At 44.5% G+C, this 115,343-nt stretch carries 112 protein-coding genes and 1 tRNA gene (2 of these 113 cut by a window edge); 57 read left to right on the top strand and 56 right to left on the bottom strand.

The genetic code is table 11. From position 1 onward, the window contains the following. Both LT679_RS15095 and LT679_RS15090 read left to right on the top strand, forming a co-directional pair. Positions 1 to 1,073 carry the 3' portion of a LutB/LldF family L-lactate oxidation iron-sulfur protein gene (locus LT679_RS15095; RefSeq protein WP_232178435.1) on the top strand. It extends 316 nt beyond the left edge of the window, so the window shows 1,073 of its 1,389 coding nt (coding positions 317-1,389); the start codon falls outside the window, past its left edge; the stop codon is at positions 1,071 to 1,073. 6 nt (positions 1,074 to 1,079) lie between these two features. After that, a complete protein-coding gene (locus LT679_RS15090; RefSeq protein ID WP_232178434.1) occupies positions 1,080 to 1,619 on the top strand; it encodes a dihydrofolate reductase family protein in 540 nt (179 codons plus the stop codon). 5 nt (positions 1,620 to 1,624) lie between these two features. On the opposite strand, the gene LT679_RS15085 is transcribed toward LT679_RS15090, so the two are convergent. Further along, on the bottom strand, positions 1,625 to 2,479 hold the full coding sequence (locus tag LT679_RS15085; RefSeq protein ID WP_232178433.1) for a DUF4198 domain-containing protein: 855 nt from the start codon (positions 2,477 to 2,479) through the stop codon (positions 1,625 to 1,627). A 187-nt stretch (positions 2,480 to 2,666) separates the two neighbouring features. Between LT679_RS15085 and LT679_RS15080 the strand changes: the two genes are divergently transcribed. Then, positions 2,667 to 3,869, top strand: coding sequence for a cation:proton antiporter domain-containing protein (locus tag LT679_RS15080; protein WP_232178432.1), 1,203 nt, complete (start codon positions 2,667 to 2,669; stop codon positions 3,867 to 3,869). On the opposite strand, the gene LT679_RS15075 is transcribed toward LT679_RS15080, so the two are convergent. Together LT679_RS15075 and LT679_RS15070 are read right to left on the bottom strand one after the other, a co-directional pair. Beyond that, complete coding sequence (locus tag LT679_RS15075; protein WP_232178431.1) at positions 3,870 to 4,574, bottom strand: SDR family NAD(P)-dependent oxidoreductase; 705 nt, start codon at positions 4,572 to 4,574, stop codon at positions 3,870 to 3,872. It lies immediately after the preceding gene. Positions 4,575 to 4,582: 8 nt separating this feature from the next. Beyond that, a complete protein-coding gene (locus tag LT679_RS15070) occupies positions 4,583 to 5,536 on the bottom strand; it encodes a lysylphosphatidylglycerol synthase transmembrane domain-containing protein (RefSeq protein WP_232178430.1) in 954 nt (317 codons plus the stop codon). Between the two features lie 126 nt (positions 5,537 to 5,662). Here LT679_RS15070 and LT679_RS15065 point away from each other — a divergent pair, with 126 nt between their 5' ends. The 5 genes from LT679_RS15065 (at position 5,663) to LT679_RS15045 (ending at position 10,099) form a co-directional block, all read left to right on the top strand. Continuing rightward, complete coding sequence (locus tag LT679_RS15065) at positions 5,663 to 6,532, top strand: carbon-nitrogen hydrolase (protein WP_232178429.1); 870 nt, start codon at positions 5,663 to 5,665, stop codon at positions 6,530 to 6,532. Between the two features lie 87 nt (positions 6,533 to 6,619). Then, the gene (locus LT679_RS15060) at positions 6,620 to 6,820 is read left to right on the top strand and encodes a four helix bundle protein (RefSeq protein WP_232178428.1); all 201 of its coding nucleotides are present in this window, start codon (positions 6,620 to 6,622) and stop codon (positions 6,818 to 6,820) included. A 104-nt stretch (positions 6,821 to 6,924) separates the two neighbouring features. Continuing rightward, the gene (locus LT679_RS15055) at positions 6,925 to 7,983 is read left to right on the top strand and encodes an agmatine deiminase family protein (protein WP_232178427.1); all 1,059 of its coding nucleotides are present in this window, start codon (positions 6,925 to 6,927) and stop codon (positions 7,981 to 7,983) included. 180 nt (positions 7,984 to 8,163) lie between these two features. Then, complete coding sequence (locus tag LT679_RS15050) at positions 8,164 to 8,502, top strand: hypothetical protein (RefSeq protein WP_232178426.1); 339 nt, start codon at positions 8,164 to 8,166, stop codon at positions 8,500 to 8,502. A 61-nt stretch (positions 8,503 to 8,563) separates the two neighbouring features. Next, the gene (locus tag LT679_RS15045) at positions 8,564 to 10,099 is read left to right on the top strand and encodes a DUF4394 domain-containing protein (protein ID WP_232178425.1); all 1,536 of its coding nucleotides are present in this window, start codon (positions 8,564 to 8,566) and stop codon (positions 10,097 to 10,099) included. A 130-nt stretch (positions 10,100 to 10,229) separates the two neighbouring features. Here the strand turns inward: LT679_RS15045 and LT679_RS15040 are convergent, their stop codons facing one another. Further along, positions 10,230 to 11,711: a glycine--tRNA ligase gene (locus LT679_RS15040; RefSeq protein WP_232178424.1), complete on the bottom strand. Its 1,482-nt coding sequence runs from the start codon at positions 11,709 to 11,711 to the stop codon at positions 10,230 to 10,232. Between the two features lie 355 nt (positions 11,712 to 12,066). Between LT679_RS15040 and LT679_RS15035 the strand changes: the two genes are divergently transcribed. The 7 genes from LT679_RS15035 (at position 12,067) to LT679_RS15005 (ending at position 19,758) form a co-directional block, all read left to right on the top strand. After that, a complete protein-coding gene (locus tag LT679_RS15035; RefSeq protein ID WP_232178423.1) occupies positions 12,067 to 12,792 on the top strand; it encodes an ATP-binding cassette domain-containing protein in 726 nt (241 codons plus the stop codon). Between the two features lie 201 nt (positions 12,793 to 12,993). Beyond that, positions 12,994 to 13,614, top strand: a complete 621-nt coding sequence (locus LT679_RS15030; RefSeq protein ID WP_232178422.1) for a porin family protein — start codon at positions 12,994 to 12,996, stop codon at positions 13,612 to 13,614. A 123-nt stretch (positions 13,615 to 13,737) separates the two neighbouring features. Continuing rightward, a complete protein-coding gene (gene gldG / locus LT679_RS15025; protein WP_232178421.1) occupies positions 13,738 to 16,131 on the top strand; it encodes a gliding motility-associated ABC transporter substrate-binding protein GldG in 2,394 nt (797 codons plus the stop codon). A gap of 39 nt (positions 16,132 to 16,170) precedes the next feature. Next, a complete protein-coding gene (gene dnaN / locus LT679_RS15020) occupies positions 16,171 to 17,295 on the top strand; it encodes a DNA polymerase III subunit beta (protein ID WP_232178420.1) in 1,125 nt (374 codons plus the stop codon). Positions 17,296 to 17,669: 374 nt separating this feature from the next. Further along, entirely contained in the window at positions 17,670 to 18,317 is a 648-nt protein-coding gene (locus tag LT679_RS15015) for a DUF4397 domain-containing protein (RefSeq protein WP_232178419.1), read from the top strand. An 11-nt stretch (positions 18,318 to 18,328) separates the two neighbouring features. Further along, positions 18,329 to 19,069: a DUF4397 domain-containing protein gene (locus LT679_RS15010; protein WP_232178418.1), complete on the top strand. Its 741-nt coding sequence runs from the start codon at positions 18,329 to 18,331 to the stop codon at positions 19,067 to 19,069. Positions 19,070 to 19,107: 38 nt separating this feature from the next. Continuing rightward, entirely contained in the window at positions 19,108 to 19,758 is a 651-nt protein-coding gene (locus tag LT679_RS15005) for a DedA family protein (protein ID WP_232178417.1), read from the top strand. On the opposite strand, the gene LT679_RS15000 is transcribed toward LT679_RS15005, so the two are convergent. Further along, positions 19,755 to 20,651: a zinc dependent phospholipase C family protein gene (locus LT679_RS15000; protein WP_232178416.1), complete on the bottom strand. Its 897-nt coding sequence runs from the start codon at positions 20,649 to 20,651 to the stop codon at positions 19,755 to 19,757. The genes LT679_RS15005 and LT679_RS15000 overlap by 4 nt on opposite strands. A 129-nt stretch (positions 20,652 to 20,780) precedes the next feature. Here LT679_RS15000 and rpsT point away from each other — a divergent pair, with 129 nt between their 5' ends. From rpsT to LT679_RS14985, 3 genes are all read left to right on the top strand, one after another. Continuing rightward, entirely contained in the window at positions 20,781 to 21,035 is a 255-nt protein-coding gene (gene rpsT, locus LT679_RS14995) for a 30S ribosomal protein S20 (RefSeq protein WP_194103699.1), read from the top strand. A 209-nt stretch (positions 21,036 to 21,244) separates the two neighbouring features. Continuing rightward, positions 21,245 to 21,943, top strand: a complete 699-nt coding sequence (gene radC, locus LT679_RS14990) for a RadC family protein (protein ID WP_232178415.1) — start codon at positions 21,245 to 21,247, stop codon at positions 21,941 to 21,943. A 55-nt stretch (positions 21,944 to 21,998) separates the two neighbouring features. After that, the gene (locus LT679_RS14985) at positions 21,999 to 22,232 is read left to right on the top strand and encodes a hypothetical protein (protein WP_232178414.1); all 234 of its coding nucleotides are present in this window, start codon (positions 21,999 to 22,001) and stop codon (positions 22,230 to 22,232) included. A 6-nt stretch (positions 22,233 to 22,238) separates the two neighbouring features. Here the strand turns inward: LT679_RS14985 and LT679_RS14980 are convergent, their stop codons facing one another. Together LT679_RS14980 and rlmN are read right to left on the bottom strand one after the other, a co-directional pair. Then, positions 22,239 to 22,937 carry a ComF family protein gene (locus LT679_RS14980; RefSeq protein WP_232178413.1) on the bottom strand — a complete coding sequence of 233 codons (699 nt, stop codon included), beginning with the start codon at positions 22,935 to 22,937 and terminating at the stop codon, positions 22,239 to 22,241. Between the two features lie 3 nt (positions 22,938 to 22,940). Next, complete coding sequence (gene rlmN, locus LT679_RS14975) at positions 22,941 to 24,002, bottom strand: 23S rRNA (adenine(2503)-C(2))-methyltransferase RlmN (protein ID WP_232178412.1); 1,062 nt, start codon at positions 24,000 to 24,002, stop codon at positions 22,941 to 22,943. A gap of 149 nt (positions 24,003 to 24,151) precedes the next feature. Here rlmN and LT679_RS14970 point away from each other — a divergent pair, with 149 nt between their 5' ends. Beyond that, a complete protein-coding gene (locus LT679_RS14970; protein WP_232178411.1) occupies positions 24,152 to 25,327 on the top strand; it encodes an amidohydrolase family protein in 1,176 nt (391 codons plus the stop codon). 55 nt (positions 25,328 to 25,382) lie between these two features. Here LT679_RS14970 and LT679_RS14965 read toward each other — a convergent pair whose 3' ends face one another. From LT679_RS14965 to LT679_RS14940, 6 genes are all read right to left on the bottom strand, one after another. Then, positions 25,383 to 27,263, bottom strand: coding sequence for a DNA topoisomerase IV subunit B (locus tag LT679_RS14965; protein WP_232178410.1), 1,881 nt, complete (start codon positions 27,261 to 27,263; stop codon positions 25,383 to 25,385). 78 nt (positions 27,264 to 27,341) lie between these two features. Beyond that, the gene (locus LT679_RS14960; RefSeq protein WP_232178409.1) at positions 27,342 to 28,025 is read right to left on the bottom strand and encodes a hypothetical protein; all 684 of its coding nucleotides are present in this window, start codon (positions 28,023 to 28,025) and stop codon (positions 27,342 to 27,344) included. A 96-nt stretch (positions 28,026 to 28,121) separates the two neighbouring features. Continuing rightward, a complete protein-coding gene (gene ftcD, locus LT679_RS14955; RefSeq protein WP_232178408.1) occupies positions 28,122 to 29,111 on the bottom strand; it encodes a glutamate formimidoyltransferase in 990 nt (329 codons plus the stop codon). Positions 29,112 to 29,127: 16 nt separating this feature from the next. Next, a complete protein-coding gene (locus LT679_RS14950) occupies positions 29,128 to 29,538 on the bottom strand; it encodes a DUF6157 family protein (RefSeq protein ID WP_232178407.1) in 411 nt (136 codons plus the stop codon). 12 nt (positions 29,539 to 29,550) lie between these two features. Then, positions 29,551 to 29,937 (bottom strand): DUF3037 domain-containing protein, encoded by a 387-nt coding sequence (locus tag LT679_RS14945; protein ID WP_232178406.1) that lies wholly within the window; start codon positions 29,935 to 29,937, stop codon positions 29,551 to 29,553. Continuing rightward, the gene (locus LT679_RS14940; protein WP_232178405.1) at positions 29,915 to 30,706 is read right to left on the bottom strand and encodes a HipA family kinase; all 792 of its coding nucleotides are present in this window, start codon (positions 30,704 to 30,706) and stop codon (positions 29,915 to 29,917) included. Before LT679_RS14940 ends, LT679_RS14945 begins: the two co-directional genes overlap by 23 nt. Positions 30,707 to 30,896: 190 nt before the next feature. On the opposite strand from LT679_RS14940, the gene LT679_RS14935 reads away from it, so the two are divergent. After that, complete coding sequence (locus tag LT679_RS14935; RefSeq protein WP_232178404.1) at positions 30,897 to 33,182, top strand: S9 family peptidase; 2,286 nt, start codon at positions 30,897 to 30,899, stop codon at positions 33,180 to 33,182. A 27-nt stretch (positions 33,183 to 33,209) separates the two neighbouring features. Here LT679_RS14935 and LT679_RS14930 read toward each other — a convergent pair whose 3' ends face one another. Then, the gene (locus LT679_RS14930; protein ID WP_232178403.1) at positions 33,210 to 36,707 is read right to left on the bottom strand and encodes a family 43 glycosylhydrolase; all 3,498 of its coding nucleotides are present in this window, start codon (positions 36,705 to 36,707) and stop codon (positions 33,210 to 33,212) included. 770 nt (positions 36,708 to 37,477) lie between these two features. Here LT679_RS14930 and LT679_RS14925 point away from each other — a divergent pair. Genes LT679_RS14925 through LT679_RS14915 form a run of 3 tightly spaced genes read left to right on the top strand, consistent with a single transcriptional unit; the run spans position 37,478 to position 40,515 of the window. Continuing rightward, positions 37,478 to 39,712 (top strand): heavy metal translocating P-type ATPase, encoded by a 2,235-nt coding sequence (locus tag LT679_RS14925; RefSeq protein WP_232178402.1) that lies wholly within the window; start codon positions 37,478 to 37,480, stop codon positions 39,710 to 39,712. A 20-nt stretch (positions 39,713 to 39,732) separates the two neighbouring features. Further along, a complete protein-coding gene (locus LT679_RS14920) occupies positions 39,733 to 39,945 on the top strand; it encodes a heavy-metal-associated domain-containing protein (RefSeq protein WP_232178401.1) in 213 nt (70 codons plus the stop codon). Positions 39,946 to 39,951: 6 nt separating this feature from the next. Further along, positions 39,952 to 40,515, top strand: a complete 564-nt coding sequence (locus LT679_RS14915) for a helix-turn-helix domain-containing protein (protein WP_232178400.1) — start codon at positions 39,952 to 39,954, stop codon at positions 40,513 to 40,515. A gap of 6 nt (positions 40,516 to 40,521) precedes the next feature. Here LT679_RS14915 and LT679_RS14910 read toward each other — a convergent pair whose 3' ends face one another. The 3 genes from LT679_RS14910 to LT679_RS14900 all read right to left on the bottom strand — a co-directional run bounded on the left by LT679_RS14910 (position 40,522) and on the right by LT679_RS14900 (position 42,573). Then, positions 40,522 to 41,118, bottom strand: coding sequence for a DUF4202 domain-containing protein (locus LT679_RS14910; protein ID WP_232178399.1), 597 nt, complete (start codon positions 41,116 to 41,118; stop codon positions 40,522 to 40,524). Between the two features lie 26 nt (positions 41,119 to 41,144). Beyond that, on the bottom strand, positions 41,145 to 41,726 hold the full coding sequence (locus LT679_RS14905) for a TetR/AcrR family transcriptional regulator (protein ID WP_232178398.1): 582 nt from the start codon (positions 41,724 to 41,726) through the stop codon (positions 41,145 to 41,147). A 97-nt stretch (positions 41,727 to 41,823) separates the two neighbouring features. Further along, complete coding sequence (locus LT679_RS14900; RefSeq protein ID WP_232178397.1) at positions 41,824 to 42,573, bottom strand: SDR family NAD(P)-dependent oxidoreductase; 750 nt, start codon at positions 42,571 to 42,573, stop codon at positions 41,824 to 41,826. A gap of 517 nt (positions 42,574 to 43,090) precedes the next feature. Here LT679_RS14900 and LT679_RS14895 point away from each other — a divergent pair. Continuing rightward, on the top strand, positions 43,091 to 44,194 hold the full coding sequence (locus LT679_RS14895) for a hypothetical protein (protein ID WP_232178396.1): 1,104 nt from the start codon (positions 43,091 to 43,093) through the stop codon (positions 44,192 to 44,194). 5 nt (positions 44,195 to 44,199) lie between these two features. Here the strand turns inward: LT679_RS14895 and LT679_RS14890 are convergent, their stop codons facing one another. Next, positions 44,200 to 48,297 carry a hybrid sensor histidine kinase/response regulator transcription factor gene (locus tag LT679_RS14890; RefSeq protein ID WP_232178395.1) on the bottom strand — a complete coding sequence of 1,366 codons (4,098 nt, stop codon included), beginning with the start codon at positions 48,295 to 48,297 and terminating at the stop codon, positions 44,200 to 44,202. 280 nt (positions 48,298 to 48,577) lie between these two features. Here LT679_RS14890 and LT679_RS14885 point away from each other — a divergent pair, with 280 nt between their 5' ends. The 6 genes from LT679_RS14885 to galA are packed head-to-tail and all read left to right on the top strand — an operon-like array spanning position 48,578 to position 60,199. Continuing rightward, positions 48,578 to 51,499 (top strand): SusC/RagA family TonB-linked outer membrane protein, encoded by a 2,922-nt coding sequence (locus LT679_RS14885; protein WP_232178394.1) that lies wholly within the window; start codon positions 48,578 to 48,580, stop codon positions 51,497 to 51,499. 8 nt (positions 51,500 to 51,507) lie between these two features. Next, the gene (locus LT679_RS14880) at positions 51,508 to 53,094 is read left to right on the top strand and encodes a RagB/SusD family nutrient uptake outer membrane protein (protein ID WP_232178393.1); all 1,587 of its coding nucleotides are present in this window, start codon (positions 51,508 to 51,510) and stop codon (positions 53,092 to 53,094) included. 11 nt (positions 53,095 to 53,105) lie between these two features. Continuing rightward, positions 53,106 to 54,179 carry a SusE domain-containing protein gene (locus LT679_RS14875; RefSeq protein ID WP_232178392.1) on the top strand — a complete coding sequence of 358 codons (1,074 nt, stop codon included), beginning with the start codon at positions 53,106 to 53,108 and terminating at the stop codon, positions 54,177 to 54,179. 7 nt (positions 54,180 to 54,186) lie between these two features. Then, positions 54,187 to 55,227: a glycoside hydrolase family 53 protein gene (locus LT679_RS14870; RefSeq protein ID WP_232178391.1), complete on the top strand. Its 1,041-nt coding sequence runs from the start codon at positions 54,187 to 54,189 to the stop codon at positions 55,225 to 55,227. A 3-nt stretch (positions 55,228 to 55,230) separates the two neighbouring features. Next, positions 55,231 to 57,774, top strand: a complete 2,544-nt coding sequence (locus tag LT679_RS14865; protein WP_232178390.1) for a membrane or secreted protein — start codon at positions 55,231 to 55,233, stop codon at positions 57,772 to 57,774. A gap of 10 nt (positions 57,775 to 57,784) precedes the next feature. Beyond that, the gene (gene galA, locus LT679_RS14860; RefSeq protein WP_232178389.1) at positions 57,785 to 60,199 is read left to right on the top strand and encodes a beta-galactosidase GalA; all 2,415 of its coding nucleotides are present in this window, start codon (positions 57,785 to 57,787) and stop codon (positions 60,197 to 60,199) included. Positions 60,200 to 60,335: 136 nt separating this feature from the next. Here galA and LT679_RS14855 read toward each other — a convergent pair whose 3' ends face one another. Continuing rightward, the gene (locus LT679_RS14855; RefSeq protein WP_232178388.1) at positions 60,336 to 60,674 is read right to left on the bottom strand and encodes a zinc ribbon domain-containing protein YjdM; all 339 of its coding nucleotides are present in this window, start codon (positions 60,672 to 60,674) and stop codon (positions 60,336 to 60,338) included. A gap of 218 nt (positions 60,675 to 60,892) precedes the next feature. Between LT679_RS14855 and LT679_RS14850 the strand changes: the two genes are divergently transcribed. Further along, a complete protein-coding gene (locus LT679_RS14850; RefSeq protein ID WP_232178387.1) occupies positions 60,893 to 61,507 on the top strand; it encodes a hypothetical protein in 615 nt (204 codons plus the stop codon). Between the two features lie 102 nt (positions 61,508 to 61,609). On the opposite strand, the gene LT679_RS14845 is transcribed toward LT679_RS14850, so the two are convergent. From LT679_RS14845 to LT679_RS14820, 6 genes are all read right to left on the bottom strand, one after another. Next, a tRNA-Phe gene (locus LT679_RS14845) sits at positions 61,610 to 61,682 on the bottom strand. A 110-nt stretch (positions 61,683 to 61,792) separates the two neighbouring features. Beyond that, positions 61,793 to 62,773, bottom strand: coding sequence for a type I phosphomannose isomerase catalytic subunit (locus tag LT679_RS14840; protein WP_232178386.1), 981 nt, complete (start codon positions 62,771 to 62,773; stop codon positions 61,793 to 61,795). 15 nt (positions 62,774 to 62,788) lie between these two features. Then, a complete protein-coding gene (locus tag LT679_RS14835; RefSeq protein WP_232178385.1) occupies positions 62,789 to 63,133 on the bottom strand; it encodes a HepT-like ribonuclease domain-containing protein in 345 nt (114 codons plus the stop codon). After that, complete coding sequence (locus LT679_RS14830) at positions 63,126 to 63,416, bottom strand: nucleotidyltransferase family protein (RefSeq protein WP_232178384.1); 291 nt, start codon at positions 63,414 to 63,416, stop codon at positions 63,126 to 63,128. The genes LT679_RS14835 and LT679_RS14830 overlap by 8 nt, the downstream gene beginning before the upstream one ends. A 79-nt stretch (positions 63,417 to 63,495) precedes the next feature. Further along, positions 63,496 to 63,912, bottom strand: coding sequence for a hypothetical protein (locus tag LT679_RS14825; RefSeq protein WP_232178383.1), 417 nt, complete (start codon positions 63,910 to 63,912; stop codon positions 63,496 to 63,498). Positions 63,913 to 64,043: 131 nt separating this feature from the next. Then, the gene (locus LT679_RS14820; RefSeq protein WP_232178382.1) at positions 64,044 to 65,273 is read right to left on the bottom strand and encodes an NADP-dependent isocitrate dehydrogenase; all 1,230 of its coding nucleotides are present in this window, start codon (positions 65,271 to 65,273) and stop codon (positions 64,044 to 64,046) included. A 221-nt stretch (positions 65,274 to 65,494) separates the two neighbouring features. On the opposite strand from LT679_RS14820, the gene LT679_RS14815 reads away from it, so the two are divergent. After that, positions 65,495 to 66,181: a hypothetical protein gene (locus LT679_RS14815; protein WP_232178381.1), complete on the top strand. Its 687-nt coding sequence runs from the start codon at positions 65,495 to 65,497 to the stop codon at positions 66,179 to 66,181. Positions 66,182 to 66,259: 78 nt separating this feature from the next. Next, positions 66,260 to 66,718 carry a hypothetical protein gene (locus tag LT679_RS14810; protein WP_232178380.1) on the top strand — a complete coding sequence of 153 codons (459 nt, stop codon included), beginning with the start codon at positions 66,260 to 66,262 and terminating at the stop codon, positions 66,716 to 66,718. A gap of 184 nt (positions 66,719 to 66,902) precedes the next feature. Here the strand turns inward: LT679_RS14810 and LT679_RS14805 are convergent, their stop codons facing one another. From LT679_RS14805 to LT679_RS14785, 5 genes are all read right to left on the bottom strand, one after another. Then, the gene (locus LT679_RS14805) at positions 66,903 to 68,741 is read right to left on the bottom strand and encodes a DNA polymerase III subunit gamma/tau (RefSeq protein ID WP_232178379.1); all 1,839 of its coding nucleotides are present in this window, start codon (positions 68,739 to 68,741) and stop codon (positions 66,903 to 66,905) included. A gap of 183 nt (positions 68,742 to 68,924) precedes the next feature. Then, positions 68,925 to 69,320, bottom strand: a complete 396-nt coding sequence (locus LT679_RS14800; protein ID WP_232178378.1) for a DUF1801 domain-containing protein — start codon at positions 69,318 to 69,320, stop codon at positions 68,925 to 68,927. Between the two features lie 76 nt (positions 69,321 to 69,396). After that, positions 69,397 to 69,639 carry a hypothetical protein gene (locus tag LT679_RS14795; RefSeq protein ID WP_232178377.1) on the bottom strand — a complete coding sequence of 81 codons (243 nt, stop codon included), beginning with the start codon at positions 69,637 to 69,639 and terminating at the stop codon, positions 69,397 to 69,399. Between the two features lie 46 nt (positions 69,640 to 69,685). Further along, positions 69,686 to 70,297, bottom strand: coding sequence for a hypothetical protein (locus LT679_RS14790; RefSeq protein WP_232178376.1), 612 nt, complete (start codon positions 70,295 to 70,297; stop codon positions 69,686 to 69,688). Between the two features lie 12 nt (positions 70,298 to 70,309). Continuing rightward, the gene (locus LT679_RS14785; protein ID WP_232178375.1) at positions 70,310 to 70,927 is read right to left on the bottom strand and encodes a hypothetical protein; all 618 of its coding nucleotides are present in this window, start codon (positions 70,925 to 70,927) and stop codon (positions 70,310 to 70,312) included. A gap of 156 nt (positions 70,928 to 71,083) precedes the next feature. Here LT679_RS14785 and rpsF point away from each other — a divergent pair, with 156 nt between their 5' ends. The 5 genes from rpsF (at position 71,084) to LT679_RS14760 (ending at position 73,604) form a co-directional block, all read left to right on the top strand. Then, complete coding sequence (gene rpsF, locus LT679_RS14780; RefSeq protein WP_228950138.1) at positions 71,084 to 71,449, top strand: 30S ribosomal protein S6; 366 nt, start codon at positions 71,084 to 71,086, stop codon at positions 71,447 to 71,449. Then, positions 71,449 to 71,712, top strand: a complete 264-nt coding sequence (gene rpsR / locus LT679_RS14775) for a 30S ribosomal protein S18 (protein ID WP_095705209.1) — start codon at positions 71,449 to 71,451, stop codon at positions 71,710 to 71,712. Before rpsF ends, rpsR begins: the two co-directional genes overlap by 1 nt. 17 nt (positions 71,713 to 71,729) lie before the next feature. Beyond that, positions 71,730 to 72,173, top strand: coding sequence for a 50S ribosomal protein L9 (gene rplI, locus LT679_RS14770; protein ID WP_232178374.1), 444 nt, complete (start codon positions 71,730 to 71,732; stop codon positions 72,171 to 72,173). Positions 72,174 to 72,291: 118 nt separating this feature from the next. Next, positions 72,292 to 72,837 carry a monofunctional biosynthetic peptidoglycan transglycosylase gene (gene mtgA, locus LT679_RS14765; protein ID WP_317206548.1) on the top strand — a complete coding sequence of 182 codons (546 nt, stop codon included), beginning with the start codon at positions 72,292 to 72,294 and terminating at the stop codon, positions 72,835 to 72,837. 434 nt (positions 72,838 to 73,271) lie between these two features. Then, positions 73,272 to 73,604 carry a PH domain-containing protein gene (locus tag LT679_RS14760; RefSeq protein WP_232178373.1) on the top strand — a complete coding sequence of 111 codons (333 nt, stop codon included), beginning with the start codon at positions 73,272 to 73,274 and terminating at the stop codon, positions 73,602 to 73,604. Position 73,605: 1 nt separating this feature from the next. Here LT679_RS14760 and LT679_RS14755 read toward each other — a convergent pair whose 3' ends face one another. From LT679_RS14755 to LT679_RS14745, 3 genes are all read right to left on the bottom strand, one after another. After that, positions 73,606 to 74,079 carry a hypothetical protein gene (locus tag LT679_RS14755; protein WP_232178372.1) on the bottom strand — a complete coding sequence of 158 codons (474 nt, stop codon included), beginning with the start codon at positions 74,077 to 74,079 and terminating at the stop codon, positions 73,606 to 73,608. A 14-nt stretch (positions 74,080 to 74,093) separates the two neighbouring features. Next, on the bottom strand, positions 74,094 to 74,735 hold the full coding sequence (locus LT679_RS14750) for a YdeI/OmpD-associated family protein (RefSeq protein ID WP_232178371.1): 642 nt from the start codon (positions 74,733 to 74,735) through the stop codon (positions 74,094 to 74,096). 141 nt (positions 74,736 to 74,876) lie between these two features. Next, positions 74,877 to 75,350: an ABC transporter ATPase gene (locus LT679_RS14745; RefSeq protein WP_232178370.1), complete on the bottom strand. Its 474-nt coding sequence runs from the start codon at positions 75,348 to 75,350 to the stop codon at positions 74,877 to 74,879. Between the two features lie 46 nt (positions 75,351 to 75,396). Between LT679_RS14745 and LT679_RS14740 the strand changes: the two genes are divergently transcribed. Beyond that, positions 75,397 to 75,882 (top strand): hypothetical protein, encoded by a 486-nt coding sequence (locus LT679_RS14740; protein WP_232178369.1) that lies wholly within the window; start codon positions 75,397 to 75,399, stop codon positions 75,880 to 75,882. A gap of 4 nt (positions 75,883 to 75,886) precedes the next feature. Here the strand turns inward: LT679_RS14740 and LT679_RS14735 are convergent, their stop codons facing one another. The 3 genes from LT679_RS14735 to LT679_RS14725 all read right to left on the bottom strand — a co-directional run bounded on the left by LT679_RS14735 (position 75,887) and on the right by LT679_RS14725 (position 79,400). Next, positions 75,887 to 78,268: a PAS domain-containing protein gene (locus tag LT679_RS14735; RefSeq protein ID WP_232178368.1), complete on the bottom strand. Its 2,382-nt coding sequence runs from the start codon at positions 78,266 to 78,268 to the stop codon at positions 75,887 to 75,889. 71 nt (positions 78,269 to 78,339) lie between these two features. Continuing rightward, positions 78,340 to 78,708 (bottom strand): response regulator, encoded by a 369-nt coding sequence (locus tag LT679_RS14730; protein ID WP_232178367.1) that lies wholly within the window; start codon positions 78,706 to 78,708, stop codon positions 78,340 to 78,342. A gap of 122 nt (positions 78,709 to 78,830) precedes the next feature. Next, the gene (locus LT679_RS14725; RefSeq protein ID WP_317206547.1) at positions 78,831 to 79,400 is read right to left on the bottom strand and encodes a thymidine kinase; all 570 of its coding nucleotides are present in this window, start codon (positions 79,398 to 79,400) and stop codon (positions 78,831 to 78,833) included. Between the two features lie 74 nt (positions 79,401 to 79,474). Between LT679_RS14725 and LT679_RS14720 the strand changes: the two genes are divergently transcribed. Together LT679_RS14720 and LT679_RS14715 are read left to right on the top strand one after the other, a co-directional pair. After that, positions 79,475 to 80,647: a hypothetical protein gene (locus LT679_RS14720; protein WP_232178366.1), complete on the top strand. Its 1,173-nt coding sequence runs from the start codon at positions 79,475 to 79,477 to the stop codon at positions 80,645 to 80,647. 29 nt (positions 80,648 to 80,676) lie between these two features. Continuing rightward, the gene (locus tag LT679_RS14715) at positions 80,677 to 81,060 is read left to right on the top strand and encodes a hypothetical protein (RefSeq protein ID WP_232178365.1); all 384 of its coding nucleotides are present in this window, start codon (positions 80,677 to 80,679) and stop codon (positions 81,058 to 81,060) included. Between the two features lie 119 nt (positions 81,061 to 81,179). On the opposite strand, the gene rodA is transcribed toward LT679_RS14715, so the two are convergent. The 6 genes from rodA to purH all read right to left on the bottom strand — a co-directional run bounded on the left by rodA (position 81,180) and on the right by purH (position 88,506). Continuing rightward, positions 81,180 to 82,448 (bottom strand): rod shape-determining protein RodA, encoded by a 1,269-nt coding sequence (rodA, locus tag LT679_RS14710; RefSeq protein WP_232178364.1) that lies wholly within the window; start codon positions 82,446 to 82,448, stop codon positions 81,180 to 81,182. Further along, positions 82,441 to 84,435: a penicillin-binding protein 2 gene (mrdA, locus tag LT679_RS14705; RefSeq protein WP_232178363.1), complete on the bottom strand. Its 1,995-nt coding sequence runs from the start codon at positions 84,433 to 84,435 to the stop codon at positions 82,441 to 82,443. The genes rodA and mrdA overlap by 8 nt, the downstream gene beginning before the upstream one ends. Continuing rightward, positions 84,436 to 84,951 carry a rod shape-determining protein MreD gene (locus tag LT679_RS14700; RefSeq protein WP_232178362.1) on the bottom strand — a complete coding sequence of 172 codons (516 nt, stop codon included), beginning with the start codon at positions 84,949 to 84,951 and terminating at the stop codon, positions 84,436 to 84,438. Continuing rightward, positions 84,944 to 85,777, bottom strand: a complete 834-nt coding sequence (mreC, locus tag LT679_RS14695; RefSeq protein WP_232178361.1) for a rod shape-determining protein MreC — start codon at positions 85,775 to 85,777, stop codon at positions 84,944 to 84,946. The genes LT679_RS14700 and mreC overlap by 8 nt, the downstream gene beginning before the upstream one ends. An 83-nt stretch (positions 85,778 to 85,860) precedes the next feature. Beyond that, positions 85,861 to 86,883, bottom strand: a complete 1,023-nt coding sequence (locus LT679_RS14690) for a rod shape-determining protein (RefSeq protein ID WP_194100907.1) — start codon at positions 86,881 to 86,883, stop codon at positions 85,861 to 85,863. Between the two features lie 96 nt (positions 86,884 to 86,979). Beyond that, positions 86,980 to 88,506: a bifunctional phosphoribosylaminoimidazolecarboxamide formyltransferase/IMP cyclohydrolase gene (gene purH, locus LT679_RS14685; RefSeq protein ID WP_232178360.1), complete on the bottom strand. Its 1,527-nt coding sequence runs from the start codon at positions 88,504 to 88,506 to the stop codon at positions 86,980 to 86,982. 97 nt (positions 88,507 to 88,603) lie between these two features. Here purH and LT679_RS14680 point away from each other — a divergent pair, with 97 nt between their 5' ends. Next, a complete protein-coding gene (locus tag LT679_RS14680; RefSeq protein ID WP_232178359.1) occupies positions 88,604 to 88,747 on the top strand; it encodes a hypothetical protein in 144 nt (47 codons plus the stop codon). 95 nt (positions 88,748 to 88,842) lie between these two features. Here LT679_RS14680 and LT679_RS14675 read toward each other — a convergent pair whose 3' ends face one another. The 4 genes from LT679_RS14675 to LT679_RS14660 form a co-directional block, all read right to left on the bottom strand. After that, entirely contained in the window at positions 88,843 to 89,451 is a 609-nt protein-coding gene (locus LT679_RS14675; RefSeq protein ID WP_232178358.1) for a hypothetical protein, read from the bottom strand. Then, complete coding sequence (locus LT679_RS14670) at positions 89,452 to 89,844, bottom strand: hypothetical protein (RefSeq protein ID WP_232178357.1); 393 nt, start codon at positions 89,842 to 89,844, stop codon at positions 89,452 to 89,454. A 145-nt stretch (positions 89,845 to 89,989) separates the two neighbouring features. Further along, a complete protein-coding gene (gene purN, locus LT679_RS14665) occupies positions 89,990 to 90,568 on the bottom strand; it encodes a phosphoribosylglycinamide formyltransferase (protein WP_232178356.1) in 579 nt (192 codons plus the stop codon). Between the two features lie 66 nt (positions 90,569 to 90,634). Further along, positions 90,635 to 91,144 carry a hypothetical protein gene (locus LT679_RS14660; RefSeq protein WP_232178355.1) on the bottom strand — a complete coding sequence of 170 codons (510 nt, stop codon included), beginning with the start codon at positions 91,142 to 91,144 and terminating at the stop codon, positions 90,635 to 90,637. Positions 91,145 to 91,297: 153 nt separating this feature from the next. Here LT679_RS14660 and LT679_RS14655 point away from each other — a divergent pair, with 153 nt between their 5' ends. After that, complete coding sequence (locus LT679_RS14655; protein WP_232178354.1) at positions 91,298 to 92,341, top strand: NAD(P)-dependent alcohol dehydrogenase; 1,044 nt, start codon at positions 91,298 to 91,300, stop codon at positions 92,339 to 92,341. A 49-nt stretch (positions 92,342 to 92,390) separates the two neighbouring features. Here the strand turns inward: LT679_RS14655 and LT679_RS14650 are convergent, their stop codons facing one another. The 4 genes from LT679_RS14650 to panB all read right to left on the bottom strand — a co-directional run bounded on the left by LT679_RS14650 (position 92,391) and on the right by panB (position 94,557). Continuing rightward, positions 92,391 to 92,693 carry a type II toxin-antitoxin system RelE/ParE family toxin gene (locus tag LT679_RS14650; protein ID WP_232178353.1) on the bottom strand — a complete coding sequence of 101 codons (303 nt, stop codon included), beginning with the start codon at positions 92,691 to 92,693 and terminating at the stop codon, positions 92,391 to 92,393. After that, positions 92,693 to 92,911 (bottom strand): hypothetical protein, encoded by a 219-nt coding sequence (locus tag LT679_RS14645; RefSeq protein ID WP_232178352.1) that lies wholly within the window; start codon positions 92,909 to 92,911, stop codon positions 92,693 to 92,695. The genes LT679_RS14650 and LT679_RS14645 overlap by 1 nt, the downstream gene beginning before the upstream one ends. A gap of 51 nt (positions 92,912 to 92,962) precedes the next feature. Further along, positions 92,963 to 93,661: an RluA family pseudouridine synthase gene (locus LT679_RS14640; RefSeq protein WP_232178351.1), complete on the bottom strand. Its 699-nt coding sequence runs from the start codon at positions 93,659 to 93,661 to the stop codon at positions 92,963 to 92,965. A gap of 80 nt (positions 93,662 to 93,741) precedes the next feature. Next, positions 93,742 to 94,557: a 3-methyl-2-oxobutanoate hydroxymethyltransferase gene (panB, locus tag LT679_RS14635; protein WP_232178350.1), complete on the bottom strand. Its 816-nt coding sequence runs from the start codon at positions 94,555 to 94,557 to the stop codon at positions 93,742 to 93,744. Positions 94,558 to 94,846: 289 nt separating this feature from the next. Between panB and carA the strand changes: the two genes are divergently transcribed. From carA to LT679_RS14610, 5 genes are all read left to right on the top strand, one after another. After that, a complete protein-coding gene (gene carA / locus LT679_RS14630) occupies positions 94,847 to 95,947 on the top strand; it encodes a glutamine-hydrolyzing carbamoyl-phosphate synthase small subunit (RefSeq protein WP_232178349.1) in 1,101 nt (366 codons plus the stop codon). A gap of 196 nt (positions 95,948 to 96,143) precedes the next feature. Further along, on the top strand, positions 96,144 to 97,034 hold the full coding sequence (locus LT679_RS14625; RefSeq protein WP_232178348.1) for a LiaF transmembrane domain-containing protein: 891 nt from the start codon (positions 96,144 to 96,146) through the stop codon (positions 97,032 to 97,034). A gap of 50 nt (positions 97,035 to 97,084) precedes the next feature. Then, the gene (locus LT679_RS14620) at positions 97,085 to 97,420 is read left to right on the top strand and encodes a DUF4288 domain-containing protein (protein WP_232178347.1); all 336 of its coding nucleotides are present in this window, start codon (positions 97,085 to 97,087) and stop codon (positions 97,418 to 97,420) included. A 20-nt stretch (positions 97,421 to 97,440) separates the two neighbouring features. Further along, complete coding sequence (locus tag LT679_RS14615) at positions 97,441 to 98,475, top strand: sensor histidine kinase (RefSeq protein ID WP_232178346.1); 1,035 nt, start codon at positions 97,441 to 97,443, stop codon at positions 98,473 to 98,475. Next, complete coding sequence (locus LT679_RS14610) at positions 98,472 to 99,221, top strand: LytR/AlgR family response regulator transcription factor (protein ID WP_232178345.1); 750 nt, start codon at positions 98,472 to 98,474, stop codon at positions 99,219 to 99,221. Before LT679_RS14615 ends, LT679_RS14610 begins: the two co-directional genes overlap by 4 nt. A gap of 635 nt (positions 99,222 to 99,856) precedes the next feature. On the opposite strand, the gene LT679_RS14605 is transcribed toward LT679_RS14610, so the two are convergent. From LT679_RS14605 to LT679_RS14590, 4 genes are all read right to left on the bottom strand, one after another. Beyond that, positions 99,857 to 100,156: an FtsB family cell division protein gene (locus tag LT679_RS14605; protein ID WP_232178344.1), complete on the bottom strand. Its 300-nt coding sequence runs from the start codon at positions 100,154 to 100,156 to the stop codon at positions 99,857 to 99,859. 146 nt (positions 100,157 to 100,302) lie between these two features. After that, on the bottom strand, positions 100,303 to 100,515 hold the full coding sequence (locus LT679_RS14600; RefSeq protein ID WP_232178343.1) for a hypervirulence associated TUDOR domain-containing protein: 213 nt from the start codon (positions 100,513 to 100,515) through the stop codon (positions 100,303 to 100,305). A gap of 110 nt (positions 100,516 to 100,625) precedes the next feature. After that, positions 100,626 to 101,960 (bottom strand): M16 family metallopeptidase, encoded by a 1,335-nt coding sequence (locus tag LT679_RS14595; RefSeq protein ID WP_232178342.1) that lies wholly within the window; start codon positions 101,958 to 101,960, stop codon positions 100,626 to 100,628. Positions 101,961 to 101,978: 18 nt separating this feature from the next. Continuing rightward, entirely contained in the window at positions 101,979 to 103,361 is a 1,383-nt protein-coding gene (locus LT679_RS14590; protein WP_232178341.1) for a M16 family metallopeptidase, read from the bottom strand. Positions 103,362 to 103,628: 267 nt separating this feature from the next. On the opposite strand from LT679_RS14590, the gene LT679_RS14585 reads away from it, so the two are divergent. The 9 genes from LT679_RS14585 (at position 103,629) to LT679_RS14545 (ending at position 113,906) form a co-directional block, all read left to right on the top strand. Beyond that, complete coding sequence (locus LT679_RS14585; protein WP_232178340.1) at positions 103,629 to 104,951, top strand: DEAD/DEAH box helicase; 1,323 nt, start codon at positions 103,629 to 103,631, stop codon at positions 104,949 to 104,951. Positions 104,952 to 105,137: 186 nt separating this feature from the next. Then, positions 105,138 to 105,899, top strand: a complete 762-nt coding sequence (locus tag LT679_RS14580; protein WP_232178339.1) for an ABC transporter ATP-binding protein — start codon at positions 105,138 to 105,140, stop codon at positions 105,897 to 105,899. A 137-nt stretch (positions 105,900 to 106,036) separates the two neighbouring features. Next, positions 106,037 to 107,218, top strand: a complete 1,182-nt coding sequence (locus tag LT679_RS14575) for an ABC transporter permease (protein ID WP_232178338.1) — start codon at positions 106,037 to 106,039, stop codon at positions 107,216 to 107,218. Positions 107,219 to 107,306: 88 nt separating this feature from the next. Next, entirely contained in the window at positions 107,307 to 108,047 is a 741-nt protein-coding gene (locus LT679_RS14570) for a DUF2490 domain-containing protein (protein WP_232178337.1), read from the top strand. A gap of 95 nt (positions 108,048 to 108,142) precedes the next feature. Further along, complete coding sequence (eno, locus tag LT679_RS14565; protein ID WP_232178336.1) at positions 108,143 to 109,438, top strand: phosphopyruvate hydratase; 1,296 nt, start codon at positions 108,143 to 108,145, stop codon at positions 109,436 to 109,438. Positions 109,439 to 109,625: 187 nt separating this feature from the next. Further along, entirely contained in the window at positions 109,626 to 109,922 is a 297-nt protein-coding gene (locus LT679_RS14560; protein ID WP_232178335.1) for a hypothetical protein, read from the top strand. 57 nt (positions 109,923 to 109,979) lie between these two features. Continuing rightward, positions 109,980 to 111,509, top strand: a complete 1,530-nt coding sequence (gene guaA / locus LT679_RS14555; protein WP_232178334.1) for a glutamine-hydrolyzing GMP synthase — start codon at positions 109,980 to 109,982, stop codon at positions 111,507 to 111,509. Next, complete coding sequence (locus LT679_RS14550) at positions 111,496 to 112,740, top strand: ABC transporter substrate-binding protein (RefSeq protein WP_232178333.1); 1,245 nt, start codon at positions 111,496 to 111,498, stop codon at positions 112,738 to 112,740. Before guaA ends, LT679_RS14550 begins: the two co-directional genes overlap by 14 nt. Further along, positions 112,737 to 113,906 carry an RsmB/NOP family class I SAM-dependent RNA methyltransferase gene (locus tag LT679_RS14545; RefSeq protein ID WP_232178332.1) on the top strand — a complete coding sequence of 390 codons (1,170 nt, stop codon included), beginning with the start codon at positions 112,737 to 112,739 and terminating at the stop codon, positions 113,904 to 113,906. Before LT679_RS14550 ends, LT679_RS14545 begins: the two co-directional genes overlap by 4 nt. A 1-nt stretch (position 113,907) precedes the next feature. Here LT679_RS14545 and LT679_RS14540 read toward each other — a convergent pair whose 3' ends face one another. Both LT679_RS14540 and LT679_RS14535 read right to left on the bottom strand, forming a co-directional pair. Further along, the gene (locus tag LT679_RS14540) at positions 113,908 to 114,483 is read right to left on the bottom strand and encodes a MarC family protein (RefSeq protein WP_232178331.1); all 576 of its coding nucleotides are present in this window, start codon (positions 114,481 to 114,483) and stop codon (positions 113,908 to 113,910) included. Positions 114,484 to 114,505: 22 nt separating this feature from the next. Then, positions 114,506 to 115,343, bottom strand: the 3' portion of a protein-coding gene (locus LT679_RS14535) for an MFS transporter (RefSeq protein ID WP_232178330.1). Its footprint extends 314 nt past the window's final position; 838 of the gene's 1,152 nt are visible here — the last part of the coding sequence; its start codon lies beyond the right edge, outside the window; the stop codon is at positions 114,506 to 114,508.

Raw genomic sequence — 115,343 nt, 5'->3', positions numbered from 1 at the left:
CCATTGTCAAATCAAAATCAATGGTTACGGAAGAGATCCACCTGAACGAGTTTCTGGAGCAAAATCAGATTGAGAGCCTGGAGACTGATCTGGGAGAATACATTGTACAATTGCTCGGTCAGCCACCTTATCATATTGTTACCCCGGCTATGCACCTATCCAAAGAGAATATTGCGCAGCTGTTTAATAAGCACTTTGGTACCCCCATAGATGCTACTCCCGAACAGCTTACCCAAAAAGCGCGCGAGTTGCTGCGCGACAAGTATTTACAGGCCGATGCCGGCATAACAGGCGGTAACTTTTTGATTGCCGATAGCGGGAGTATTGCCCTTAGCGAAAACGAAGGTAACGCCCGGCTAAGCACCTCATTCCCTAAAATACATATAGCGGTTGTAGGTATCGAAAAGATCATTCCGTCACTGGTTGATCTCGACCTGTTTTGGCCCATGCTGGCCACCCACGGCACCGGGCAAAACCTTACGGTATATAATACCATACTAAGCGGACCCCGCCAGCCTGATGAAACGGATGGCCCGGAAGAAATGTATGTTATTTTGTTAGATAACGGACGCACCAACCTGCTTGCGCAGAAGGATCAGCGCCAGGGCTTATACTGCATACGCTGCGGGGCGTGTCTCAATGCCTGCCCGGTTTATAAAAATATTGGCGGCCACAGTTATCAAACCACATACAGCGGGCCAATAGGCTCGGTGATTACGCCGCATACCAAGGGGATGGAAGATTTTAAGCACCTTAGCTATGCCTCAAGTCTTTGCGGCAAATGTACCGAGGTATGCCCGGTAAAGATCGATATCCACAAAATGCTGCTGCTTAACCGCCGCGACGCGGTAAAAGAGGATAAGGTAACCAAAGCTGAAAAATGGGGATGGATGATCTGGAAGAAAGGGATACTGAGCCGCAAACTGGTCGACTTTTTTGGCGGCGGGATGAAAAACCGTTTCATAAAATTGCTGTTCAAGAAAACCTGGGGTCACTATCGCGATCTACCAAACGTTGCCGAAAAATCATTCAGCAAGCAATGGCAGGAGCGGGGCAAAAATGATCTCAATTAAGAATTCATGCGTAAAATAATATTAAATGTAGCGGTTAGCCTCGACGGATTTATTGAAGGGCCAAACGGCGAGTATGATTGGTGCTTCACCGATCAGGACTATGGCATGGAAGCATTTACAGCTGATACTGACGCGGTGTTTATTGGGCGTAAAAGCTATGAGATTTTGCAGGAGTACGGCAATCCCTGGCCTGATAAATTGCTCTACATATTTTCGGATACGTTGACCGGTGCGGAAGGTAATGCCGAGATTATCCGCTCGGAAAATTTTATTGAACGTATTGATGCCATTCGCCACGCCGAAGGTAAAAACATCTGGCTGTTTGGCGGCGCCAACCTTTTGGCACAACTGCTCGCTAAAAATTATGTGAATGAACTACTACTCTCAGTACATCCCATAGTGCTTGGAGCGGGTACACCGCTATTTAAGGAGTTGACAGAACGCTTAGAGTTAAATCTCATAAACAGCCATGTTTATGATACCGGGCTGGTGCAGCTTACCTATTCTATCAAGCCTCGTTTTGATTTGGATATGTTACCCGAGTAAGACCGTTAGTGTTTATTGCCAAATCCAAACTCTTTATAAGTATTCGGTAACTCGTTAGCGCTGCTGAAGGCGAAGGTGTATGAGGTCCACCAGGTTTCAAAGTCGGCATCTTTTCCGCTGGCGGCAACATCGGTACGAGTTGCGCGCAGCATGTAAATACCCTCGCGGCTTAGCTTGAAAAATACCTGTCCTTTAGCGTCGGATATTAAATTTTCAGGATATATAGTGCCTTTAGGTGTTTTAACATAAAGTTTGATCGGTGCCGACTCTACAGGCTTATTTTGATAATAAATAATGGCAGTCACATCGTCGCCGTAGTTCATTTTATACGGATTGCCTTTCAGGGTAATCTCAAATTCATCGCCCACTAATTTTTCTTGTACGCTGCCTGATGGCTTATCAACCATTACCAATGTTTTCATTGACCGGTTATATTTTTCGCGCACGTTCATGGTATGAAAGCTCTTGGCTTTTTTAACCGATTCTTCATTGCCATCAGCCTCCAGGTGTTTCAGGAAGGTTTCGCGGTCAATCTCCTGTGTTGCTGATTGGCTGAGTTGCAGCAAAGCCAGGCCGCCATTCTCTACCTCGTAATCCTTAATAGTAACTACAGTATCGTTTGCAACGGTTGTTAGCGATATTTTTTTTGAACCCTCGTAAAGAGCGAATTTCGCATCTTTAGCTTCAGGCGTTTCGTAATCATCATCGGTTGATGATACATCGGCCTTAAACATGCGCACGCTCAGCTTATCGCCTTTGTGCAAAAAAAAGTTTTCGGCCAGTAAAAAGTCTTCATTAGTGGCAGCAGTTAGCAAAACTGCTATGGAAAGGGCGGCGGTAAATAAGCAAAAACGCTTCATGGGCAATAAGTAGTGATGGAATATCAAACATACAAAGTTTTAAAAACATGTACGGGCCGGGCAGGTAATTTTTGCGTTATCGTTACAAAACTTACATTCGCTTTATTTTACTTTGAGGCTTTACCGCCAGATAAACATTTTGTAATGGCTGCCGTTAGTTAAATTTGTAACTATTAAATAAAGCGATTTGAGTACTTATACCACCTTGATGATATTGTGCGGACTGGTTATCTTTTCATACCTGTTCGACCTTATTGCCGGCAAAACCAAATTGCCGTCGGTACTGCTGTTGCTTTTTTTAGGTATTGCCATCAGGCAGGTTGTTGATTACTTTAGCTGGACTGCGCCCGACTTTAGCCGCATATTACCTGCTTTAGGCACATTAGGTTTAATACTGATTGTATTTGAAGGAGCACTCGAACTTAAGTATACACCGGAAAAAAACATCGTTATTAAACGGTCATTCCTGTCGGCATTATGTATTTTGTTGGCTACAACAGCGGTGATTACCACCATATTTCATTACATCTCCGGCGCGAGCATATACCGTTGTATTGTGAATGCTATTCCTTTTTGCGTGGTAAGTTCGGCTATCGCGATACCTTCGGCAGCCGGCTTGCCAAAGGATAAAAAGGAGTTTATCATCTACGAATCATCGTTTTCTGATATACTCACTATCGTGTTCTTCAACTTCATGCTGGGTAACAAGTCGTTCAACTTTACGGCCTTTGGTAGTTTAGGGGTGGAGTTGCTGCTTATCCTGCTGTTTGCCGTGGCGTCGTGCTTATTATTGCTATACCTGATCAAAAATATCACCCATCACGTAAAGTTTTTCCTCATCATATCCATTATCATATTGGTTTACGCGGTTGGGCAATCCTATCATTTATCAGCACTTATTGTCGTGCTGGCGTTTGGCTTATTCCTGAACAACGCCAGCCAGATACACTTCCCCTGGTTTAGGCGTAACTTTTTATACCCTGCGTTGGGGCACGAATTGAAGCAACTACTTCAGCTATCAGCAGAGAGCGCGTTTTTAATGCGGACGTTCTTCTTTGTATTGTTCGGCTTTACCATGAATATCCACCAGTTTAATGATTTAGGATTGTTGATATTGGGTGTCCTGGTCATCATATCCATCTATCTTATCCGGTTTTTATACATCAAGCTGGCCCTAAAAACGGATATGATGCCCGAGCTGGTATTGGTGCCCCGCGGACTGATCAGTGTGCTGCTGTTTTATAACCTGCCCGAAAAATTGCAGCTACCGCAGATAGATACGGGTTTGTTGTTCATCGTTATCCTCTCAACAAGCGTTATTATGAGTCTGGGACTGTTAAGCAGCCGCAAGTATAAGATACCCGAAGGGCAGGAGTTTAATAATCGTTAGTTACGGTGTTGTGAGCGCTACTGGCAGTATCTTCCCGTTAAAAAACTTATGACCTGTAAGGGCAAAATCGGCAATATACTTACCCATCTCAAAAGCCATTACCGGCGATTGATAACCCGGAAAAGCCTTCTCCAGCATCTCGGTTTGTGCGGAGCCTAAGGCCAGGCAGTTAACGCTGATCTGCTGTTCGATAAGTTCCTGCGCAAGGCATTCGGTAAATACATGTAATGCCGCCTTGCTTGCCGAGTAAGCTGACAGGCCTGCAAACTTGGCGCTGCCTTGGTAGCCGCCCATGCTGCCTATATTTACAATGTGGCTTCCGGCAGGCATCACACCCAATAAAGCTTGAGAAATGCGTACATGGCTCAGGTAATTGCTTTGCAGCATATCCACAAAATCAATTTCTTCCAGTTCTTTAAAAGGTTTGTTGATGAGCACTCCTGCGTTATTGATCAGGGCATCCACACGGTTATCCATATGCGTGCCGATGAATTGCAGCAACGCAGCCGGATCATCGCTAACCAAATCAAACACGATGGGGTATAAAACGCAATCAGGATTTATGCTGCGCGATATTTCAAACAGGCGTTGTAACTTATCCTGCGAACGGGCAATGGCCATTACTTTGTGCTTGCCAGATGTAATAAGTTCAATTACGGCTTCAAAGCCTACGCCGCTGCTGGCACCGGTAATAATAATGTTCATGTGGCAGATCAGTTTGTTGCTGGTTTTGCTTCCTCTGGTTCGTCGTGTTCCTCAATGCTTGGCAAACCCTCTTCTAAGCGACTGGTGCGTATCACATAGTAAACGCCGGTAAGCGCAACTAACAACGATATTATATAGAATGATATACTTAAAAATACAGCCAGGCCAACATCCATATTGAAGATGCCGGATAGCTGGGTAAAAATGGTTTCGCGAGCGCCTGCGCCGCCAATGGTAATAGGTACCACGGCCGCTAATGCCGATACCAGAAACGATAACAGGTATGGTGCGAATTTGCCGTCAAAATCCTGGCCTAACAATACGAATATGATGCACAGCACCTGTAAGCCTTGTACTAATATAGCTTTGGCATGTGCCTGGAAAAAGTATTGGGTATACTCGCGGAAGAATTTGTAGGCCACAAAATAGTAAATGGCTGTACCAGCTAAAAATATACCGCCCGGTATAGCCAGGTGCACGTCAATCTGCGGAATAAAGATGATAAGCGTACATATAATAAAGCCTATAGCCCACAAACCGCTCAGCCTGTCGAACAATATGGCCCAAAACATTTTCTTAGCCGGTAATTTATAGCGCTTGTTCAGTAGCCATATTTTATAACCATCGCCGCCTATACCGCCCGGCAGCAAAAAATTATAGAATAAGCCCAGCATATACAGGCGCATATTAAAGCGTGGATCTAACCGCAGGTTTATCGACTTAAAAAAGCTTAACAGCCGCCACGCCGAAACCACCATCGAGGCAAAAAAGGTTAATAATGCCACCGCCATCCACCAGTAATTGGCGTGCAGCAAACGGTACTTCACTTTTTCGATAGGCACCTTGCTGAATACATAATATAACAACGCCGATGTTACGGCTATCTTGATGATCAGTTTAGTGGCATCCCACAGCTTTTGTTTTCCTGTTTTTGGCGCAGGAGCATCTGGCATATTTGTCATTACTGCAAAGCTAATAAAATCAGTGCATTTTGTTTTTAGTATTCCTGATAGGGGTGTAACATTTAGGCTTGGTTTTTGACACACAGGTTAATATTAAAAGCGTATTTTTGCGCAAAATTTAAAGGGATGAGCAAAGTTAAAGTTGGTATAGTACAAATGAGTTGTGTTGCCGATAAGCAGCAGAATCTTGACAAAGCTATTGTTAAAGTGCGTGAGGCCGCGGCCAAAGGCGCCCAGATAGTTTGTTTACAGGAGCTTTTTACATCGCTGTATTTTTGTGATGTAGAGGATTACGACAATTTTAAACTGGCCGAGGCTATTCCCGGCCCGTCAACCGAGGCTATTTCCGCTGTTGCTGCTGAATTGAATGTGGTGGTTATTGCCTCATTGTTTGAGAAGCGCGCGCAGGGTGTTTACCATAACACTACCGCTGTTATTGACGCTGATGGTGCTTATTTAGGTAAATACCGCAAAATGCATATTCCGGATGATCCGGGTTTTTACGAAAAATTTTACTTTACCCCAGGCGACCTGGGTTACAAAGTGTTCAATACAAAATATGCTAAAATAGGTGTGCTCATCTGTTGGGATCAATGGTATCCCGAAGCTGCCCGTATTACCGCATTAATGGGTGCCGAAATATTATTCTATCCAACCGCAATCGGCTGGGCATCAACGCAGGACGATATTACCAATACCGATCAATACAACGCCTGGCAAACCATCCAGCGCTCGCATTCGGTAGCCAACGGTGTGCACGTCGTAAGCGTAAACAGGGTTGGCGAAGAAGCCGGCCTGAAATTCTGGGGCGGCTCATTTGTATCAAATCCGTTTGGTGCACTGATATACCAGGCGTCACACCATGATGAAGAAGTGACCGTACACGAGCTTAATCTTGAACAATCAGATTACTACCGCAGCCACTGGCCGTTCCTGCGCGATAGAAGGATTGAAACCTATCAGCCGATAACGAAAAGGCTTATTGATGAGGATTAGTTAGTCCATAGACCATAGTCGATAGACCATAGTATGCCGTTTAAGTTTGAGAGTTTACAGGTTTGGCAAAGAGCGCTTGACCTTACTGTGGAAATTGATAAATTAACTAAGCTATTTTCTAAAGAAGAGCTTTTTATATTAACTGCACAGATTAAGCGAGCCGCCGATTCAGTAGTGCTTAATATTGCTGAAGGTTGTACAGGACAAACCAATGCTGTTTTTAAGAATTTTTTAAGTTATGCTTTGCGCTCGGCTATCGAAGTTGTGTCGTGTTTAGTTTATCGCTAAAAAGAGAAATTTGATATCAGAAGAGAGTTTTGATAGGTTATATGATGAATATCAGTCCTTATGCAAAATGATCACTACATTAAGAAATACTTTATAATACTACTATGGACTATCGACCATCGACTATCGACTTAAAAGCCTCCGGCTTTTCCTTCCCCGCCGAGTGGGCACCACATGTGGCTACATGGCTAAGCTGGCCGCATAAGGAAGCATCCTGGCCGGGTAAGATACAGATGATCTATCATCGTTACTGCGAGTTTATCAAGGAGATAGCGGTAGGGGAGATGGTGCGCATCAATGTGGTGAATAAAGAGATGGAAGCTTTTGCACAGCAGCAACTTACTTTGATAGGTGCTGATTTGAGCAAGATAGAATTTTTTGAATTCCCTACTAACGATGCCTGGTGCCGTGATCATGGTCCGGCTTTTTTGATCAATCCCGAAACTAAACAAAAGGTGGTAGTTGATTGGGGCTATAATGCCTGGGGCGATAAATATCCTCCGTATGATCTGGACGACGTGATACCTACCCGCATTGCCGAATATTACAATCTGCCGGTTTACCATCCGGGCATAGTAATGGAAGGTGGCTCGGTTGATTTTAACGGTAAGGGCACGGTGCTTACTACAAGGGCTTGCTTGTTAAACCAAAACCGTAACCCGCATTTAAACCAGCAGCAAATTGAAGGCTACCTGCAAAACTATTACGGTGTAGAGCAGGTGCTTTGGCTGGGCGATGGCATTATTGGTGATGATACCGATGGCCACATTGATGACATTACCCGTTTTGTAAATGAAGATACTGTAGTTACCGTTGTTGAAGAGAACAAAAGCGACGAGAACTACCATATTTTGCAGGAGAATCTGCAAGCCCTTAAAACCATGCGGTTGATCAATGGCAAGCAACTGAATATTGTAGAACTGCCAATGCCTGATCCGGTGATTTATGACGACCAGCGTTTGCCGGCATCATACGCTAATTTCTATATTGGCAACGCTGCCGTGGTGGTACCAACATACCGTTGCGCTAATGATGATAAGGCATTAGACATACTCACCCAGTGCTTCCCTGACCGTAAGGTAGTGGGTGTTGATTCTACCGACATTATCTGGGGTTTGGGCAGCTTCCATTGCCTCAGTCAGCAGGAGCCTGAAATAATATAACAGAATGAGGCTATTTAACCAAAATAGCCTCATTTCTAATAACTTTCTAACAAGTAAGGGTAAAAATCTGCGTTTTTAAAAATTCCTTACTCTGTCTGGCTCTAATCGAATTTCTTTAAAAACTGATGCTGTACACTGCACGTAATTGAAGCAACAATCTACCGGTTGTTAAACATTAACGTGAGAGCAGCATTAATCTATAGCAAATTATATTTACGTATAGCAGCAGGCTTACTTTTCGTCCTTTTAATAGGATTTAAGGTAACTGCGCCCGTATTTATTGCATCAGCTTCGGCTGATAAAGAGCTTGCCTCAAATGCTGATGATGACAGCGATAAAAAATCCGAAAACAACTCATCACCCGAAAAGGAATTTATCCGCCCCTTATACTATACCGCAAGTAGTACGCTTTTTAATAATTACATTGAACATTGTACTATTTATAAAGGCAATTACAAAGCTACTTATTACCAAAAAATAGCCATACCGCCTCCGGATGGCATTAGCATAAACAGCTAAACGTTTTAAACGCGGCAAGGTGCCGCACTTCATCTATTTCATAATCTATCTTTCAAAAAAAATGAAAACATTTAACCTTTATTTACAAAGGGTGGCCATGGTATGTGCTGCCGCGATTTTACTGATCACTTCATCGTGCTCCAAGGATAACGATATTGATAATTCTGTAGAGGGCTCGATAACCGGCCCCGACCTGGCAGCATATGCCTTAACGTCAAATAACACGTTGGTAAGTTTTAATGCAAAAAATCCATCAGCAGCCACAAAAACGACCAGTATTACCGGGCTGCAAAATAATGAAACGCTGTTGGGTATCGATTTCAGGCCCGCTACCGGCGAGCTTTATGGTGTGGGCAGCACCAGCCGCATTTATATAATTAATACGCAAAGCGGAGCGGCACGCGCTATCGGTACAGCCGCATTTACCCCAGCCATTAACGGCACAGCCGTTGGCTTTGATTTTAACCCGACCGTTGACAGGATTCGCCTGGTTACTTCAAGCGGCCAAAACTTGCGCCTGCACCCTGAAACCGGCGCGGTTGCTTTTACGGATGGTACGCTTAATGGGGCAGCCAACGCAAGCGTAACCGCCGCGGCGTATACGCAAAACAAAGCAGGCGCAACCACTACCGAACTTTTTGTGATAGACGTTGCTAATGATAAACTATACAAACAAGACCCACCAAACGACGGTAAACTGGTTGAAATTGGCAGCCTTGGTGTAAACGTTGAGCAAGCCGGCGGTTTTGATATTAGTCCGGATGGTAAGGCTGCGTTGGCTGCTTTAACCGTAGGAGGTAAAACCAGTTTGTACAGCATTAACATAACGACCGGCAGGGCTACTAAAATTCAAAACGATTTTACAGGAGCGGTTACCGGCCTGGCCATACCTACCGAGCCGGTTGCTTATGCTGTAAGCGAGGCCAACGAGTTGGTAATATTCAACCCGATGAGCCCAAGCCCGGTTGCTAAAGCCATTACAGGCATAGCAGGTGGCGAGAATATTCTGGGTATTGATTTTCGTCCGTTAAATGGACAGTTGTATGCCTTAGGAAGTTCAAACAGATTATATACCATCAATTTATCATCCGGAGCAGCGGCAGTGGTAGGCACTGCACCGTTTACTACCTTACTCTCAGGCACACAGTTCGGGTTTGATTTTAACCCTACGGTTGACAGAATACGCGTAGTAAGCAACACCGGCCAAAACCTGCGTTTGCACCCTGAAACTGGTGCTGTTGCATTTGCTGACGGGCAGCTATCGCCGGGCAGTCCGTCAGTTACGGCTGCGGCTTATACCAGCAACTTTGCAGGTGCAACATCAACTGTGCTGTTTGATATCGACACACAAAACAATACATTATATAAACAAGATCCACCTAACAATGGTACATTGGTTAGCGTTGGCACACTGGGTGTAACTGCAACTGCCAACAGCGGCTTTGATATAGGGAGCACCAGCGGCACGGCTTACGCATTGCTTAACGTTGGTGGTACTACCAAAGTTTATAGCATTAACCTTACAACCGGCGCTGCAACAGCAGGCGCAACGCTTGCAGGTAACTATAAAGCATTTAGCTTAGGTTTAGGCTTTTAAATAGAATAGCCTAAATAAAAAACGCCGGGTAGTGATTAACTATCCGGCGTTCTCTGTTTTATAACAACCTCGCAATGACGGAGGTTGTCTTAGCTCCCTCTCCTCCAGGAGAGGGCTGGAGTGAGGCTAACTATTTCAATACCGTTTTCCAGCTCACCATATCACCGATGATCTTTTCTAACTGATCGGTAGCTACGCGTTCCTGTTGCATGGTATCGCGGTAGCGTATGGTTACGGTGTTGTCTTCCAATGTCTGGTGGTCAACTGTGATACAGAACGGTGTACCAATGGCATCCTGACGGCGGTATCGTTTACCTATAGCATCCTTTTCCTCGTACTGAACATTGAAATCCAGTTTCAGCTTATCCATAATTTCGCGGGCTTTTTCAGGCAGGCCGTCTTTTTTGGTAAGCGGGAATATAGCGGCCTTAACCGGTGCCAGTACAGGCGGCAGGCGCAATACGGTGCGGCTATCCTGTTTCTCGTCGGTGCTCAGGTCTTCTTCCTCGTAAGCGTTGATTAGCGTAAGCAGAAACATCCTGTCTAAACCTATCGAAGTTTCAATAACGTAAGGGATGTAATTACCAAAAGGTTTGCCTGTTTCAGGGTCAACCTCCGGGTCAAAATATTGCATTTTTTTGCCTGAGTACTGTTGGTGCTGGCTGAGGTCAAAATCTGTGCGGCTGTGTATGCCTTCCACCTCTTTAAAGCCGAATGGGAAATTGTATTCAATATCATACGCGGCATCAGCATAATGCGCTAATTTGGTGTGCTCGTGATAGCGATATTTTTCAGGAGCGGTACCCAGGGCAAGGTGCCATTTAAGGCGGGCCTCTTTCCATTGGTTAAACCACTCTTTTTGTGTGCCCGGGCGAACAAAGAACTGCATCTCCATCTGCTCAAACTCACGCATACGGATGATGAACTGACGCGCGATCACCTCGTTACGGAAAGCTTTACCTATCTGAGCGATACCGAATGGGATCTTCATACGGCCTGATTTCTGCACGTTCAGGTAGTTCACAAAAATACCCTGTGCGGTTTCGGGGCGTAAGTATATCGTGTCCGACTCATCAGCAATAGCGCCAACCTGCGTGCTGAACATCAGGTTGAACTGACGAACGTCCGTCCAATTACGCGTACCGCTTACCGGGCAGGCAATTTCCTGCTCAATAATTAATTCTTTAAGGCGAGATAGATCTTCAGCTTTTAGGGCATCGTCCATCGCGGTTTGTAAAGCGGCGGCCTTGTCGGTTTTACCTTCATTTTCGTATTTAGCAATACGGTCTTCCAGTAACTGATCGGCACGGTAGCGTTTTTTCGAATCCTTGTTATCGATCATCGGGTCGCTAAAGCCGTCAACGTGTCCGCTGGCTTTCCAGGTGGTAGGGTGCATGAATATGGCGGCATCAATGCCTACAATATTTTCGTGCATTTGCACCATGGCTTTCCACCAGTAAGTTTTGATGTTGTTTTTTAACTCCGAGCCGTTTTGCCCATAGTCATAAACGGCGCTCAGGCCATCATATATTTCGCTCGACTGGAATACAAAACCGTACTCCTTAGCGTGTGATATTACGTTCTTAAAAAGTTCGTCGGTTGCTTTACTCATAACAGGGCAAAGATACAATTTAAGGCGAAAGGCAAAAGGTAAATGGTATAATGCTAAAAGTATTGCATTCAATAGTTTATTACCTGTCCTGAATTTCTTTTGAGCGATCAAAAGAAACAAAAATCGCCGGCTACGCCCTGCCCGGTTAAAGGGTGTGTGTTAGCAAGGCTTGTGCTACTCCGGGCATTTCTGATGCCGGAATTTCAGGTAATTAACGGTTTGTGCTTTGTTTTTAGCTCTGTTTTTTATAAGAGGAGCTGGGAAATTAAATTGAGTAATTTCATTGTGCCTTGTTCGAAATGAAAAGTGCTTTCGCCTTTCACCTTTCCCCTAAACCCGTATATTTACCGCCATCATGAGTATCCGCGTATCAGCACTTACCAAAGTTTATGGCAGCCAGAAGGCGGTTGATGGTATTTCATTTTCGGCTGATAAGGGCGTGCTGGGTTTTTTGGGGCCTAATGGCGCGGGCAAATCAACTACCATGAAGATACTTACCGGCTTTATACCCCAAACATCAGGCACGGCCGAGGTATGCGGGTTTGATGTGGCCAAACAATCGCTTGAAGTTAGGCGGCATATAGGCTACCTGCCCGAAAATAACCCACTGTATACCGATATGTATGTAAAGGAGTCGCTGAACTTTATTGCAGGCATTCACAAAATAGCCTTACCTCAAAAACGTATTGACGAGGTAATTGAGCAAACCGGCCTGAGCGTAGAGCAGCACAAAAAGATAGGCCAGCTATCCAAAGGTTACCGTCAGCGTGTTGGGTTGGCGCAAGCCATATTACACAACCCGGAAGTGCTGATACTGGATGAACCTACTACCGGCCTCGACCCCAATCAGCTCATTGGCATCAGGCAGTTGATCACCGAGCTTGGCAAAAGCAAAACTATTATCCTTTCAACGCATATTATGCAAGAGGTGGAAGCGGTATGTAATAAGGTTGTCATTATCAATAAAGGAAAAATTGTTGCTGATAATAACTTGCAATCCCTAAAGGAACAAAACGGCAATTCTTCGCTCGAAGATGTGTTTATAAAATTAACGAATAATAATTTTATTGCTGATTTTTAATAAGTTACATTTTTATTATATAGTTGGATGTAACCTTTCGCGCTAAGCAATGTCTATGTTGCTGAGTTAAAAATAAGGATTACCATAAAGTATCGGTTTGCCGGCCCGGGTTGCTTATTAAGAAACAGGCAGATTTGATATTCAAAAATAATTCTACTTTTGGCTCCGAAAAACAACTTAAATTTTAAACATTCAACTACAATGAAAAAAACATTACTTGCGTTAGTAGTACTAACAGGAGCTGCATTCAGCTCATTCGCACAAACCAGCAAACCGGTATCATTTGGTATTAAAGGCGGTTTAAACCTGGCAAAACTTTCAGCTTCAGGCGGTGAAGAAACTATTTCAAGCGGTACATTAACCTCGTTCCATGCAGGTTTATTTGCTGATGTTGCCGTATCAGAAACTTTTTCGGTTCAACCAGCTTTGTTATTCACTCAATTAGGTTCAAAAGAATCCGAAGGTGATGCATCTTATAAAACAACACTTAATTATTTACAATTACCTGTAAACGCTATCTACAGTGCTCCTACAGGTACCGGCAAATTTTTTATAGGTGCAGGTCCTTTTCTTGGCTACGGTTTATCCGGTAAAACTAAATTAAGCGGTGCCGGTGAAGCTAATATGAGCGAAGATATTGAGTTTGGCGATGGTGGCCTTAAAAGGCTCAACGTTGGTGTAGGTGCTTTGGCCGGCTACAAATTGGAAGATGGCTTCCTTTTGAATGTTGGTTATGATTTAGGTTTGAGCAGCATTATCGATGGAGATGGTGGTTCAATAAAAACGCGTGCTTTTACTATATCAGTTGGTTACGCCTTCTAACAAAACAATTTTTTAATAGTATAAAGCTTCGCAGACGAACTCTGCGGAGCTTTTTTGTTTGAGTTTTATCTAATCGGCATTAAAATAAATTAATTGTAATTTCGGCCATTAAGCAATTGCAGCGTGTACCCGGTTTTTAAAAAAGAAATATCATCCTATTTAAGTTCACTCGTAGCCTACATTACTATTGGCGTTTTTTTGCTGGTGATGGGCTTGTTTTTATGGGTATTCCCTGACTCAAGCATATTGGAATATGGTTATGCCAGTTTAGAGAGCTTGTTCAATACGGCACCCTTCCTGTTCATGTTCTTAATACCGGCCATCACCATGCGCTCACTGGCCGAAGAGCGCCGCGAAGGAACTTTTGAGCTGCTGCTCACCCGCCCGTTAACGCATTTGCAAATTGTACTGGGTAAGTACTTCGCGTGTTTACTGCTGGTGTTGTTTGCGCTGCTGCCAACACTGGTTTATTATTATTCGGTGTATACACTTGGTGCAACCGAGGGCAATATTGATACGGGCGCAGTAATCGGCTCTTATATAGGCCTGTTTTTACTGGGCGGTGTATTCGTCGCTATTGGCCTCTTTGCTTCATCTATTAGTAAAAACCAGATCATCGCTTTCACCATAGCTGTTTTTCTGAGTTATTTTTTCTTCAGCGGGTTTGATTCATTAAGCCGCTTATTATCATTGCAGAGCACCGATATACAAAGCCTGGGTATCGCGGAACATTACGAGTCGGTTAGCCGTGGCGTTTTAGATACCCGAGACCTGGCTTATTTTGTTGTTCTTACCGGTTTGTTTTTATGGCTTACCATGGTGATGCTTATAAAACAACAACAAAAAAGAATTACAGGCACTGCATTGCTGAGTGTTTTGGGCGTGCTGTTTGCCGTTGCTGTAATATCAACCAAAATGTTTACCCGGTTTGATTTTACTAAAGAGAAGCGCTTCACCCTGTCGCCGGTAAGCGAGAATTTAATGGATAGCCTGGCTGCGCCGGTAAAAGTTACCATATTTTTAGAGGGCGATAACTTTCCGGGCGGGTTTAAACGCCTGCAACGCGCCACAAAGGATATACTAAGCGACCTGCAATCATACAGCCATGGTAAGCTTGAATTTGATTTTGTTGATCCCTTAGCGGGCTTAAGTACCGAAGAGCAAAATACAGCTATTACAAGCTTTCAGGACAGGGGCATTGAGCCTACCAACCTGAGTGTAAAAACGGATGATGGCCTGTCGCAAAAAATGATATTTCCGGCGGCTATGGTTACTGCGGGCGGAAAGGAAATACCTGTTAAGCTGCTGCAAACACGTATCGGGCTATCGCCGGATGAAGTGTTAAACAACTCTATTCAGAATTTAGAGTACGCGTTTACATCAGCCATCAAAAAAGCGACAAGCGGTGGCAAACCGCGCGTAGGGTTTACAGAGGGGCATAATGAGTTAAATAATGTTCAACTAAATGACGCGCTGCGCTCCCTGTCCGATGGATTTTTAGTTGGCCGCGTTGACCTGAAAAGCATTCCGTTTGATAGCTTAAAGAAACTGAGCCTGCTGGTTATACCTAAACCCGACGCGCCGTTTACCGAGGCCGAAAAGTTTAAACTCGATCAGTACATCATGAATGGTGGCCGCGTGCTATGGACTATCGACCAAGTGAGCGCCGAGTTGGATAGCCTGCGCGGCAAAGGCGGCGAGCAACTGGCTTTCCCTAAAAAACTCAACCTGGACGATCAGCTTTTTCGTTATGGCATCCGCATAAATGCCGATCTGATAGCTGACATGAGTTGCTCGCAGATACCTGTAGCAGCGGGTAACGTTGGTGGGCAGGCGCAGATACAACTGGCGCCGTGGCTGTTTTACCCGGTTTTTATCCCGCAATCAAAACATCCGGTAGTAAAAAATGTGGATGGCATCAGCGGTCAGTTTGCCAGTAGCATTGATACCATTGCGGTAAAAAATATCAACAAAATCATATTGCTTACCACATCGCCATACGCCAAAAAGCTTACCGCGCCGCACATGCTATCATTACAGGCTTTGGAGCAGGAGCCTGACCCTAAGGCGTTCTATAGTGAACCGAAAATTACGGGTGTATTGCTCGAAGGCAAATTTGCCTCAAGCTTCCGTAACCGCCCGGTACCCGAGGGGGCGGAACATTTTACCGTGTTGCCTGAAAGCAAAGCAACCAAAATGATGGTTTTTAGCGATGGCGACCTGTTTAAAAACCAGGTGGCTACCGATGGCTCGCCCTATCCGCTGGGATATGATCATTATACCCGCCAAACCTATGGCAACAAAAACCTGCTGCTCAATGCGGTAGATTACCTGACGGATGATTCCGGTCTTATTGAACTGCGCGGTAAGGAGATACAACTGCGCCTGCTAAACCGCGCATTGGTAAGAGGGCAAAAAACCTACTGGCAAGTAATAAATTTGGGGCTGCCATTGGCAATAGTGTTGATATTTGCTATTTTTCAACATTATGCGCGCAGGCTTAAGTATACCCGCTAAATTTTATACTTTTGATTGACTAACTACTAAGTAAGATATATGCGATTTATCGTTTCTACATCAACATTGCTAAAGCAGCTACAGGCTGTTAGCGGTGCTTTGAGCAATAGCACGGTTTTGCCTATTCTGGAGAACTTTTTGTTCGAAATAAAGGATGGCAACTTAACCATATCGGCAACCGACCTACAAACCAGCATGACCACGTCGCTGGCGGTTGAAGCCAAAGAGAACGGCCGTATAGCCATTCCTTCGCGTATATTGCTTGATACCCTGAAATCATTACCTGAGCAACCTGTAGCCTTCTCGGTTGATGATACCACATTTGCTATTGAAATAAGCGCCGGCGACGGTAAATACAAGCTAAGCGGTGAGAACGGTGAGGATTTCCCGAAAATTCCGGTGGTTGAAAATGCATCGTCAGTTAACCTGCCCGCATCGGTATTGGCCGAAGCTATTAATAAAACTATTTTCGCGGTAAGTAACGATGAGTTGCGCCCGGCTATGACAGGCGTATTCTGCCAGTTATCGCCGCAGCACCTTACCTTTGTAGCTACCGATGCGCATAAGCTCGTACGCTACCGCCGTAAAGATGCACAGGCCGCCAGTGCGACATCGTTCATCTTACCTAAAAAGGCGTTAACGTTGCTAAAGTCTGCTTTACCTGCTGAGGATATCAACGTATCGGTTGAATATAACAACACCAGTGCCTTTTTTAAATTTGGCAGCATTAACCTGGTGTGTCGTTTAATTGACGAGCGTTACCCGGACTACGAAGCGGTTATTCCGTTAAACAATCCAAATAAATTGAATATTGACCGTTTGGCATTCCTGGGCTCACTTAACCGTGTGGCCATTTATGCCAACAAAACCACCCACCAGGTAAGGCTGAAGATAAATGGCAGCGAGCTGCATATCTCGTCAGAAGATATTGATTTTGCCAACGAAGCGCACGAGCGTTTAAGCTGCCAGTACGAGGGTGAGGATATTGAAATAGGTTTTAATGCACGCTTTTTAATAGAGATGCTTAAAAACCTGAGCAGCGAAGAGGTAGTGTTAGAGATGTCGACCCCTAACCGCGCCGGATTACTGTTACCACAAGGCGGAGATGAAAACGAAGATGTGCTGATGCTGGTAATGCCGGTTATGCTTAACAGTTATGCTTAAGTTGTAAACTTAAATTATAAATCCAACCAAAAGCCGTGCACACGTGACCGGCTTTTTTTAATATAAGGCCATGCGGAAAACATCGGGAGTTATTTTGATTGTGTTGAGCTGCTTGATGGTTGTATTCGTTATTGCGGACAGGTTATCTTACCAAAAATACAACGGAGAAACCGGTGGTGGTACATCACTGGGTTTTGCGATGGATTTAAAGGGTCTAATATTGTTTATTGCCCTATTAGCGTTGGCGATAGTTCTGTTTATTCGGGGTAGAAAATTGCTATCGCGAGCTCGTTAAACCTTCTCAAAAAAGTAATATCAATCTTTTTGCCGCTACATATAACAAACATCACAAACATCAGTTATATATTAGCGCCATGAAATTGAGGGTTTCTGTGATTGTTTTAGCTGTTGCTGCCTTGCTGGCCTCGTGCCAAAAGGAGGATGTCGCGCCTTCGGTGCCGCCATCAGCAGCTGTTAATGTGGTAAACGTTAGCGGCGGGGCGTTTAATTTTTTTATGAATGGAACCCGGCTCAACAATACCTCAACGATTTATCCCGATGGTGTGTCCGGTTATTTAGAGGTTTATTCGGGGCAACAGAATTACCAGTTTAAAAATGACAGGTCGCCTGATGTTGCATTTACTCTTCCGCTCTCGCTCGACTCTGCCGCAAGCTACACGCTTTTCGCCGCGGCACTTGATACGACAAACATCATCCTGGTAAACGATGATATAAGTATTGATACCGGTAACGTTGCTTTGATCCGCTTTGTAAATGCATCGCCGAAGGTAAATAACATTACCCTGTCTCTAAATGATACGGCGAGGGTGAGTAATGCTGCTTACCGCTCCGTGTCTGATTTAATTAGGATAGTGCCCGGAAGAAAGAAGCTGTCTGTAGGCAATACCAACATGGGTGACAGTGTTACATTTACTCGCGGCAACGCGTATACCATATACAGCAAGGGCGACCCGGCTATAAACGGCGATGGGGGTTTCGGCCTGGGTATCATTCAGAATTAATAAGCAGTACCATGAACAATCATAAAAGTAAATTTTTATTAACCCTTACGCTGCTTACAGGGGCTGTTATGCTTTTTTCGGCAATATCATCCTGCTCAAAAAATGGCAACATAAATCCGTCAGAAGCGAAAATTGAATACCAGGTAATTAACCTGAGTTACGATGCGTTGCCGGTTTATTTATACGTCAACCTGTTGCGGCAAAACGGGAATAACACCTATCGATACCCTACACCTTCCGGATACTTCGGGCTGAATACCATTGATACTCCTTTCCAGATACGTTCGGCATCTACCGGTAACGTGGTAAACTTGCTGAAGATAGACAGTACCAACCTTAAACGCCAAACCAAGTATTCGCTGTACATAACCGGCTCGCGTGCGCAAAATACCCTCGGCTATTTGTTTACGGTTGATACCAGTACTGCACCACGTGTAGGCCGTGGCAAAATACGCTTTGTAAATGCGGCACCTGAAGTAACCGGCGCAAGCCAGGGGCTGATCCTAACGGCAAACGAAACCGTTGCTTTTAACAACAGGCGATTTAATACAGTGAGCGAGTTTATAGAACTACCGGCCGGGATATATGATTTTAAAATAAAGCCCGTTGGCGCCGCTGACCGTACGCTTGAAGAAATAGAGAACACAACCATACAGGATGGCAGGCTGTACACCATATATGCCTACGGCCGAGCATTTGTTGCCGCCAGCGATTCAACGGCTTTTGGCGCGGGTATTTTAACCAACAGATAGTCGATTTTATTTATATTTTTACGGCAAAATTTACCGCTGTGGAAGTAATAAAAAGCATAATTGATTTTATACTGCATATTGATAAGCACCTTGCCCAGATAACGCATGATTACCAAGGCTGGACTTACCTGATACTCTTCCTGATCATTTTTGCTGAAACCGGTTTTGTGGTTACTCCATTTCTTCCAGGCGACTCGTTACTGTTTGCTGCAGGCGCATTAATAGCCGGTGAGCAAACGGGTTTAAATATCTACATATTGGCTTTGCTGCTTATTGTTGCCGCATTTGTGGGCAATACTGTAAACTATATGCTGGGTAATTATTTAGGCCCAAAAGTATTTAAAGAGAATAACAAGATACTCAAGCTGGATTACTACCTGCAAACCAAGGCTTTTTTTGATAAGCACGGTGGTAAAGCGGTTATATTCAGCAGGTTTTTGCCGATTATACGTACCATTGCGCCATTCGTAGCGGGCGTTGGAAGTATGCCTTTTGGCCGTTACAGTTTGTATAACATCACCGGCGGGTTTGCCTGGGTGATCAGCTTTTTATTCCTGGGTTTCTTTTTCGGCAATATACCGGTGGTAAAGCAGAACTTTACGCTGGTTGTTTTTGCCATCATTTTGTTCTCGATCATCCCACCAATATGGGCGGCTATTAAAAGCAGGTCGGGCAAAAAGAGCGTTTAGTTTTTTACTCCCGAAGGTTTCTTTATCAATTTATTCAAATCAGGCTGACCGGCATCAACCCAGGCCGAAAACCAGTAGCTGGCAGCCTCGTACATAGCCGAACGCATTTGCCGTTCAACCATACCTTTTAACAGGGTGTGATAGGCACGGCAATACTCAGGCGAATAAACCTTTACTTTCCGTTGCCCGCGTTTTTCCATCGTGTATTTTTTATCAGCCGGAAAACGCTTGTTGAGCAAACGCTCTAACCTGAGCACGCTATCGGCTTTGCCGAATGATCTCTGGCAGATAACAAATGCCTCAGTAAGCGGATTGTTGATATATTTAGCCTTTTTAACCGGATAATGGTATTTATCAGCAAATAACTCCGGCAGGCGGCTCTCCCAAAGTCCGTGTATACCATCTTGTCCGGTAAGTTGCCCATCATGGTTAAGCACGGTATGCAGCGGCACATGCGCGTCGGCTACGTAATGCGCCAGGTCGGCCGAGTTACGCAGGATGGAAGTGGTATCGTGCTCCTTAAACGCTTTAACCAACCAGTAATAGCGTTGCTGAATAGTCCAGGGCAGAATGCCGTGTTTGAGCATAGTATCGCGCGTGTAGCGCTTTTCAAAATCCTTCCACTTACGTGGGATAGTTTTAAACGGCGCTTTACCATAACGGTCTGCATTAAAAAAGTGGCGCGGTATCTCGGCCGAGTCAACATACCGGCGTTTATCAGCCGTAATAGCATGCTCTGTTATAAAATCAATATTGGCTTTGTAAAAAGTGGCCATGCCTTTTGGTAAGGCTAACACTGCCATGCGGTTGATGCGATGATGGGCATAATAGCCCCATGATGATAGTATTAAAAGGCTTAGAAGGGCAACCGCGCTTAGCGCCGCTTTTTTCATATCCAAATATGCTGATTAACTTTAACATGCAATGTAAAATGATTTTTAAAAAGGCTTTGTATAATTCAAAAAGTGATTGTATATTTGCACTCTTAAAATTTAGAAATACAGGATAACAAGCTATAAAAGATGGCAAATCATAAATCATCATTAAAAAGAATCAGAGCAAATGCTGCGAAGCGTCTGCGTAACAGGTATCAGGCAAAAACCACCCGTAATGCAATTAAAAAATTAAGAGGTGCAACTACTAAAGCTGAAGGAACAGAACTTTTAGGTAAAGTAATTTCTATGCTTGACCGTTTAGCTAAAAAGAACGTTATTCACAAAAACAAAGCATCAAACAATAAATCAAAGCTCACTAAATTCGTTAACGGTTTAGCATAAGTTTTACTTATTGAACAATATTGAAAGGGATAGTGCATTGCATTATCCCTTTTTTATTGACTCGAAGTTTTAGAATTTGCGGAATCGGTAGAATTTCAGAAGAAGGGTCATATTAAAATTTATCGATATACTGCTAATTCTTTAATTCCAAAAATTCAGGTTCAGACGAGATTCAGGTTCAAGCAAAATTCCATACATTCGGATCACTTATGAGCGATTACCAAAACCACATCAGTATCAAGGCTTGGGCCGAGGAAGACCGCCCGCGCGAAAAGTTGAGTGGGCAGGGCCGCCGGTCGCTTACCGATGCGGAGCTGATTGCCATTTTGATAGGTTCAGGCAGCCGCGATGAATCAGCTGTAGAGCTAAGTAAGCGCATATTACATCATTACGAGAATGACCTGAACAAATTGGGCAAAGCATCCATAACCGAATTGTGCCGCTTTAAGGGCGTAGGGGAGGCCAAGGCGATCTCTATTATAGCGGCCCTTGAGATTGGCCGCCGCCGTAACGAAACTGAGAGCAAGCCGCCAGAAGAGGTAAAAGGCAGCCATGATGTATTTAAGCTGATGCGCCGCCATCTGATGGATCTTAACCATGAGGAGTTTTGGATTGTGCTGCTTAGCCGTTCATCAAAAGTATTGTCGAAGGAGTTGGTGAGCCGCGGCGGCATTTCGGGCACAGTTGCCGACCCAAAGATTATTTTCTACATGGCGTTGCAGCAGCAGGCCAGCGCCATCATCCTGGTACATAATCACCCATCGGGCAACCTTAAGCCAAGTCAGCTGGATATTGAGCTTACCAAAAAGGTAGCCAACGCCGGTAAGATGCTTGACATTAATGTGCTCGATCACCTGATTATTACTGACAAAGGCTTTTTTAGCTTCGCTGATGAAGGGCTGTTGTAAAAACAGCAAACAACAGTAGGTGCATATCGTTGTTATAGTAACAAACTTTAACACCATGATAGAGCCAGAAGACGAATTACAACCAGAAGATCAATTACAGCAAGACGACCAGTTAAGCCAGAACGACGAGCAATCGAGCCAGCAGGATATACACTCAAACGGTTTTGATGATACCGTTGAAGACATTGGTGAGATTGATGAAACCAGCAATGCCCAGCAAGCTTATGATGCTTCAGAAAGCTCGTACACGCTTGATTTTGGCGACGATACAGATCAGGACGAAGATTAATCAGCTTTACTCGGCGTAAGCTATAGTGGCAATGCTTAGCTTAAGGCCGGGTATCTTAAGTAATTCTATACCGCAGGCTTCGAGCGTGGAGCCTGTGGTTACAATATCGTCAACAAGTAATACATGCTTGCCGGTTAACTTGTCCGCATTGGCCACAGTGAATACCTGCTGCATGTTTTCAAACCTCGCGAACCGCGATTTACGTGTTTGCGTTTCGGTAGCTACAACACGTATAAGGTTATTGATTTCAACCAACGTATTCAACTTCTCTGCCAAACCGTTGGCAAATAGCTTACTCTGATTGTAGCCCCGTTTACGCAGCTTACTTTTATGCAGCGGCACCGGAATAATGTAGTCTATCTTATCGGCCTGATCAACACCGTTTAACTGTTCTCCCGCTATTTTGCCTAAGGCGATGCCTATCTGTTTTTCGCCATCGTACTTAAAACGGTGTACCATGTTTTGTACCTTACCACCCTTGGTAAAATAAAGCAGCGCATAGGCATGCTCAACTTTAAGCTTACCCCAAAATTGGCGTGCAACAATATTCTCCTTTTGCTGATGAAAGTTGGTGTAGGGTAAGTCAAAACGGCAAGCGGTACAAATAACCCGCTCGCCTTTTACAAGCTGTGTATCGCAAGCCGCGCAAAGCTCCGGGAAAATCAGCGCAATCAAATCGGCCAGATAAGTATTACGCAGCCACATGTGTTACAGGGCGTTTTCTTTTTCTTTAATGGCGAGCTGGCCGCAGGCGGCGTCAATATCTTTACCGCGGCTGCGGCGCAGGTTAGTGATGATGCCTTGCTTACGCAGGTAGGCAGCAAAGGCTTCTACCTTATCTTCACCCGCATTTATGTAGCTGGCAAACGCAATAGGGTTATACTCAATGATGTTAACCTTGCAGGGCAGGTGCTTGCAAAAGCGGGCAAGCTCCATGGCATCCTGTATATTATCGTTCACACCATCAAAAATAATATACTCGTAAGTAACCGGATTTTTGGTTTTAGCGTAGTAATATTTAAGCGCATCGGCCAGTGCTTTAAGCGAGTTTTGCTCGTTAATAGGCATAATGGTATTGCGCTTTTCGTCATTAGCTGCATGGAGCGATAGCGCCAGGTTAAACTTAACCTGATCGTCGCCCAGTTTCTTGATCATTTTAGCAATACCCGCTGTTGATACGGTGATACGCTTGGCTGCCATGTTCAGTCCATCTTCAGATGTTATCTTCTCAATGGATTTCATCATGTTGGCATAATTAAGCAACGGCTCGCCCATGCCCATGTAAACGATATTGGTAAGTGGCTGGTTATAATTTTCGCGGGCTTGCTTGTCTATCAATACTACCTGGTCGTAAATTTCGTCGGGGTTAAGGTTACGCTTGCGCTCCATATAACCGGTAGCGCAAAACTTGCAGGTAAGGCTGCAACCTACTTGCGATGATACGCAAGCAGTCATACGCTCGGGAGTAGGTATTAAAACGCCCTCAATTAAGTGGTTATCGTGTAAAATAAAAGAATTTTTTATAGTTTTATCACCACTAAGTTGTGAGGTATGAATTTTAACATTATTGATGGTGAAATTCTGCTCGAGCTTGGTACGTAGTTCTTTTGAAATATTGCTCATTTCGTCAAATGAAACGCATGATTTTTTCCAGAGCCATTCATAAACCTGTTTGGCCCTGAAACCCTTTTCGCCCAAACGAACAAATTGTTCCTGTAAAGCGTTAAGCGTCAAGCTACGGATATCTGTTTTAACTGTTGCAGTGTTCACGGCACAAAAGTACTTAAATTTAAAAATTATTGTGTTTTTGTAAAATCATTTCTTTTTATTTGATTAAAAAACAACAACTAAAAGTTAATTGTATTAATTGAATGAGTAGGAGTTCAGGGGAAAGTTTTAGAAGATGCTAACAGATACCAATGAAAAGTTTTAGAGCCGATTACGTTTTTCCCGTTTATGCCGATCCGATAAAAAATGGAATTGTTACCGTTGATGATAACGGCAAAATCCTGGCCGTCACCAATGACCCCTCAACCATCCCCGGAGAGATAGAGCAGTTAAGCGGCGTACTATGCCCGGGATTTATTAATACCCACTGCCACCTGGAGCTTTCGCACATGAAAGACCGTATAGCGCCCGGTAACGGTTTGGTTAACTTTGTAAAAGAAGTGATCAGCATGCGCCGCAACGTTGTTGCCGATGAGCAGGAAGTGATAAACGGCGCCATTGCTGCTGACGAGATGATGTACAATAACGGTATAGTTGCCGTAGGAGATATTGCCAATACTGATGTAACCGCATCTGTAAAAAAACAAAGCAAAATTTACTATCATACCTTTGTTGAGGCTATGAGCTTTGTGCCCGAACGTGCGCAAGTAGTTTTTGACCAGGCCCTGCAAACGCTCGAAGCTTTTAAACCCTTGTCGGCATCAATCACGCCGCATGCGCCTTACTCGGTTTCTAAGGAATTATTCAGGCTGATAAAAAAGCATAGCGATACCGGAAAAAACCTGATCAGTATACACAACCAGGAGTGTGAAGACGAAAATAAGTTTTATCGCTACAAACTTGGTGCGTTTAATGATCTGTATAAATTTTTGGAAATAGATATTGAATATTTTAAGCCGCAGGCGCGAAACTCCATCCAATCTATTATTCCGCTATTGAGTAATAACCAGGATATATTGCTGGTACACAATACCTGCACCAACCTGAAAGATATTTACTTTGTTAAACGTTTTGATAAGATGGTGAACTGGTGCTTTTGCCCTAACGCCAATTTATATATCGAGAAGCGTTTACCTAAGATCAACCTGTTTATGGATCAGGGCTTCAATATTACTTTGGGCACGGATAGCATGGCCTCAAACCATACGCTGAGTATATTATCAGAAATGGCGACCATACAGCAGCACTTTCCGCAAATAAGCCTGGAACGCCTGGTACAATGGGCTACCATAAACGGTGCGGAGTTTTTAGGTGTTGATGATAACCTGGGCACACTCGAAAAAGGTAAAACACCCGGACTAAACCTGATAAGCGGATTGGATAACCTCAAAATTACGACCGATACAAAAGTGAGAAGGCTCATATAAAAACAAAGACCCGCTTAATTAAGCGGGTCTTTGTTTTTTATGCTATATTATCAATTTAAACTGCTACGGCCAGTTCAGCCTCAGCAACCAATGGATTAATACTTTCGTCATCCTTTTCAACCCGCAGGTTTTGCACAATGTGCTGCTGGCGTGCCGGCGTGTTTTTACCCATAAAGTATTCAAGCAAACCCTTAATGTTGGCGTCTTTCAGGATAACCGGGTCAAGGCGTATATCTTTACCAATGAATAAACCAAACTCCTCCGGTGATATTTCACCCAAACCCTTAAAGCGCGTGATCTCTGGCTTGTTACCCAATTTGGCAATGGCATTGCGGCGCTCTTCATCGCTATAGCAATAAATGGTTTCCTTTTTATTACGCACACGGAAAAGCGGTGTTTGTAGTATAGACACGTGGCCGGCCTTAACCAGGTCAGGGAAAAACTGCAAAAAGAAGGTCATGAGCAGCAGGCGAATGTGCATACCGTCCACATCGGCATCGGTAGCTATTACTATGTTGTTATAGCGCAGGTTGTCAATCCCATCCTCAATGTTTAAAGCGTGCTGAAGCAGATTGAATTCTTCGTTCTCATAAACCACTTTTTTAGTTAGGCCGAAGCAATTAAGTGGCTTACCTTTCAGGCTAAATACCGCCTGCGTCATCACATCGCGCGATTTGGTGATCGACCCGCTGGCAGAGTCACCCTCGGTGATGAATAAGGTAGTTTCCTGTTTGCGCTCGTGGTTGTCATCGAAATGCACTTTACAATCGCGAAGTTTACGGTTATGTAAAGATGCTTTTTTAGCACGCTCGTTAGCCAGCTTTTTAATGCCGGCAATATCCTTACGCTCACGCTCTGATTGTAAAATGCGTTTCAACAATTCATCATGAACAGCCGGATTTTTATGCAGGTAATCGTCCAGTTCCTTTTTAACAAAATCATTGATAAAGCCGCGCACCGTAGGCCCATCCGGACCAACATTTTGCGAGCCCAGCTTTGTTTTGGTTTGCGACTCGAATACCGGCTCCTGTACCTTAATGGCAATTGCCGCTACAATCGAAGCACGAACATCCGCCGCGTCAAATTCCTTTTTATAGTATTCACGGATGGTTTTTACCACCGCCTCGCGAAAGGCTGCCTGGTGTGTACCACCTTGGGTAGTGTGCTGTCCGTTAACAAACGAGTAATATTCTTCGCCATATTGCTGCCCGTGCGTCATGGCTATTTCGATGTCCTCGCCCTTAAGGTGAATTATCGGGTAGCGTATGGTATCCGGGTTTGTATGGCGGCTAAGCAGATCGTGCAGGCCACGTTCCGAGAAATATTTTTGACCGTTAAAGTTGATGGTAAGGCCCGAGTTTAGGTAAACATAGTTCCATATCATGTTCTCCACAAACTCCGGTATAAAGCGGTAATGCCTGAAAATAGTATCGTCGGGCGTAAAGTTAATGGCGGTACCATTGCGTTGAGTAGTTTCCTTTTCAGGCTCATCGCGAACGATTTCGCCCTTGGCAAACTCCGCTATCTTTGTGCGCCCATCGCGGTATGATTGTACCGTAAACGCGGTAGAGAGCGCATTAACTGCCTTGGTACCTACCCCATTCAAACCTACCGATTTCTGGAAGGCCTTGCTATCATACTTACCACCGGTATTTATTTTGGATACGCAATCAATCACCTTACCCAGCGGTATGCCGCGGCCATAATCGCGCACACTTACTTTATGGTCGCTCATGTTCACCTCAATGGTGCGGCCGCTGCCCATTACAAACTCGTCAATCGAGTTATCTACAATCTCCTTCAGCAATACGTATATACCGTCGTCATACGCCGAGCCATCGCCCAGCTTTCCAATGTACATGCCGGGGCGCAGGCGTATGTGCTCTTTCCAGTCGAGCGAGCGTATGCTATCTTCACTATAATTCGGTTCAGCCATATATAAACGTAGTTTATCAGGGTGCAAAAATACACCCGGTTACAACAAAAATAAAATTTCGGACGAGTTAGAGCGACCTTAATCTGCTAACTTATTAACATTTTGCGCTACCGCTTTGAATTTGAGACTACTGCCCGCGCGCTCCACATTCTTATAAAACTCCGGATCCTTTTGGTTGGTAAAACATACCATCAGTATGGTACCGGTATGATACTTCTGCAAGGCAATAAGCAAAGCATATTGATAGTGACGGGTTTCGGGCATATCTTCAAGCGTGAGTATGTACGAGCGCCCAGCATCGGCATTATAACGCTTAAGAGCAGCCGAAGGTAAAACCCGGACGAACGAATTGCGCTGCCCGGTAAACGCAATAGCATGCGCCTGGGCAATGTCTTTATATATTGAGTCGGGGTTAGCGAGTTTTAACTGTTCGTCGGTTTTAAAGCGGTCGTAACTGGCCCAATTCTGTTTTTGCGAGCGCACCTGGTACCAAACCTCAAAATCCTGGCCGGGTATATCCATAGCGTAATCAAAAGTAAAATCTTCGTTATCTAAAGCCGGTATTTCTCTAAAGCCTTTAGGTTGCGTAAACCTTACGTTGGCCGTATTTAAAATGCTATCAAAAACAGCATATTGATTACTTGCCTTTAGCTTAAGGTTGATTTTTTTAGCCGTGCGAACCTGGGCATTGACAGATGAGCATATCACAAATAACACAATTAAAAGCGCAAGCTGCGTTAGATGTTTTATTGATAGCCTCATTAATCTTAGGTGATGATCGAATTTATAATAAACAAACAGTAAATCAAAATAATATTCAGCTGTTGTTTAAATTGTAACACAAGCGTTGCCGGGTTTCTATATTTTCAACAAATATTCAATTACGCGCTGGCTTGCGTCGAACTCTCCCAACGCGCCCAGCATCAACTCTGTCACGGCCGTTTCTACCAGCACTGCTTCATTTAACTCATTACTTAAGCCATATTTAGCCTGGTAATATTTGCCTGCTTCAACAAGGCAAATAAGCGGTATCAGGCCGATCAGCTCGCTGCCGGTAACCTCAGCTCCCAGTTTTTGTGCCTGGCGGCGCACTTCCTCAAAAACGATGTGTACAGGTGTATGCTCAATATTAATCAGGTTCATAGATACCTGCGCGGCATTGTATTCATCCATATACCAGCCAATAGCCTTTACAAATTTAAGGCTGCCGGGCGCGCCTTTATAACCGCTTTCGCGCACAGCGTAAGCAATTTTTTTGGCGATATCTACTGATTTCGTATCAAGCGTAATATTATACGCCACAAGATAGTTGCGCGCCCCAATAACCGTGGCGCCACGGTTTGCATCCATTTCGGCGGGACCATAGTCGGGCTGCCAACCGGGTTGGTGTATCTTCTCAAAAAAGCCCTCATACTCACCAGAGCGGATGACAGACAAATTGTTGCGACGCTTATCGGGCTGTGAATTTTCGTACAGGTAAACGGGTATCTGTAACTCCTCACCAACACGGCGGGCTAACTGATCGGCATACTTAATCACTTCATCCATGCTGATGCCGCGCACCGGTACCAGCGGACAAACATCGGTAGCACCCATGCGGGGGTGCTCGCCCTTCTGGGTGCGCATATCAATCAGTTGGCCTGCCGTTTTAATGGCGGCAAAGGCGGCATCAACCAAGGCCTGCGGCTCACCCGCAAAGGTGATCACCGTGCGGTTGGCATCATGCCCAGGGTCAACATTCAACAGGCTTACACCTTCAACACTGCTGATAGCGTTGGCAATGGCGGCAATGGTATCGGCATTGACGCCCTCGCTAAAATTGGGTACACATTCTATAATTTGTTTCATGTAGATAATGAATGGATTACACCCTTTTCGAGCGCATAGCTTTCAATTGCTTAAGCGTCTTATCATGGCTGCACTGCACATATTCCTTGCTGCCCAAACCGTATATAGCCACCTTGCCATCAGCGTTGCTGTGAATGCCCCAGCCGTAACGCTTGGCCAGGGTCGACGAGCGCAGGCATGCTTGCCCCTTTAAAAAATATTGCTCACGTGCGGCCTGCTTCTCTGCCCCGCTGATATTATTCTTCCTAGCGTATGCCTCAAACACCACATCATCCGATGTAAACTCGTACGGGTGATATGCCATCATATTAAACTGAATGTTGGCTATGGTTTTATGATCACCCTTTACCGGCGGAACTTCGGCCACCGTAACCGGACAATCGTCAGCTACCTGGATGAAGGTGTTGTAATAGTTAGTGGTGTGCATGGTATTATTGTTTTACAAAACCAATTTTTCAAACAATATCCTCAACTTTTGCGCCGGGTCGCCATCGCATAAACCGGGATGGGTCTTTGATGACTGTACCACCGTGCTGCGGGTAGCGGTTAACCACCTGAACCGTGAGGCAACATCCAGCGTGCCTATCGGTCCCCCGGCTTTACTGCCCAGGCTGATCTGCTCAAAGGCGGCAAAGTGGTGCTTTAACTCGTCAATATCAAGTTCGCTGTAGAGTGCTTTCAGGCGGTCGGCATCCAGCTTGTACTCAAAACCCAGGTATTTTTGTTTAGGGCAGTATAGTATAACTCCTACGTTGATGAATTCCTCGCGCTCTACCCTGGGTACAACGCGCACTACAGCATACTCAAACAGTTGCGGCTCGGGCATGCTGTACCTCCTTTACAAAAACTTCCGACGCGGCAATGCGGCGGATCAAAAATTCATAATAAACATCTCTGCGGGCTTCGGGCTCCTCGTCGCCCAGCCAGCAAACCGGTATCAGGTCAACTATGCTGCGGATGCGCTCATTGGTCAAAATAGTCTTAAAGTCGGCATCGGCCTGCTCAATTTGCGTAGCTAATGGCAGCAATACATGATCCTTTATCTGCGCGAAGGGGCGCAGCGCCATTTCCTGCCAGTTATCCCACGAGTGGTGAAAATATAACGATGCGCCGTGATCTATCAGCCATAGTTCCTTATGCCAAACCAGCATATTGGTGTTGCGCGGTGTACGGTCAACATTGGTCAGCATGGCATCAAGCCATACAATACGCGAGGCCGTCTGCTCATCCAACCGGGTAACCACCGGGTCGAACGTGATAGCGCCCGAAAGGTAATGCAGCGCCAGGTTAAGGCCCACGCTGGCTTTCAGTAAATCCTGTATCTCCTCATCGGGTTCTGACCGGCCAAAGGCCGTATCCAGGTTGGCGAACACCAATTCAGGTACTCTAAAGCCAAGCAAACGAGCCACTTCGCAGCCGATCAGCTCGGCAATCAGCGCCTTAACACCCTGCCCGGCACCCCTAAATTTAAGCACATATAAAAAATCGTCGTCGGCCTCGGCAATGGCCGGCAGCGAGCCTCCCTCGCGCAGCGGCGTAACGTAACGGGTAACGTTTACGGTGCGCAGTTCGGGCTTATAATCTGCATTCTCCATCCGGCTAAAATAAGGCAATAATGTGAAATATACATTTTGCAAATGCTGCTTTGTAACAGCAATATAACAAAGCAGGATAGGATATTACCTGATGATTTTCGGATTTTAACCACTGCAACCGTAAGTTGGGTTTTACCGCGCCAGTGTTGTAATTTACTGCCAAAATTTCCCTAACAAGTATTTTAAACAGATGAAGATCCGCTCACTAATAACCTGTTTTGCCGCGACGCTCGCGTTTCAAACCACATGGGCACAGCAGAAAAAAAATGTGCCCTACATGCCTACGCAACAGCAGGTGCTGCAATCGTTCAAGCAAGCTAACGCGTTAGATACCGCGCTGAAAAGTATTGCCGTAGTATCTAACATAACCCCGAACTGGCAGTCATCCGGCGAAAGTTTCTGGTACAGGAAATCGCTTGATAACCGCGAAGCCGAATACTTTGTTGTAGAAGCTGTGACAGGTAAAAAACAAAAAGCTTTTGACCACGAACGCCTGGCCAAAGCCATTGAAAAGGTAACCGATAAAAAGGTTGACGGCAATAAGCTATGGATCAGCGACATGTTTTTTAGTGATGATAAAAGCAGCATCACCTTTAAAAGCGGTGCCGACTGGCTGATGTGTGACCTAAAAAACTACAAGGCAGAGAAAACTATCAAACCTGCAATTCAGGCTTATAACCCTAACCGCCCCCTGCAACGCCGCCGGTACCGCTGGAGCGGTTTTTTTACCGATTCTGTATCGCCCGACAAGCAATGGACGGCCATGCAAAAAAAGGGGAACCTGGTAATAAAGAATAAAGATTCCGGCAAAGAGATTGCTTTAAGTACTGATGGGACATCCGAAGCGCCATACGGCGAGTTTGCGTGGTCGCCGGACGGGAAATATATCATAGGCTATCGCATCACCTACAAGAAAATAAAGGATGTTTATTATGTGCTGAGTTCGGTTGACGGAACCACACGCGGGCAGTTGCGCAGTCATGATTATGCCCAGCCCGGTGATGATTTTACCAGCTATGAGCCTTTTATCTTCAACGTAAAAACAAAGAAACAACTGAAGGTGGAGGCCGATAAGATAGACTTTTTCGGCGCGCCCGAGTTACATTTTCGTGAAGGTAACAGCCGCTATTTTACATTTGAAAAGGTTGACCGCGGCCACCAGCGTTTCAGGCTAATAGAGGTGGATTGCCAAACCGGCAAAACGCGCAATATTATTGATGAGCGTACCAAAACTTTTATTTACGAGCAGCGGATTTTCACTTATTATCTGCCCAAAACCAACGAGGCGGTATGGGTAACCGAGCAGGATGGCTGGCGGCACGCTTACCTGGTAAATACACTTACCGGCAAGCAGCAACTGATAACCAAAGGGAACTGGGTGCTGCGTGATATTGATAGTGTTGACGTACAGAAAAGGCAATTATGGTTTAAGGGCAGCGGCATGAACGCCGGCGAGGATCCTTACTTTATCCATTACTACCGCATTGGCTTTAATGGTAAAGGGCTGATTGACCTGACCCCCGAAAAAGGCAACCACCAGGTAACTTACTCGCCGGATAGAAAGTACATGATAGATGCTTACTCGCAGGTTCACGTAGCCCCGGTAGTTAGTTTACGCAGCACCGTCACGGGTAAAAAGATAGCGGATTTGGAAACCGCAGATCTATCAAAATTATTAGCTACCGGCATAAAACTGCCCGAGGTTTTTGTGGCTAAAGCCCGCGATGGCAAAACAGACATTTGGGGTGTGGTTTACCGCCCGGCCAATATGGACCCGAACAAGGCATACCCGGTAATTGAAAACATATATGCCGGTCCGCAGGACTCATTTGTGCCTAAAAACTTCTCGGCTGTAAACGAGATGCAGAGCATAGCCCAGTTGGGCTTTATTGTAGTGCAGATTGATGGTATGGGTACGGCAAACCGCTCAAAGGCTTTTCATGATGTATGCTGGAAAAATCTGGCCGATGCAGGATTTGATGACCGTATTTTGTGGATGAAAGCGCTTGCCGCCAAGTACCCGCAGGTTGATGTAAGCCGTGTTGGGTTATACGGCACTTCAGCTGGCGGACAAAATGCCTCGGGCGGCCTGCTGTTTCACCCGGAATTTTATAAAGTAGGCGTGGCTGCCTGTGGCTGCCATGATAACCGTATTGATAAGCAATGGTGGAACGAGCAATGGATGGGTTACCCGGTTGGCCCGCATTATGGCGCGCAATCAAACATAACCAACGCTGCCAAGCTGCAAGGCAACTTAATGCTGATAGTTGGCGAGGCCGATGAGAATGTTCCGCCAGAATCAACCCTTCGTTTTGCTGATGAGCTTATAAAGGCTAATAAGGATTTTGAGCTGCTGGTTATACCCGGCATGGGCCATAGCGATGGCGGTGTTTACGGCCGTCGCAGCAAAAAGAATTTCTTTATTAAGCACCTGCTTAAAACTGAACCGCCGGTTAGGGGTGCCGAGGGTATTTAAACAACAATTATCAACAACTGCCGGGTATTACCTGGCAGTTGTTGTTTTAGGCTGCACCAATTTAAAATAACCGAATTTGCCGTAAGCGCTGCGCCCACCGTAAATGGCCTGGTACAAACCGATCTGGAGGGGTTTGCCATCTAAATCAGGGCGTAATACCGGGCTGCCGGGTAGGTTATTCCAATGCTTACCATCCTCGCTGCCGCGCAGGTAAAACAGGTTGCCGCTGCGCTGAATTTGCAAATGCGGGTAAAAATCAAATCCCGATTGGTTATTACTTTGCATCCGATTGCCGTTTTGCAGATTAGTAACCAGGTTGCCAACGCTCCATGCGGTAAAAATGCCATTTTGTACAAGCTCGTCTGTTTTGCCTGTGCTATTAGCCAACCTTACCATTATACCTGCTTCGTTTGATCCTGATACTTTTTTCTCACGCAGACCGCTCACATCAGTAATATGTGTTTCAGCTACGAAATCGCCGGCTATCGTTTTATACAGGAAAGGGCCCAACGGCTTATTACCATCCCATTTGGACTCCGTTGAGGCAAGCAGCAAGCCGCTGGTGTTTACCTCAATTTTATCGGCAGTTTGCAATGTATCTTTACCAATGATGCCATCCCAGATGATACCATTTGTGCCATCCTTCAAGTAGTTATGCGGCTTGTTAAAATTATCGCGCAGCGTAATAAAGTTTTTGGTGGACGTGTTCGCCTTGAAAGCTTTGGTACTTGCGGATATATTGCCCGATGCATCTCGCGTTTTCAATGTATAACTGTAACTGGTATTTGGCTGCAGGCCATCGTTCACAAAATAGGGTTCGTTCGTCCACCCGCTTGATCGCCCACCGGAATTGCCTGATGTTTCGGTAAAGTAAAATTGCCTGCCGTTGTTACCGGTGGTATCGGCCTGCATAGCAATCATGTCCGGACTTAGCGCTGTCGGAATTTGAGCCATCAATGGCGCTTTAAAGGGTGCTTTTAGTTTGTTTTGCCATGTTGCGCAGAGGGATTGAAGCTCGTTATCACCAAGTGTTTCGTTGAACATGATCATCTCAGCAATAATTTTAATAGCTACTGGCTTGCCGTTTATTTCGATAATGGATGGAATGGCATATCCGTATTCTCTTTTAATAAGTAGGGAACAGGCGGTAACCTCTTTACCATCCACAAATGATTTAGCATTGCTGCCATTTACCGCAGTGGTGAGGTAATGCCATCCATCAACACCGTTTATTGCTCCGTAATAGGCCATACCCAGCGTGTAGTTTGGTAACGGTTGCCCGGTTTTTAGGTAGATATTTTTAATGTTTGCAACTGCCATTCGCCCGGCTACATCCTTAACTTCAAGATTAGTGTTGCCGGAAAATTGTCCACCGGCAGCACCTTCATTTATCCAATTGTTTAATTTACCGTAGTTTAGCTTTGACGCATCAAAGTAGTAGTTGATATTTTCTGCACCGTTGGCCGAAGCCAGCACCCTCACGGCTGAATCGGTAAGTGCGTAATCATATACCTGTAAAGCTGATATTGCCCCACTTAATCCGGTACGGCTATCATCCAACCCGCCGAGCAGCATGTTTTTAGCCGGGCGCAAAAAAAGCATCTTGCCTTCGCTGTTATCCGGCTTGCCGTCAACAAATATCTTTTCAATACTGCCGTTAAAGGTAACGGCTATATGATGCCATTTAGCTGCTTCGGGCGTATGGGTATAAGCGATATCGCCCCAGCCCCAATGCTGCACCGCGCCAAAATCCTTACCGCTGCCGTAACCGAATACGGCGTTGCGCAGGTCGTAATCGCCGTTGGTCCAGGTAAGGTAAGGCTCTTCCGGCTGGATGGCAGGATTATAGATCCAGGCCGATACGGTATAGCTGCTGTTACCGGTTAATGATAAGGGTACTTCAAAATCAGATGCCAATCGTTCGCTCCCGGTAAACACCAGTGCTTTACGACCTGCCACCATTCCTGCTACCGGGGCATTGTTTGACGCCGTAAAGCTTCCACCCTGTTTGCCTTGGTTTGCCCACTGTTTAACAGCTTCGCCCGGCATTAGCTTATCGGCATTCACATCAACTAATAAACCTTGATGTTGAACATCGGGCTGCTTTGCTGATGCTATGATATCGCTTTCAGGCAGCGCGAGATCGGTGCCATAAACCTTGATATTCCACAATGCTTTGTATAGGCCGGGATATTCGGTATTGTTAATCGTTATTCGTATGTAACGTGCCTTAATATCGTTTTTATCAACCATTGGGCTGCCATGCAGTAGGTTCTTGGTTCTGTCGGCAAAGGGTTGCCATTTCTTGCCATCGGCCGAATATTCTATTAAATATTGGTAATACCATGTAGGATATTCAAACTGCGTGAGGATTGTTTTTACCGTTTGTGTTTTTCCCAGATCAACCTTTAGCCAGGCAGGAGATTGATTATCGCCCGATTTCCAAAGCGTGCCGTTGTTGTTGTCCGTGGCGAATTCCGGCTTAAAGTCATCGCTATAATATGAGGACGCTTTCACTGGTTTGCCATAGGCCAGATCAATTGACGGATTGGTATCTTTTGCGAACAGGCCAACACCCAAGTGGGTAGGGATCACTTTTTCAATGTTTCCATCCTTATCAAACACCAGCTTATCGGCACATACCTGCCGATGAAAGCCGCCGCCCGAATGCGGATTATTATGCCGGTGGTAAACAATATAATACTCACCATTAACCTCAATAACCGACTGATGACCAGGGCCGTGTACCGTTCCATCGGCGTTAGTAGTTAGTATCGGGTTGTTTTTACCGTAAGTGAAGGGTCCCATTGGTCCTTTAGTACTCGTAACGTATTGCACCCGGTAAGTTTCGTTTTCGCAATAGCCCGATGAATAAGTAAGGTAATAAATGCCCTTGCGTTTGAACATGAACGGGGCCTCAAAAAAGTCCTTCGCAATAGTGTTAGGGATTTTATCTAAAGCCGAAAAGCTCTTCATATCAGCATTAAGCCTGCCAACACCCGCGCCGCTGTTGGGGTATATGCCCCAGGTACCCCAGTGCATGTAAAATTGCCCGTCATCATCCCTAAAGGTTTGCCCGTCAAGCGTGATCACATTGGGTACCATTAAGTTGGTTACAATGGGTTTATTGTCTGCGTTCAATGGTGTCCAAGGGCCTACAGGGGTATCGCTCCATGCACCGAATATCTCAACCGGCTGGCAGTAGTACATGTAGTATTTGCCATCGTTGCCCAAAGTAACATCGGGCGCCCAGATGAACTTAGTGGTAGGCCAGTTCATGTCGTGCATGGTCCAGTTCACAAAATCCTTTGATGTCCATACCTGCGAAGGGCCATGGCCGCCGCCGTTGCCGTCGGTAGTAGCATAAATGTAATACATGTCGCCAAACTTTTTAACGGTAGGGTCGGCAAAGTAGCCTGGGATGATAGGGTTGCCGTTGCCGGGTTGCTGCGCGGCATTAGTTTGTGCAAATGATGAATAACCAAAAAACATCAGTATCAGCAACAGGCAGGTGCTACGCGGCATATATTTAATTAAGCTAAGTTTAAACCGACCAATGTAGTTAATGAGGTAGGTGGTTTTATTGCTTAAATTAGCTGTTAGTAGCCGTTAATTAACCTTAATACCTAATCCCGTCCCTCTCCGAAGGAGAGGGAGTCAAATAAAATGAGTAGTGTGCGGATCTCTCCCTGACCCTCCCGAGGAGTGAATTATTTTTGGCAAAAGCACAAGCAATTAATACCCTATCAACCGGCATCAGTAATGCCCGGAGTAGCACAAATCCTACCAAGGCACAACCTTTCACCGGGCAGGACGTAGCCGGCGATTCATTCGCTTTTGTATGTTTTTATTGCTGCTCATGAGATCGCTGACGCTAAGTCTTGTTTCTTTTGATCGCTCAAAAGAAATTCAGGACAGGTAATGAAGATGCTACTATTAACCGGTTGTGTTCTATTCATCGTCAGCCTGCTCTTGGCCGCAGAGGCCAGTTACTTTGTCTTAGACACAAAGTAACCAAAAGTCAAGGCAGAAAAAACCTTCAGCCGCACACGGCCATACTCCCGGCCCGGTTTTCTGCCAGCCCTACGCTCTTTTTTCTTTTAAAGATCTATAGGTAAAACACATTATTGGTAAAAGCAATCAAGTCCAGCTAACCATCCGAAAGGAGGTTGAAATAAGTCCTCCTCCTTAGGGAGGATTAGGAGGGGTTCACTATTCTATAAATCTTTTACATAATGATGTAAGAGATGAGCGCCTTGCTCTAAGTAAATTTGTAGTATAAATTCAAGATCATTATGGCGGCACACAGTTTAAAAACAGAAATTTTCCCGGTAACGGGCATGAGTTGTGCGGCCTGTGCAGGCAGTGTTGAAAGTATGGTAGCCGCGCAACAGGGGGTTAAGGAAGCCGCTGTGAACTATGCCGCCCAAACCCTCAAGGTTACTTATAACAATGCCGAGGTAAATCGCATCGCTATGCAAAAGGCTGTCCAATCCATTGGGTATGATTTGATAGTGGATACAGAAAACGCCACCGAGAAGCAGGCCGAAGCACAGCAGGATCATTATAAAAAGCTGAAAAATAATTTTATTTACGCGGCTATATTAACGCTGCCCGTGGTAGTGATCGGTATGTTTTTGATGGATATACCGTATGCCAATTACATTATGTTGGCGCTTAGCGGGCCGGTGTTGTTTGGGGCCGGTCGCGGATTTTTTGTGAGCGCGTTTAAGCAGGCATCGCACGGCAAGGCTAATATGGATACGCTGGTGGCCATGAGCACCGGCATCGCTTTTTTGTTCAGCCTGTTCAATACATTTTACCCTGAGTTTTGGCACAGGCAGGGTTTGCACCCGCATGTGTATTATGAGGCGGCTTCGGTGGTCATCGTATTTATTATGCTGGGAAAATTGCTGGAAGAAAAAGCCAAATCAAATACCTCATCAGCCATAAAAAAACTGATGGGTTTGCAACCCAATACGGTTTTAGTGTTAAAGAATGGGGCAGAGGTAACACAGCCGCTTGCCGAGGTGAACGTTGGCGACATCATCATGGTTAAACCCGGCGAAAAGGTAGCGGTGGATGGTATGGTGACCGATGGCAATTCTTTTGTTGATGAAAGCATGATCAGCGGGGAGCCGGTGCCGCTTGAAAAAAAAGCAGGAGATAGCGTGCTTGCAGGCACCATCAACCAAAAAGGCAGCTTCCGTTTCCGGGCCGAAAAGGTCGGGGCTGACACGATGCTGGCGCACATCATAAAAATGGTGCAGGATGCCCAGGGTTCAAAAGCGCCCGTGCAAAAACTGGCTGATAAGATTGCAAGCATATTTGTGCCCGTTGTAATGGGTATAGCCTTGTTGAGTTTTGCTGTTTGGCTGATAGCGGGTGGACAACATGCCTTAACGCATGGCTTAATGGCGATGGTTACCGTGCTGGTTATTGCTTGCCCCTGCGCGTTAGGTTTAGCCACGCCTACAGCCATTATGGTAGGCGTGGGCAAAGGTGCCGAAGAGGGTATTTTAATAAAAGACGCCGAGGCGCTTGAACTCGGCCACAAAGTAAACGCTATTGTATTTGATAAAACAGGCACCCTCACCGTAGGCAAACCCGATGTAAACGAGTTGTTATGGGGGGACTCCGTTTCCGATAATATATCAATGCTTAAAAGTATTTTTTTCAGTTTAGAGAAGCAATCTGAACATCCCTTAGCGGGAGCTATTGTAGCGTGTGATGATTTAAAAGATGCTTCAACTGTTAAACTCGATGCTTTTGAAAGCATAACCGGTCGTGGTGTAAAGGCCGGGTATAACGGCGTAACTTATTACGCAGGCAGCCATAAACTGATTGCCGAAAAACAGATAGCAATCCCGGCTGACCTGGCTGAGGCTCTAAGCCGTTTTCAGAATAAAGCAAAAACCGTTATCTATTTTGCTGATGACAGGCAGGTGCTCGCTGTCGCCGTTATCAGCGATGCTATAAAGGAGGGCTCGGCTGAGGCAATACGGCAATTAATCCGTCAGGTCATAGAAGTATATATGCTTACCGGAGATAACCAGCAAACCGCCGCCGCCATTGCCCGGCAGGCCGGTATAAAACATTACCAGGCTGATGTATTGCCATCAGATAAAGCCGGTTTTATAAAACAATTGCAGCAACAGGGCAAGGTAGTAGCCATGGCCGGCGATGGAATTAATGATAGCCAGGCGCTGGCACAGGCTGATGTAAGTATAGCCATGGGCAAGGGTACCGATATCGCCATGGATGTAGCCAAAATAACCCTGGTATCGTCTGATCTGCGACAGGTGCCAAAGGCACTGCGCTTATCCCGCTTAACGGTGAAAGCCATACGGCAAAACCTGTTTTGGGCGTTTATTTATAACCTGATCGGCATACCGATAGCGGCAGGCATATTATACCCGGTTAACGGTTTTTTGCTTAACCCGATGATAGCCGGGGCCGCGATGGCTTTAAGTTCGGTATCGGTAGTGAGCAATAGCCTGCGGTTAAAATTTTCAAAACTCTATATTTAATTTTGTTATTATCAACATATATGGAAACATTAAAATTCAAAACCAACATAAAATGTGGTGGCTGTATAGCCGCTGTAACCCCGGCATTAAACAGCCTTGAAGGTGTTATAGACTGGCAGGTAGATGTAGCCTCGCCCGAAAAGGTGTTGACGATAAACAGCGACGATGCGCTATCTGAACAAGCCGTTATAACCGCGCTTAAAGAAAAAGGCTACCAGGCCGAAAGCATTTAACTAAACATGGTGCTGCACATTAAAAATATGGTTTGTGATCGCTGCATCCTGGTGGTACGGCAGCAACTGGAAGGTTTGGGCTTTACGGTTACGGCTATTGATCTGGGCAGCGTTACCGTACAGCCGGAGCCGGATGCTATCGCGCTTGCAGCCATCGCTTCTTCATTAAAAGTATTAGGTTTTGAGCTGATGGACAACGAGAAAGACAAACTGGTTGAGCGCATCAAAAACCTCATCGTTGAAAAGGTACACCATAGTGACCTGGCCGAGCAACAGGTGAACTTTTCGGCTTACTTGGCTGATCATCTGCATAAGGATTACGGACAGCTTAGTCGCCAGTTTTCGGATAGTGAAGATACCACTATTGAGAAATTCATCATCCAGCAAAAAATAGAGAAAGTAAAAGAACTGCTTGAGTACGGCGAGCTAAATCTCAATGAGATTGCCTGGAAAATGGGTTACAGCAGCAGCGCGCACCTTTCGGCGCAGTTTAAAACGGTTACGGGTTTAACGCCAAGCCAGTTTAAAAATAACGGCAAAGGCAGGCGCAAGGCATTAGATAAGATATGAGTTGGCTTATTTAGCCATGCGGGTTAGTGCTTGCTGAATAAGCTCCAGGCCACCATCAGAGTAGGGGAGTTGCAAGGCAAAAGCGTGGCCATGCGCGTCCATCTTTAAAAGGGATTTGTACAGGATGTTCACCATTTTTTCCGGGTCGCCCTCATACTTTTTACGGAAATCCTCATACTGATATTCCAGGAAAACAAGGCAAAGTGCGTTCTCCATGGTTTGTACATCCGCGTCAACTTTAATACGTTTTTTCAGGATGATCTCGCTTACACGGTCAATCTGCTCATCGCTGTAACCGGCCTGCTGCATTAGCCGGGCGGTAACGGTAGCGTGATGCTGAGCGAGGTCTTTACGCCATTTCAGGTAAGGCTCACGTCCTTCAGGATAACTCTCCCGCGGCATTTCCCAGCGGCCAATGTGCTGGCTGCGCGATGCTAAAAGCAATTCTTCACAGGCACCAGGCTGTAGCTTTAAAACCCAGTCATACAATCGCAAAGCATAGGCATACTCAAACGGATACGTGGTGCCGTCCCATTCCAGTGTGCGCGGGTCCTGCATATTATATTCGTCAAATAACCTGAATGCTCCCTGTAACTTGCTCATAGCGCAAATTAACATTTTAAGCCGGATCAATCCAATACGGAGAGGGTGGTATTAATAATATCATCAAAAAAGGCTTTATCAGTACTTGATTTCGCCAGTACCTGTATGCCCTTTACGGCGTTATATAAAAAGCGGGCCAGCGCCCTTGCATCCTGTTTGCTGGTGATATCGCCTTTTTCCTGCCCTTTTTTTATGGCGATGTAAAAGCTCTCCTCAGTGCGCTGCTCGGTTTTACAAACAATATTGCGTACTTCGGTATCATGTGGGGCAACCTCTATTTCGGCATTTACCATAAAACAACCTTTTTGCTGTTCGTCGCTTAAAAGCGCGGTAGCAGTGTACTCCAGCATTTGGCGGATGGCCTGCCTGGCGGGGATGGGGCTGTTGGCCAAATCGCACATGTGGTTACTGCCCGAGTTTTGGTAATATTCAAGCGCCTTTATGTACAGCGTGTGCTTATCTCCATAGGTATCGTACAGGCTTGAGCGGCTTATACCAAGGGCATCTACCAAATCCTGCATAGATGTAGCATTGTACCCCTTATGCCAAAATGTGCATACAGCTTTTTTTAAAACCTCTTCTTCATCAAAATCTTTACTACGTGCCATAACCGAAAAAGCTTTGCCCTTTAGTGAGCAAAGCTAATTTATTTTATATTAAATGTTTAACAGCCGTTACATTAACCTGTTTTACGGCTGCCGATAATTAGCGTACACCGCCGCTTACCACCAGTATTTCACCGGTTAACCAGCGTGAATCATCTGATGCGAGGAATACCGCTACAGGTGCAATGTCATCCGGCTGACCAATACGGCCGAGCGGTGTGGTTTTGGTAACTTCGTGGTGCATGTCGCTACCGATCAAACCGGCAGTATGGGTGCCTTCGGTTTCAACCATACCCGGGTTAATGGAGTTAACGCGGATGTTTTTAGGGCCAAGCTCTTTTGAAAGCACTTTAGTAATGGCCTCAACAGCGCTTTTTGTAGCGGTGTAAATTACACTGCCCGGCATATTCAGGTTAGTAATGGTTGAGCCGATGTTGATGATGCTGCCACCATTCTCACCAAAGCTTTTAACCGCTGCCTGGCTGGCTTGCAATAAGCCCAATACGTTGATATTGAACTGGCGATGATACTCATTCGCATCAAAATCTTCAATTGAACCGAAGTTGTATACACCTGCATTGTTAACCAATATGTCAACCTGGCCAAATGATTGTTTGGTTTCGGCAAAAAGGCGGTCAACGTCTGCGGGATTAGCAACATCACCTTGTACAGCAATGGCTTTGCCACCTAAACTTTCAATTTCAGCAACTACTTTATCGGCACCTTCTTTTGATGATGCATAATTTACCACTACTGTGGCACCTGCTGCTGCCAGATCTTTAGCTATGCCTGCGCCTATACCTTTTGAAGCTCCGGTTACTACGGCTACCTTGTTTTCTAACTTTTTCATTGTGATTTAATTTCTATTTTGGAATAATCGTTCCGCAAATATATATTCAATTCGGAATGATTGTTCCATTAAAATGTCATAAGAGATCAAGATGGCAATAGCATGACTATTACAGTCTACGATGGTTGATGTTAGATTTAAATTTAAAAGCTATAATTACATTAGCATAGTAATCTAAAATGGATACAAGACGAGATTTTACTGTTAGTACAACTATTATAAGAGGTTAGTACTATGAAATTAACGGGCTAAATATCTGGGATCACGAGTGGAAATTAACGGGAGAGAGATTATTTGTTGAGGATGATGGGAGCGGAAGAAAATCTTCTCACTATATAATTGAAATTTCCGCAAACGGCAATTCAGCAAAGTTTGCAGCGGATGAGTATTCTAACGGTGTTTATAAAATTTATCATAAATATTGAATATCTGCCTTTTAGGTATGCCTTTAAGAGTAGTATTTTAAAATATGATAATGATTATTTACACGTTTTTTATAGATCTTAATCTTACATAGATGAATACCAAAGTAATATTATTTATCATCATTATGTTTACGCCGTGCCTGTTATTCAGCCAGGATAAAAGCGTTTGGATATCGTTTTGGAATGCTGATTCTACCTTGGTTGGTTTTAAGGATAAAGCAGGTAAAGTGATGATCAGGCCTAAGTTTTCAGGACTTACATTCGGAGGTAAATTCGTTAACATCAAGGCGGTAACTGAAAACACAAATGGCAAATGGTCATCTTATTATCTTACAAAATCAGGCAAAAAAGTGGGAGTGGAGCAACTATATATTTTTGATAACACTCCTGATTGTGAAAGTGAAGGTTTTATCCGTTTCAGAGATAGCGCCACATATAAGGTGGGCATGTTCAACGGAAAGGGTGACGTTGCCATCCCGGCCGAGTATAATAATTTAACGCCCGTTGCCAACGGGCTGATAGTAGCCTTAAAAGGCGGAACTTTTGACGCAGGCAAAATAGATGAACATAACCAATACCCTTGGGTGGGCGGTAAAGAGGTATTGATAGATACGAGGAACAAACTTTTAGTAAATGATTTTAAATATGATGATGATCTGAATTTATATTCGCTGTTGATTCTAAAAAAACCGAGCGATAACCCTTTGCGAGAAAGTTTTAAGGCTGTAAACGGTGAGTATTATTCTTTTATAAGTTTCGATAGGGAATTTAAAGCATGGTTGAAGGATTCACTATTGAAAAATTTAACCGCTGAAAACTTGCTTAAGCTATGCGATGATTCGATTTATAACTGGGGTAATAGCGAGCAATGGAAAAAAAGGAGCAAAGAAGAATTCATCGACCAGCAATTCAGTGTTATAAGGCCTCTTTTGCTCAATCTCAATAATCCGGCCTGCGAATACCACGTGTTTACTGATAGCCTTAACCCGTACATTTTTGATTATAACTCAATAGGATTTGAGAAATACTTTGATGACTGCGGAGCCGCGTTGTATAGAAAATACCCGGTAAAGCAAGTTGTTATCACTTACCATAAAGACGGCGATATCCAACAGGATCACTTTGATTTTTTGCGTACGGATGCCGGCTATAAACTAATATCCGTTAGTTTGCGGAGCGATAGCGCTAACCAATAACCAACTTAATCTTTTTTCTCAAGCTCCTGCAGGTACTGCGATGGTGTTTTACCGAATTCTTTTTTGAACGCCTTGGTAAAATAAGCCTGCGTTTGTATACCTACCCGCAATATTACTTCGGCAATTGATATTTCCTCGTGCGTAAGTATATGTTTAGCCTTATTAAGCCGCACGGTGCGGATAAATTCAATGATAGATTGCCCGGTAAGCTGCTTAATCAACTCGTAAAGCTTGGTGCGGCTCATGTTGAGCGCATCGCATAAGTATTGTACATCCAGCAGCGGGTCGGCAATACTTTCTTCAATTATACGGATCAGGTCATTGATAAACTGGCGGTTTTTTTCGGTACGGGCAGCATCTTTAGCCTCGAAAGCGTAATCTTCGGTATAACGGTTTTTTAGGCGGTTTTGCCGGTTAAAAATATTGTTGATGGTTAGCAGCAGCAGGTTAATGCTTACCGGCTTGGGTAAATAACTATCCGCGCCCGAGCCAATGCCTTCTAACTGCGCTTCCAGCGCGTTGCGGGCGGTGAGCATAATAAAGGGGATGTGCATGGTTTGCCAATCCTGTTTTACATGGCGGCAAAACTCCATGCCGTCCATTTCGGGCATCATCACATCGCTGATTATAAGGTCGGGCGTTTGCGCTTCCACCTTGGCCAGGCCTTCAACGCCGTTACCGGCTACTGTGATTCGGAAATGCTTTTGCAGCGAATCCTGCAAAAAGTTGCGTAGCTCCACATTATCATCAACAAGCAAAATATTTTTTAAGTGATGCTTGCCGCTGTGGTCATCTATCTGTTCGACAACGTTTTCCTCGGTATACTCAAAAAAATCATCGTTACTAAAAAGGTCGGCAGCAGTATCTGTATTGGCTTTCCAGCGCTCCGCAGCACTGTAATCTGTTTCAGTTATAGGCAGCGCTATCAAAATATCCGTGCCACCGTTGCGTTTGCTGTAAACCTTAATGTAGCCTTTATGCAACAGTGTAAGCGTTTTAACAAATGCCAGCCCGATGCCCGAACCAAGGTGCGCAGAGGCAATACGGTAGTAACGTTGAAAAAGGTTAGGCATTGATTCGGCTGAGATACCCACACCCGTATCGGCCACCACAATGTACATGTATTCCCTGCCGCTGTACGCATTATCAATTTTAAGCTCATGCGTAAAGCGCGACACATATTTTTCCGGATCAAACAATAGCTTAACCCATACTTCGCCGCCGTTGTTAGTGTATTTTAGGGCATTGTTGATCAGGTTCAGTAGTATTTTTTCGAGTACCTGCCTGTCAAATAAAACGGCGTCTCGCGCGTTGCTGATATCAATATTGAAAGTTATCCCTTTTTGCAGCGCCCAGTTGCTAAACTCGCCGGTAATTTCCTGTAAAAATAAGGCAATGTTACCTTGGGCTACCTTCAGGCGCAGTGATCCCGACTCCGCTTTACGGAAATCCATCAGCTCGCTAACCAAATGCATTAGTCTTTTGGCATTGCGGTAAATAGTGCTATGCGCCTGGGCGAGTTCGGTACCCGGTTTTTGCTGATCGCTGTTGATGAGGTTTTCAACCGGTCCGAGGATGAGGCTCAGCGGCGTTCTGAACTCGTGCGATATATTGGTAAAAAACTGCAGCTGGGTTTGATGTATCTCTTCCCGTTTTTGCTCCTCAAGCTTTTTGAGTTGTTGCTGATGCCTGTAGCGTAAAAAAATGTACACCGCTGCCCCGGCAAACAGCGCTACAATCACCTTAAACCACCAGGTTTGCCACCAGGGCGGCGTTATAATTATGGTGAGGCTTACGCCTTTGTTATTCCATAGCCCATCGTTGTTAGCAGCCTTTACATGGAATGTGTATGTACCCGGGTCAAGGTTGGTATAAACCGCCTTGTTGGCCTTGGTGTACACGTAATTTTTATCAATGCCCGAAAGTTTGTAGGCATACAGGTTGTTTTGCGGCGCTATATAATTTAGCGCAGCGAAGGCGAATGATATGCTCGATTGCTGATAATCGAGCCTTATAGTTTTGGTTATGCTGATATCTTGCTTAAGCGGCGAGCCCGGGCCTATAAAAACCTCCCTGTTAAATATCTGGAAACCGGTTATGTACACCGGCGGCATATAAGTGTTGGCATTTATCTTTTCCGGATAGAAAGTGTTAAAGCCGTTTATGCCGCCAAAATACATTTCACCGTCGCGGGCTTTCATAAACGCGTTTGCCTCAAACTCCATGGCCTGCAAACCATCCGAGGTGTTATAAGTGGTTACTTTGTTGGTTTCAGGATTAAAACGCAGCAACCCGTTCGAGGTAGAGATCCACAACTGCCCGCTATTATCTTCGGTTATACCCTTAATAAATACATGATCGAGTCCGGCATTGTTGGTAACAACACGAAAAGTGTCGGCTTTTCTGTCAAACACATACAAACCCGACTGCCCGATCCACAATCGTTTTTTACTATCCGAAAATATTACCCGGATATCAGGCATACGCGGCGCTTGTGTAAAATAGTGCTTAAATGCGCCGGTTTGCTTGTTGTAACGGTTCAGGCCGCCATCATCAGTGCCTATCCACAGGTCGTTGTAGGCATCTTCATTTATAGATAAAATATTGTTGCCACTTAAAACGGAGTTTCCGGAACCTCTGATTATACGGCGAAACTTGCCGCTTTCGGGTTGAAAAATATTTAAGCCACCAAAGTAGGTGCCTACCCATAATTTGCCTTCGTTATCCTGGTAAACCTTTTGTACAAAGTTTGATGATAGCGACGTAGCATCGTCCGCTTTATTGATGTACTTTGTAAAGCTTTGCGTTTGCGGATTGAATAAGTTTAACCCACCGCCCCAGGTGGCTATCCACATTCGTTTTTGCCTGTCTTCAGTCAGGTCGAGCACCGCGTCAGATCCAAGGCTGTTCCTGTCGTTAACTTTATTATTGTATACTTTAAAGGTATTGCCGGCTTTATCAAACAGGTTTAATCCGCCGCCATCGGTGCCAATCCATATGCGGCCTAAATGATCCTGCTCAAAACACTTTACATCGTTATAACTAAGCCCTTTTCCCGATGGTTGCTGCCGGTAAACCTTAAACTTACGGGCCTTTGGTGAGTATACATTTACGCCGCCGCGGTGGGTGCCTATCCAATAGTTGCCCTGCCTGTCCTCAAACAAGGCACTTATGGTACGCTGCGATAGCCCATCCTCAAACCCCACTCGGTATGTGTGTTTTTTGAAGCCGTTAGTTGCCGGGTTAAATATATTTAGGCCGCCGTTTATGGTACCCACCCAAATTTGTCCCCTTTTATCGGCGAGCAAAGCTAATATCAGGTCGCTGCCCAGGCTATTTGGGTCGGCATCGCTATGGCGGTAAAATGTAGGAGTATTTTTGGCTATGTTATAACTGATCAATCCGTTACTTTCCGTAGCTAACCATAAATTGCCGTTACTGTCCTGTTGTATGCTGCTAACAGCGGTATTAAAAATGGGTTCGCCTTTAGCAGTATAGTTTACAAGTCCGCGTTCGGTGCCGAGCCAAATATTTTTATCTCTATCCTGAAAAATACAATTTACAGCACCGCCGGAATGCATCAGTTTAAATGTCCCGCTTGATCGATCCATCAGGTTAAGCCCGCCGTTAGTACCAATCCAAAGGCGCTTTTGCGTGTCTTCAAATATGGCATTTACGCGGTTGCCGTGTAAGGCAACGCCCGGCTGATCTTTACCTACATAAGCCGTGAATGTGCGTAAGTGGTTATTGTATTGATTAAGGCCGTTGCTGGTACCAACCCAAAGGTTATTTTCGCGGTCGGTATATAAACAGGTAATAAAATTGTCGCTAAGGGAATTAAGAACGCCCGGCACGTTTCTGAAAACCGTGATCTGCCGCCCGTCATACAGGTTAAGGCCATCGCGCGTGCCTATCCACATAAAGCCCCGCTTATCCTGAATGATGGCTTGTATGGTGCTGTTTGATAACCCTTCGTTATTGCCGATGTGATCAAATACCATGTCCTGCGCTTTAACGGTAACCGCGGTAAGCGTTAAACACAGCCAGGTACACACAGCGTACAGGGTACCCGTAATTATTTTTCTACAAAGGATTGAGGGCATTTAGATTTTATAACGGCCTAATTTAGGTAACATTATTTAAATATGTCCGGCTGACGGTAATTGCTTTCAATATTATGCGCCTGTTAGGGCAATGTTATATAAAAAGCGCGTTTTGAGCTCAAATTAAGTTAAAACGAACAACTTTTATGATGATTTGAACAAACGTCAGGCATAATTATCAGCCTATTATTGTAGTCCGATTATAAACGTCGCGTTACCAATAAACCACTTTTAAATGAGAAATTTTTATTTACGAACAACTTTGTTGCTCTTGTTTGCTATGGCCGTAAATTTTGCGTTCGCGCAAACCGGCAGCATTAGCGGGCAGGTGCTTGATGAAAAAGGCCAGCCACTGCCGGGCGCTTCTGTTACGGCCGGTGCACGCTCAACCGCTACTGATGTAAACGGCAAGTTTAAACTTACAGGTTTGCCAGCCGGTGCGACCACCGTTACTGTTACATTTTTAGGATACCAGCAACTCTCGCAAAGCTTTAACGCCGGTAGCGAAGGCGTAACCTTTAACCTGAAACCCGCCGCTGCCTCGGCTTTAAATGAGGTTGTGATTATAGGTTACGGCAGCCAGCAAAAAAAGAGCGTAACCGGCGCTATCTCCACCGTTTCATCAAAAGATTTTCAGAAAGGTAGCATTACCACGCCCGAGCAGTTAATTGCAGGTAAGGTGCCCGGTGTTACCATTACGCCAAACGGCGGTGCGCCGGGGGCGGGTAGCACAATCCGTATAAGGGGTGGCGCTTCACTTACCGCGAGCAATGATCCGCTGATTGTTATTGATGGGGTGCCGTTGAGCAATAACGCCATATCAGGTGCTTCAAATCCGTTGAGTTTAATTAACCCGAATGATATAGAATCATTCACAGTTCTAAAAGATGCATCGGCAACGGCCATTTACGGTTCGCGTGCATCAAACGGTGTTATACTGATCACCACCAAAAAAGGTGCGTCGGGTGCGCCTAAAGTAAACTTTAGCTCGCAGCTATCAGCTTACAAAGTAGGCAAAAAGGTTGATGTACTTACCGCCGACCAGTTCAGGGCTTACGTAAACGAGAAAGGCAATGCCGACCAGAAAGCGTTGTTGGGTAAAGCCAACACCAACTGGCAGGATGAAATTTACCAAACCTCGTTGGGTACTGATAATAATATCAGCGTAGCAGGTTCATACAAAAATATACCGTACCGCGTGTCTGCAGGTTACCTTAAACAAGTAGGTATACTGGTTACCGATAATTTGCAGCGTACAACCGGTGCCTTAACCCTTAACCCTAAGTTTTTGGATAACCATTTAAAGGTTGATGTTAACGTAAAAGGCGCACTTACCGATACCCGCTTTGCCAACCAGGGCGCAATTGGTTCGGCAGTGTTTTTTGATCCGACCCAACCGGTATTCGCCAAAAATACATTCGGCAACTACTTTGAATGGACGAATTTTGACAATGTAGGCAATGCCATTCCGAACCCTAACGCGCCCCGCAACCCGGTAGCCTTGCTGGCACAAAATACGGGTAAAAGCCAGGTAAAAAGGAGCTATGGTAACGCGCAGTTTGATTACAGTATGCATTTTTTGCCTGAACTGCACGCCAACCTAAACCTGGGGTATGACATATCAAACGGCAAGGGAACTACTTATGTGCCCGCCAACGCGGCGCAAAGTTTTGCAGTGGGTGGCGTAGATAACCGCTATCAGCAGGATGTAACCAATAAGGTTGCGGAGTTTTACCTGAATTATACCAAGGACCTGAAATCAATAAACAGTAATATTAACGCTACTGCGGGTTACGGTTACTACGATTTTTTAACCAAGATATATTATTATCCAAGCTATAACGCAAACGGGCAGGTAGTAGCCGGCTCACAACCGTTATTTCCTTTTGATAAGCCGCAAAATACGTTGATATCATACTACGGCCGTTTAATTTATACCCTTGCCGATAAGTATATTTTAGCGGCATCGGTACGTACCGATGGTTCATCTAAATTCGCTCCCGAAAACCGCTGGGGTGTTTTCCCTTCGGTCGCCTTAACCTGGCGCATTAATCAGGAGTCGTTCCTGAAAGAGTCGAACACCTTAAGCGACCTGAAGTTACGCCTGAGCTACGGTATCACCGGCCAGCAGGATGGTATTCCGTATTACTCATACCTGCCAACTTACGCGCTTAGCGTTGCATCGGCTAAATATCAGTTAGGTGATACCTTTTACAACATGTATGCCCCGGCTGCTTATGACAGATCGTTAAAATGGGAGCAAACCGCAACCTATAACGCCGGTGTTGATTTCGGTTTCCTGAACGGGCGTATCAGTGGTGCGCTTGATGTATATTTTAAAAAGACCAAAGATCTTTTAAACCGCATCCCGTCTCCGCTTGGCTCAAACTTCAGCAATTTTATTACCACCAACGTGGGTAATATCGAAAACAAGGGCGTTGAGTTCAGCATCAATGCATCACCGGTAAAAAACAAGGTGTTTAGTTGGGATATGGGTTTCAACTTTACCTATAATAATACCCGTATTACTAACCTTACCGCGGTTAATAATCCAACCTACCCGGGCGACCAGGTGGGCGGTATTTCAGGCGGAACGGGTAATACCGTGCAAATCAACTCGGTTGGTTACAGGCCCCAAACATTTTACCTGTACCGCCAGGTGTATGATGCTAATGGCAAACCAAAAGAAGGTATTTATGAAGATCTCAACGGAGATAACATAATCAACGAGAAGGACCTGTACCGTGTAAAAGCCGCCATGCCGAACTTTATACTCGGCTTTAGCACGCAGCTTAATTATAAAAAATGGTCGCTTTCAACAGTGTTGCGTTCAAACTTAGGCAACTACGTGTATAACAACACCAAAGCCAATGTTGGTGTAACACGCGGTATACTTAACCCTGCGGGTTATTTGGGCAACGCCAGTACCGAGATTTTCAAGTCAGGCTTTGATAATAACCAGTACCTGAGCGATTATTACCTGGAGAATGCTTCCTTTCTGAGGATGGATAACCTTGGTTTAGGCTATAATGCCGGTAAAATTTTTGGCGATAAAGTTGGCTTGCGCGTTAACGTCAATTGCCAGAATGTTTTTGTGATAACCAATTATACCGGCCTCGACCCGGAGATTGCCAATGGCATCGATAACAACTTTTATCCGCGCCCGCGCACATTCGTTTTAGGTGTTAACCTTGATTTTTAATTACGAACATGAAAGCATTTAAATATATAGCAGGTGTAATTATGCTGGCGGCAACCATAAGCAGTTGCCAGAAAGACCTGGACCGTGTGCCAACAAACGCACTTACAGCCGATAAGGTGTACAGCACGCCCGAAGGCTACAAGCAATCGCTTGCGAAAATTTACGGAGCCTTTGCGCTTACCGGCAACGGCGGCCCGGATGCCGGTGAAGGCGATATTGCCGGTATTGACCAGGGCACGTCAGACTTTTTACGATTGTTCTGGAATTTACAGGAGCTTACTACTGATGAAGCCGCCATTGTATGGAATGACCCGGGATTACAGGATTTCCATGTGATGAACTGGACATCAACCAACGTCATGATCCGCGGATTATACAGCCGGTGTTTATATCATATCACAGCATGTAATGAGTTCATCCGCGAGTCAACCGACGAAAAGATCGCATCGCGCAACATCAGTGGTGCCGAAGCCGACAATATACGCCGTTACCGCGCCGAAGCGCGTTTTTTGCGCGCGTTTGAGTATTGGGTGCTGATGGATTTGTTTGGCAATCCGCCGTTTGTAACAGAGAATGACCCGATTGGTAAGTTCACCCCGCCGCAAACTACCCGTGCCAACCTGTTCAATTATATCGAAAGCGAATTAAAAGCTATTGAACCGGAACTGGTAGCCGCTAAACAAAATGAGTATGGCCGTGCAGATCAGGCTGCTGCGCAAGCGCTACTTGCCCGGATCTACCTGAATGCCGAAGTATACCTTGGATCAGGCAACAATAAGTATAACGAAGCGATAACTTATGCGGAAAAAGTAATTAACTCTGCTTATTCGCTTAATGCCTCATACCGTAGTTTATTTTTGGGCGATAATAACCTCAACAATACCGAAACCATTTTCGCTATTAATTATGATGGCGTAAACTCTCAAAATTATGGCGGTACCACTTACCTGATTAATGCAGCCGTAAGCGGCGCGATGGGGCCCGCTACTTTTGGTGTACCTAATGGCGGCTGGAGCGGTATGCGCAGCACACGTAACCTGCCCGAAACCTTTGGCGACTACAGCGGCAATACCGACAAACGCGCCATGTTCGCGGGTAATAAAATTGAGATGGATGACATCACCATTTTTACTGATGGTTTAGCGGTAGCTAAGTTTAGTAATATTACCTCAACCGGCGCTACGCCACCATCGCCAAATGGCGTGTATACTTCCACTGATTTTCCGCTGTTCCGCCTTGCCGAAATGTACCTGGTGTACGCCGAGGCGGTTAAACGTGGTGGTGCAGGCTCTGAGGCTACGGCAATCGGTTATATCAATTTGTTGCGCCAGCGTGCCTATGGTAACAATAGTGGCAACATAAGCAGTTACACGCTTAACGATGTGCTTAACGAGCGTACCCGCGAGCTTTACTGGGAGGGCTTCCGCCGGAGCGATTTAATCCGTTACGGCAGGTTTACCGGCAGCAGCTACCTGTGGCCATGGAAAGGTGGCGCACGCAACGGCCGCGCAGTTGAGGCGTTCCGTAATCTTTTCCCGCTACCATCATCTGATGTAAATGCTAACCCTAACCTTGTGCAAAACCAAGGCTATTAAACCTTAATTAAATGAGAACTTATATAATTAAAAGCTTATTTATAGCTATGGCCCTGCTGGTAATGCAGGCCTGCAAAAAGGATACGGTGACCGTAAGGTCAGCCGCAGAGGGCACCGCCTCAACCCTTAAATCAAGCGCTACCGATATACAGCTAAGCAGCGAAACTGCAAACGACAATGCCGTAACTTTTACCTGGAACAAGGCTGATTATGGCTACAACGCAGCTGTGCAGTACACCTTACAAATCGACAAAAAAGGCAATAAGTTTGCCGCTGCCCGCGAGTACGCACTTGATGGTACTGCCGCGCTTGAGCAAAAATTCACCGTTGGCGATCTTAACAATTCACTCGTATTAATGGGTTTTACACCGGGCGCAAGTGCCGAGCTGGAAGTAAGGGTAAAATCAGAACTGCGTACTAATGTGGATACCTTGTTCTCGAACGTAATTGAGGTTAAAGCTACACCTTACGCGGTTATTGTAAACTATCCATCGTTACACGTACCGGCGGCCTATCAGGGTTGGTCGCCTGCTACTGCCGAAAAGGTGGCATCGATATTAGATAACAAAGAGTACGAAGGCTATGTGAATTTTGCTGATGCCGCTAACCTGATATTTAAAATAACTACCGATGTAAACTGGACAACCACTTACGGCTGGGCAAGCAGTACTAATACCGATAGCTATGCCGGCGGTACCTTTGCAGCGGGAGCTGGTGGCAACCTTTTTGTACCTTCAACAGGATATTATTTATTAAAAGCCAATACCAAGAACAATACCTGGGAAGCGCAAAAAACCACCTTCGGTATTGTAGGCGATGCTACACCGGGCGGATGGGATAATGATACCAACATGAGCTTCAACGCAACCACCAAAGGGTGGACGGTAACGGCCAATTTATCGGTAGGTAAGCTTAAATTCAGGGCTAACGGCAACTGGACCATTAATTACGGAGATAACAATCCTGCAAATGGTTTTCTTAAATTGAACGGCGGAGATATCCCGATTACTTCGGCAGGCAGGTATGCCATTGTTTTAAACCTGAGCATAGCTGGTAACTACACCTATTCTATCACCAAACTTTAAAATTGAAATGAAAAAAAATTATATACTGACCGCGTTGGTATGTGCCGGTTTACTGGCAGGTTGCAACAAGGATATAAGTGCACCGCAGTTTCCGGATGAGCCGATAAACGCGGGTTTTGCCAAAGGTGCTGATGTGAGCTGGGTAAGTGAAATGGAAGATGACGGTATCAAGTTCTACAATAACGCTGGTGCCGCTCAGGATTTGTTTACCATTTTGAAAGGTAAAGGCATGAACTCGATCCGTTTGCGTGCCTGGGTAAACCCAACCAATGGTTACAATAACACCGCCGATATGGTTGAAAAAGCAGTGCGGGCTAAAAACGCGGGTTACCGCGTTATGCTCGATTTGCACTATAGCGATATCTGGGCCGACCCGGGTAATCAAAACAAACCTGCAGCCTGGGCCAACCTGAACTTTGCAGCCCTTAAAACCACCGTTGGTACTTACACCGTAGGCGTAATGAATGCGCTGAAAGATAAAGGCATTACGCCTGAATGGGTGCAGGTGGGCAACGAAACTAATGACGGTATGCTGTGGAATGACGGTAAGGCATCAGTAAATATGAAGAACTTTGCCGAGCTGGTAAATGCGGGGTACGAAGCGGTAAAATCAGTTAGCAGCAGCAGTAAGGTTATCGTCCACCTTTCAAACGGGTACGACAATAATTTATACCGCTGGATATTTGACGGCCTCAAAACCAATGGCGCTAAATGGGATGTTATCGGTATGTCGCTTTATCCAACGGCATCAACCTGGCAAAACCTGAACAAGCAGTGCCTTGCCAACATGAACGATATGGTTGCCCGCTACGGCAGTGAAGTTATGCTGTGCGAGGTGGGTATGCCGGCTACCGAAGCCGCAGCCTCAAAGGCATTTTTAACCGACATTATTTTGAAAACCAATAGCGTTGATGGCAAAAAAGGGCTGGGCGTGTTCTATTGGGAACCACAATCATACAATGATTGGGAAGGCTACAAGCTTGGTGCTTTTGACACCAGCGGAAAACCAACCATCGCTTTAGATGCATTTTTGATCGAAAAATTTTAATTGATGAGATTACTCCTGCTAACTGGCTTCATGCTGCTTTTTGCCTTGCCCGGATTTACCCAGCGCAATGCTGCCGCTGAAAGTGGTAACGAAATTTATATTGACAGCAAAGGCATAATGCGTTACGCCGCAAACGGTAAAGAAGCCGCCTTTTTTGGTGTTAATTATACTTTACCGTTTGCTTACGGTTATCGCTCGCACAAAATGCAGGGTATTAATATTGAGCAGGCTATTGACCGGGATGTGTATCACTTAGCCCGGCTGGGTGTTAATGCCTTCCGCGTGCATGTGTGGGATACCGAGATCAGCGACTCGTTAGGTAACCTGAAGCAAAATGAGCACTTGCGCCTGTTCGATTATTTGCTGGCCAAGTTAGAGGAGCGGGGCATACGCATTATTGTTACGCCAATAGCCTTTTGGGGTAATGGCTACCCGGAGCGGGATGAACGCACTGGGAGCTTTAGCGATGTTTACGGAAAAGACGGAGCACTTGTACAAGAAAAGGCCTACGTTGCCCAGGAGCGTTATCTGAAGCAGTTTTTTAGTCATGTAAACCCATACACGGGTAAAACTTATGTAAAGGATGTCTTTATAATTGCTACGGAGGTTAATAACGAGCCGCACCATAGCGGGCCTAAGGCGCGCGCAACCGAATATGTTAACCGTATGGCCGCGGCTATAAAAAGTACGGGCTGGACAAAGCCCGTGTTTTACAATATCAGCGAATCGCCATGGTATGCTGATGCGGTAGCTAAATCCGTTGCTGACGGTTTTAGTTTTCAGTGGTACCCTACGGGCTTAGTTGCCGGGCATCAGCATAAAGGGAATTTACTGCCGCAGGTTGATCAATACATTATTCCGTTTGATACCATCCCGGATTTTAAGAATAAAGCCCGGATGGTATACGAGTTTGATGCAGGCGATGTAATGCAGCCGTATATGTATCCGGCTATGGCACGCAGTTTTAAAAAAGCCGGTTTTCAATGGGCAACGCAATTCGCTTACGATCCGCTGGGTAACGCCTTCGCCAATACCGAGTATCAAACGCATTACCTTAACCTGGCCTATACACCATCTAAAGCAATAAGTTTGCTTATAGCCGGTAAGGTTTTTGGGTCAGTTCCTGTATTTAAATCATACGGTAAATTCCCTGCAGATACATTGTTCGGTCCGTTCAGGCTTAGCTATAAAAATCAATTAAGCGAGATGAACAGCGATACCGAATTTTACTACGCCAACTCAACCGACTCAAAACCGGTAAAGCCATCAGCTTTGGCGCATATTGCAGGTGTAGGTTCATCAGTGGTAGTTAACTATAACGGCACCGGCGCTTATTTTTTAGATAGGCTGCCCAACGGAAGCTGGCGTCTGGAAGTTATGCCTGATGTCGTTGCAGTGAGCGACCCGTTTACGAAAGCCTCTTTATCTAAACACGTCACCCGCATTTTCAGCAACGAAAGGCAGATGAGCGTTGACCTTCCTGGTATAAGTAAGGGTATAAGCGTTACGCCGATCAATGCTGGCAATTCATATACACCAAAGGTTACCGCAGGGGCTTTTAACATCAAGCCGGGCACATACATTGTCTCGGCATCCGGTAAATCTTACAAAAAAAGCGACGCCCCTGTCAACGGAAACATCAAGCTTAATGAGTTTGTGGCACCGCCGGATGATAGCTTGAAAATCGAAGTAAATCATCAGGCTTACCATAGCGTTGCAGCCGGTTCGCCGTTTAAAATAAAGGCTGTTGTAGCCGGAATTTCTGAAGGCGACAGTGTGCGGGTATTGGCTAACCGCTTAACCGGCGCATATCGTGTTATTCCGATGCAGCAAACAGGCGCTTATACTTTTGAGGGCATGGTGCCTGCCGATTTATTGAGCCCGGGTTTACTGCAATACCGCATAGCCGTTACGCCGAAAGGTAAGGAGCCGGTAGTGTACCCCGGCGGTCAGGCCGGTGATCCTTTCGCGTGGGATTATATAAACCAGCAATATTATCAAACCATCATATCGGCTCCGGGCAGCCCGGTTCAGCTTTACAATGCTGCGCGAGACAGGGATAATGTGATCGTCTATTCGCCCGAATGGAAAACTGACAGCTATGAGTATGTAACTAATACGGATGGCAATTTAGCCATCAGCCTGAACCATAAACCAAGCAAAAACGAGTTAGGCGGATTAGAACTGTTTGTTAAAGACGAAATTTTAACACACGCTGCTAACCTGGGCCAGTATAGCTTTATAACCGTAAATGCAGCAGGTAACACACCGGCAAAACTGGTGTTAATTGATGCTGATGCTAATGCGTGGAGCGCGGTCATTAACATTTCGGATGGGATAGTTAAGGTGCCGCTCAGCGCTTTCAAATCGGATTCGCTGGTATTGCTGCCTCGTCCGTACCCTGGTTTTCAAACGCTCAAATTTAAATCAGGAGCTACTGCTAACTTTTCTTTGAAGAACATGGAGCGTGTACAGCTTTTACTTACCGGCGATAATACCAAACCATTTAATGTAACTATAGAAGGCATAAGCCTCGAAACCAAATAATATTAAACTAATGAATTTTGTGTACCGCGGCCTGGGCTGCCTGTTTTTGCTTCTTGTTTCTGTACAACTTTTTGCGCAATCTCCACGCAAGCGGCAACTGTTAAATGACGGTTGGAAGTTTCACCTTGGGCATGCCGCCAATGCAGAGAAAGATTTTAATTATGGTCTGTCAAACATCTTTGCAAAAACCGGCAGGGCCGAAAAAACAGCCATAGCGGTTGATTTTAATGATACTGCCTGGCGAACCGTACAAATACCACATGATTGGGCTGTAGAACTTCCCTTTGTTTTCAAGGATAACGATGACCTGAAAGATCATGGTTACAAAGCCCTCGGTGGTTTATTTCCTGAAAACAGCATTGGCTGGTACCGCAAAAAATTCAATGTAACAGCAACCGACTCGGGTAAGCGTTTCAGTATTACGTTTGATGGTATTTTCAGGGATGCTAAAGTTTGGCTGAACGGATTTTACATTGCCGCAAACCAAAGCGGTTACGTGGGTTTTACTTTTGACGTTACCGATTACATCAACTTTAAAAAAGAAAACGTACTGGTTGTTCGCGCTGATGCCACACAGTCCGAAGGTTGGTTTTACGAAGGAGCGGGTATTTACCGCAAAGTTTGGCTGAACACTTACGATAATTTACATGTAACAGACGATACGTTTGTACATACCAATACTCAAGCGGATGGCAAGGCAATGATAACCGTTGAGGGCGATATTAAAAATGACGGATTGCAGGCTGCGGAAGCGACTTTTTACGCCTTGATTAAAGACCGTTCGGGTAAGGTCGTGGCTAAAACTGACGTGCAGCACCTAAGCGTTAATAGCAACGCAATAGCCCAGGTGAAACAGCAGGTTTTAGTGGATAAGCCAATCTTGTGGTCTATTGAGCAGCCTTACCTGTATCACGTGGAAACAATTGTTAGCCAAGGCGACAAAGTGGTTGATAAGCGCGATATACGATTCGGCATCCGCAGCATTGATATAAAGGCTGATGGTGTTTACCTCAATGGCAAGCACATTAAAATTAAAGGTACCAATAACCACCAGGATCATGCCGGATTAGGCAGTGCACTGCCTGACTATCTGCAATATTACCGCATCAGTTTGTTAAAGCAAATGGGATCTAACGCGTACAGGGCAAGCCATCATGCGCCTACGCCGGAGCTGCTCGACGCTTGCGACAGCCTGGGTATGCTGGTGCTTGATGAACAGCGTTTGCTGAACAGCAGCCCGGAATATATGGATCAGTTTGAGCGGCTTGTGAAACGCGACCGTAACCATCCGAGTGTTTTCCTATGGTCGATTGGAAATGAAGAGGGTTATGCGCAGGTAAACGGTATTGGTAAGCGTATTGCGCAAACCTTGCTTGCCAAACAAAAGCAGCTCGACCCGACCCGAACAAGCACTTACGCCGCGGACCTGGCGAACGTGTTTACCGGCGTGAACGAAGTGATACCCGTTCGTGGATTTAACTACAGGCAATTTGCCGTTGCCGATTATCACCGCGATCATCCGCAGCAGCCCATTATTGGTACAGAGATGGGGAGTACGGTAACCACACGCGGTATTTACGTTAAGGATACAGTTAGGGCTTACCTGCCCGATCAGGATATTACGGCCCCTTGGTGGGCCAGTACCGCTGAGCAGTGGTGGCCGCTTGCCGCCGAAAATGATTTTTGGCTGGGCGGTTTTATATGGACCGGCTTTGACTATCGCGGAGAGCCTACGCCATATAAATGGCCCAACATCAGCTCGCATTTTGGTGTGATGGATGTTTGCGGCTTTCCGAAAAATATTTACTACTACTACCAATCGTGGTGGAAGGATGAGGATGTGCTGCACATTTCTCCGCACTGGAACTGGCACGGAAAAGAGGGGCAGAATATTGATGTTTGGGTAAACTCAAACGCTGATAACGTGGAGCTGTTTCTGAACGGGAAAAGTTTGGGCAAAAAAGCTATGCCCCGTAACAAACACTTACAGTGGAAAGTTGCTTATCGACCGGGTATGTTAAAGGCGGTTGGCTATCGTAACAGTAAAAAACTGGTAAGCGAAGTTAAAACTACCGGGTCAGCTTATAAATTAAAGCTGACCCCATCCAAGCAAACATTACTGGCCGATGGGAGCGATGCCGTAGTGGTAAATGTTTCGGTGTTGGATAAAAACGGACTTGAGGTACCCGACGTTATGCAGGAGATTAGTTTTAACGTAACCGGCGGCGCAACCATAATAGGCGTTGGCAACGGCGACCCAAGCAGCCACGAAGATGATAAAATACTCACCGGCAAATGGAAACGCAAGCTATTCAACGGGCATTGCCAGGTTATCCTACAATCGGGCAGTAAAGCGGTCAATGCTACGCTCAACGCAACTGCGGATGGTGTTAAGGGTGCCGCGGTGCAGGTTGTTATTAAGTAGTGAAGATGCCATTATATGCGTTATATACTAACGCATATAATGGCTTGTTGACGGTTAAGATTGTTAATAATCGGATTTTGTATTTGCAAGGAATGGACTTTTCTTAGGCAGAAAATAATTGTCCTTTAGAATAGTTTTAAGCTTTTTTAACAAATTCAGATTTAAGGGCCATCGCTCCGAACCCGTCAATTTTGCAGTCAATGTTATGATCGCTATCTACCAGGCGAATGTTTTTAACTTTCGTTCCAGACTTAATTCCCTGTGGCGAACCTTTAACGGGAAGGTTTTTAATCACGACAACCGTATCTCCATTTTGTAATATATTGCCGTTGCTGTCCTTTACAATAAATGCCTCGTCATCGGTGGTAATTTCTTCCGGATTCCACTCGTGTCCACACTCTGGGCAATCCAGCAGGCCATTCATTTCATAAGTGAAAGTTGATTTACACAATGGGCAAGGGGGCAGCGCTGTCATATAAGGGTTTTTCGCAAAGTTAAATATTATCCGTAATTCTGAGTGCTATTGTATATAAGGCTGTTTGTGTGCGCAAAATCAAAAAGTATTTCAGGGGGGCAGGCGTATTATCTGGTATTTATATTTTGTAGCGTACTTACAGGCACTTTCTCTCAAAAATATTCTCCTCGTTTGTAGGTCGGTTCGTGATAACTATATTCAAATTACTAATTTAGAGCATGCATGTAAAAGTCGACTTAACCAGAGAACGGTTTGATTCTTATAATACCGTTAATTTTTATGACAGTAAGACGATCTTCTTTGAACCTACACATATCCTACCGACAACTGTTTCTTTTAAAGTCTGGGGCGCTGGTTTAATGCCTGGTTTTGTTTGGGACCATTACATAAACTTTGACGAAGCCCAGGGCTTGAAATTTAGTAAGTCACAAAGCAATGAGGTAACTATTCAAGGCTTCAGTAAAATAACCATATTCGATGTAGTTGCAGGTAAAGTAAGTATATGCCCTTACGACAGAGGAACCTTCTTAAAAAGAAAAGATGGTAAAGAGGTAGAGTTTAAACGAGAGTGGTCACTTGAAGCCGTTGACAGTGAGTGTTACGAATACTGGTTTGATACTACAATATTTTTTCCATATGGCGGTTGCGATTTGAAATTATATGCTAAGGGAAGTGTGGTGTTTGAATTCAATACGGATGATTGCGTAAATGGAATTGATTACATTACAAATCCAAACCGTCAGGATACTTTTTGGGGTTATCTTAAGGATTCTAAGTTGTGTACCAACTCTTATCAATATGAAGATCTTGATCCTTTAAAGCATTCCTCATAAGCGATCTTGAGGCTGTCGCCATGAGGGCGTTTTGGTCAGTTAGGACAGGAAGAGAAACAGGTAAACGAAAAAAGCCTCTCAGATTTCTCTAAGAGGCTTTCGTGGTATCAGCTGGAATCGAACCAGCGACACAAGGATTTTCAGTCCTTTGCTCTACCAACTGAGCTATGATACCGCTCCCGTTTTTGGGTCTGCAAATGTAGCTTCTTTTTTTATTTCTGGAAACTTTTTTCAAAAAAACATTCGCAATACGGGTTAACTGCCTGTAAGGCAGCTAAAATATTTTTAGGGAACGTAGCTCTCCAATATTTTAAAGCCGCCTTCAGTTGTAATTTCAACTTCATTGATGTTTTTCGGCAATAAAATGCTGTCGCCCATCTTAACGTCAAGGGTACCGCCATCGTACTTGATAGTATAAGCGCCCGCTACGCAAACATGTATCACAAAGGAATCTATGCTGCTATAATCGCGCGTGGTGCCTTGGGTAAAGTCAAGCACGCTGGTAGTGAAGTATTGGCAGCTAACAGCTTCTACGGGCTCGTTTTGCGTATGCTCGTATGCCGTTTTGTATTCCGGGTAAAACTTGTAGTCGATAGCGGCAAGGGCTTCCTCAACATGCAGTTCACGCTTGTTGCCTTTATCGTCAACACGGTCAAAATCGTAAATACGGTAAGTAATATCTGATGTTTGCTGAATTTCAGCGATCAGCAAACCCGCGCCAATGGTGTGTACCCGGCCGGCAGGTAAAAAATAAATGTCGCCGGCGGTAACGTCCTCACGGTTCAGAATATCGGTAAGGTGGCCGCTGTTAAATTTTTCCAGATAAACCTGCTCGTTCACTTCCTGGTTAAAGCCGGTGATCAGGGTAGCACCCGGATCGGCTTCAATTACGTACCACATCTCGGTTTTGCCGAACGAGTTATGGCGCTCCTTGGCCAGTTTATCGTCAGGGTGTACCTGGATAGACAGATCCTCATTGGCATCAATAAACTTCACCAGTAGCGGGAAGGTATTGCCAAAGCGCTCGTACACTTTTTCACCCACCAGTTCGCCCTTGTATTCTTCAAGTAAATCGGCCAATGAGCGACCTTCAAGCGCGCCATTGGCTACTACAGATACATCGCTTTTAACGCCCGATATTTCCCAGGTTTCGCCGCAGTTTGGCAGGCTGCCGAAATCTTTATTTAAGTAAGTCCTTATTTTCTGGCCACCCCAAATTTTGTCTTTATAGATGGTCTTGAATTTCAGAGGATATAATGCTGACATGATAGTTTATTTATATTAATTGTATTTATTTAATAATTCGGTGATTTGCTCGATGATACGGTTTAAAAACTCTTCTTTGATCGTCCAAATGATACTGTAGTCGATGCCGAAATAATCGTGTACTATCCGGTTTCTGAGGCCTCTTATCTTGTGCCAGTCAATTTCCGGATTTTCATCCCTGAAACTTTCAGGCAGCCGGTTTGCAGCTTCGCCTATTATTTCAAAGTTTCGCACAACGGCATCAATGGTTTTGCTATCATTTATAAAATCCTGATAATCTAAGTGCCTTGTGTAAGTGAGAATCTTGTTCGCGCTTTCCAGCATATCTTCCAATAAGAGGTTTGGCTGGCGTTTAGACATAGATAATTTCAGACTCGATTTGTTCGAGATACTTTGGTTTTATTCCGTTTTTTGATACGAGGTCAATTTTGCGTTTTAAGCGGGCCTCTAATTCATCCGCCAACGTAATAAATTCTATTCCAATTGGTTTGTTAAAGTCCACAATTATGTCAACGTCACTTGTCTCATTAAAATCATTACGTACTACCGAGCCAAATAATCCGATAGAGTTAATCGGATACTTAGATTTCAGCTCGGGTTTTAGGGCTGATAAAGTCGTTCTAATTATATTTAGATAAGACATAATAACAAAGATATGATTTATCTTAATATGCCTGCGTTACTAATTGCAAGTAACATTTAGCGTATTCAGTAACGCTTTATTATAACTTTTTAACCACTATAAAATAGCTACTCTTTAACGAGTCGGTATAGTTTTGCTGGTTGTATTTAAATGCTGTGGTTTCAAAGTAGGTGCAGCAATCTTTTTTAAGTTCTACATTGGCCGCAAAAATGGTGTCCTGATCAGTTGCGTTAAGTTTTACGATGAGATTGGTTTCACCGCCAAACGACGTGGTGAAGCCCAGCTTTATGCGATTAGGGTTTTTGCCTGATCCTTTAGGCACAATACCCACATTGCCGTTATTTAATTCCTTGATTTTTGTTGTATCGTAATAATTCGGTGTAGCAGGATTTAGCAGGTCACGGCCAAGTGTATCCCTGAGTTCAAATACTATTGCAGGCGCCGGGGTAAAGCACGCTATGTTGCCGCAGTCGTTACGCACACAGCCAGTGCCCATCAATACAACTGTAAATAAAACTAAGGTCAAATTTTTTAGGCATTCAGGTTTCATGGCTTTAAATATAACTATAAAACAAACAGGCCGCAGATTTTATATCTGCGGCCTGTTTAAATATAGTTTAACGCTAATTACTTACCCAACTTAGCTTTCAGGTTTTCGTCAATAGCTGAAAGGAACTCTTCAGTGTACAGGTAATCAACTCCATGCTCAACCTTGGCTTTGGCGGTAATAGCCAAATCCTTGGTCATTTTGCCGCTTTCAACGGTCTCAATACAAACCTGCTCGAGGGTGTGGCAAAAATCAACCAGCTCCTGGTTGCCATCCAGCTTGCCGCGGAACTCTAAACCGCGGGTCCATGCAAATATAGAAGCAATAGGGTTGGTTGAGGTTGGTTTACCGGCCTGGTGATCGCGATAGTGGCGGGTTACGGTACCATGTGCAGCCTCAGCCTCCATAGTTTGGCCATCAGGCGTAACCAGGGTTGAGGTCATCAAGCCTAATGAACCGAAACCTTGTGCTACGGTGTCGCTTTGTACGTCGCCATCATAGTTTTTACAAGCCCATACAAAATTACCGTTCCATTTAAGGGCGGCGGCAACCATGTCATCAATCAGACGGTGTTCGTAGGTAATACCGGCAGCGTCAAACTTCGCTTTGTAGTCGTTTTGGTATATCTCTTCAAAAATATCTTTAAAACGGCCATCATATTTTTTAAGGATGGTGTTTTTGGTTGACAGGTACAATGGCCAGCCTTTCATCAATGCCTGATTAAAACAAGCGTGCGCAAAGCCTTTAATTGATTCGTCGGTATTGTACATGGTCAGCGCCACGCCGTCACCTTTAAAGTTATATACTTCGTATGATTGCTCCGGGCTACCATCCTCAGGTGTAAAGGTTACGGTAAGCTTGCCTTTTCCTTTCGCTAAAAAGTCGGTAGCGCGGTACTGATCGCCAAACGCGTGGCGGCCAATGCAAATAGGGGCTGTCCAGTTAGGTACCAGGCGCGGTACATTGCTCATTACAATCGGCTCGCGAAATACGGTGCCATCCAAAATGTTACGGATAGTGCCGTTTGGAGATTTCCACATTTGTTTAAGGCCAAACTCCTTTACGCGGGCCTCATCAGGCGTAATGGTAGCACATTTAATACCTACGCCATATTGTTTAATAGCGTTTGCGGCATCAATAGTAACCTGGTCGTCGGTTTGGTCGCGGTACTCAATACCAAGGTCAAAGTATTTTATATCCAGATCCAGATACGGGAAAATCAATTTATCCTTAATGAATTTCCAGATAATGCGGGTCATTTCGTCACCATCCAGTTCAACTACCGGGTTTTCTACTTTAATTTTTGACATAACTATCTGTTATTAGGTTTTTTTAAAGGTTTCAAATATATAAAATACAGGTTACGATGCTCCATATAAATCCGTATAAAAAAAATAATACAATCGATTTACAAAGCAACCCGCAAGGCTTTTTAAGTATAGTGCAAACTATATGTATTGTTTTGCCGTTTATCGGTGGACACTTTATTACAACACGCTATCTTATGATTACAAAATTTACCAGAATAATAATGCTCACGGCGTTGTCGGCCCTGGCAACCTTATCGGCAAAAGCGCAGCTTGGGTTTAATTACAGCCAGCACGACCTGGGGCTTGGTGTAAGCACTAACCAGGTTTTTGGCGACGCCGAAAAAACCACCACTACACTGTCAGGAAATTTAAGCTATACCTACAATGCTACACCCTTTGTAAATTATATAGTTGAATTACAGGGCGGCACGCTTAAGGGTGGCGATTCGGTTGAATACCGGTCGGGCAGGCAATTTAAAAACAATTTCATCGCCGGTTCATTACGTGCGCAATTACAGGCGGGTGAGTTTATTGATTACTCACGCAGTACTTTGATGGATATACTTAAAAACGTATATGGCTCGGTAGGGGTAGGGCTGGTATCTAACCGTATAAAAGAGGTATCGCGTAATTCAAACACCATCCCAGGTTATTACACTCCCGGAAAAGACAAAAGCACAGAGCTTTTTGTGCCGGTTAAGTTAGGTTATGAGTATAAGATATTTAACAGCTATAATGAACCATCTGTAAAGATTGACCTTGGCTACCAGGTTAACATCATGGCGGGCGAAAATCTCGACGGTTTTGATGCCGGCGAACGTAAAGACATCTGGACACAGCTAACTTTGGCGGTAAAGTTTTCAGTAGGTGGTGTTACCTCGCACCGTAAGCCGTTAATGCGCGATTAATTTTTGTAGCGGGTTTACATCATAATCAAACTTTGGCAGGGTTTTTAGTGTTATTTAAGTAATTAAAAACTGAAACCTATGGACCCAAAAAATCAATACCCTGGCTTTAATGATGACGGCCTGGAAAACGATAACGACTTGAATAGCGAGATTGAATCGGACTCAAACCGCGATGCCGACGTAAATAATTCGACCGACGTTGAAGATTTAAAATTTAACGAGGATGCAGGCAGCTTTGAGCTGGATGTGGATAGTGAAGACCCGGACTATGATCATCCCGATCCGTATAACTCCGTTGCGAAAAACGGCGACGACTTCGATTCGACATATGATGAAGCTAACCCTTATGCCGTTGATGAGTATATACCAAATGAAAATCTGGAAACCGACGTGGAAAACCTGGGTATGCACATTGACAGCGGTAAAATAACCGAAGTTGACCCGGTTGATGAAGCTATATCACGCACACCTGAAGATGACAGAGATGACCTGGATGAAGAAGGCTATCCTAAAAACGACGGGGAATATTTGAAGTAGATCAAAATTAATATTATAGTTAATAGCCGGCAGTGCCGGCTATTTGTGTTATATAGCACGTAATTACACAATTCTTATAATACTGTCATTTAGATGCGATAGCGAGAAATCTATCCGTGTTCAATAATCAAGCGACAGATTTTTCCTCATACCTCATTCGAAATAACAATAATAGTGAAGAAGGTTAATCTATCTCCAGATTAAGCTTATTTTTCAACTCTACCAACTGTGGGTTTTTGGCGGCCATGTACTGAAAAATCTCTTTTGCGCCGTAAGGCTTGCGGTTGGCCTGTAATTCGTCAAAACGGGTGGTGATATCCAGGTCAAAATTTTTAAGATTACTGCGCAGGTAGTTCAATAAAAACGGTCGCTCATCCCGTAAAGAGGCTTCCTGAACTTTAGTTTCAATCACTACCTCATAAAGTACCGGGTTAAGCATTGTGGGTTTACCTGTAAATATGGTAGCCAGTATCTTTTTGCCTTCTGCCTTTATACGTTCGCCATACAAACTCCAGTAGTGTAAAAACTGTTCCTGGGTAAAGGCTTCCTTGTCATCGCCTTTCAGGTAAGGGTCTTCCTCTTCTACGGCCACGTCATCAAGTGCGCTCAAATTATTAAGCGATGGTATTTTGATGGACGTTGACGGTGAATGCAGATTAGGTATAAACACCTTTGGTTTTTCAGCAGGTGGCGGGGCTGCAGTTTGTGCCTGCGTAACTGCGCGTGCAGGCTCCGGTTTTGGCGCAACAACCGGTGGCGTAGCTACCGGCGGCGTTTTAATGGCATTGTAGCTTACCGGGTTTTCGCTTACAATATTTACCGGAGTACTTTCAGCAGGTTTGCTTACCGGCGCGTTAACGGTTATTGCTGGGGTATCAGGTTTTTTTTTTACCTCCCCTTCGGGCAGTGGCGCGTTGGCGGCGCTAAACATGGCGGGTAAATGGCACATTTTTAACAAGGCCAGTTCTACCTGCAAACGCTGGTTTTTGCTGAGCTTATAACTCAAGTCGCACTGGTTGGCGATATTTAAGGCTGATAGCAGGAACGATACCGGTGCCGCCTGCGATTGCTGCAAATAACGGTTACGAATATTCTCGCTCACCTCAAGCAGCTTTAAAGTTGATGTGTCTTTACCCACAAGCAGGTTGCGCAAATGTTCGGAAAGGCCTGATATAAAATGTGCACCGTCAAAACCCTTGCTTAGTATTTCGTCAAACAGCAGCAGCGTTTTTGCGCTGTCGCCTGCTAACAGGCTGTCGGTTACGTTAAAGTAGTAATCATAATCCAGTATATTCAGGTTATTGATCACCGATGAATAGGTTACATTGGCGCCCGAAAAACTTACAATCTGATCAAACATGGAAAGCGCGTCGCGCAAGCCGCCATCAGCTTTCTGGGCGATAATGTGCAGGCCATCCGGCTCATAATTTACCTTTTCTTTTTGCGCGATGGATGCCAGGTGGGCTGCCATATCCTCTACGCGAATGCGGTTAAAATCAAATATCTGGCAACGCGATAAAATGGTTGGCAGTATCTTGTGCTTTTCGGTAGTGGCTAATATAAAAATGGCATAATTAGGTGGTTCCTCCAACGTTTTCAGGAAGGCGTTGAACGCCGCCTGCGATAGCATGTGCACCTCATCAATAATATATACCTTGTAACGCGCGGCCTGTGGCGGTATGCGCACCTGGTCTATCAGGCTGCGGATGTCATCAACAGAGTTGTTTGATGCCGCGTCAAGCTCGTGGATGTTAAAAGAATTTCCGTTCATAAACGAGCGGCATGAGTCGCAGGTGCCGCAAGCTTCGCCATTAGGCTGCAAATTCTGGCAGTTTATGGTTTTGGCCAGTATACGCGCACAAGTGGTTTTACCCACACCACGCGGGCCGCAAAACAAAAATGCCTGCGCCAGTTGGTTGTTCTTGATAGCGTTTTTGAGGGTGTTGGTTATATGCTGCTGGCCAACAACGGTTTCAAAAGTAGCCGGGCGGTATTTACGTGCCGAAACTATAAAATTCTCCACAGCCATAAAGGTAGCTAAAAACTTTGGGAACGATAAACAGGTGTTGGTAAAATTAGGAGTGCTATAAACTTCACCCAGCCTTCTCCTTTAGGAGAGGAGGCTGAAAATTAATAAACATGGGATGACAGCATATATTGTTTTAAGCGATTGTTCTATCCTCTGTAGGATAGGAGCGGGAGAATGTTACTTCAACCTTTCTAGAACGCCCCGGCGTTTTACAATGTTTTTATAATCCCACTGTATATCGCGGGCCTTGCTGAGCCAGCGTTGCAGATCTTTAATGTTTATTTGTGATGCCGATGTGTACCGTGCCTCGGCGGCTTTGAATTTGCCCTCGTTTTGCAGGCCGGCTTCCTCAAACGTCTGTCCGCTCCAAAACAGCAGGCGAACATTGCCTTTAAGTTTGCTGTAACCGGCCACCGGGTTGCCATCCAAAAACCAAACAGGATGCGCGTGCCATATCCTGGATTCAGCTTCAGGCAAATTATCCGAAATGGCCTTAGCAAGCAGGCCGCAGATCTCCTGATCGGCAGGTGCCAGCTGGTTGTTATAATCCTGTATTTGTCGCGGAATAGCCATTTGCTTTTCAGGTTTAATGAGATAGTAAAGCTACTCACGCTTCCTGCAAAAAGCAAATGGCATGTTTTAAAAGTGTTTATTGCAGGTCATCATCCGGCAAGTGGTCGTCATCATCTTCGTCTATCCCGTCCCAATCGTTATCACGACGAATGCGGCTGATCTCGCTTTGCGACTCGATCAGGTCATCAAATTCCTCATCCTCTTCGTCATCCCAATCGCCTTCATAACCGTCGTCACCGCCCGGGGTGAGTATAATAGTGTTGATTATAATGCCGGTTGCCGGATGCTTAATATTGTTTACAGGTGTTTGTGTTTGCATGGTTTAAATACTATAACACAAACATGCAAAATTGGCTCAAGATTTTTTATAGTACTTCAATGCCTTTAATTTCTTTTACTTTATAATAACCTTTTGCTGCGGGCAAGTAAACTTCTAACTCTTTCCAGGTGATACTTAGCTTTTTGCCATTGGGTAACGAGCCGGCATTCATGAATTTTTCAGAATCAGGAAACTGCTCAAGCCAAATAAATGATTTTTCGCTGCCGTTCTCTGCTATTACAACATAATTAAAGCCTTTGTTATCTATCCTTTTAAATACACCCGTAGTTTTTTGCAGTTCAACTTCTTCCTCTTCATCGTCCATTAAAATAGCAAGCTTCATAAATGATCCGCATTTTTGCAACATTAAGTTTTTGCCTATCATTTCGCCTAAAGCGCTACTGTTGTCATCGCTGGTTAAATCAACGCCTTCTTCTTCGGCTACTTCAATCAATTGGTCAGCATGGCTCGCAAAACAATTCATAAAGGCTTTATTGGCGTCGTCGCTGTTGCTTATCTTACCAAAATCAAGTTTCGAAATACAATCGCACAACGAGTCGAGCATTTTTTGTTGTTTTGGTCCAATTTTTTTTTGAGCCCTTGCATCGCCGGCTATTATCAGCAATGCAAACACGGGTAGTAGTAATATATATCTCATAATTGTATTTTATTATTTGATTGAAATGCCGGTTATCTCTTTTACTTTGTAGTATCCCTTTGCGGCTGGCAGGTAAACTTCCACATCAACCCAATTTAGTGATATTTTTTTACCAACAAGCGCTGACGCGGGCTTCATTAACTCTTCAGAACCGGGAAATTGTTTATACCAGATAAAAGATTTTTCACTTCCGTTCTCACTTAAAACAACATAATTGAAGCCCTTTACGTCAAAACGTTTAAACGTGCCGGCTGTAATACCTCCCGATATTTCATTCTTGGCGGCTTTTTCAGCGAGCAAAAGAGATAATTTTAAAAAACTGCTGCATTTTTGCTTTGCCAGGATTTGGGCTATCTCGATACCAAGAGTTCGCATCTGCTCTATATTATTCATGTCATAACCCTTCTCTTGTGCCACATTTTGCAGCAACGGTAAGTTTTGCCCGATACAACCAGTATACTCCTGTAAGGCTTGTTGTTTGGTGTTGATCTTGCTCATATCGAGTTTTGAAACACAATTGCACAAACTATCAGTAAGTACCTGTTGCGCTGCGGTAAGATTAGTGGTTTGTGCTGAGGCGGTAAAGGTTAGGGCTGATAAAATCAGCAGCAGGGGTAAATTTTTTTTCATTTGATTAAAAGTTCAGGTTGTTAAATCCTTGTGTGCTGCAAATATATGATAAGCGCCTTAAACTAATTATTAACTTATTGAATATTTGACCAATTGAAAAAAACTTATTACTTTTGCAGCCCCGTTAATAGCGGGTAAAAACAAATTAATAAACAAATGCAACAGTACGAAACCGTAGTAATTCTTACCCCGTTGCTGTCAGAAGAAGTAGCGAAAGAGGCGATTGCCAAATTCACTAAGATCTTAACTGATGGCGGAGCCGAAATTGTCCAGGAGGATAATTGGGGTTTGAAAAAATTAGCGTACCCTATTCAAAAGAAAACAACAGGGTATTATCACTTAACTGAATACAAGGCTCCGGGTGATTTAATCAACAAATTGGAAATTGAATTCAGACGTGATGAGCGCGTTATGCGTTTCCTGACCATTGCATTGGACAAACACGCCATTGCTTATAACGAGAAGAAACGTAGCGGTGCTTTCAACCAAAAGAAAACTAAAACAGAGGAGGCAGCAGGCTAATGGCAAACGATCAGATTAAATACGTTACCGCTCCAAAAGTGGAGGATAACCGTAAAAAATACTGCCGTTTTAAAAAGAACGGTATCAAGTATATCGATTACAAGGATGCTAACTTCCTTTTAAAATTTGTTAATGATCAGGGTAAAGTATTACCTCGCCGTTTAACAGGTACTTCATTAAAGTTTCAGCGTAAAGTAGCGCAGGCTGTTAAGCGTGCACGCCACATCGGTTTGTTACCTTACGTTACAGATTCACTTAAATAATCAGGAGGTAAGAAGTAATGGAACTTATTTTAAAACAAGATGTAAAAAACCTTGGCGATAAAGACGACGTAGTGAGCGTTAAGCCGGGTTATGGCCGTAACTACCTTATCCCTAAGGGTTATGCTATATTAGCAACAGAGTCTGCACGTAAGGTTTTAGCTGAAAACCTGAAACAAGCTCAGTTCAAACAAGAAAAAATTCGTAAAGATGCTGACGCTATTGCGGCTAAACTGGAAAGTGTAAAACTTACCATTGGCGCAAAAGCCGGCGAAACCGGAAAAATCTTCGGTGCTATCAACACTATCCAAATTGCTGATGCATTGAAAAAAGAAGGCTTCGAGGTTGACCGTCGTCGCATCACTTTCGATCAGGAACCAAAAGTACTTGGCGAATATGTAGCCAACGTTAACCTGCACAAAGAGGTTAAAGTAAAGGTTCCTTTCGAGGTAGTAGCTGAGTAAGTACCCCACCCAACCTCCCCCTAAAGGAGAGGGCTTTTAAAGGGATACTGAATAAATTAATATACAAAGGGTGTTTGGTATTTACCGGGCACCCTTTGTTTTGTAATTTGCTTTTTTTATGAAGCGTAAGCGTATTGTTAAAAATAGTATTGTAAGGCTTTTATTACGAATAGTTAAGCTGGCCCTTATACTTTTTGTGGGTGCAAGCTTGTTTGGCGTGCTGCTGTTCAGATTCATCAACCCGCCTTTTACCTGGCTGATGATTGAGCGGGGGTTTGAACGTAAGGCCGCAGGCAAGGAGTGGAAAATAGACAATGACTGGAAGGACTTTGACGAAATATCTGACAATATGAAGCGTGCTGCCGTGGCCGCCGAGGATCAGTTATTCCTGGAGCATCACGGATTTGACTTTCATGCTATAGAGAAAGCCATCAATAAAAATATGCACAGCAAAAAGCTCATGGGTGGCAGTACCATTACCCAGCAAACTGCTAAAAATGTGTTTTTATGGCAAGGCCGGTCATTATTACGTAAAGGATTAGAGGCCTGGTTTACCATACTGATTGAGGCATTTTGGAGCAAAGAACGCATAATGGAAGTTTACCTCAATGTAATTGAAATGGGCGATGGTATATACGGTGCCGAAGCCGCGTCGCAGGCATAATTCCATAAACCGGCATCCAAATTAACGCAACGGCAAGCTGCGGCCATAGCATCTATATTTCCAAGTCCGTTAAAATGGTCGGCTACCAAACCAAGCAAGTATGTGAGGCACCGGCAGTTTCTGATACGCAAAAACATGCGCAGGCTGGGGCCTTTGAGTTTTTAAAGTATATATTAGTGGTATACTAAGCCCAATCTTATCATGATTATAATACTGACCTGAGCCTTAATCACGAAATACAAGCTGAAATATTACCTGGTGAAAAACAACTTTGGATAGGAAAACCAAAATCGGGCATTAAATTTCGTAAATCAGATATTTTACTTATTCCGTTTAGTATTTTTTGGGCCGGGTTTGCTGTTTTTTGGTTTGTGACAGCTATAATGTCAGAGGCTCCCTTTCCCTTTGCGCTATTTGGAATTCCGTTTATATGTATGGGAATTTATATCACCGTTGGGCGATTCTTTTATGATAGCTACAAACGTGGCAAAACGCTATATGCTGTAACGGATAAACGCATCATCATTAAAAAGGGTGGCATTAAAGGGCAAACAGTTACGCTGAATATAAAGAGCCTGCAAGATATAAGCATTAACGAGAAGCCGGACGGTAGCGGCACAATCACTTTTAATAATAATAATTCCTTCCCGTCATTCTTAGGCCAATCTAGCTGGCCTGGTGTTAAAAGAACTCAGGCGCCTGCGTTTGAATTTATTAACGATGTGCGTACAGTATATAACCTGGTAATTAAACAACAAATTTCCTGAGCTAAGCAGTGAGTATCTGCTTAAATTGGCCTATAGCCTTATTACGCGCCATAATATACAGGCCATGTATAAAAAGCCGAAAGGCTGCTGCCCCGAATATCAGAAGTAGAAAGGGTAGGGGCGAAAATACATAGGTTGACCTTAGCAGATCGGGCACAACAGCTACCGCTGATATTACTACCATCCAGATAATCACTAACCATAAAAACGCCCTTTGTGTGCGGGTTTCAATATCAATGTGGGTATTGTTTTTACCGTTGCCGCGGGTTAGCTTACCATGCAGGGTGCAGGCCACCCCAATGGCTGATGATGATATAATGTAAAACTCATCCAACTCAATATTACCAATAAATGCTTTGTCGGTTTTTTCGCGTATCAGGCTTTTTTTAATGAGTGTATTGCTGATGAGCCTTTGCCGTACATCAGCAACGGATAGGTTTGAAGTAAAGTGAAACGAGTTTCGTCCAAATGCCATGTATAAGATGTGTACTATTTTTGATACTTCCAATTGCGCTGTTTGCCTTCGCTTATCCATTCAATAGCCTGTTCCAGGCGCTTTTGCAGGGTAGCTTCGGTTTTGGCTTCGGTAAACCAGGTAATGTATTCTTTTTTGGCTGATGGGCTGAACTTCTCAAACACGGCCATAGCCTGCGGATTCTGAGTAAGCAGCTCCATAAAGTAGGCAGGTGTTTCTACTGTTACCGGCGCTTTAATTGCGGCTGGCTTTTTAACCGCTGGCTTCTTCTCTTCCTGCGCGTTAATGGCAATCATTTCGGCAATGTATCCCATCAGTATCTCATCGCTCGGAAGATCGGCCAAACTCGTGATCTTGCCAAAGCTACCTGCGCCGCTGCCCTCTTCCTCCTGCAATACCTTATGCGAGTCGCTCAACCGGCTGCTTTTCCAAAAGCCGAAAGCACAATGCTGCTTGAACGCGGCCATGTAGCAAACCGGGCCGTTGCATTCAAAAAACGGCATACTCCACTTGGTAGTTTCTGCAATTTCGGGTACCGTACGATGTACCAGATCGCGCAGATGCATCAATATGGGTTTTGCAAAATCGGCAGCCTTATCAATATAGGCATCTATGCGAGGATCGTAAGTTGACATGGAGGTATGGTGATTAGTCATTGATCAATAGTCATTGCTAATGGTGGTTGATCAATGATCATTAGTCATTTTAATTGATCAGTAACACTTATAAAGGTACTAAATAGATAGTAAAGCAAAATCTATAACCAATAAAAATGACTAATGACAACTGACCAATGCTTATTGACCAAACACCCTGGCATGCCAGCTGGCTTTAAAGGGCACTTCCCAATTTGTATTCAGCTCGGCGACATTTTTGGCGAGGTTGTTGAAAACTATCGTATCTGTATTAACAGTGCCTTGCTTTATCAACTCCTCAAATTCATTACGGTTGGCAGATAATATATCATCACCGTCGCGGTAAGCCAGGTTAAAGCGGTCGAAAAGATTGATATTATATTGCTGCTCTAATTGCTGCATAAAACGCACTGATTTATCTATCGAGCATCCGCTGGCGCCTGCCGCTTCTTCGTCAACAATCAGTATTAAAAAGCGGTTGTAACGCACTTCACCCGTTGCTTTGAGCTGGTTGTTATGCGCTGTCCATATGTTGGTAAATTCTATTAAACTTTTTTGTATATCAATCGTTTCAGCATCAGATAATTGCCTGTTCGACTGGTATATCCACACTCTTGAATGTTCAGGAAACTGCATATGCAAAGTTATTAATTTGTTAATTTAGATACCGGATTTTGTTGTCATGTTAAAACCACATCTGCACGGCGCGGTAAAGTATATTGTAACGGGCTTGTTGCTGCTGGCCAGCAATGTTAATTATGGCTTTGATCCTGACGTATCGGAGCTTAAGATGTTGGGCTGGGGAAACAAATGCCTTACCCAGTGCTTTGATGCTGATGCTACCGGAAAGCTGAAGAAATGGGAGCTAACCCTCAACGCTAATGCATTTATTCGCCTACGCAGAACTTATCAAAACGGTAAACTCGAGTATTTTTCCTTCCAACTGCAACGTTTGGATGATATTGATTACCTGGGTACTGTGAAAGCCGGAACAATAAAATTGCGCACAACCGATATGGACATAATCGTGCAAACTTATAACGACCGTAAGGGAGGAGATGTGGATAGCATGGCGTCGGTGCTATCTATCCCTGTTAAAAATATGGAGCCCGAGAAGCTGGACAGCCTGCGCAACGTTTTGCTTTATTTTAAGAATCGGAATATGTAAGTACTTACGTAAGCGGTAACTCAAAACTGAAGGTAGTGCCCTTGCTAATTTCGCTATCAACCCAAATGCGGCCTTTATGGTAGCGTAAAATCTCCGAACATAGGTATAGGCCGATACCAAAGCCCGCGATAGTTTTAGTGTGCGGACTGCTCACCCGGTAAAAGCGGTCGAACAGACGTTCCATATCCGCAGGTTTAATGCCTATGCCTTCGTCCTTAACGGAAACCAATACGCTACTTTGCTGATGTTGACAGGTAATTAAAATGTTGCTGCCCCGCGGAGAATATTTGGTAGCGTTGCTGATGAGGTTATTAAGCACCTGGCCGATCTTCTCACGGTCAGCGTTAATATTTACCGGGCAATCATCCTCTAATACGATGTTATGTGAGTCCAGTGTTATCTCTGCTTCCTCAATAGCTTCTTTAATCAGGTTATTGAGGTTAAATTCTTCAATATCAAGGTTTATTTTGCCCGACTCCAATCTGGCCACATCAAGAAAACCTTTTATAAGCGTGTTCATTTTATTTACCTGCAACAGCGATTTATCAAGCGCGGCGGCGGTAAAGTTATCATTGTTTTTGAGTGCCTTGGCTTGCAGCACCTGTGTATAGGCCTTTAGCGATGTGAGCGGAGTTTTAAGTTCGTGACTTACCATGGCGATGAAGTCGTTTTTGCGCTGTTCGTCTTCTTTTTTATCGGTAATGTCAAGCACAATACCTAAAAAGCGTTGCGGCTTGTCATTCTCGTCAAAAAACACCTTCCCTTTGGCGCTTACCCATCTTAACTTTCCATCCTCAAAGCCAACGGTGCGGTATTCAACATCGTAATTACCATCACTTGCGGCTTTGTTAAATGATAGGTTGATCACTTGGATAACCCTTTCCCTGTCATCCGGATGCAGGCCCATCACAAAATCATATTCGTAAGTAACCGGGTTACTATGCGATACGCCAAACAACGTACGGCATCTTTCATCCCAATCCAGTGTGCCCTTAACCAAATCCATATCAAATGTACCCAGTTGGGCGGCGTCGGCTGCCATGCGGCCACGCTCTTGTTCGTGCAGTATTTGCCGCCTTGAGTGAACCCTATCTGTAATATCATTAACGGTAGCTAATATGGCTTCCACGTTGCCGTCGGCATCGAATAGCGGGTCATAGCTAAAATCAAGGTGGTATTTCACAATGGATCCATCGGGCATCGCCACATCGGCTGTAGTTTCATCCATACCGAAAGGCTGGCCTGTATCAAATACGCGTTGCAACATATCCGGGAATGGCTGGCCTATCAACTCCGGGAATATTTCTAACAGGCGTTTACCTGTAACCTGGTCTACATCCCGGTTCCAGATGGTAAGCATGTTCTCGTTAGCTATCTCGATGATGAGTTCGCGGCCTTTCAAAATAGTCATGCCGATAGGTGAGGTCATTACCATGCGGTTAAGGCGGTGCTCACTTTTTTCAATTTCCCGGCGTGCGTTAATTTGCTCGGTAACTTCAGTAGCAATCACCATTACGCTCATGGTATTGCCGCTTCCATCTTTTAACGGGTGATATACAAAGTTAAAATAGGCGTGCTCCAGCTTGCCATTACGCACTAATGATGCCTTGGTTTCACTGCCGTAAAAAGGTATGCCGGTGGTGTATACGTCATCCAGCAGTTGTAAAAAAGGTTGTCCTTCGAGTTCAGGCAGCGCTACGCTCAATGGCTTGTCAATCACACTGGCATCCTTGCCCCAAATGTCAAGTATATACGAGTTGGCTGTATCAATTATTAAGTCGCGGCCATCAAGTACGGCGATGGCTACCGGCGCCTGTTGCACCATGCCCCTAAACCAGGCTTCGTTTTCAGCAAGCGACTGGTTAAGCAGCTGCAGGTTATCGTATGATTCCTTCAGCTCCTCGTTAGTAGCCAGCAATTCCTCGTTAGATGCGGAAAGTTCTTCATTTATAGCGGCCAGTTCATCCGTTAAGTCCTTTTCACGTTGCTGGGCATCACTCATTTGCTGCTGATGTAAAACTTCTTCGGTTACATCCACAGCGGTATGTAAAATACAATGCATTTCACCCGATGGGTGTTTGATGGCACGGTATTCAAAGTCAAAGTAAAACGTTTCCAGCTTGCCGTCAATAAGCAATTCGGCAGGAGTATTACTATCTGTATAAGTGGTGCCTGTAAGCCAAACGTTGCGTAGGATATCTAAAAATGGCTGCCCTTGTAGTTCCGGTACCGCCTCAGCAAGTGTTTTACCGATAACACTGCGGTCTTTACCCCAAAAATTTATCATTGCGTCGTTAGCGAACTCAATTACCGTATTTTCAGTAGTATAAATTGCTGTAGCGTTTCTTGATAAGCAGAGTATTTCCAGCAGCTGTTGGCTGTTCATTAGTAATTGGGATTGTTAGGCTAATATATAAAAATAGATCAGCTTGCTTCATGTTAAACTGAGCAAATTAATCAGGCGGTAAATTTGTTAACCAGGCTGATCAGTTCATTAACATCAAACGGTTTCATCAAAAAGGCGTCGGCCAATCCGGCCTCGGCAATTTCTTTAACATTACTCACTGCCGATATGATGATTACGGGTATGTGGCTTGTTGCAGGGTTGCTCTTAAGCTCTTTACTAAGCTGCTGTCCGTTGGCATCGCTCTTCCACTCAGTAAGCCAGTTATCAAGCAGGATGATGTCCGGCTTTTCGGTATCTACTGATTTCAGTAGTTTTGAACTTTCAGACGAACGTACCTCGAAGCCTTCTTCTTCAAGTACATAAACAATAGTCTCGCGAATATCGCGGTCATCCTCAATCACAAATACCTTTTTAGCCATGGTTTAGAGCAGTAAATACCTCAATTAATTGGCAGACTCACGTAGCCTGCCATTGTTAATTACTGCTTATAACAATTGATGCAGGGCTTTTTGTTTGAGGTAACGGCATAAAAAAACCGCGTTTAGCTAAAATAGCAATTGCGGCAGCGTGGCTCGTAGTGGTCGGTTTCGCCCAGCATTATTTTTTCTTCGTTTGGAGCCAGCCTGTACGAGAATGATGCCGGGCTACCACATTTTACGCAAACGGCGTGTAGCTTGGTAACCGATTCGGCCACTGCCATAAGTGAAGGGATAGGGCCAAAGGGCCTGCCTTTAAAATCCATATCTAACCCGGCCACAATTACCCTTACGCCGCGGTTGGCTAAAGTATTGCAAACCTCAACCAGGTCGGCATCAAAAAACTGAGCCTCGTCAATAGCCACCACCTGCTCATTGTTGTAAAATAGCAGTATAGATGCTGAGTTATCGATAGAGACACAAGGGAAACTCTGCATGTTGTGCGATACTACGGCGTTCTCATCATAGCGGGTATCCGTTTTAGGTTTAAATATCTGCACGCTTAGTTTGGCAATACGTGCGCGGTTTAAACGGCGCATCAGCTCCTCGGTTTTACCCGAAAACATTGACCCGCAAATTACCTCAATACTTCCACCTTTTTCGTTATTCCGCTTGAAAATTTCCTCGTTAAACACGCTTTTTGACAGTTAATTCGGAAACTAATATCAGTATTTAATGTTATTTTTGATAGATAATATTATAACAAGCTATGAAGCAACAGGATGTATTTAACAAGATAGGCGCTATATTAAATGAACTTACTGAACAATACGATTACCTGAAAAAAGATACTTCGCAACTTAATGAGCTTGAACTGGAACTGTTTGTGGCCAACGCCCACTTTTTAATGGATCATGCCGACATACTCCGAAAAATAAATGCACAGGCAGCCACTATAACGCACAACCCGGCGTTACCGCAACCTGAACCTGTTAAGGTGAGGGTTGAGCATTTGGTTGAAGTACCAGCCCCTGATTTTACCAATTATAATACACCGGCGCGGCAGGAAGAAGAAAAGATAGAAACAAATTTAACGCCCGAGCCATCAGCTACAGAAACAGCTAACGAGGAAACAGACGAGGTAGTTGAGCCGGTTACTGAAGAAAAGCCAGAACCTGTTCAGCCTGTTTTTGAACAGCCGTTAGTTGAAAAACCGGCAGAAGTGCACGAGCAAAAGTTTTTTGAGCCTGTAGTGCAGCAACTGCGCCCGGTTGTAACTAACGAACTGAAGGATACGCCGAAAGCAATTGAATATACCGAGGATGAGGAAAGCACTCAACCAAACGACCATACGACAATTGATGCAGACGGTACCATACGCCACGAGCTGGTGATTGATGATGCCGATGGCTGGGAAGATGAAGAGCAGCCGATTGAAGAGCCTGAACTGTTCGAGGAAGACGAGGTGATTAAAGTGGAAGCAGAAGAGCCGGCCGCTGAACCTAAAGAACCTGTTTATCTAGCTGAGCCACCTGCTGAACCTGTTACTGTAGAACTGGCGCCTGTAAAAACTGCTAAAGAAGAATTGCCACCGGTAGTCATCGCGCAAACTATAGCCGTTGATGATAAAAAGGACGAGCAGGTGTTTACCATAAACCAGCGTATATCAGTACAGATGGCAGACAAGGGTACGCCGTCCGCACCGCCAATCAGCGATCTTAAATCAGCTATTACGCTGAACGACAAATTGCTTTATGTGCAGGACCTGTTTAATGGCTACAGCCTGGCCTATAGCGAGGCTATTGATATACTTAACCGCTTTACCAGCTTTGCCGAGGCGGAGCGCTTTTTAACAGCCAACTATGTAACCAAAAATAACTGGCAAAATAAACCCGCTACCGCCGAAAAATTTTATGCCTTGCTAAAAAGGCGGTACGCGTAAACAACAAACTAAACCTTACACTTAAAAAAATGAAAAAAATCACGCTATTCCTTTTTGGATTGATCGCTATTTTCCTTATGAGTTGCAGCGGCTCAGATGCCTACCGTGGCGAATGGAAGGGTATGACACCAAGCGGCGAAAAGGTAAAGATCACTTTTGAAGCCAAAAAATTCACCATTAAAGACAGTACACAGAAAGGTAAGACCTACGATTATACCCAAAATTCTGTGAGTATAAAGAACGGTGTTAAAACCTATGGCATAAAGCTTGGCGACGGCCGTGGTTACCGCGTTCACTTCCCGGTGGCAGGTAATGAAAGTATCGGGATTATCCTGGCTGAGAGCGGAACCATATTATATTCCATCAGCCGTAAGGATTATACTAAGATTGATGATATTTATAGCTTGAAGTAATTGAATAACTTTTTGACAAGGCAAATAAATAACATTTAAGATCAAGCGTATTGATTTTTATTTTAAGACTTGTTTTGTCAGAATTCGAGCCTCAGCGGGGTCACATCTATCTGACTTGTTTAATAAGTATACCCAGTTCTATTAGAATCCAGCTTAAGCAATATAAAAAGCAGGGCTGTAAAGCTGATTAAGGACGACCCACCATAACTGATGAAGGGTAGGGGGATGCCGATAACGGGCATTAAGCCAATAGTCATGGCGATATTAATAATGACGTGGAAGAATATGATCGATGCCACGCCGTAGCCATATATACGGGAGAATGCCATGTGCTGCCGCTCGGCAATATGGATAACCCGTAGCAGCAGGAAAAGGTATAGTCCGATTACAATTATTGAGCCCACAAAGCCCCATTCCTCGCCAACGGTGCAAAAGATGAAATCGGTACTTTGCTCGGGTACGAAAGAGTATTTAGTTTGTGTGCCCTTCAGATAGCCCTTACCCCATAGCTGACCCGAACCAATGGCAATTTTAGATTGATTAACGTTATACCCTGCTCCGCGTGGATCAAAGGTTATACCCAGCAACTCATCAATACGGGCGCGCTGGTGATCCTGCAATACATTGGTGTAAAGCGGTTTTACAGCCAGCACAAAACCTAACGAGCCTACTATCCATACCAGTAATCCGAAAATAAATTTACGGTTTCGCAGGTTGAAAAATACCAATAAAGCACCAATTACTGCAATGCCGGCTACCATTAACCATTGATTTACCAGGAGCGACAATATAAACAGCGCTGCCGTTAAAGCGATGATAATTAAAAAATACGGCGATAATCCTTCGCGATACAAAACGAATATCAATGAGCAAAATACCAGTGTTGAACCGGTATCCGGCTGCAGCATAATCAACGCCATGGGGAGCACAATGATGCCGGCAGTGATAAAAAAGGACTCGGTATCAGTTATCTTGATGTTAGTGCCGCTTAGGTATTTGGCTAACAATAGTACTGTAGCCAGTTTGGCGAACTCCGATGGCTGTAGCCTGAAGCCGCCGCCAAGCGGAATCCAGGCCTGGTTGCCGCCAACATTACGGCCTATAACCAATACAAGGATGAGCAGCAATACCGTAACGATATATATAGGCGGTGCCAGCGCGCTAAAAAAGCGGTAATCAAGCAACAGAATGATCATGGCCATTACCAGTGATACTATGATGAAGATAAATTGCTTGCCATAATTGGTAGTCAGGTCAACCATGCTACGGTGCTCTTCGTCATAAACAGCTGCATGTATATTAAACCAGCCGATGGTGCACAGGCATAAATAGATTAGTATAGTAACCCAATCAATGTTGCGGAAAAAGCCACGCTCGTTGCTACTCATCTTCTCTCCTTATCGCTTGATTGGCGTAATAAACGGCAGGCGCAGGTTTCTTTGCTTTACGCTTAGCTGCCTTTAAAACCGGTTGTGGTTTATCGGCGCTGTCGGCTTTGCCTTTCTTAAGGGTGTCAGCCTTTGCAGGCTTGGCCTCTTTTATCTTACTTCCTTTTGGTGGCGGCAACAGGTTGGCGTTTACAATATATTCAACCTGGGCTTTGGGCTTGGTAATGGTATCACGCAAATATTGCTCAACCATGTAACTGGCAATAGGCGCCGCCCATGATGATCCGTAACCTGCATTTTCAACCACCACCGCAATAGCTATCTTTGGTGTATCTCTTGGCGCGAAGGCCACAAATATAGAGTGATTTTTACCATGCGGGTTTTGTACGGTACCGGTTTTACCGCACATAATAATGCCCGGTATACGCGCGGCAGCAGCGGTACCATGGTCAACCACCTGTTGCATGCCATCTATAACGGGCTCAAAGTATTGCTCGTCAACACCAACGTAATTGCGTTCGGTGTATTCTTTTTTAATAACGTCCTTGTCGCCTATGGCCTTAATAAGATGCGGGCGGTAGTAAAAGCCCCGGTTAGCGATAGTACATTCAATGTTTGCCAGTTGCAGGGGAGTAGCCAGTAGTTCGCCCTGCCCGATAGCCAGTGATATAATGGAGCTTGAACGCCAGCGGTTCTCACCAAATATCTTGTCATAACGTTCAGGAGCCGGTACATTGCCTCTTTTTTCGTTAGGCAAATCAACATCAAGCTTAACGCCGAAGCCGAACTTATTCACCTTGGCTTTCCAATCTATAAACGTTTGACGGGTGCGTTTTGATCCATTACGGCTAATCAGCTTGTCAAATACATTACAGAAATAAGTATTGCATGACATGGCGATAGCTTTACGCAGATCCGTAACGCCGTCAAAGTGTTCGCAACCCACCCGGTGGTTACCGGCCATGTAATAATGCGGACAAAAGAAAGTAGTTTGCGGATTTATCATGCCCTCCTGCAAGGCAATCAACCCATCCAAAGGTTTAAATGACGATCCAGGAGGATAGTAAGCCTGTATTGGCCGTATAAGTAGCGGATTGTATGGATCCTGGTACATGCGCGCCATGTTGTTGCCGCGCTCGCGGCCTACCATCATGTTCGGGTCGTATGTAGGGCTGCTCACAAAAGCCAGTATCTCCCCGGTTGATGGCTCAATGGCTACTATACTGCCTACCTTGTTGCGCATCAGCTTTTCGCCCAGTTTCTGAATATTGATATCAAGCGATGATATAAGCCTTTCACCGGCCACGGCGGCGGTATCATAGGCGCCGTTAGCATATTTGCCTTTTGGCACATTGCGCGAGTCGACCATCTGGTTTTCTACACCGCGCTGGCCCCGCAGTACCTCTTCGTAAGCTTTTTCAACACCTGTTACACCTATGTAATCGCCCAAGCGGTAATAGCCACCTGATTTTTCAATATCCTTATCGCGCACCTCGCCGGTATAACCCAAAAATTGCGCGGCTACAGAATCAGGGTAACTGCGTACCGAGCGGAGCTGGCCGTAAAACCCGGGGAAGTCAGATAGTTTTTCCTGTAATGAGCGGTACAACGAAACCGACATCTGTTTTTCAAACGTCGATGCCAGATATTTTGAATGTTTTGTTGCCTTGTCAAACCGTTTATGAAAGCCTTCCATATCAATGCCTATCAGCTTACAAAACTCAAGCGTATCAAACGGTTTTACCTGCTTGGGTATCACCATTAAATCGTAAACCGGTTCGTTTTGTACCAATATGTGGCCGTTACGGTCGAGGATAGGTCCACGGGCGGGAAAAAGTATTTTTTTTCGGATTACGTTGTTGTTGGCAAAGTACAGGTAGCGGTCGTCAACAAGCTGAATATAAAATAAACGGCCAAGCAGTATAACCATAAAGGTTATAAATATTGCTGCTATAACATACCTGCGCTCAAAAAAACTATTGTTCATTTACGCCCTTTTCTTCCTGAAAAATAATAAACCCGTAATCAACATCAAAAATACTGTAAATACAGAACTCATTAAAAAGCGGGTTAGTGTGTATTCCATCTCCGACAGGCGAAATACTTCTAAGTTGAACAGCAAAAAATGATGTACCAGTGTAATTATTAATGAATAGGTAAAAAACCACCTGAAACCCATGCTGCTCAGCGTAGGTTCGGGCTCGTTATCAAATCCATCTTTTTGTACGGTTATGCTGATGAACAGCACGCGTACAAAGGCAATTAGTACAGTTGCGGCGGCATGCAGGCCCGGGGTATCGTAAAAAGCGTCAATGCTTAAACCCATCAAAAAGGCCAGCGGAAAAAGTATGATGTTTGGCGTTTCAAACGGCAGCAGCATTACAAACAGGATGTACGGGTAGGGTACAGACAGATCGTAAACCGTTACATTCTTCAATAAAAACGCCTGTATAAATACCAGCAATATAAAGCGCAAAAAATTGGCGAATAATACCCTACTCATCAGTTTTTTGTAGGGCCTCCAATCCCTGCTGTTCCTGTGCAAATTTGTTGTTGATAACGTACACGTATTCCAGCTTACTAAAGTCCACAGAGAGTTTAACTTCCATATTCAGGAAAAAACCCCCTGTTTTCGGTTTCAGGTTACTAACTCTACCCAACGGAATACCAATAGGGAATAGCGAATGCTGATCGGTGACTACCGTATCCCCTAAATGTGGTTGAGCACTGTTGGCTACATCATATAACAACCCCTTGTGCGGATCCATGTCTTCAGCCCACATAAACGAGCCTCCCTCTTTAGATTTGGCCAGCATGGCGCTGATGCGCGTATCTTTATGTAAAAGCGAACGTATCACCGAAAAGTGCGGCGACGCCTGCATTACAATACCTACCACGCCACCATCGGCAATTACGCCCATACCTTTGGCAATGCCATTAAGGCTGCCTTTATTTATGGTGATGTAGTTCATGCGTTTGTTTACCGAGTTGTTAATAACGCGTGCCTCAATGTAGGTATATTGTTGCTTGTAAACCGTATCGTTTATCTTTTTGCGGCCGGCGGTATCAACATATAATGATGACATCAACTGGTTGCGTAGCAACGCATTTTGCCGGGCAAGGCTATCATTTATCTCTTTTAGCTTCAAATAATCGTTCACGTTGCTGATGTTGCGGTACAGGTTGCCCGTAACCTCGTTGCTGGTGTTGATGAATGAAGCCCGCTGAAAGTTATTGTAATTGACGAAAATAAACAGGGCGATACCCTCAAATATCAGGAACAGGAAAAATGCGCTATACTTAGTGATAAATATCAGTAGGTTACGCATGTGGTGAGTAGTGAGTAGTGAATGGTGGGAAATAGAAGGCGAGTGGTAAACAACTAACTGCTCACCATTCGCCATTCACTAATTTATTGCATTAAAAACTTAAAGTTGCCTATGTTTTTAAGGGCAGTACCGGTACCGCGTACTACGGCGCGCAGCGGGTCTTCGGCAACGTGAACCGGCAGCTTGGTTTTAGCGGCCACACGTTTATCAAGTCCGCGCAGTAAGGCGCCACCACCTGTAAGATAGATACCGGTTTGATAAATATCGGCTGAAAGCTCAGGAGGTGTTATCTCCAGGGCTTTTAAAATAGCTTCCTCAATTTTAGAAATTGACTTATCAAGACAATGCGCTATCTCGGTATAAGATACCATGATCTGCTTAGGCACACCGGTCATCAAATCACGGCCTTGTACGGCGAAATCGCCTGGAGGATCGGTTAGTTCAGGTAATGCCGCGCCAACCTCTATCTTGATCTTTTCGGCAGTACGCTCACCAATCATGATATTGTGCTGACGACGGATGTACTGTACTATATCAGCATCAAAGTTATCGCCCGCTACACGGATAGACTGATCGCACACGATACCTGAAAGTGCGATAACAGCGATCTCGGTAGTACCACCACCTATATCGATGATCATGTTGCCCATCGGCTCCTCAACGTCAATACCGATACCTACAGCGGCTGCCATTGGCTCGTGTATCAGGTAAACCTCTTTGGCACCGGCACGCTCGGCCGACTGGTGTACCGCACGTTTCTCCACCTCGGTAATACCCGAAGGGATACAGATAACCATACGCAACGACGGGAAGAACCAGCCCTTGCCCGAGTTGATCATCTTGATCATGCCGCGTATCATGTACTCGGCAGCATCAAAGTCGGCAATTACACCGTCTTTCAGCGGGCGGATGGTACGTATATTATCGTGGGTTTTACCTTCCATTTGCATGGCCTGGCGCCCAATGGCTATCACCTTGTTGGTTTTGCGGTCAAACGCTACTATTGATGGTTCATCAACAACAACCTTATCATTATGTATGATCAGCGTATTCGCTGTGCCTAAATCTATCGCTATCTCTTGGGTAAAAAAGTTAAACAGGCCCATTTGCTCTTTTCTTCAAATAATTTGCTGATTATAAAACTACACTAATTTAGTTGTACTTTAAAGCGTCAAATTATGATGATTATTGTGTTGCGTTAATTAATGTTTAAAGTGGCGTACACCAGTGGTAACCATCGAAATGTTTTTCTGGTTAGCCATATCTATCGAGTCCTGATCTTTAATTGAGCCACCTGGTTGCAGTACTGCTGTAATGCCAGCCTCAGCCGCCAGTTCCACGCAATCCGGGAATGGGAAGAACGCATCTGATGCCATTACCGCGCCATTTAAATCAAAGCCAAAGCTATGGGCTTTAAGTACGGCTTGCCTCAATGAGTCAACCCTTGAAGTTTGGCCCACACCGCTTGCCATCAACTGGTTGTTTTTGGCGAAGACGATGGTGTTTGATTTTGTATGCTTAACAATTTTATTGGCAAAGTACAGGTCCTTCAACTCGTGCTCATTCGGTTTACGGTTGGTAACCGCGTTCATTTGCTCAGGGCCTTCAATAACGGCATCCTTATCCTGCTCAATTACACCGTTAAGCAGTGTTTTAAATTGTTTAACAGGTAGTTCGGTGCGCTGGCGAACCAGTATGATGCGGTTCTTTTTTGATTGCAAAATGCTCACCGCTTCGTCAGTATAAGCAGGTGCTATCAATACTTCGTAAAATATTTTGCTGATTTCTTCGGCAGTAGCGGCGTCAATCTCTTCGTTAGCTATAATAACACCACCAAAAGCTGATACCGGATCGCAGGCCAGGGCATCTATCCACGCTTCTTTAATAAATGAGCGGGTAGCCACGCCACAGGCGTTAGTATGTTTAAGTATAGCAATGGTAGGCTCGGTAAATTCATCTATCAAAGCAACGGCGGCATCAACATCAACCAGGTTGTTGTATGATAATTCCTTACCGTGCAATTTGGTAAACATAGCATCAAGATTACCATAAAAAGTGCCTTGCTGATGCGGGTTTTCGCCGTAGCGTAACACCTGGCTGGTTTGTATGCTTTGTTTAAATACCGGCAATGGGTCTTCCTCGTTAAAGTAATTGAAGATAGCGGTATCGTAATGTGATGATATGTTGAAAGCGTTACGGGCAAAAGCACGGCGCTGATCAATATTGGTTTGTCCGTCCTGGGTTTTCAAGATGTTCTCTAAGGTGCCGTAATCATCTTTTGAGGCTACGATAACCACATCCTTAAAGTTTTTGGCTGCGGCACGGATCAATGAGATACCACCGATGTCGATCTTCTCGATCACATCCTCTTGCCCGGCGCCTGATTGTACGGTTTCTTCAAACGGGTACAGGTCAACAATTACCAGGTCAATCTGCGGAATGTCGTACTGGGCAAGTTGTTGTTCGTCGCTTTCAAAGCTGCGGCGGGCTAAAATGCCACCAAATACTTTGGGGTGAAGCGTTTTTACACGGCCACCCAGGATGGATGGATAGGAGGTAAGGTCTTCAACAGCTACTACGTTAACACCGAGGTTACGAATAAAGCTTTCGGTACCACCGGTTGAATAAATGGTTACCCCAAGCCTGTTTAACTCGTGAATTATCGGCTCAAGATTATCCTTGTAATAGACTGAAATTAAAGCGTTTTTTATTTGAACGGAATTGCTCATGTACTACTGCGAATTTTAAGCCGCAAAGGTAGTGATTTTTAGTGATTAGAGGTTGGTGGTTAGAGATTAGTTTAAGAATTTTTAGTAATTTAGTGTCATGACCACTGTAATCATAAAATCTGACTCGGATAGCAAAACCGAGTTGCTGCTAAAGCTGGGAAAAGAACTGGGTTTAGAGGTTGAAAAGCAATCCGACTTTGTTGAACTTGATGCCCAGGCTTTAGCTTTTGGCATTGGTTAGCCTGCAACAAGAGCTGAGTTGGAGCATTATTTTGAGAAACATAAGGATGATAAATTCATTGATATTGATGAGGCTTTTCTAAATAGCTATTTATATTAGTTGGTCGTTTTTTTTGACGAAATTAAAATCTTATCTATTATCTCATCAACCTGTCCAGAATATTTATCGAGTTCTTCAGTCGCTGATAAAGTTTGTCCGTGTACGATTTTGTTCCTTAAATCTAAAGCTCTTTCAAGATTTATAAATTCTCTGTCTGAAATTATTTCTTCTTCAAAAAGTAAACGAATGTTTCTTTTTATTCCAAATTTACTAATATCAGGTTCATGTCTCTCGAGAATTGAATAAATGGTTCTCTCCAAAGTTGCCCAACTTAATATAAAACGTGAAATTTTGTTTAATTCGATTGTTCTCGCCTTCTGTTCCTTTTCTCTTTCTTCTATCAGATTTGTATAAAATTTTGACATTAATGAGAGTAATAGCCCTACACCGGCAGACATTAAAGCAATTCTTTGAGTATTTGTTATATTGAATTTATAATAAGAAATTACAAAATATATTATTGCTATAACAGCAGTTAAAATTCCAATAAAACTATACAATCTTAATATTAGCTTTATCTTATTTTTCTTCCGATATAAGTAAGTAAGTTCATGGCTAATGTCATCCAAATACTTCCTATACTCAATTTGGTTGTTATCTTCCATTTAATTTTCTTTTATAACGGTTAACGTTGTTAATAAAATCGCAAGGGCTATTACAATAATATACAAGACTAAATAAATTGTATTCTGTAAATTTTCTTTTTGATACATGGTTCCAGCAATCAAACTAAAGACACTGGCAGCGATTTTTAATATAATTGATCCAATATGCTTTTTGGGCTTACTGATTTTGTGCCTTATTAAAACTTTAGCATCTCTAACAATGCTACTTGTAATTTCTGGACCCTGCGAGGTGGAATTAACAGAAGATTCTATTCTATTTGCTTCCGCGATTAAATCATCTGAAAAAGTTTTTACACTTAATTCTAACTCCTGCTTCGCTTGGTCGTTAAACCCCGCCAAGTCAGAATCATTTATATTTATAATAATTGGCATCTCATAATCGGTTTGTTAGTGAGTATAACAAGAGTATTTTTGAAAATACTTAAAATTTCATTTTGTAATGTCAACGCCCATGTATAAACAGCTTTGGAAATATTCTATTTAACTCAACAGCGCGTAAACATGACTCACCAACCCCTCAGCTCTTCATCTTCTTCAATAAATTTTCAACTACGCGCGGAAAATGATGATGTTCCAGTTGCTGGCCTTTAAATTTTACTATTTCGAGGGTATCATCCGGCTCAATTTTAAATCGTGACTGGTGGATGATTTCGCCTTCGTCAAAATTCTCGTTTACAAAGTGGATGGTAATTCCTGATTCGTCTTCACCATCAGCCAGAATAGCTTTATGTACATTATCGCCATACATGCCTTTGCCGCCGTATTTAGGTAGCAGGGCAGGGTGCAGGTTGATGATCTTATTAGGGAATGCCTTTAACAGTGATTGCGGCACCAGCCATAAAAAACCGGCAAGTACTATAATATCAATATTAAGGTTTTTGAGCAGGCGTATCACTTCATCGGTTTCGTAAAACTCCTTACGGGTAAAAACGTGTGAGGGTATCTCGAAGTTGTCGGCACGTTGCAGCACATAAGCCTGCGGATTGTTGGTAAGTATAATGGCCACTTCGGCGTCGTTATGCCGTTTAAAATGCTCCATTATTTTTTGAGCATTTGAACCTGATCCGGAGGCGAAAATAGCTATACGTTTTTTCAAAGTGCAGAGTATTTTAGTGCTACAATATGTTCAAATATAAAATTTTGAACATATTGTTTGCTATAGTTAGTTATTTCTTTGGCGTATAAAGCTGTACTGCACCACCCTGCGTGCCCGGTTAGGCTGGTTGGTTTCCTGGAAATCGCCGGTTTGCAGTACCATGGAGTATTGCCCCAGGTTAACAATTTTAGTATTGGTAAAAGGGCGTAAACTACCGGAAGCTATCGAGCCGGTGTCAGTAGCGGCCGTGTCAACCAAAATGTCTGATAGCAGGTAAAGCCTGTCGCGCGATAATGACCATGTGCCGGTTGGCGCCTGGTCCAGGCAGTCGTAGTTACTGTAAGTACAGGTGTTATCGTCGTTAAAGCGGAATATCTGTTTTTTATCGCAGTCGGTATTCAATGTATCCGTTTCGTCCAGCGTTGTGCCTACGTAGTTAAACACCTGTAAAGAAGCCAGTTCCCATGGCCCGGCGGTAAACAGGTTGCGTATGTTGGTAGGATCATCTTTTTTGCATGAGTTATACAAGCAGATGGTGATGAATGCTGCAATAAATAATATGCCTGGTCGCTTCATTGGTGATTTATGCGTTCAAAAGTAACAAATTTATTGTGGTAAGCCGTTATTAAGGCTGGCCGCTTTGCAAGAACGTAAATATTACTTTTCCATTATCAATGCCAAAACATATGCACCTACTTTTGTTTTCTTTTATAAAATACCACCACTAATATGATTGCAACAAAAGCTTATGCTGCAAAGGCAGCAAGTGCCCCATTGGCTCCATTTCAATTGGAGCGCCAGGATGTAGGGCCAAATGATATCCAGATTGAGATACAATACTGCGGTGTTTGCCACTCCGATATTCACCAGGTACGTGATGAGTGGGGCGGATCAAAATTCCCGATGGTACCAGGCCATGAGATTGTAGGTAAAATTATCAAAGTAGGTGATGCCGTTACTAAGTTTAAAGTGGGCGAAACTGCCGGTATAGGTTGTTTTGTCGACTCGTGCCGCCACTGCCCGAGCTGCCTGGCCGGTGAAGAGCAGTACTGTGATTTTGGTATGGTAGGCACGTATAACAGTCGTTACAAAGATGGCACGCCAACCTACGGCGGGTATTCAGACCAGATCGTGGTTGACGAAAATTATGCCCTGCATATATCCGACAAGTTGCCGCTTGAAGGAGTAGCCCCTTTACTTTGTGCCGGCATTACTACCTACTCTCCGTTAATGACCTGGAAAATTGGCAAAGGCCACAAGATCGCCGTTGTAGGCTTAGGTGGATTAGGCCATATGGCGGTTAAGTTTGGCGTAGCCTTAGGCGCCGAAGTTACAGTTTTAAGTACATCGGCCTCGAAAAAGGAAGACGCTTTGAAACTGGGTGCTCACCACTTTGTAGTTACTAAAAACGAAGATGAAGTTAAGGAAGTTGCCAACACATTCGATTTTATATTGAACACCATCTCGGCACAGCACGAGTATGATTTTTACCTGCAAATGCTGAAACTTGATGGCACCATGGTACTGGTGGGTATTCCGCCGGAAGCGCCACAGGTATCGGCATTCAATCTGATAGGCAAACGCCGCAGATTAGCGGGCAGTATGATCGGCGGCATCAAAGAAACCCAGGAAATGCTGGACTATTGCGCTGAGAATGGCATAGTGTCAGACGTTGAAGTGATCAACATCGACTATATCAACGAAGCTTACGAACGTATGCTAAAAAATGACGTACGATATCGGTTTGTCATCGACATGTCAAGCTTGAAATAAGCGGTATGTTTAAATAGAAATGCCCCGTGGAAAAACGGGGCATTTTTATTTATTGGGAATCTCGTTTCCAGATTTTCGGATCTCGACTGGTATGAAATACAGCTATGATAATGATTACTTTTTCATTCTCGTTTAATAAATAGTGAATCATGAACGGAAAAGTGTCTAAAACCGCGGTTTTAACATTGTCATATCTTGTTGAGGCTATAAAAGGCTCTTGCTTAATAAGAGCTATTTTTTGCCGAACGTAGCTCGTAAACTTTACGCCTAATCCTTTTTGCTTTTTGTTATACCAAATCGTCGCTTCCTCAATATCATTTTTGGCGGATGGCAGAATGAGGGTTTTATACATTACAGATTTCGCTCAATATCGTCCATAGCTTCATCAAAATCTATTGGATTTTCTTTGTTAGCCAAACGTTCACGTACTACATCGATATGCCAACCCGGAATATTCGTTTCCTCATCATCAATTCCTTTGTATTTACTTTTTAGCTCATTCCATTCTTGTATTGGTATAAATACGCCGGTGGTTTGGCCTGTACTGTCTGATATATATTGTAAATTCATTTTTCAGAGGTATTAAGTAATTATCAAATTTAAATATTTATTATCAATACCTTACTCCATCAAATGTGCAAACTTGTCCCAAAAACCATCCTTTGGTAGCGGGGCTTTGATTTCTACTGGCTCATTTTTTACCGGGTGGATAAATTGCAGTTTGCGGGCATGCAAGCTTATGCTCCTGCGCAGACTGCCGCGTGGATAGCCGTATTTATTATCGCCAACTATAGGGCAATTTAGGGTAGATAGTTGTACCCTGATCTGATGCGGGCGGCCAGTTATGGGGTTAACCTCTATCAGGTAATAGCCATTGGCCTCGCCAGCCAGGCGGTAATGTAATTCTGAGCGCATACTGCCGGGTACTTCATGCCCGTGCGCTTTAGTAACATTCTTCTGCTGGTTTTTTACCAGCCAGTGTACCAGATCGCCATATTCAGGTTCGGGTTTATTGCGCACCACAGCGTAGTAGGTTTTGCGTATCTGGCGGGTTTTAAACAGTTGGTTCATCCTGTCTAAAGCTTTGCTGGTTTTGGCAAACAGGATAACGCCGCTCACCGGCCTGTCTAAACGATGAACAACACCTAAAAAAGCGCCGTTGGGTTTGTTGTATTTTTCGGCAATGTATTTTTTTACCTTTTCGTCAAGCGGCTCATCGCCCGTCTCATCCACCTGCACAATGTCACCCGCGCGCTTATTAACGGCAATCAGGTGATTATCCTCGTATAAAATATCGTAGTCGGTAATAGGTTCGCTCATATTATTTTAAACAGCATTTTATAAAATATGTTGGCGGAGCAAATAAGTTATTTGTAGCTTAATACACTGCTCACCAATCACTAATACTGTTCCTTTTCGTTCGGAAAGTCTGACGATTTTACGTCGCTAACATAGCTCTTTATGGCATCGTTCATTACATCATATAAACTGGCATACTGGCGTAAAAAGCGCGGCTTAAAACCCTTGTTAATGCCCAGCATATCATGTATAACCAACACCTGGCCGTCGCAATGCTGGCCTGCACCTATGCCAATAGTTGGTATGCTCAGGCTTTCGGTAACTTCTTTTGCTAACTGGGCCGGTATTTTTTCTAACACTACGCCAAAACAACCAAGCTCCTGCAGTTTGGCAGCATCCTCGCGCAGTTTTTGCGCTTCAGCTTCTTCCTTCGCCCTTACAGTGTAAGTGCCAAATTTATAAATCGATTGCGGCGTTAAGCCAAGATGTCCCATCACCGGTATACCGGCTGTGAGTATGCGGGTAACTGATTCGGCTATCTCAACGCCGCCTTCAATTTTTACTGCGTGCGCGCCTGCTTCTTTCATAATGCGGATGGCCGAGTTCAGTGCCTCTTTTGAGTTGCCCTGGTAAGAGCCAAAAGGCAGGTCCACCACAACCAAAGCGCGTTTGGCGGCACGTACTACCGACGCCGCATGATAGATCATCTGATCAAGCGTAATAGGCAGGGTGGTTTCGTGGCCAGCCATCACGTTCGATGCCGAGTCGCCAACAAGTATAATATCAACCCCGGCATCATCAACAATGGTGGCTAATGAGTAATCGTAAGCGGTAAGCATGGATACTTTTTCGCCCCTCAACTTCATCTCCTGTACGGTGCGCGTGGTTACGCGTTTTATCTCTTTATTAACAGACATGAGCTTGCTGATTTTGAGGCAAAGGTATATAAATGTACAGCGCTTTTTATATACCGATTGCAATGTTAAGGCAAACAGGTAATTGCATAGCAGTTCTTCATCATTAATACGTTGTTAACAAGCCATTATTCAAATATTAAAAAATGCAAAAACATACTTTAAAATTACACTGTTTTGCCCTATCTTTGCGGCGTGAAAATGGAAGTGCCTTACTTCAATGTTTCTTTAAGTTTCATCGGCGCGTCGCACCAGGCAAACCGGGTTTTTAAATCATTTAATTTATTTTATAATGACCAACTACACCAAATTACCGGCTGTATTATTACTGGCTGACGGTACAGTTTTTCATGGCAAAGCAGCCGGAAAGATCGGAACCACCACCGGCGAGATCTGTTTTAACACCGGTATGACCGGCTACCAGGAAATTTTTACCGATCCATCTTATTTCGGACAAATTATGGTAACCACCAACGCCCACATAGGTAACTATGGCATCAGCGGCGAGGAGGTTGAATCAGAAAAAATACAGATTGCAGGTTTGGTTTGTAAAAACTATAACATTGCCTACAGCCGTAAACAGGCCGATGAATCTATCCAGGATTATTTCCAGGAACAGAACATTGTAGGTATATCTGACATTGATACCCGCCAACTGGTGCGCCACATTCGTGATAAAGGTGCCATGAATGCCATCATTTCATCAGAAATTTTAAATGTTGACGAGCTGAAAGCTAAGTTAGCCGAAGTACCGTCAATGGACGGCCTGGAATTATCTTCACAGGTATCAACTACCGAAACTTATACATTTGGTAAAGAGGATGCGCCTTACCGCGTAGCCGTGCTTGACCTGGGTGTGAAAAAGAACATCCTGCGCAACTTCGCCGACCGCGATGTGTATGCCAAGGTATATCCTGCAAAAACATCATTTGAAGAAATGGAAAAGGATTTTGCGCCAACCGGTTACTTCATTTCAAATGGCCCCGGCGATCCGGCAGCTATGCCTTACGCGGTTGATACAGTAAAGGAAATTTTAGCTGCTGATAAACCAATGTTCGGCATCTGCCTTGGTCACCAATTATTGGCTTTGGCTAATGATATCCCGACCAAAAAAATGTTCAACGGTCACCGTGGCTTAAACCACCCGGTAAAAAATATTATTAAAGATCATTGCGAGGTTACTTCGCAAAACCACGGCTTTGGCGTGGTGCAGGAAGCTGTAAGGGCATCAGAGAAAGTGGAGATCACCCACGTTAACCTGAACGATCAATCTATCGAAGGCATTCGTGTAAAAGATAAAAAGGCGTTTTCGGTGCAGTATCACCCGGAATCATCACCTGGTCCGCACGATTCACGCTACCTTTTTGATGATTTTATTGAGCTGATGAAATAAGCAGATCGAGTTAAAATATACGGCGGCCGGTTAACTACCGGCCGCTTTTTTTGTGCCTTGAATTTTACTTTCCGGAATTTTCACCGCCAAAAGTACCGCGTTTACCGAGTTGTTACCTTACGCCACCCAATTGGGGTTTGCCCGTTATAAATGTTATAGTAGTTTTATACCATCAAATAATTGGAGAGATACTAACATGAGCAATAATATAGAATATAAAAAACAACCACGCAACGGCAAAGCCATCGCCGGCGTGATCTTGTTGATGCTGGGTGGTGTGCTGCTCATCCGTCAGTTGGATATAATGTTATTCCCGGGCTGGTTATTCAGCTGGCCGCTATGGTTAATTATACCGGGCTTGTACATTGGTGCCCGCAGCAACTTTCAAAAATCGAGCTGGTTCGTGCTGGTTGGTTTAGGTTTAGCCTTTATGGCAAATGAAGCACTGGATAGTTATAATATTGATGGTAGCGGTGTAATATGGCCGGTAATGTTTATTGCATTTGGTATTTGGATGATACTGCGCCGCAACAATAAGCACGATGCTGCCGAATGGGAAAAATTTAATCGCGGTAGCAAAAAACAACCGGTTGATTTTGGTGCGCCAACATCAACCCCGCCGCCTTTTACGCCTGAACCTGTAGTTGATTACCGCATAACCCCTGAGCCTGAACAACCGGTGATTGCCGAACAACCCAAGACGGAAACGCCAAATGAACCATTTACAGTAAAGGGCAAAGTTTATACTGATGATGTATTAGATGCTACCGCTTTATTTGGTGGTGTAGACAAAATTGTTTTCTCAAAGGATTTTCGCGGTGGCGAGATCGTGAACATTTTTGGCGGCAGCGAGATAGATATGAGCAGAGCCGACATAAAAGGCCATGTGATGATAGAGGTAACGCAGGTGTTTGGTGCTACCAAGCTTATTGTTCCGCCGCACTGGCATGTAATCTCTGATGTATCGGCTGTGTTTGCCGGGGTTGATGATAAGCGCATGCGCCATACTACTACCATTAGTAATGACAAAGTGCTGATCATCAAAGGGGTGAGTATTTTTGCCGGTATCGAGATACGCAGCTTCTAAACATTTTAAAACAAACCTCGCAATTATATACGCTTTAACTATTAACCGATATGAACTGGTACGTAACAAAACTCATCTTCAGAATAATTAGCGGCGATGGTAACCACCCCGCTCAGTTTGACGAGCAATTGCGCCTTATTAACGCCGATAACGAGCACGCGGCTTTTAAAAAAGCCAGCAGCATCGGCATTGATATCCAGGATAGCTTTACCAATGCCCAAAAGCAAATGGTACGCTGGCAGTTTGTTGATGTTACTGAAGTAAACCCGATTAACGGCCTTACCGATGGCGCCGAACTGCATTACCAGATACATGAGGCGCCCGATGCCGACCTGTACATTGCCTGGGCTCATCATAAATCGGCTTTGTTAGCTGTAAATAATTAACCTGATAACAGAGCAAAGTTTTGGCTATCTCTAAAGCAGAAATATCACGCGTATACATGGCTATTGCCATAGGAGGCGTTGCCTGGGCAGGGCTGCAAACCTATGTTATACATAGCTTTGGGTTCGATTGGTATATGGCCATTGTTGATGGCGTGGGCAGCTCGTTGCTGCTTTGCGGCGCTTGCTGGCTAATTAACAACAACCTGCGTTATTACCAGCCGGGCAGGGGTAGCTACATTAACCTCTTTATTTGGTGCGTGGCGCTGGCCGGTATTTGCGCCGCCGGCGCGCGTTACCTGCTGCCTTTATTAAAACCGGGCGAGGTGTACGTTAACTTCTTACAGCAATCGCTTATTATCCGCCTGTTCACTAACTTTTTAGCTATCGGCTGGATGGCTATGCTGAGTGCCATCTGGTTTTCGCAGCTCGATCAAAAGGAGACCGAAAAACGCCGTAACGAAGCCGAAAGCCTGGCCCGGGATGCCGAATTGTACAACCTGCGTCAGCAGTTGCAGCCGCACTTTTTATTTAATAGCCTTAACTCTATTAATGCGCTTATTGGCTTTAAGCCTGACCAGGCCCGGAAAATGATCCACCAGCTATCAGACTTTTTGCGAGGCACATTGCGAAAGGACGATCAGCAGCGCATAACTCTGAATGAAGAACTGGGGCACCTGAACCTGTATCTGGAAATAGAGAAAGTACGCTTTGGGCACCGCCTGCAAACCGAAATAAGCTGCGACCGTAACTGCGGCGAAGCCATTATGCCGGCCATGCTATTGCAGCCAATTGTAGAGAACGCCATTAAGTTTGGATTGTATGACACAACCGGAGAAGTAACCATCAGCATACGCGGCGAAATGGACAATAATTACCTGGTACTGATGGTGCAAAACCCTTACGACCCGCAAACATCGCGCCCTAAGCAGGGCACCGGTTTCGGGCTGCGTGGGGTACAGCGCCGGTTATATTTATTATTTGCACGTAACGATTTGATGGAAACTCATGCAAATGATAATATATTTACAACCATTATAAAGGTACCACAGGGATGAAACGCGCATTAATTATTGATGATGAGCCATTGGCACGGATGGTTGTAATGGAGTATTTGCTTGATTTTAAGGATAGGATAGAACTTATACAGGAGTGCGGCGATGGCTTTGAAGGTTTAAAGGCCATACAGCAGCACAAGCCCGACCTTATATTCCTGGATGTGCAGATGCCCAAAATTACCGGCTTTGAAATGCTCGAATTGGTTGATCAGCCACCATCGGTAATATTTACTACCGCGTTTGACGAATACGCCATCAAAGCTTTTGAAGCGCACGCGATAGATTATTTATTAAAACCCTTCAGCAAAGAGCGTTTCCATAAAGCCATCGAAAAATATCTCGCTCTTTCAGCCGCGGATAATAAGCCTGTTGCCAAAACTGAGAAATTACTTGAGGATGTTGCCCAGGCGCAGGCACAGCACGAGCGCATTGTGGTAAAGACAGGCACTAAGGTGAAGATCATCCCGGTGCGGGATATTTTATACCTGCAGGCTGATGACGATTACGTAAGCATCATAACCGAAGAAGGCGCTTACCTGAAAAACAAGACCATGAGCTTCTTTGAGCAAACGCTCGATGCTTCGCAGTTTGTACGTGTGCACCGTTCATATATATTAAGCGTTGCCGAGATAACCCGTATCGATCCATATGAAAAGGACTCGCACCTGGCCATTCTAAAATCAGGCGCCAAGATACCGGTAAGTAAAACCGGTTATGCTAAGTTAAAGCAAGTGTTGGGGATATGATTATTTCTATTTCGATGCGGTAGCGAGAAATCTGCACGCGTTCAATATTAAGGCGGATGGATTTTCCGTTGTACAACCCTTCCTAATCCTCCCCGAGATATAGGACTTCTAATAACTACGTCATTGCGAACGATAGTGAAGCAATCTCTTAAAGATATTTGGATTTATTGGTACACGGGGACACGGGTGATTATACTAACGTGATTTTGTGAAAAAGCGCGTAGGACTGGCAGAAAACCGGGCCAGGGAGTATGGCATGTGGGCAGAAGGTTTTTTCTGCCTTGACTTTTGGTTACTTTGTGTCTAAGACAAAGTAATTGGGCTCTGCGCCCAAGAGCAGACTAACTTTCATTAAAGTAAATCTTTCAAACCGAGCACAAACCTTAATAGTTCATTACCTGTCCTAAACTTCTTTTGTACGAACAAAAGAAAAAAAATCGCCGGCTGTTTAATTTTCTATGAAAGCCAGTGCTTCATTAGTGCTACCCGAGAATTAAAAGGCCGGAGTTACAGAATATGATTGGTTTATGCTTTTATTCCGTTAACGTTTTCTATAAAATCTGTACATGTTCATAATCATTCGACAGATTTCTCCTCGCACCTTGTTCGAAACGAAAAAAGTCAAAAAGTAAAAACTATTCCTCTTTAGCTTCCTTACTCACCATGTAAACATCCTCATTTTCTTTTTTCATGAGGTATTTTTCGCGGGCAAATTTTTCGAGGTGGCGGGGATCTGAGTTCAGTTCGTCAAGGTCTTTGGTAACCTTGTCGGTTTCAGTTTTATAAAAATCGCGTTCCTGCTCAAGCTTATTTAGTTGCTGATGATATTCGTAGCGGGATAATAAATCATTGGTGTCAAAAAAAGTCATCCACACCACAAAAGCAACCGTTACCAGGAAGAACTTGTTGCTAAACAAAGCAATAAGGCGTTTCATTTTTTCAGGCGCTATTATATTCATCTAAAGCTATCTATATTTTTTGAGGGATGCAAATATCATTATTAACTTATTAACATCAATGGTGTTTGTTAGTTATTATTTAGTATTTGCATTCCCGGTTTCATAAAATTTTTGCCAAAAAACTATTTACCGCCCTTTTTTAGTTCGCTTTCTGACTTAAGCGCCTTGCTGCCGTCCTTCTGCTTTACTTCGTAGGCAGGGTTGTCTTTAGTAGCGTTACGGGTTATCTTGCTGCCTTTAATGGTCTTTTCTACCTTGCCGGTGTGCTTCTTTTCAATTTTTCCTTCAGCTTCGCTGCTGCCCCAGTTCCAATGTACGGTATCTCCTTTTTTCATGGTATTTGTTTACAAAACAACAGGTTTGCGGTATATTAAGTTTTACCATATCACACTGAACAAAAAATGCCCGCTTTCGCAGGCATTTTCTTTTCGGATAGTGAGATGTATTAATGACTTACCGGGTTATCCGCCTTCTTAAGCGAACCGTTGATGAACAACGTTGGGGTAACCTTTTTTGGATCGCCCTGGTAAACCCAGATGGTGTTACCAATGTATTTACGGAAGGCGTTATTTACATCAGTAAGCGTTAGCTTCTTAATGTCAGCCATCATGGTTAATGATCGTTTCCAGTTGTTGAACAGAACTTCGTTTGAAACGATGGATGATGCCTGCGCGCTGTTGGTTTCGTTTTTATAGTAAAAACCGGTGAGGTAAGTAACCTTCATGTCTGCTACTTCATCCGGCTTAAAGCCTTCAGTTCTGATTTTGTCAACCAGTTTATCAAACACGGCTATGTATTTATCAGGCTGGGTGGTTGATACGGAGAATCTGGCTGCTGAAGTAGCACCGGCGCTAAACCAGGATTGCGGCGCGTATGACAAGCCGTTGTTGGTACGTACATCCAGAAAGTGGCGGTTGGCGAAAATACGCATGGCCACGCTAAATGCATCATAGTCGGGCGCGCCAGGCAGCGGGCCGCTGGTTACACCCTCAACATAATTGGTTGCCAGTTCGCGCGCCTCGGCATTAAACGTGTTTTTATAGGGGCGGAAAAACTCTTTTTTAAAGGCATAAGGAGCGCCTTGTTTTACACCACCCAGCATGGCTTTTACCTTACTTTCAATAACCGAACGCTCTACGTTACCAACAACCACAATCAGCAGGTGCGATTTGGTGAAAACCGACTCATAATAAGCCTTGGTTTCCTGCGGGCCAAGCTTGCTCAGCGTGGCCACACTACCCGAAGGATCTTTAGCGTAGTTACGGCCTTTAAAGGCTATGCTGTCGGCAAATTTGTCAATAGCCACATCAGGCTGCGATTGTTCTGATTTTAAACGTGTGATGGCCACTTTTTTAATGCGGTCAAATTCTGTCGCGTCAAACTTAGGCTCCGTCATGGCCTCAACGTAAAGCGGCCAAACGGTATCAAAATCGCCTTTTAAACAGTTCATGCGGATAACCGAATAGTTTTTGGCAGCATAACCATAAACCTGTGCGCTAACTTTATCCAGTTCATTTTTAAAACTGTTCTTGTCGCGCTTGTCGGTACCGCACTCGGTAAGCGCTGTCATGGCCAGCGACTCAATGCCTATGCGTTGAGGCGTGTAGTTTTGTACACCGCCCTTAATAACGGTTTGTACTTCCACTATTTCGTTCTTGGTAGGTTGTACTATTACTTTTACGCCACTCACCATCATCTCGTAGGCATCATCCTGTGCCGATGCCGGTTGTGTATATATTGCTGCCGAAGCAACCAGTATTGCAAATAGGTATTTCTTCATCGTAATAAAATTTAAGGTTTACTTAGCTACAAAAAACGAAGCTACATTATATTGTTTACTCGCTTCCGGTTGCAGTATAACGCCTGCTACCTTTGGCTTGCCGATGATGTATTTATCAATATAATTCTTGATATCCTGGCGGGTTACTTTCTGGTAGTTATCATCCAGATTAGTAAAGTAATTTAACGATGTACTACACCACTGGTAAGTTAACTGGCTGGCCAGCGACGATGGTTTTTCCTGACGGCGAAGATTGTTGCGCAGCATAATGGCTTTAGCATCTTTCAGTTGCTCGTCGGTAAAGTAATCAGCTTTGTCCCATTGGGCAATCTGTTTCATCAATACCTCGTGGCATTCCTTAATTTTTTCGGGACTGGTTGGTTCAATGCTCACGCTGATAGGGCCTACATAGCGGCAGGTGCTGTAGTTAACATCAACTGACGACGCCAAACCCTTATCAACCAATGCCTGCTGTAGTTTTGATGAGTTTAAACCTACAATGGTCGAGAATACATCGGCGGCAATAGTAGCGGCAGAATCAGTACGATATGATGGGCCATGCCATGAGTACATCATTGCCGGTGCTTTGGCTATGCTTGATTCTTTTACAAAAAACTCATCCTTAGTAAGTGGCTTAAACGCCGGGATAGGGTACTTGGTGTGCGGATCAAAACCACTTGATGCCCAGTCGCCAAAAATGCTTTCGGCCAGGCTGAAGGCTGCATCATGCTTAACATCGCCGCAAATTACCAGCAGGCTGTTATTTGGATGGTAGTATTTATCTTTAATGATCATCATTTTTGCCGGGGTGGCGGTGTTGATCACTTCGTGGTCGCCTATAGGGTTTTTGCGAGTTACCAGGTCACCCCAAAGCTTTTTCTGTTCTTCATACCAAAGCTGGAAATACGGGCTGCTCTCGGCTCGCTGAAACTCACCGTCAACAACGGGGCGCTCCTTGGTCATATCCTCCTCGCGATAAATAGGGAACCGGATGGCCGCGTTCATGAATTTTAAACCGGCTTTTAAACTATCACGGTCAAAAGTAAAAAAGTAGTTTACGCGCTCTACGTCGGTGGTGCCGTTCCATATTGCGCCAAGCTCCTGGGTACGTTTCAGGAATTTCTCTTGGTTTGGATAATCCTTATTGGCTTTAAAGAACATGTGCTCAAATAAATGAGATAGTCCGCTGTATTCCGGCCCTTCGGTATAGGCACCATTCTTTACAGCAATTTCAATAGTAGCCAACGGAACTTTGCTGTTCTCAATTACCACTACTTCGAGGCCGTTAGGAAGTTTTTTCCAGAAATAGCCTTCGGGCAGCTTGGGCTGCGCCACAGCGCACAAGGCAAAAAGCAGCCCTGTAACACTTAACGATAAATGTTTGATAAATTTCAAGGTCATAAACAGTTAATTAATTAGAATATAAATATATCGATATAATTAAAAAAGCAGGAGCGCTCAGCACAAAAAGCTTGCGCAATTACACAATAGACGCTGATTTGTAAAATACGTTACATCATCAGGCATAAAAACCAGCTGGCCGACAATAAAAGTTATGTTGAATAATTAATTGTATCTTTGCTGAAATTGAATACCCGCTCGTTTACAAGGCATATCGCCTACATCATGGCTTAAAATTAAAAACAGCCAGCAAATAATTTACAATACATGTCATTTCAGCAACTTAATTTAATTGATCCTATATTAAAGGCTTTACAAACCGAAGGTTACACCACACCTACACCTATACAGGCGCAATCAATACCCATCATCCTGCAAAAAAAGGATTTGCTGGGTTGTGCGCAAACCGGTACAGGTAAAACGGCCGCCTTTTCCATACCCACACTGCAACTGCTTTACCAGCAGCGCCAGCAGCACCGCGAACAAAAAACCATAAAGGCACTAATACTCACGCCAACCCGCGAGCTGGCCATACAAATTGGCGATAGCCTTGCCGCTTACGGCAAACATACCGGCCTAAAGCACCTGGTGATATTTGGTGGGGTATCGCAAAACCCGCAAACTGATGCTTTGAAAAAAGGCGTGGACATTTTGGTTGCAACGCCGGGCCGGTTGCTCGACCTGATGAACCAGCGCTTTGTGCACCTTGACCACATACAAATGCTCATATTGGATGAAGCCGACCGTATGCTGGATATGGGCTTCGTGCATGATGTTAAAAAGATCATTGCTAAAGTGCCGGCCAAAAGGCAAACGCTGTTCTTTTCAGCCACGATGCCTAAGGAAATACAGCAACTGGCCGATAGCATTTTGAACAAGCCAGAACGTGTTGAGGTTACCCCGGTATCATCAACCGCCGAAACTATACAGCAGGAAATGTACTTTGTTGCCAAAGGCGATAAAAAGAGCTTGCTGAATTTTGTTTTGCAGGATAAATCTATCGTTACCGCACTGGTGTTTACCCGTACCAAGCATGGCGCCGACAAGGTGGTAAAGGATTTGAATAAGGCAGGCATTACTGCCGAGGCTATCCACGGTAATAAATCACAGAACGCAAGGCAACGCGCGCTTAACAATTTTAAGGCACACACTACGCGTGTGCTGGTAGCTACCGATATTGCCGCCCGCGGTATTGATATTGACGAACTGGCCTTCGTAATTAACTACGAATTGCCAAACATACCCGAAACTTACGTGCACCGTATAGGCCGTACCGGGCGTGCGGGCGCAAGCGGTAAAGCCATCTCATTTTGCGATGAGGAAGAAAAGGAGTACCTGAAGGATATTGAAAAGCTGATCGGTGTAAAAGTGCCGGTTAATGATTCGCATCCTCACCCTTTGGCGCAGCTTACTTCGCAAGAACGTATTTTGCAGGACCTGAAGAAGCAGCCGCATCACAACAAACCATCATCAGCCGAAAAGCAACGCAACAACAGGCGCCGTAATAACAACACCCGCGGAGGCAACAACAAAGCCAAAGGCGGCAGCAGCGGCATGAGCGGTGCAAGGCCAAGCGGTAAAAGAGCATGATAAAATAAACTGTCATTTCGAGCGATAGCGAGAAATCTGCACGCGTTCATTGGCGAAGCGGACGATTTGTCCTCGTACCTCGTCGAAATGACAGTATAATAATTAGCAATATCCTCCGCTGTAAAAATTCCGTCAATTGAGTTAAAAAATTGTGAGAATATCAATAATCTGTGCCATTTTTACAGCATGGAAAAACAGCCTATTATCAGCGTAAAAAACCTGGTTAAAAACTACGGTGATTTTCAAGCTGTAAGGGATATAAGTTTTGAGGTTTACGAGGGAGAAATATTCGGTCTGCTTGGGCCAAATGGCGCGGGTAAAACCACCACGCTCGAAATCATTGAAACCCTACGCGATAAAACTTCGGGAGAGATCATTGTAGACGGTTTTTCGGTTGATACGGATGCCGAAAGCATTAAACAGCGCATTGGCGTACAATTACAGGCGGCAGGCTATTACCCTAACCTCAATCTCTCGGAACTGATCGAGCTTTTTTCCGGCTTATACGGCATCAGCAAAAAGCCTTTGGAGATGCTGGAGATGGTAGCACTTACGGACAAAGCCAAGGCCAAATACAAACAACTTTCGGGCGGACAAAAGCAGCGGTTTTCCATCGCTACTACGCTTATTAATAATCCACGCATCATATTTCTGGATGAGCCCACTACAGGGCTTGATCCGCAGGCGCGCCGTAATTTGTGGGACCTGATCATTAAGATTCGCGACAGCGGAACTACCGTTGTAATCACCACCCATTATATGGATGAGGCCGAAGTGCTTTGCGACCGTGTAGCGTTTGTTGACGGCGGCAAGATTGTAGGCATTGATACGCCCGACAATTTTGTCGACAAGCTGGTAGCATCCGGTTTTGAACGTAAAAAAGAAGTAAAAGCCGCCACGCTGGAAGATGTGTTCATCGATTTGACAGGCAAAGAGTGGAGAGGGTAGTTTAATAGTAGTAGTTGCAGTGGCGGTAGCAGTTTTTAGTTGATAGTTGACGGTTTGCAGTAATTAGTTATATAACAATATTAATCAAGATACATTAAAAAGCCCCTCTCCCCCGGAGAGGGGTTGGGGTGAGGTTTATGAGTAAATACAATCATGTTGGGGCCACGCTGGCCATTGCAAAGGCGAGTTTACGGTCAATCCTGCGCAGCCCGTCGTCGGTGGTTTTTACGCTGGCGTTCCCGCTGATATTTATTTTGGTATTCGGCTTTATTGGTGGCGGCGGTGTAAAGGTTGATGTTGGCGTAGCGCCGGGAACGGATACCGCTAACCCGATCTATAAAGCGCTTGAACAAACATCCATTATCAAACTCCACAAAGGGTTGGACACCCCATCGCTTAATCAAAACCTATCAAAAGGTAGTTTGGATGCGGTATTGCAAATCAGATCGAACAACTACGTTAAAACCGGCGATGGTAAAATGCGTCTCACATCCGGCAATGCTCCTTACACCGTTAATGTAAACTATACCACATCATCTGCCAAAGGCGAGATATTTAAATCGATAATCACCAATATAAAAAATGAGGTGAATATAAAATTTATGCAGCAAGTGCTGGCAGGTCGTTCTGGCGGTGATGCCGATGCTGCCGCCCGTGCCGCCGCTGGTTTTCAAATGGCTGAAGTTCGCGAAAGCACCATGACAGGCCGTGCGTACAAAACCATTGATTTTATTTTACCTGGCCAGTTGGGCTTTTCATTGCTAAGTACAGGGGTGTTTGGTACGGCATTCGTGTTCCTGAGCCTGCGCATCACCTTAGTTATCAAGCGCTTTTTTGCTACGCCGGTTAAAAGGGCAAGTATTGTATTGGGCGAGGCGCTGGCACGTATCTGCTTCTCGCTGATCGGGGCGCTGTTTATCATCCTTATCGGCCACTTTGCTTTTGGCTTTACGCTGGTGCATGGCGCGGTAACGGTAATCAACATGCTGATACTGTCGGTCATCGGGTTAATTGTGTTTATGGGTTTTGGCTTCACGGTATCCGGCATCGCCAAAAACGAAAGCTCTGTGCCGCCAATAGCCAACATAATCACGTTGCCGCAATTCCTGCTGTCGGGCACTTTTTTTTCTATTGATAATTTCCCGGCCTGGCTACAGCCTTTAAGCCGCATTTTACCTTTAACTTATCTTAATGATGCTATGCGCAAGGTAGCATTTGAAGGTGCCGGGCTGGGCGATGTTACTCACCAGTTGTTAGTATTGTTGATATGGGGTGTGGTTATCTATACAGTAGCCGTAAAAACTTTTAAATGGGAATAGTTAATTAACATTAAAATAATATTAGGAACTATCCTCTTAACATTCAGATAACATTCGCGAAATACTTTTGTGATGTAATGTTAATCTGATGTTAAAACACACCATTTTTTTCGCTTTATCAATCCTGATATTAATTTTTTGTTCGGTAAATGTTAAGGCCCAAAACAGCAAAACAGGCACCTGGGGCATCGTCACCGTGGTTTTACCCGGCGATAGCGCCCATAAGTGGGGCGGCTATATCGAGTTGCAAACCCGTACGAATACTTTATTATATAACCAGCCTTTTTATTACGAAGTAAAAGGTGGCATAAGCTACGATATCGCCAAAAACTACACGGCGCTTATTGGTAGCGGCCGTTACATTACTTATGATTACGACAACCTGGACGAGCCACCAACCGCGCTTGAAACCCGTTTGTGGGAGCAGTTGGTAGTTAACCAGTTTTTAGACAGGATAAAGATTGAGCACCGCTACCGCATCGAGCAGCGCTTTTTTGAAAAAACCGGCTACCGCAACCGCTTCCGTTACAGGCTGAATGTGGCTATTCCGTTAAATCACCCCAAAGTTGACCCCAAAACATGGTACATTGCTTTGTTTAATGAGGTGTTTTTAAACAACAAGGCACCACATTTTGAGCGTAACCGCTTTTCGGCCGCATTGGGTTACCAGTTTGATAAATCATTAAGCATACAAGCCGGTTGGATGAACCAGTATAATTATACGCTTACATCTGCAGGTGCCAAAAACAACCTGGCCATTTTATTGCAGTACCGCATTAACCGCAAAAAGAGCAAGCCGAGGGAGCACATACCGTCAATCCACGATTAAATAATCATTAAATACTAAATTGTAATTGCGTTTTAGCTAATTAGCTTTAACTTAGCGCAGTTTAAAGTTTTAATAAAAAACGCTGATAAATAACTATGAGTATAATAATTGATGTTCATGCACGCCAGATACTTGATTCGCGTGGTAACCCTACAGTTGAAGTAGATGTATTGACCGAAAATGGTGCACTTGGCCGCGCCGCAGTACCTTCAGGCGCATCAACCGGTGCACACGAAGCTGTTGAATTAAGAGACGGCGATAAAGCTGTTTACCTGGGTAAAGGTGTTTTAAAAGCAGTTGCCAACGTAAACGAAAAAATTGCCCCTGCTTTAAAAGGCGTAGATGTATTTGAGCAAAATACGATCGATGACATCATGATCAAATTAGATGGTACCGAAAACAAAGGTAACTTTGGTGCCAACGCTATATTAGGTGTATCATTAGCGGTAGCTAAAGCAGCAGCTCAGGAGAGCCGTCAGCCTTTATACCGCTACGTAGGTGGTGTTAACGCTAACACTTTACCTATCCCGATGATGAACATTGTTAACGGTGGTTCGCACTCTGATGCGCCTATCGCTTTCCAGGAGTTCATGATCATGCCTATCGGCGCTACTTCATTCTCTGAAGCTTTGCGTTGGGGTGCTGAGGTGTTCCATACACTGAAAAAGATATTGCACGATCGTGGCCTTTCAACCGCGGTAGGTGACGAAGGTGGTTTCGCGCCAACCTTTGGCGGTACTGAAGATGCTGTTGAAACCATCATCCAGGCTATCGAAAAAGCAGGCTACAAAGCAGGTGAGCAAATTTACCTGGCGTTTGATTGCGCTGCTTCTGAGTTCTACAAAGACGGTAAATACGACTATACTAAGTTTGAAGGCGAAAAAGGTGCTATCCGCACCAGCGCTGAGCAAGCTGAATACCTGGCATCATTAACTGAGAAATACCCAATCGTATCAATCGAGGACGGTATGGCTGAAGATGATTGGGATGGCTGGAAATTATTAACCGATCGTATCGGTAAGAAAGTACAGTTAGTAGGTGACGATTTATTTGTTACTAACGTTAAGCGTTTACAGGACGGTATTGATACTGATACAGCTAACTCTATCCTGGTAAAAGTAAACCAGATTGGTTCGTTAACTGAAACCATCAACGCGGTAACCTTAGCGCAAACTAACGGTTATACTTCAGTAATGAGCCACCGTTCGGGCGAAACTGAGGATGCTACCATTGCCGACCTTGCTGTTGCCCTTAACTGCGGTCAGATCAAGACCGGTTCAGCCTCACGTTCAGACAGGATCGCGAAATACAACCAGTTACTGCGTATCGAAGAAGAATTAGGCGAGAACGCCCGCTTCATCGGTAAAAACTTCAAGTTTTTGAAAAAGTAATTTGTTGATAGCCAAAAGCTAATCACAAAATTCTTAACTATATTAAGGCCGGTTAATTCCGGCCTTTTTTGTTTTAAACATGAACCGTATCCCGATTTTTTGACTCTCAATATTGTTTTTGCTTTTATGCGGATGTTGTCCTTCTGATGAAAAGCTACATTTGATCTCACCCTCAAAAAAGTACAGTTTGATTGTTGATATCAATAATACAGCGGACAACAAAGTGAAAAATGGATGCTTAAGGTTAAAGCTATACACCCAAAACAATACATGGTTAAGCACGCTGCAAACCGGCGCGTCTGACTATATGAAGTGGCAGGTATCATGGCATCCAACTGATGATACCATCATTGTAGATAGTAAGGATATTGGGTATACCGCATATCAAATAACAGCAGGTAAAAATATCAGCCCCGTTATATGGACAGAGGAATTAAAGGCTGTGGCCGACAGCGCCTTTAAAGTTAAGTACCATGATAATTAGATAAAACTATCTTCAAACTCATTTTTTACATTTCGCATCTAAATCCTATCTTTGCCCATGCAAGAAAAAATCCTCATTCTTGACTTCGGTTCGCAGTTCACCCAATTAATAGCGCGCCGTGTCAGGGAGCTTCGCATATACTGCGAGATCCATCCCTTCAATAATTTTCCTGAAGTTGACGGCGGCGTAAAGGGTATCATCCTTTCGGGTTCGCCTTATTCTGTTCGTCAGGACGATGCGCCTCACTTTGATTTCGCTAAGTTTCATGGCTCATTGCCGATACTTGGTGTATGTTACGGCGCGCAGTACCTGGCCCACTTTAACGGCGGCGAAGTATTGCCATCAAGCACGCGCGAGTATGGCCGTGCCAACCTGCAATATATAAACCATGAAAACCCGTTGTTGAAGATGATCCCGGCTGATTCGCAGGTGTGGATGTCGCATGGCGATACCATTGCCCGTTTGGCTGATAATTTTGAGGTAATTGCCAGTACCGATAGTGTACGTGTTGCCGCTTACCATGTAACCGGCTCGCAAACCTACGGCATCCAGTTTCACCCGGAGGTAACTCACAGTGTGGATGGCAAGCAACTGCTGCATAACTTTTTAGTAGATATTTGCGGATGCTCGCAGGACTGGACGCCGGATTCATTTGTTGAAACCACCATCGCGCAGCTTAAAGAAAAACTGGGCGACGATAAGGTAGTGCTTGGTCTTTCGGGGGGTGTTGATTCATCAGTGGCGGCGGTATTGCTGCACCATGCTATCGGCAAAAACCTGCACTGCATATTTGTTGATAACGGCCTGCTGCGTAAGGACGAATATGAGCTGGTGCTCGACTCGTACAAGCACATGGGCTTGAACATAAAAGGCATTGACGCCAAACAACGTTTTTACGATGCCCTGGCCGGTTTAACCGACCCTGAACTGAAACGTAAAGCCATCGGCCGCGTATTCATCGAAGTATTTGATGATGCCGCGCATGAGGTTCAGGATGTAAAATGGCTTGGCCAGGGCACTATCTATCCTGACGTAATCGAATCGGTATCGGTTAAAGGACCATCGGCTACCATCAAATCGCACCATAACGTAGGTGGCTTGCCTGATTTTATGAAGCTGAAGGTAGTTGAGCCGTTGAATACCCTGTTTAAGGATGAAGTGCGAAACGTTGGCAAGGCTTTGGGTATTGATCCTAATATTTTAGGCCGCCACCCATTCCCGGGTCCGGGTTTGGCTATCAGGATATTAGGTGAGGTAACCCCTGAGAAAGTACATATATTACAGGAAGCCGATGCAATTTACATCAACAATTTAAGGGCTGCCGGTGTTTATGATAAAGTTTGGCAGGCAGGCACCATCTTCTTACCGGTACAGTCGGTAGGCGTAATGGGCGATGAGCGCACTTACGAAAATGCGGTAGCGTTGCGCGCGGTTGAATCAGTTGACGGTATGACGGCCGATTGGTGCCATTTACCGTATGAACTGCTGGCTAAAATATCAAACGAAATTATCAATAACGTAAAAGGCATAAACCGGGTAGTATATGATATCAGTTCGAAACCACCGGCCACTATTGAGTGGGAATAAGTGGTTACTAATTTTAGTTGTTGCACTTGCTGCTGCGTGTTCGCCAAAAACACGCCCTGTTAGTAAGGGTACAACTAAGCCAACTGATAAAACAACCGGCACAACCGATAAGTCTGTTAAGGACAAAAAAGACGAGAAGAATAACAAGAAGGTATCAGATAAAAAAGTATCAAACATCGCTTTGATACTGCCTTTCGGCCTCGATCATTTGAACCCCGGCGCTAACTACAGCGCCGCGGGTTTAAAAAAAGCTTCCATCGCGTTAGATTATTACCGTGGCTTTAAGCTTGCGCTTGACTCACTTACCGGCGAAGGTGCTAATTATCGCGTGCAGTTGTTCGACTCAAAAGATGAGCCCTCACAATCGCATAGTCTGGCGTTAAACCCACAGATCAAGAATAGCGACCTGATTGTTGGCCCTGTTTTCCCTGACGGCATGAAGGCGTTTACCACTGTGCCGGGTAACAACAAAAAGCTGATCCTTTCGCCGCTTTCACCATCAGCGCCAACTACCTATAATGCCGAGAATCTGATAACGGTAATCCCACCATTGGAATACCATGCCCTGCGTGCGGCGGAATTCGCGGTAGATAAATCGAAGACCAAAAAGATATTCGTGCTTACATCCGGCTTTAGTGCCGAGTTGCCTTACATCAGATACTTTAAGAAGGCTGTTGACAGTTTGAGCAAGAAAAAAATAAAAGTGGTTCAGCTAACCGTAACACGCGGCAACCTGAAGCCGATTGTAGCGCAGATGACCAAGTTTGACCGTAATGTTATGGTTATACCGTCAACCAACCAGTCGTTTTTAAAAATTACTTTATACTCGTTGGATACGCTGGCCAAGCGATACCCCATGACGCTGATCGGCCATCCTAACTGGGAAAAGTTCAGCTTCCTGAAATCGGACCAGATGCAGCGCCTGAACGCTTACATCACATCGGCCGACAGGGTAAACTACCGCTCGCAGGCTACCATCACCTTTATGCGTAACTATCGTCGCGCTTATCGTGCCGAACCATCTGAATATGCCATTAAGGCCTTTGATGAGGGTATGTACTTTGGTCAGCTACTGGCTGATGATAACGATAAGCTGAAAAGTCTTGATGATAACGAATTCAGGGGTCTGCATAACAGCTTTGACTTTATTTACAAAAAAGACCAGGGTTGGGTGAACAAACATGTAAACCTGTTGCGTTACGAGAATTTTGAACTAAAGCAGGTAGAATGAAGGCACTGAATCAGCTGAAAACGTTTTTACGTATTTTGGATGAATATCCGGCTGATACGCCGCTGGGTAAGTTTTTGCCGGGCTTCTACCGCCTTAACAAACAAATGGGTTCAACGGACCGTAAGGTGGCGGGTAGGTTGGTGTATAACTATTTCCGCCTGGGTAGGGCACTACCTGCGCTGCCGCCCGAAGAACGTTTAATGGTTGCCGAGTTCTTATGTAACACGCAGTCCAATTCCTTTCTTCAGCACTTTAAACCCGAGTGGGCGGCTTGCATCGGCTTCAGCATTAATGAAAAGATAGCGCTAATTAAAACCACATATTCTGATTTTAAACTGGATGAGGTTTTCCCTTGGTCGGCCGAGCTATCCGTAGAGGTAAATAAGGACAAGTTTCTGCGCTCCTTCTTTATTCAGCCTGATCTGTACATACGGGTATTCCGTGGGCACGAAGCGCAGGTTAAAGCCGAACTTAATAAAGCGGACATTCTTTTCAAAGACGAAGGCAACGGTTGCCTTTGTTTGCCTAATGGCACCCGGCTCGAAAATATATTGCCCCGCCAACAGCACTTGTATGAGGTGCAGGATTATTCATCCCAACAAACGGCCAATTTTTTTAAACCCGAACGCTGGGATAAATGGTGGGATGCCTGTGCGGCATCAGGCGGTAAATCATTGTTGTTGCACAGCTTGCAGCCGGATATTAAACTGGTGGTATCTGACGTTCGCGAATCTATCCTGGCCAATCTCGACGAGCGTTTCCATCAGGCAGGATTGTTCAAGTACCAAAAAAAGGTGCTCGACCTGACCCAAAACCCCGAACAGGAAATGCACGATTACGCATTTGACGGCATTATATTAGATGCCCCTTGCAGCGGCTCCGGTACTTGGGGGCGCACGCCGGAAATGATCAGCCAGTTCAACCCGCAGCGGATATTGTTTTTTCAGCGTTTGCAGCAAAGCATCGCCCGTAACGTAGCCAAATATCTTAAACCCGGTAAAGCGCTTATATACATCACCTGCTCGGCATTTAAGGCCGAAAACGAGGATGCCGTTGAGTTTTTAACTACGGAGTTAGGCCTGAAACTCGAAAGCCAGCAGATATTGAAAGGCTACGAACGTAAAGCTGATACCATGTTTGTAGCGCGATTGATCCGCCCGGAATAGGTTACAGCCCGCTATTACTCCTGAACAGTTTTATCGCGATAGCTAAAAGTATAACCCCAAAGGCTTTACGCAAAATACTTAGGCCTGCCTTGCCCAGCAGGTGCTCCAGCCATTTTACATTTTTTAATACCAGATAAACTATAGTGGTATTAATTACGATTGCTGCCAGAATGTTCTGCGTTTGATATTGAGACTTTAGGGATAGTAGCGTAGTCATGGTACCGGCACCGGCGATAAGCGGGAAGGCCAGGGGCACGATAGATACTGTTTTGGCCATCTCCGGATCATCCTTAAAAAAGGTAATACCTAAAATCATTTCCATCGCTATAATAAATATTACGATAGAGCCCGCGATAGCGAAGGAAGATATATCAAGGCCGATAATATCCAGCAGTTCATTACCCACAAATAAAAAGGTAACCATTAATATCAGTACAGCGATACTCGCTTTTTCTGATTGTATATGCCCCGCGCGCTGGCGCAACTCGATAATTACGGGTATTGATCCTAAGATGTCAATAATGGCAAAAAGGATCATGGTAACCGATAGTACCTCTTTAAAGATAAGTGGCTGCATAAATTATAATAAAGGTCAGTGTTTAGCAGTCCTGCCGTTTAAGCTTAAAACTAAGCAACAAAGCGGTAAGGATGTACAAAGATGCTAAAAAGAAAATACTATGCAGTGATATGGCTGTCACAAAACCTGCGGTGACAGGCCCCAGCGTTTGGCCGATAGAGGTGTATGATTGATTGATACCTAAAACCTTGCCTTGTTCGTCGTCGTTTGAGTTATCAGCAATTATGGCATTGAGCATGGGGTTACGTAGACCGTTAAAAAGGCCGTATATGCCTATCGCGGCAGCAAACAACCATAAGCCGGATGCCAGGCCGGCAAGCGTCATGGCGCCCAAACATACCAATGTAGACAGCAGGAGTATTAACGCTTTAGAACGGCATACCCTGGTAAAAAATGGCACCAGCAATTGCATGATGATACCGGTAACGCCAAAGCCCGCGTAAAAAATTCCGGTTTGCGCCGGCGACAATTTAAGTTCATCGTTAGTAAACGTTTGGAAGCCGATAATCATGGTGAATTGTGCCATAGTCAACAAAAAGCCTATAAATATGCTTACGCCAATCGTTTTCTGTTTTAGAATACTAACCAGCGATGCGAAGCTGAACTTATATGCTCGCTCTTTATCTGTTTTGCAGTTGGTTTCCTTAAGTAAGAACACGGTCAACAGCACACCGATAAGCGCTATGCCCGCCGCGAAATAGAAAGGTACATGCATGCCGTATTTGCTGAGCAAGCCACCCAATGCAGGCCCGGCAACAAAGCCAAAACCAAAGGCCGAGCTGAGTATGCCGAAGTTCTTTGCCCTGTCTTCGGGAGATGATACATCTGATACCATGGCCTGCGCTACGGATATATTGCCG

Origin of the sequence: Mucilaginibacter roseus (genome assembly GCF_021215455.1) — a bacterium.
Classification (GTDB): Bacteria; Bacteroidota; Bacteroidia; order Sphingobacteriales; family Sphingobacteriaceae; genus Mucilaginibacter; species Mucilaginibacter roseus.
This window is presented reverse-complemented; position numbering and strand designations above follow the sequence as displayed.

Bases quoted from the DNA above. Each gene is read 5' to 3' on its own strand.
- dnaN (WP_232178420.1), top strand. From the start codon at position 16,171: ATGCGATTTATCGTTTCTACATCAACATTGCTAAAGCAGCTACAGGCT.
- LT679_RS15035 (WP_232178423.1), top strand. From the start codon at position 12,067: ATGAGTATCCGCGTATCAGCACTTACCAAAGTTTATGGCAGCCAGAAG.
- LT679_RS14935 (WP_232178404.1), top strand. From the start codon at position 30,897: ATGAAGATCCGCTCACTAATAACCTGTTTTGCCGCGACGCTCGCGTTT.
- LT679_RS15045 (WP_232178425.1), top strand. From the start codon at position 8,564: ATGAAAACATTTAACCTTTATTTACAAAGGGTGGCCATGGTATGTGCT.
- LT679_RS14940 (WP_232178405.1), bottom strand. From the start codon at position 30,706: ATGGAGAATGCAGATTATAAGCCCGAACTGCGCACCGTAAACGTTACC.
- LT679_RS14545 (WP_232178332.1), top strand. From the start codon at position 112,737: ATGAAGGCACTGAATCAGCTGAAAACGTTTTTACGTATTTTGGATGAA.
- LT679_RS14895 (WP_232178396.1), top strand. From the start codon at position 43,091: ATGAATACCAAAGTAATATTATTTATCATCATTATGTTTACGCCGTGC.
- LT679_RS14620 (WP_232178347.1), top strand. From the start codon at position 97,085: ATGAACTGGTACGTAACAAAACTCATCTTCAGAATAATTAGCGGCGAT.
- LT679_RS14910 (WP_232178399.1), bottom strand. From the start codon at position 41,118: ATGAGCAAGTTACAGGGAGCATTCAGGTTATTTGACGAATATAATATG.
- panB (WP_232178350.1), bottom strand. From the start codon at position 94,557: ATGTCTGTTAATAAAGAGATAAAACGCGTAACCACGCGCACCGTACAG.
- rpsT (WP_194103699.1), top strand. From the start codon at position 20,781: ATGGCAAATCATAAATCATCATTAAAAAGAATCAGAGCAAATGCTGCG.
- purH (WP_232178360.1), bottom strand. From the start codon at position 88,506: ATGAGCAATTCCGTTCAAATAAAAAACGCTTTAATTTCAGTCTATTAC.
- LT679_RS14820 (WP_232178382.1), bottom strand. From the start codon at position 65,273: ATGTCAAAAATTAAAGTAGAAAACCCGGTAGTTGAACTGGATGGTGAC.
- radC (WP_232178415.1), top strand. From the start codon at position 21,245: ATGAGCGATTACCAAAACCACATCAGTATCAAGGCTTGGGCCGAGGAA.
- LT679_RS14645 (WP_232178352.1), bottom strand. From the start codon at position 92,911: ATGAATTTACAATATATATCAGACAGTACAGGCCAAACCACCGGCGTA.
- LT679_RS14920 (WP_232178401.1), top strand. From the start codon at position 39,733: ATGGAAACATTAAAATTCAAAACCAACATAAAATGTGGTGGCTGTATA.
- LT679_RS15085 (WP_232178433.1), bottom strand. From the start codon at position 2,479: ATGAAGCGTTTTTGCTTATTTACCGCCGCCCTTTCCATAGCAGTTTTG.
- LT679_RS14540 (WP_232178331.1), bottom strand. From the start codon at position 114,483: ATGCAGCCACTTATCTTTAAAGAGGTACTATCGGTTACCATGATCCTT.
- LT679_RS14890 (WP_232178395.1), bottom strand. From the start codon at position 48,297: ATGCCCTCAATCCTTTGTAGAAAAATAATTACGGGTACCCTGTACGCT.
- LT679_RS14600 (WP_232178343.1), bottom strand. From the start codon at position 100,515: ATGAAAAAAGGAGATACCGTACATTGGAACTGGGGCAGCAGCGAAGCT.
- LT679_RS14660 (WP_232178355.1), bottom strand. From the start codon at position 91,144: ATGAAGCGACCAGGCATATTATTTATTGCAGCATTCATCACCATCTGC.
- LT679_RS14640 (WP_232178351.1), bottom strand. From the start codon at position 93,661: ATGAGCGAACCTATTACCGACTACGATATTTTATACGAGGATAATCAC.
- LT679_RS14595 (WP_232178342.1), bottom strand. From the start codon at position 101,960: ATGAAGAAATACCTATTTGCAATACTGGTTGCTTCGGCAGCAATATAT.
- LT679_RS14610 (WP_232178345.1), top strand. From the start codon at position 98,472: ATGAAACGCGCATTAATTATTGATGATGAGCCATTGGCACGGATGGTT.
- LT679_RS14675 (WP_232178358.1), bottom strand. From the start codon at position 89,451: ATGGAAGATAACAACCAAATTGAGTATAGGAAGTATTTGGATGACATT.
- LT679_RS14865 (WP_232178390.1), top strand. From the start codon at position 55,231: ATGAGATTACTCCTGCTAACTGGCTTCATGCTGCTTTTTGCCTTGCCC.
- LT679_RS15010 (WP_232178418.1), top strand. From the start codon at position 18,329: ATGAACAATCATAAAAGTAAATTTTTATTAACCCTTACGCTGCTTACA.
- LT679_RS14605 (WP_232178344.1), bottom strand. From the start codon at position 100,156: ATGAAACGCCTTATTGCTTTGTTTAGCAACAAGTTCTTCCTGGTAACG.
- LT679_RS14835 (WP_232178385.1), bottom strand. From the start codon at position 63,133: ATGTCTAAACGCCAGCCAAACCTCTTATTGGAAGATATGCTGGAAAGC.
- LT679_RS14680 (WP_232178359.1), top strand. From the start codon at position 88,604: ATGACCACTGTAATCATAAAATCTGACTCGGATAGCAAAACCGAGTTG.
- LT679_RS15040 (WP_232178424.1), bottom strand. From the start codon at position 11,711: ATGAGTAAAGCAACCGACGAACTTTTTAAGAACGTAATATCACACGCT.
- LT679_RS15090 (WP_232178434.1), top strand. From the start codon at position 1,080: ATGCGTAAAATAATATTAAATGTAGCGGTTAGCCTCGACGGATTTATT.
- LT679_RS15075 (WP_232178431.1), bottom strand. From the start codon at position 4,574: ATGAACATTATTATTACCGGTGCCAGCAGCGGCGTAGGCTTTGAAGCC.
- LT679_RS15000 (WP_232178416.1), bottom strand. From the start codon at position 20,651: ATGAAAAAAGCGGCGCTAAGCGCGGTTGCCCTTCTAAGCCTTTTAATA.
- rodA (WP_232178364.1), bottom strand. From the start codon at position 82,448: ATGAGTAGCAACGAGCGTGGCTTTTTCCGCAACATTGATTGGGTTACT.
- LT679_RS14750 (WP_232178371.1), bottom strand. From the start codon at position 74,735: ATGACTAATCACCATACCTCCATGTCAACTTACGATCCTCGCATAGAT.
- LT679_RS14715 (WP_232178365.1), top strand. From the start codon at position 80,677: ATGAAAAAAATCACGCTATTCCTTTTTGGATTGATCGCTATTTTCCTT.
- LT679_RS14730 (WP_232178367.1), bottom strand. From the start codon at position 78,708: ATGGCTAAAAAGGTATTTGTGATTGAGGATGACCGCGATATTCGCGAG.
- LT679_RS14755 (WP_232178372.1), bottom strand. From the start codon at position 74,079: ATGGCATTTGGACGAAACTCGTTTCACTTTACTTCAAACCTATCCGTT.
- mrdA (WP_232178363.1), bottom strand. From the start codon at position 84,435: ATGAACAATAGTTTTTTTGAGCGCAGGTATGTTATAGCAGCAATATTT.
- LT679_RS15015 (WP_232178419.1), top strand. From the start codon at position 17,670: ATGAAATTGAGGGTTTCTGTGATTGTTTTAGCTGTTGCTGCCTTGCTG.
- LT679_RS14795 (WP_232178377.1), bottom strand. From the start codon at position 69,639: ATGCAAACACAAACACCTGTAAACAATATTAAGCATCCGGCAACCGGC.
- LT679_RS14740 (WP_232178369.1), top strand. From the start codon at position 75,397: ATGTTAAAACCACATCTGCACGGCGCGGTAAAGTATATTGTAACGGGC.
- LT679_RS14575 (WP_232178338.1), top strand. From the start codon at position 106,037: ATGAGTAAATACAATCATGTTGGGGCCACGCTGGCCATTGCAAAGGCG.
- LT679_RS14965 (WP_232178410.1), bottom strand. From the start codon at position 27,263: ATGGCTGAACCGAATTATAGTGAAGATAGCATACGCTCGCTCGACTGG.
- LT679_RS14880 (WP_232178393.1), top strand. From the start codon at position 51,508: ATGAAAGCATTTAAATATATAGCAGGTGTAATTATGCTGGCGGCAACC.
- ftcD (WP_232178408.1), bottom strand. From the start codon at position 29,111: ATGAAACAAATTATAGAATGTGTACCCAATTTTAGCGAGGGCGTCAAT.
- guaA (WP_232178334.1), top strand. From the start codon at position 109,980: ATGCAAGAAAAAATCCTCATTCTTGACTTCGGTTCGCAGTTCACCCAA.
- LT679_RS14650 (WP_232178353.1), bottom strand. From the start codon at position 92,693: ATGTATAAAACCCTCATTCTGCCATCCGCCAAAAATGATATTGAGGAA.
- LT679_RS14760 (WP_232178373.1), top strand. From the start codon at position 73,272: ATGGGAATTTATATCACCGTTGGGCGATTCTTTTATGATAGCTACAAA.
- LT679_RS14875 (WP_232178392.1), top strand. From the start codon at position 53,106: ATGAGAACTTATATAATTAAAAGCTTATTTATAGCTATGGCCCTGCTG.
- galA (WP_232178389.1), top strand. From the start codon at position 57,785: ATGAATTTTGTGTACCGCGGCCTGGGCTGCCTGTTTTTGCTTCTTGTT.
- LT679_RS14850 (WP_232178387.1), top strand. From the start codon at position 60,893: ATGCATGTAAAAGTCGACTTAACCAGAGAACGGTTTGATTCTTATAAT.
- LT679_RS15055 (WP_232178427.1), top strand. From the start codon at position 6,925: ATGGACTATCGACCATCGACTATCGACTTAAAAGCCTCCGGCTTTTCC.
- LT679_RS14930 (WP_232178403.1), bottom strand. From the start codon at position 36,707: ATGCCGCGTAGCACCTGCCTGTTGCTGATACTGATGTTTTTTGGTTAT.
- eno (WP_232178336.1), top strand. From the start codon at position 108,143: ATGAGTATAATAATTGATGTTCATGCACGCCAGATACTTGATTCGCGT.
- LT679_RS14625 (WP_232178348.1), top strand. From the start codon at position 96,144: ATGAGCAATAATATAGAATATAAAAAACAACCACGCAACGGCAAAGCC.
- LT679_RS14580 (WP_232178339.1), top strand. From the start codon at position 105,138: ATGGAAAAACAGCCTATTATCAGCGTAAAAAACCTGGTTAAAAACTAC.
- LT679_RS14905 (WP_232178398.1), bottom strand. From the start codon at position 41,726: ATGGCACGTAGTAAAGATTTTGATGAAGAAGAGGTTTTAAAAAAAGCT.
- LT679_RS15065 (WP_232178429.1), top strand. From the start codon at position 5,663: ATGAGCAAAGTTAAAGTTGGTATAGTACAAATGAGTTGTGTTGCCGAT.
- LT679_RS14590 (WP_232178341.1), bottom strand. From the start codon at position 103,361: ATGACCTTGAAATTTATCAAACATTTATCGTTAAGTGTTACAGGGCTG.
- LT679_RS14800 (WP_232178378.1), bottom strand. From the start codon at position 69,320: ATGGCTATTCCGCGACAAATACAGGATTATAACAACCAGCTGGCACCT.
- LT679_RS14720 (WP_232178366.1), top strand. From the start codon at position 79,475: ATGAAGCAACAGGATGTATTTAACAAGATAGGCGCTATATTAAATGAA.
- LT679_RS14960 (WP_232178409.1), bottom strand. From the start codon at position 28,025: ATGAGGCTATCAATAAAACATCTAACGCAGCTTGCGCTTTTAATTGTG.
- LT679_RS14980 (WP_232178413.1), bottom strand. From the start codon at position 22,937: ATGTGGCTGCGTAATACTTATCTGGCCGATTTGATTGCGCTGATTTTC.
- carA (WP_232178349.1), top strand. From the start codon at position 94,847: ATGACCAACTACACCAAATTACCGGCTGTATTATTACTGGCTGACGGT.
- mreC (WP_232178361.1), bottom strand. From the start codon at position 85,777: ATGCGTAACCTACTGATATTTATCACTAAGTATAGCGCATTTTTCCTG.
- LT679_RS14950 (WP_232178407.1), bottom strand. From the start codon at position 29,538: ATGCACACCACTAACTATTACAACACCTTCATCCAGGTAGCTGACGAT.
- LT679_RS14700 (WP_232178362.1), bottom strand. From the start codon at position 84,951: ATGAGTAGGGTATTATTCGCCAATTTTTTGCGCTTTATATTGCTGGTA.
- LT679_RS14785 (WP_232178375.1), bottom strand. From the start codon at position 70,927: ATGAAAAAAAATTTACCCCTGCTGCTGATTTTATCAGCCCTAACCTTT.
- LT679_RS15070 (WP_232178430.1), bottom strand. From the start codon at position 5,536: ATGACAAATATGCCAGATGCTCCTGCGCCAAAAACAGGAAAACAAAAG.
- LT679_RS14970 (WP_232178411.1), top strand. From the start codon at position 24,152: ATGAAAAGTTTTAGAGCCGATTACGTTTTTCCCGTTTATGCCGATCCG.
- LT679_RS14925 (WP_232178402.1), top strand. From the start codon at position 37,478: ATGGCGGCACACAGTTTAAAAACAGAAATTTTCCCGGTAACGGGCATG.
- LT679_RS14900 (WP_232178397.1), bottom strand. From the start codon at position 42,573: ATGAAAAAGTTAGAAAACAAGGTAGCCGTAGTAACCGGAGCTTCAAAA.
- LT679_RS14670 (WP_232178357.1), bottom strand. From the start codon at position 89,844: ATGCCAATTATTATAAATATAAATGATTCTGACTTGGCGGGGTTTAAC.
- LT679_RS14810 (WP_232178380.1), top strand. From the start codon at position 66,260: ATGGACCCAAAAAATCAATACCCTGGCTTTAATGATGACGGCCTGGAA.
- LT679_RS14745 (WP_232178370.1), bottom strand. From the start codon at position 75,350: ATGCAGTTTCCTGAACATTCAAGAGTGTGGATATACCAGTCGAACAGG.
- rpsR (WP_095705209.1), top strand. From the start codon at position 71,449: ATGGCAAACGATCAGATTAAATACGTTACCGCTCCAAAAGTGGAGGAT.
- LT679_RS14570 (WP_232178337.1), top strand. From the start codon at position 107,307: ATGTTAAAACACACCATTTTTTTCGCTTTATCAATCCTGATATTAATT.
- LT679_RS14915 (WP_232178400.1), top strand. From the start codon at position 39,952: ATGGTGCTGCACATTAAAAATATGGTTTGTGATCGCTGCATCCTGGTG.
- LT679_RS14945 (WP_232178406.1), bottom strand. From the start codon at position 29,937: ATGCCCGAGCCGCAACTGTTTGAGTATGCTGTAGTGCGCGTTGTACCC.
- LT679_RS14855 (WP_232178388.1), bottom strand. From the start codon at position 60,674: ATGACAGCGCTGCCCCCTTGCCCATTGTGTAAATCAACTTTCACTTAT.
- mtgA (WP_317206548.1), top strand. From the start codon at position 72,292: ATGAAGCGTAAGCGTATTGTTAAAAATAGTATTGTAAGGCTTTTATTA.
- LT679_RS15030 (WP_232178422.1), top strand. From the start codon at position 12,994: ATGAAAAAAACATTACTTGCGTTAGTAGTACTAACAGGAGCTGCATTC.
- LT679_RS14655 (WP_232178354.1), top strand. From the start codon at position 91,298: ATGATTGCAACAAAAGCTTATGCTGCAAAGGCAGCAAGTGCCCCATTG.
- LT679_RS14815 (WP_232178381.1), top strand. From the start codon at position 65,495: ATGCTCACGGCGTTGTCGGCCCTGGCAACCTTATCGGCAAAAGCGCAG.
- rplI (WP_232178374.1), top strand. From the start codon at position 71,730: ATGGAACTTATTTTAAAACAAGATGTAAAAAACCTTGGCGATAAAGAC.
- LT679_RS14585 (WP_232178340.1), top strand. From the start codon at position 103,629: ATGTCATTTCAGCAACTTAATTTAATTGATCCTATATTAAAGGCTTTA.
- LT679_RS14790 (WP_232178376.1), bottom strand. From the start codon at position 70,297: ATGAGATATATATTACTACTACCCGTGTTTGCATTGCTGATAATAGCC.
- LT679_RS14690 (WP_194100907.1), bottom strand. From the start codon at position 86,883: ATGGGCCTGTTTAACTTTTTTACCCAAGAGATAGCGATAGATTTAGGC.
- LT679_RS14885 (WP_232178394.1), top strand. From the start codon at position 48,578: ATGGCCGTAAATTTTGCGTTCGCGCAAACCGGCAGCATTAGCGGGCAG.
- LT679_RS14735 (WP_232178368.1), bottom strand. From the start codon at position 78,268: ATGAACAGCCAACAGCTGCTGGAAATACTCTGCTTATCAAGAAACGCT.
- rpsF (WP_228950138.1), top strand. From the start codon at position 71,084: ATGCAACAGTACGAAACCGTAGTAATTCTTACCCCGTTGCTGTCAGAA.
- LT679_RS14840 (WP_232178386.1), bottom strand. From the start codon at position 62,773: ATGTCAGCATTATATCCTCTGAAATTCAAGACCATCTATAAAGACAAA.
- LT679_RS14985 (WP_232178414.1), top strand. From the start codon at position 21,999: ATGATAGAGCCAGAAGACGAATTACAACCAGAAGATCAATTACAGCAA.
- LT679_RS14830 (WP_232178384.1), bottom strand. From the start codon at position 63,416: ATGTCTTATCTAAATATAATTAGAACGACTTTATCAGCCCTAAAACCC.
- LT679_RS14870 (WP_232178391.1), top strand. From the start codon at position 54,187: ATGAAAAAAAATTATATACTGACCGCGTTGGTATGTGCCGGTTTACTG.
- LT679_RS14825 (WP_232178383.1), bottom strand. From the start codon at position 63,912: ATGGGCACTGGCTGTGTGCGTAACGACTGCGGCAACATAGCGTGCTTT.